This is a genomic window from Pseudarthrobacter sp. AG30 (assembly GCF_003116525.1).
GTDB lineage: Bacteria > Actinomycetota > Actinomycetes > Actinomycetales > Micrococcaceae > Arthrobacter.
In genome coordinates this window covers 56,241-168,844 of the sequence record NZ_QEHL01000001.1, presented here as the reverse complement: position 1 = coordinate 168,844, position 112,604 = coordinate 56,241, and the positions used below count along the sequence as shown (strand labels likewise).

General features: G+C 67.7%; 107 protein-coding genes and 1 tRNA gene (2 of these 108 cut by a window edge). 66 read left to right on the top strand and 42 right to left on the bottom strand.

What is annotated here, in order from left to right:
* Positions 1-19 carry the 5' portion of a hypothetical protein gene (locus DC347_RS00800; protein ID WP_109044097.1) on the bottom strand. It extends 812 nt beyond the left edge of the window, so only the first 19 of its 831 coding nucleotides appear in the window; it begins with the start codon at positions 17-19; the stop codon falls past the left edge of the window.
* Positions 16-1,080, bottom strand: a complete 1,065-nt coding sequence (locus DC347_RS00795; RefSeq protein ID WP_109044096.1) for a Gfo/Idh/MocA family protein — start codon at positions 1,078-1,080, stop codon at positions 16-18. Before DC347_RS00795 ends, DC347_RS00800 begins: the two co-directional genes overlap by 4 nt.
* 226 nt (positions 1,081-1,306) lie before the next feature.
* Between DC347_RS00795 and DC347_RS00790 the strand changes: the two genes are divergently transcribed.
* Complete coding sequence (locus tag DC347_RS00790; protein ID WP_109044095.1) at positions 1,307-2,527, top strand: ROK family transcriptional regulator; 1,221 nt, start codon at positions 1,307-1,309, stop codon at positions 2,525-2,527.
* A 60-nt stretch (positions 2,528-2,587) separates the two neighbouring features.
* Here DC347_RS00790 and treS read toward each other — a convergent pair whose 3' ends face one another.
* From treS to DC347_RS00765, 5 genes are all read right to left on the bottom strand, one after another.
* Entirely contained in the window at positions 2,588-4,864 is a 2,277-nt protein-coding gene (treS, locus tag DC347_RS00785) for a maltose alpha-D-glucosyltransferase (RefSeq protein ID WP_109044094.1), read from the bottom strand.
* A 112-nt stretch (positions 4,865-4,976) separates the two neighbouring features.
* On the bottom strand, positions 4,977-6,173 hold the full coding sequence (locus DC347_RS00780; protein WP_109044093.1) for a glycerate kinase: 1,197 nt from the start codon (positions 6,171-6,173) through the stop codon (positions 4,977-4,979).
* A 1-nt stretch (position 6,174) separates the two neighbouring features.
* Positions 6,175-7,623, bottom strand: coding sequence for a C4-dicarboxylate transporter DctA (gene dctA, locus DC347_RS00775; RefSeq protein WP_240617656.1), 1,449 nt, complete (start codon positions 7,621-7,623; stop codon positions 6,175-6,177).
* A 138-nt stretch (positions 7,624-7,761) separates the two neighbouring features.
* On the bottom strand, positions 7,762-8,859 hold the full coding sequence (locus DC347_RS00770) for a tartrate dehydrogenase (RefSeq protein ID WP_109044092.1): 1,098 nt from the start codon (positions 8,857-8,859) through the stop codon (positions 7,762-7,764).
* A 151-nt stretch (positions 8,860-9,010) separates the two neighbouring features.
* Positions 9,011-9,895: a LysR family transcriptional regulator gene (locus DC347_RS00765; RefSeq protein WP_109044091.1), complete on the bottom strand. Its 885-nt coding sequence runs from the start codon at positions 9,893-9,895 to the stop codon at positions 9,011-9,013.
* 185 nt (positions 9,896-10,080) lie between these two features.
* Here DC347_RS00765 and DC347_RS00760 point away from each other — a divergent pair, with 185 nt between their 5' ends.
* Entirely contained in the window at positions 10,081-10,968 is an 888-nt protein-coding gene (locus DC347_RS00760) for a GAF domain-containing protein (protein WP_018762692.1), read from the top strand.
* Positions 10,965-11,882 carry an SGNH/GDSL hydrolase family protein gene (locus tag DC347_RS00755; RefSeq protein WP_109044090.1) on the top strand — a complete coding sequence of 306 codons (918 nt, stop codon included), beginning with the start codon at positions 10,965-10,967 and terminating at the stop codon, positions 11,880-11,882. Before DC347_RS00760 ends, DC347_RS00755 begins: the two co-directional genes overlap by 4 nt.
* A 12-nt stretch (positions 11,883-11,894) precedes the next feature.
* Here the strand turns inward: DC347_RS00755 and DC347_RS00750 are convergent, their stop codons facing one another.
* Complete coding sequence (locus DC347_RS00750; RefSeq protein ID WP_109044089.1) at positions 11,895-13,247, bottom strand: uracil-xanthine permease family protein; 1,353 nt, start codon at positions 13,245-13,247, stop codon at positions 11,895-11,897.
* A gap of 200 nt (positions 13,248-13,447) precedes the next feature.
* On the opposite strand from DC347_RS00750, the gene DC347_RS00745 reads away from it, so the two are divergent.
* On the top strand, positions 13,448-14,053 hold the full coding sequence (locus DC347_RS00745) for a malonic semialdehyde reductase (protein ID WP_109044088.1): 606 nt from the start codon (positions 13,448-13,450) through the stop codon (positions 14,051-14,053).
* A gap of 84 nt (positions 14,054-14,137) precedes the next feature.
* Here the strand turns inward: DC347_RS00745 and pgm are convergent, their stop codons facing one another.
* On the bottom strand, positions 14,138-15,799 hold the full coding sequence (gene pgm / locus DC347_RS00740; protein WP_109044087.1) for a phosphoglucomutase (alpha-D-glucose-1,6-bisphosphate-dependent): 1,662 nt from the start codon (positions 15,797-15,799) through the stop codon (positions 14,138-14,140).
* A 240-nt stretch (positions 15,800-16,039) separates the two neighbouring features.
* Between pgm and DC347_RS00735 the strand changes: the two genes are divergently transcribed.
* Positions 16,040-16,951, top strand: a complete 912-nt coding sequence (locus DC347_RS00735; RefSeq protein WP_109044086.1) for a nuclease-related domain-containing protein — start codon at positions 16,040-16,042, stop codon at positions 16,949-16,951.
* Here DC347_RS00735 and DC347_RS00730 read toward each other — a convergent pair.
* A complete protein-coding gene (locus tag DC347_RS00730; RefSeq protein WP_109044085.1) occupies positions 16,911-17,834 on the bottom strand; it encodes a LysR family transcriptional regulator ArgP in 924 nt (307 codons plus the stop codon). The genes DC347_RS00735 and DC347_RS00730 overlap by 41 nt on opposite strands.
* A 95-nt stretch (positions 17,835-17,929) precedes the next feature.
* On the opposite strand from DC347_RS00730, the gene DC347_RS00725 reads away from it, so the two are divergent.
* Together DC347_RS00725 and DC347_RS00720 are read left to right on the top strand one after the other, a co-directional pair.
* Positions 17,930-18,502, top strand: coding sequence for a LysE/ArgO family amino acid transporter (locus DC347_RS00725; RefSeq protein WP_109044084.1), 573 nt, complete (start codon positions 17,930-17,932; stop codon positions 18,500-18,502).
* A gap of 34 nt (positions 18,503-18,536) precedes the next feature.
* Positions 18,537-19,040 (top strand): DUF4190 domain-containing protein, encoded by a 504-nt coding sequence (locus tag DC347_RS00720; RefSeq protein WP_109044083.1) that lies wholly within the window; start codon positions 18,537-18,539, stop codon positions 19,038-19,040.
* A 138-nt stretch (positions 19,041-19,178) separates the two neighbouring features.
* On the opposite strand, the gene DC347_RS00715 is transcribed toward DC347_RS00720, so the two are convergent.
* Positions 19,179-19,877 carry a FadR/GntR family transcriptional regulator gene (locus DC347_RS00715; protein ID WP_018762683.1) on the bottom strand — a complete coding sequence of 233 codons (699 nt, stop codon included), beginning with the start codon at positions 19,875-19,877 and terminating at the stop codon, positions 19,179-19,181.
* Positions 19,878-20,006: 129 nt separating this feature from the next.
* Between DC347_RS00715 and DC347_RS00710 the strand changes: the two genes are divergently transcribed.
* Genes DC347_RS00710 through DC347_RS00700 form a run of 3 tightly spaced genes read left to right on the top strand, consistent with a single transcriptional unit; the run spans position 20,007 to position 24,170 of the window.
* Entirely contained in the window at positions 20,007-21,374 is a 1,368-nt protein-coding gene (locus DC347_RS00710) for an SLC13 family permease (protein ID WP_109044082.1), read from the top strand.
* Positions 21,375-21,427: 53 nt separating this feature from the next.
* A complete protein-coding gene (locus DC347_RS00705) occupies positions 21,428-22,642 on the top strand; it encodes a CaiB/BaiF CoA-transferase family protein (protein ID WP_109044081.1) in 1,215 nt (404 codons plus the stop codon).
* A gap of 1 nt (position 22,643) precedes the next feature.
* Positions 22,644-24,170, top strand: a complete 1,527-nt coding sequence (locus DC347_RS00700; protein ID WP_109044080.1) for a carboxyl transferase domain-containing protein — start codon at positions 22,644-22,646, stop codon at positions 24,168-24,170.
* Positions 24,171-24,232: 62 nt separating this feature from the next.
* On the opposite strand, the gene DC347_RS00695 is transcribed toward DC347_RS00700, so the two are convergent.
* From DC347_RS00695 to DC347_RS00680, 3 genes are all read right to left on the bottom strand, one after another.
* Positions 24,233-24,688 carry a lipopolysaccharide assembly LapA domain-containing protein gene (locus DC347_RS00695; protein WP_109044079.1) on the bottom strand — a complete coding sequence of 152 codons (456 nt, stop codon included), beginning with the start codon at positions 24,686-24,688 and terminating at the stop codon, positions 24,233-24,235.
* Between the two features lie 473 nt (positions 24,689-25,161).
* Positions 25,162-25,389 carry a hypothetical protein gene (locus DC347_RS00685; RefSeq protein ID WP_109044078.1) on the bottom strand — a complete coding sequence of 76 codons (228 nt, stop codon included), beginning with the start codon at positions 25,387-25,389 and terminating at the stop codon, positions 25,162-25,164.
* 136 nt (positions 25,390-25,525) lie between these two features.
* A complete protein-coding gene (locus DC347_RS00680; protein WP_109044077.1) occupies positions 25,526-26,932 on the bottom strand; it encodes an amidase in 1,407 nt (468 codons plus the stop codon).
* Positions 26,933-27,147: 215 nt separating this feature from the next.
* On the opposite strand from DC347_RS00680, the gene DC347_RS00675 reads away from it, so the two are divergent.
* The 3 genes from DC347_RS00675 (at position 27,148) to DC347_RS00665 (ending at position 28,756) form a co-directional block, all read left to right on the top strand.
* Positions 27,148-27,474: a rhodanese-like domain-containing protein gene (locus tag DC347_RS00675; RefSeq protein ID WP_018762675.1), complete on the top strand. Its 327-nt coding sequence runs from the start codon at positions 27,148-27,150 to the stop codon at positions 27,472-27,474.
* Positions 27,474-28,454 (top strand): prephenate dehydratase, encoded by a 981-nt coding sequence (gene pheA, locus DC347_RS00670; RefSeq protein ID WP_109044076.1) that lies wholly within the window; start codon positions 27,474-27,476, stop codon positions 28,452-28,454. Before DC347_RS00675 ends, pheA begins: the two co-directional genes overlap by 1 nt.
* Positions 28,455-28,549: 95 nt before the next feature.
* Complete coding sequence (locus tag DC347_RS00665) at positions 28,550-28,756, top strand: hypothetical protein (RefSeq protein WP_018762673.1); 207 nt, start codon at positions 28,550-28,552, stop codon at positions 28,754-28,756.
* Positions 28,757-28,820: 64 nt separating this feature from the next.
* Here the strand turns inward: DC347_RS00665 and DC347_RS00660 are convergent, their stop codons facing one another.
* Positions 28,821-29,909: a diacylglycerol kinase family protein gene (locus DC347_RS00660; RefSeq protein ID WP_109044075.1), complete on the bottom strand. Its 1,089-nt coding sequence runs from the start codon at positions 29,907-29,909 to the stop codon at positions 28,821-28,823.
* 88 nt (positions 29,910-29,997) lie between these two features.
* Here DC347_RS00660 and serS point away from each other — a divergent pair, with 88 nt between their 5' ends.
* The 4 genes from serS to DC347_RS00640 all read left to right on the top strand — a co-directional run bounded on the left by serS (position 29,998) and on the right by DC347_RS00640 (position 34,159).
* Complete coding sequence (gene serS / locus DC347_RS00655) at positions 29,998-31,278, top strand: serine--tRNA ligase (RefSeq protein ID WP_018762671.1); 1,281 nt, start codon at positions 29,998-30,000, stop codon at positions 31,276-31,278.
* Between the two features lie 142 nt (positions 31,279-31,420).
* A complete protein-coding gene (locus DC347_RS00650) occupies positions 31,421-32,425 on the top strand; it encodes a type IV toxin-antitoxin system AbiEi family antitoxin domain-containing protein (protein ID WP_109044074.1) in 1,005 nt (334 codons plus the stop codon).
* A 204-nt stretch (positions 32,426-32,629) separates the two neighbouring features.
* The gene (locus DC347_RS00645) at positions 32,630-33,514 is read left to right on the top strand and encodes an HAD family hydrolase (RefSeq protein WP_018762669.1); all 885 of its coding nucleotides are present in this window, start codon (positions 32,630-32,632) and stop codon (positions 33,512-33,514) included.
* A 60-nt stretch (positions 33,515-33,574) separates the two neighbouring features.
* Positions 33,575-34,159, top strand: a complete 585-nt coding sequence (locus DC347_RS00640) for a histidine phosphatase family protein (RefSeq protein ID WP_109044073.1) — start codon at positions 33,575-33,577, stop codon at positions 34,157-34,159.
* A 53-nt stretch (positions 34,160-34,212) separates the two neighbouring features.
* Here DC347_RS00640 and DC347_RS00635 read toward each other — a convergent pair whose 3' ends face one another.
* Positions 34,213-34,812, bottom strand: coding sequence for a hypothetical protein (locus tag DC347_RS00635; protein WP_018762667.1), 600 nt, complete (start codon positions 34,810-34,812; stop codon positions 34,213-34,215).
* Positions 34,813-34,979: 167 nt separating this feature from the next.
* Here DC347_RS00635 and DC347_RS00630 point away from each other — a divergent pair, with 167 nt between their 5' ends.
* The gene (locus DC347_RS00630) at positions 34,980-37,406 is read left to right on the top strand and encodes a phosphoketolase (protein WP_109044072.1); all 2,427 of its coding nucleotides are present in this window, start codon (positions 34,980-34,982) and stop codon (positions 37,404-37,406) included.
* Here the strand turns inward: DC347_RS00630 and DC347_RS00625 are convergent.
* The 3 genes from DC347_RS00625 to DC347_RS00615 all read right to left on the bottom strand — a co-directional run bounded on the left by DC347_RS00625 (position 37,403) and on the right by DC347_RS00615 (position 40,159).
* Complete coding sequence (locus tag DC347_RS00625; protein ID WP_109044071.1) at positions 37,403-38,176, bottom strand: DUF429 domain-containing protein; 774 nt, start codon at positions 38,174-38,176, stop codon at positions 37,403-37,405. The two genes, DC347_RS00630 and DC347_RS00625, sit on opposite strands and share 4 nt — an antisense overlap.
* 7 nt (positions 38,177-38,183) lie before the next feature.
* Entirely contained in the window at positions 38,184-39,527 is a 1,344-nt protein-coding gene (locus DC347_RS00620; RefSeq protein ID WP_109044070.1) for a carboxylesterase family protein, read from the bottom strand.
* A 143-nt stretch (positions 39,528-39,670) separates the two neighbouring features.
* Positions 39,671-40,159 carry an inorganic diphosphatase gene (locus DC347_RS00615; protein WP_018762663.1) on the bottom strand — a complete coding sequence of 163 codons (489 nt, stop codon included), beginning with the start codon at positions 40,157-40,159 and terminating at the stop codon, positions 39,671-39,673.
* A gap of 154 nt (positions 40,160-40,313) precedes the next feature.
* On the opposite strand from DC347_RS00615, the gene DC347_RS00610 reads away from it, so the two are divergent.
* From DC347_RS00610 to DC347_RS00540, 15 genes are all read left to right on the top strand, one after another.
* Complete coding sequence (locus DC347_RS00610; RefSeq protein WP_109044231.1) at positions 40,314-41,831, top strand: D-alanyl-D-alanine carboxypeptidase/D-alanyl-D-alanine-endopeptidase; 1,518 nt, start codon at positions 40,314-40,316, stop codon at positions 41,829-41,831.
* Between the two features lie 264 nt (positions 41,832-42,095).
* The gene (locus DC347_RS00605; RefSeq protein ID WP_018762661.1) at positions 42,096-43,226 is read left to right on the top strand and encodes a zinc-dependent metalloprotease; all 1,131 of its coding nucleotides are present in this window, start codon (positions 42,096-42,098) and stop codon (positions 43,224-43,226) included.
* Positions 43,227-43,343: 117 nt separating this feature from the next.
* Positions 43,344-44,408: a tRNA lysidine(34) synthetase TilS gene (gene tilS, locus DC347_RS00600; protein WP_206073866.1), complete on the top strand. Its 1,065-nt coding sequence runs from the start codon at positions 43,344-43,346 to the stop codon at positions 44,406-44,408.
* A 30-nt stretch (positions 44,409-44,438) separates the two neighbouring features.
* Positions 44,439-44,990, top strand: coding sequence for a hypoxanthine phosphoribosyltransferase (gene hpt / locus DC347_RS00595; RefSeq protein WP_018762659.1), 552 nt, complete (start codon positions 44,439-44,441; stop codon positions 44,988-44,990).
* A 41-nt stretch (positions 44,991-45,031) separates the two neighbouring features.
* Entirely contained in the window at positions 45,032-46,120 is a 1,089-nt protein-coding gene (locus DC347_RS00590) for a LacI family DNA-binding transcriptional regulator (protein ID WP_109044069.1), read from the top strand.
* A 172-nt stretch (positions 46,121-46,292) separates the two neighbouring features.
* Complete coding sequence (gene ftsH, locus DC347_RS00585) at positions 46,293-48,356, top strand: ATP-dependent zinc metalloprotease FtsH (protein WP_018762657.1); 2,064 nt, start codon at positions 46,293-46,295, stop codon at positions 48,354-48,356.
* A 9-nt stretch (positions 48,357-48,365) separates the two neighbouring features.
* Positions 48,366-49,010 (top strand): GTP cyclohydrolase I FolE, encoded by a 645-nt coding sequence (gene folE, locus DC347_RS00580; RefSeq protein ID WP_109044068.1) that lies wholly within the window; start codon positions 48,366-48,368, stop codon positions 49,008-49,010.
* Between the two features lie 6 nt (positions 49,011-49,016).
* Positions 49,017-49,955 carry a dihydropteroate synthase gene (folP, locus tag DC347_RS00575; protein WP_018762655.1) on the top strand — a complete coding sequence of 313 codons (939 nt, stop codon included), beginning with the start codon at positions 49,017-49,019 and terminating at the stop codon, positions 49,953-49,955.
* 14 nt (positions 49,956-49,969) lie between these two features.
* Positions 49,970-50,362 carry a dihydroneopterin aldolase gene (gene folB / locus DC347_RS00570; protein WP_109044067.1) on the top strand — a complete coding sequence of 131 codons (393 nt, stop codon included), beginning with the start codon at positions 49,970-49,972 and terminating at the stop codon, positions 50,360-50,362.
* On the top strand, positions 50,359-50,904 hold the full coding sequence (gene folK, locus DC347_RS00565; RefSeq protein WP_109044066.1) for a 2-amino-4-hydroxy-6-hydroxymethyldihydropteridine diphosphokinase: 546 nt from the start codon (positions 50,359-50,361) through the stop codon (positions 50,902-50,904). The genes folB and folK overlap by 4 nt, the downstream gene beginning before the upstream one ends.
* On the top strand, positions 50,901-51,446 hold the full coding sequence (locus DC347_RS00560; RefSeq protein WP_109044065.1) for a DUF3180 domain-containing protein: 546 nt from the start codon (positions 50,901-50,903) through the stop codon (positions 51,444-51,446). The genes folK and DC347_RS00560 overlap by 4 nt, the downstream gene beginning before the upstream one ends.
* Positions 51,427-51,939, top strand: a complete 513-nt coding sequence (locus DC347_RS00555) for a PH domain-containing protein (protein WP_109044064.1) — start codon at positions 51,427-51,429, stop codon at positions 51,937-51,939. Before DC347_RS00560 ends, DC347_RS00555 begins: the two co-directional genes overlap by 20 nt.
* Positions 51,936-53,492 (top strand): PH domain-containing protein, encoded by a 1,557-nt coding sequence (locus DC347_RS00550; protein ID WP_109044063.1) that lies wholly within the window; start codon positions 51,936-51,938, stop codon positions 53,490-53,492. The genes DC347_RS00555 and DC347_RS00550 overlap by 4 nt, the downstream gene beginning before the upstream one ends.
* Complete coding sequence (locus DC347_RS00545) at positions 53,485-54,378, top strand: Rossmann-like and DUF2520 domain-containing protein (protein ID WP_109044062.1); 894 nt, start codon at positions 53,485-53,487, stop codon at positions 54,376-54,378. The genes DC347_RS00550 and DC347_RS00545 overlap by 8 nt, the downstream gene beginning before the upstream one ends.
* Positions 54,379-55,305, top strand: coding sequence for a pantoate--beta-alanine ligase (locus DC347_RS00540; RefSeq protein WP_109044061.1), 927 nt, complete (start codon positions 54,379-54,381; stop codon positions 55,303-55,305).
* 38 nt (positions 55,306-55,343) lie between these two features.
* Here DC347_RS00540 and DC347_RS00535 read toward each other — a convergent pair whose 3' ends face one another.
* Positions 55,344-55,610, bottom strand: coding sequence for a hypothetical protein (locus DC347_RS00535; RefSeq protein ID WP_018762647.1), 267 nt, complete (start codon positions 55,608-55,610; stop codon positions 55,344-55,346).
* 308 nt (positions 55,611-55,918) lie between these two features.
* Between DC347_RS00535 and DC347_RS00530 the strand changes: the two genes are divergently transcribed.
* Positions 55,919-56,485 (top strand): type 1 glutamine amidotransferase domain-containing protein, encoded by a 567-nt coding sequence (locus DC347_RS00530; RefSeq protein WP_018762646.1) that lies wholly within the window; start codon positions 55,919-55,921, stop codon positions 56,483-56,485.
* A 128-nt stretch (positions 56,486-56,613) separates the two neighbouring features.
* The gene (locus tag DC347_RS00525; protein WP_109044060.1) at positions 56,614-58,113 is read left to right on the top strand and encodes an MDR family MFS transporter; all 1,500 of its coding nucleotides are present in this window, start codon (positions 56,614-56,616) and stop codon (positions 58,111-58,113) included.
* 16 nt (positions 58,114-58,129) lie between these two features.
* On the opposite strand, the gene DC347_RS00520 is transcribed toward DC347_RS00525, so the two are convergent.
* Entirely contained in the window at positions 58,130-58,966 is an 837-nt protein-coding gene (locus DC347_RS00520; protein ID WP_018762644.1) for an alpha/beta fold hydrolase, read from the bottom strand.
* Between the two features lie 57 nt (positions 58,967-59,023).
* Entirely contained in the window at positions 59,024-59,695 is a 672-nt protein-coding gene (locus DC347_RS00515; protein WP_109044059.1) for a TetR/AcrR family transcriptional regulator, read from the bottom strand.
* A 229-nt stretch (positions 59,696-59,924) separates the two neighbouring features.
* On the opposite strand from DC347_RS00515, the gene DC347_RS00510 reads away from it, so the two are divergent.
* The 5 genes from DC347_RS00510 to atzF are packed head-to-tail and all read left to right on the top strand — an operon-like array spanning position 59,925 to position 68,620.
* Positions 59,925-61,430, top strand: a complete 1,506-nt coding sequence (locus tag DC347_RS00510; RefSeq protein WP_109044058.1) for an amino acid permease — start codon at positions 59,925-59,927, stop codon at positions 61,428-61,430.
* Between the two features lie 44 nt (positions 61,431-61,474).
* Complete coding sequence (locus tag DC347_RS00505) at positions 61,475-62,350, top strand: urea amidolyase associated protein UAAP1 (protein WP_109044057.1); 876 nt, start codon at positions 61,475-61,477, stop codon at positions 62,348-62,350.
* On the top strand, positions 62,347-63,018 hold the full coding sequence (locus DC347_RS00500; RefSeq protein ID WP_018762640.1) for an urea amidolyase associated protein UAAP2: 672 nt from the start codon (positions 62,347-62,349) through the stop codon (positions 63,016-63,018). The genes DC347_RS00505 and DC347_RS00500 overlap by 4 nt, the downstream gene beginning before the upstream one ends.
* Positions 63,015-66,761 (top strand): urea carboxylase, encoded by a 3,747-nt coding sequence (gene uca / locus DC347_RS00495; RefSeq protein WP_109044056.1) that lies wholly within the window; start codon positions 63,015-63,017, stop codon positions 66,759-66,761. Before DC347_RS00500 ends, uca begins: the two co-directional genes overlap by 4 nt.
* Entirely contained in the window at positions 66,758-68,620 is a 1,863-nt protein-coding gene (gene atzF, locus DC347_RS00490; protein ID WP_109044055.1) for an allophanate hydrolase, read from the top strand. Before uca ends, atzF begins: the two co-directional genes overlap by 4 nt.
* On the opposite strand, the gene DC347_RS00485 is transcribed toward atzF, so the two are convergent.
* Positions 68,598-69,512, bottom strand: a complete 915-nt coding sequence (locus DC347_RS00485; protein WP_109044054.1) for an alpha/beta fold hydrolase — start codon at positions 69,510-69,512, stop codon at positions 68,598-68,600. The two genes, atzF and DC347_RS00485, sit on opposite strands and share 23 nt — an antisense overlap.
* Positions 69,513-69,580: 68 nt before the next feature.
* On the opposite strand from DC347_RS00485, the gene lysS reads away from it, so the two are divergent.
* The 3 genes from lysS to DC347_RS00475 all read left to right on the top strand — a co-directional run bounded on the left by lysS (position 69,581) and on the right by DC347_RS00475 (position 71,773).
* Positions 69,581-71,119 carry a lysine--tRNA ligase gene (gene lysS / locus DC347_RS00480; RefSeq protein WP_109044053.1) on the top strand — a complete coding sequence of 513 codons (1,539 nt, stop codon included), beginning with the start codon at positions 69,581-69,583 and terminating at the stop codon, positions 71,117-71,119.
* A gap of 2 nt (positions 71,120-71,121) precedes the next feature.
* Positions 71,122-71,298, top strand: coding sequence for a hypothetical protein (locus tag DC347_RS21595; protein WP_018762635.1), 177 nt, complete (start codon positions 71,122-71,124; stop codon positions 71,296-71,298).
* Positions 71,299-71,440: 142 nt separating this feature from the next.
* A complete protein-coding gene (locus DC347_RS00475) occupies positions 71,441-71,773 on the top strand; it encodes an Lsr2 family protein (protein ID WP_018762634.1) in 333 nt (110 codons plus the stop codon).
* Between the two features lie 89 nt (positions 71,774-71,862).
* Here DC347_RS00475 and DC347_RS00470 read toward each other — a convergent pair whose 3' ends face one another.
* Positions 71,863-72,504: a hypothetical protein gene (locus DC347_RS00470; protein WP_240617655.1), complete on the bottom strand. Its 642-nt coding sequence runs from the start codon at positions 72,502-72,504 to the stop codon at positions 71,863-71,865.
* A gap of 247 nt (positions 72,505-72,751) precedes the next feature.
* On the opposite strand from DC347_RS00470, the gene DC347_RS00465 reads away from it, so the two are divergent.
* From DC347_RS00465 to DC347_RS21590, 7 genes are all read left to right on the top strand, one after another.
* Positions 72,752-75,244 carry an ATP-dependent Clp protease ATP-binding subunit gene (locus tag DC347_RS00465; protein ID WP_026266017.1) on the top strand — a complete coding sequence of 831 codons (2,493 nt, stop codon included), beginning with the start codon at positions 72,752-72,754 and terminating at the stop codon, positions 75,242-75,244.
* 87 nt (positions 75,245-75,331) lie between these two features.
* Positions 75,332-77,458: a prolyl oligopeptidase family serine peptidase gene (locus DC347_RS00460; RefSeq protein ID WP_109044051.1), complete on the top strand. Its 2,127-nt coding sequence runs from the start codon at positions 75,332-75,334 to the stop codon at positions 77,456-77,458.
* Between the two features lie 34 nt (positions 77,459-77,492).
* Positions 77,493-78,002, top strand: coding sequence for an amino-acid N-acetyltransferase (locus DC347_RS00455; RefSeq protein WP_018763177.1), 510 nt, complete (start codon positions 77,493-77,495; stop codon positions 78,000-78,002).
* 238 nt (positions 78,003-78,240) lie between these two features.
* Entirely contained in the window at positions 78,241-79,242 is a 1,002-nt protein-coding gene (gene dhaK, locus DC347_RS00450) for a dihydroxyacetone kinase subunit DhaK (protein WP_109044050.1), read from the top strand.
* A 2-nt stretch (positions 79,243-79,244) separates the two neighbouring features.
* On the top strand, positions 79,245-79,877 hold the full coding sequence (dhaL, locus tag DC347_RS00445) for a dihydroxyacetone kinase subunit DhaL (protein WP_109044049.1): 633 nt from the start codon (positions 79,245-79,247) through the stop codon (positions 79,875-79,877).
* Positions 79,874-80,566: a dihydroxyacetone kinase phosphoryl donor subunit DhaM gene (gene dhaM, locus DC347_RS00440; RefSeq protein WP_109044048.1), complete on the top strand. Its 693-nt coding sequence runs from the start codon at positions 79,874-79,876 to the stop codon at positions 80,564-80,566. The genes dhaL and dhaM overlap by 4 nt, the downstream gene beginning before the upstream one ends.
* A gap of 69 nt (positions 80,567-80,635) precedes the next feature.
* Positions 80,636-80,809, top strand: a complete 174-nt coding sequence (locus DC347_RS21590; protein WP_018763181.1) for a hypothetical protein — start codon at positions 80,636-80,638, stop codon at positions 80,807-80,809.
* Between the two features lie 7 nt (positions 80,810-80,816).
* Here DC347_RS21590 and DC347_RS00435 read toward each other — a convergent pair whose 3' ends face one another.
* The 3 genes from DC347_RS00435 to DC347_RS00425 form a co-directional block, all read right to left on the bottom strand.
* Positions 80,817-81,299, bottom strand: a complete 483-nt coding sequence (locus tag DC347_RS00435) for a hypothetical protein (protein WP_109044047.1) — start codon at positions 81,297-81,299, stop codon at positions 80,817-80,819.
* A gap of 79 nt (positions 81,300-81,378) precedes the next feature.
* Entirely contained in the window at positions 81,379-81,810 is a 432-nt protein-coding gene (locus DC347_RS00430) for a DUF3592 domain-containing protein (RefSeq protein ID WP_109044046.1), read from the bottom strand.
* 60 nt (positions 81,811-81,870) lie between these two features.
* The gene (locus DC347_RS00425) at positions 81,871-82,689 is read right to left on the bottom strand and encodes an A/G-specific adenine glycosylase (RefSeq protein ID WP_231369918.1); all 819 of its coding nucleotides are present in this window, start codon (positions 82,687-82,689) and stop codon (positions 81,871-81,873) included.
* 274 nt (positions 82,690-82,963) lie between these two features.
* On the opposite strand from DC347_RS00425, the gene DC347_RS00420 reads away from it, so the two are divergent.
* The gene (locus DC347_RS00420) at positions 82,964-83,647 is read left to right on the top strand and encodes a hypothetical protein (protein WP_109044045.1); all 684 of its coding nucleotides are present in this window, start codon (positions 82,964-82,966) and stop codon (positions 83,645-83,647) included.
* Between the two features lie 54 nt (positions 83,648-83,701).
* Here DC347_RS00420 and disA read toward each other — a convergent pair whose 3' ends face one another.
* The 3 genes from disA to DC347_RS00405 all read right to left on the bottom strand — a co-directional run bounded on the left by disA (position 83,702) and on the right by DC347_RS00405 (position 85,808).
* The gene (gene disA, locus DC347_RS00415; protein WP_018763186.1) at positions 83,702-84,778 is read right to left on the bottom strand and encodes a DNA integrity scanning diadenylate cyclase DisA; all 1,077 of its coding nucleotides are present in this window, start codon (positions 84,776-84,778) and stop codon (positions 83,702-83,704) included.
* 244 nt (positions 84,779-85,022) lie between these two features.
* On the bottom strand, positions 85,023-85,526 hold the full coding sequence (locus DC347_RS00410) for a 2'-5' RNA ligase family protein (protein WP_109044229.1): 504 nt from the start codon (positions 85,524-85,526) through the stop codon (positions 85,023-85,025).
* A gap of 39 nt (positions 85,527-85,565) precedes the next feature.
* The gene (locus tag DC347_RS00405) at positions 85,566-85,808 is read right to left on the bottom strand and encodes a hypothetical protein (protein ID WP_109044044.1); all 243 of its coding nucleotides are present in this window, start codon (positions 85,806-85,808) and stop codon (positions 85,566-85,568) included.
* A 195-nt stretch (positions 85,809-86,003) separates the two neighbouring features.
* Between DC347_RS00405 and DC347_RS00400 the strand changes: the two genes are divergently transcribed.
* Both DC347_RS00400 and DC347_RS00395 read left to right on the top strand, forming a co-directional pair.
* A complete protein-coding gene (locus DC347_RS00400; RefSeq protein WP_109044043.1) occupies positions 86,004-87,617 on the top strand; it encodes a peptide chain release factor 3 in 1,614 nt (537 codons plus the stop codon).
* Positions 87,618-87,627: 10 nt separating this feature from the next.
* Complete coding sequence (locus tag DC347_RS00395; RefSeq protein WP_018763190.1) at positions 87,628-88,863, top strand: beta-ketoacyl synthase; 1,236 nt, start codon at positions 87,628-87,630, stop codon at positions 88,861-88,863.
* 1 nt (position 88,864) lies between these two features.
* Here the strand turns inward: DC347_RS00395 and DC347_RS00390 are convergent, their stop codons facing one another.
* From DC347_RS00390 to DC347_RS00375, 4 genes are all read right to left on the bottom strand, one after another.
* Positions 88,865-90,478 carry an aldehyde dehydrogenase (NADP(+)) gene (locus DC347_RS00390; RefSeq protein WP_109044042.1) on the bottom strand — a complete coding sequence of 538 codons (1,614 nt, stop codon included), beginning with the start codon at positions 90,476-90,478 and terminating at the stop codon, positions 88,865-88,867.
* A 37-nt stretch (positions 90,479-90,515) separates the two neighbouring features.
* Positions 90,516-91,430 carry a 5-dehydro-4-deoxyglucarate dehydratase gene (gene kdgD / locus DC347_RS00385; protein WP_109044041.1) on the bottom strand — a complete coding sequence of 305 codons (915 nt, stop codon included), beginning with the start codon at positions 91,428-91,430 and terminating at the stop codon, positions 90,516-90,518.
* 161 nt (positions 91,431-91,591) lie between these two features.
* Positions 91,592-92,476 (bottom strand): LysR family transcriptional regulator, encoded by an 885-nt coding sequence (locus DC347_RS00380; RefSeq protein WP_109044040.1) that lies wholly within the window; start codon positions 92,474-92,476, stop codon positions 91,592-91,594.
* 103 nt (positions 92,477-92,579) lie between these two features.
* A complete protein-coding gene (locus DC347_RS00375; RefSeq protein WP_109044039.1) occupies positions 92,580-93,068 on the bottom strand; it encodes an NUDIX domain-containing protein in 489 nt (162 codons plus the stop codon).
* 116 nt (positions 93,069-93,184) lie between these two features.
* Here DC347_RS00375 and DC347_RS00370 point away from each other — a divergent pair, with 116 nt between their 5' ends.
* Complete coding sequence (locus DC347_RS00370) at positions 93,185-93,424, top strand: hypothetical protein (RefSeq protein WP_018763195.1); 240 nt, start codon at positions 93,185-93,187, stop codon at positions 93,422-93,424.
* Between the two features lie 17 nt (positions 93,425-93,441).
* Here DC347_RS00370 and DC347_RS00365 read toward each other — a convergent pair whose 3' ends face one another.
* The 3 genes from DC347_RS00365 to DC347_RS00355 form a co-directional block, all read right to left on the bottom strand.
* Positions 93,442-95,130, bottom strand: coding sequence for a cell wall metabolism sensor histidine kinase WalK (locus tag DC347_RS00365; RefSeq protein ID WP_018763196.1), 1,689 nt, complete (start codon positions 95,128-95,130; stop codon positions 93,442-93,444).
* A 111-nt stretch (positions 95,131-95,241) separates the two neighbouring features.
* On the bottom strand, positions 95,242-96,615 hold the full coding sequence (gene radA / locus DC347_RS00360; RefSeq protein WP_018763197.1) for a DNA repair protein RadA: 1,374 nt from the start codon (positions 96,613-96,615) through the stop codon (positions 95,242-95,244).
* Between the two features lie 126 nt (positions 96,616-96,741).
* Positions 96,742-97,869, bottom strand: a complete 1,128-nt coding sequence (locus tag DC347_RS00355; protein ID WP_018763198.1) for an aromatic acid exporter family protein — start codon at positions 97,867-97,869, stop codon at positions 96,742-96,744.
* A gap of 251 nt (positions 97,870-98,120) precedes the next feature.
* On the opposite strand from DC347_RS00355, the gene pstS reads away from it, so the two are divergent.
* From pstS to DC347_RS00330, 5 genes are all read left to right on the top strand, one after another.
* Entirely contained in the window at positions 98,121-99,242 is a 1,122-nt protein-coding gene (gene pstS, locus DC347_RS00350) for a phosphate ABC transporter substrate-binding protein PstS (RefSeq protein WP_018763199.1), read from the top strand.
* Between the two features lie 103 nt (positions 99,243-99,345).
* On the top strand, positions 99,346-100,278 hold the full coding sequence (gene pstC, locus DC347_RS00345) for a phosphate ABC transporter permease subunit PstC (protein ID WP_018763200.1): 933 nt from the start codon (positions 99,346-99,348) through the stop codon (positions 100,276-100,278).
* Complete coding sequence (gene pstA / locus DC347_RS00340; protein WP_018763201.1) at positions 100,279-101,391, top strand: phosphate ABC transporter permease PstA; 1,113 nt, start codon at positions 100,279-100,281, stop codon at positions 101,389-101,391. It begins immediately after the preceding gene.
* A gap of 79 nt (positions 101,392-101,470) precedes the next feature.
* Positions 101,471-102,250 carry a phosphate ABC transporter ATP-binding protein PstB gene (pstB, locus tag DC347_RS00335; protein ID WP_018763202.1) on the top strand — a complete coding sequence of 260 codons (780 nt, stop codon included), beginning with the start codon at positions 101,471-101,473 and terminating at the stop codon, positions 102,248-102,250.
* Positions 102,251-102,344: 94 nt separating this feature from the next.
* On the top strand, positions 102,345-102,743 hold the full coding sequence (locus DC347_RS00330; protein WP_109044038.1) for a hypothetical protein: 399 nt from the start codon (positions 102,345-102,347) through the stop codon (positions 102,741-102,743).
* A gap of 25 nt (positions 102,744-102,768) precedes the next feature.
* Here the strand turns inward: DC347_RS00330 and DC347_RS00325 are convergent, their stop codons facing one another.
* From DC347_RS00325 to DC347_RS00315, 3 genes are all read right to left on the bottom strand, one after another.
* A complete protein-coding gene (locus DC347_RS00325) occupies positions 102,769-103,779 on the bottom strand; it encodes an inorganic phosphate transporter (protein ID WP_109044037.1) in 1,011 nt (336 codons plus the stop codon).
* A 1-nt stretch (position 103,780) separates the two neighbouring features.
* A complete protein-coding gene (locus DC347_RS00320) occupies positions 103,781-104,398 on the bottom strand; it encodes a DUF47 domain-containing protein (protein ID WP_026264994.1) in 618 nt (205 codons plus the stop codon).
* 303 nt (positions 104,399-104,701) lie between these two features.
* Positions 104,702-105,361, bottom strand: a complete 660-nt coding sequence (locus DC347_RS00315) for a hypothetical protein (RefSeq protein WP_018763206.1) — start codon at positions 105,359-105,361, stop codon at positions 104,702-104,704.
* 208 nt (positions 105,362-105,569) lie between these two features.
* On the opposite strand from DC347_RS00315, the gene DC347_RS00310 reads away from it, so the two are divergent.
* Positions 105,570-105,642, top strand: a tRNA-Lys gene (locus tag DC347_RS00310).
* 164 nt (positions 105,643-105,806) lie between these two features.
* Here DC347_RS00310 and DC347_RS00305 read toward each other — a convergent pair.
* Entirely contained in the window at positions 105,807-106,148 is a 342-nt protein-coding gene (locus DC347_RS00305) for a YciI family protein (RefSeq protein ID WP_109044036.1), read from the bottom strand.
* 132 nt (positions 106,149-106,280) lie between these two features.
* On the opposite strand from DC347_RS00305, the gene DC347_RS00300 reads away from it, so the two are divergent.
* From DC347_RS00300 to DC347_RS00280, 5 genes are all read left to right on the top strand, one after another.
* Positions 106,281-107,294 carry a LacI family DNA-binding transcriptional regulator gene (locus DC347_RS00300; RefSeq protein WP_109044035.1) on the top strand — a complete coding sequence of 338 codons (1,014 nt, stop codon included), beginning with the start codon at positions 106,281-106,283 and terminating at the stop codon, positions 107,292-107,294.
* 118 nt (positions 107,295-107,412) lie between these two features.
* Positions 107,413-108,249: a DUF4397 domain-containing protein gene (locus tag DC347_RS00295; RefSeq protein WP_109044034.1), complete on the top strand. Its 837-nt coding sequence runs from the start codon at positions 107,413-107,415 to the stop codon at positions 108,247-108,249.
* 113 nt (positions 108,250-108,362) lie between these two features.
* Positions 108,363-109,124 (top strand): class F sortase, encoded by a 762-nt coding sequence (locus DC347_RS21875; RefSeq protein WP_240617654.1) that lies wholly within the window; start codon positions 108,363-108,365, stop codon positions 109,122-109,124.
* Between the two features lie 50 nt (positions 109,125-109,174).
* Entirely contained in the window at positions 109,175-109,753 is a 579-nt protein-coding gene (locus DC347_RS00285; RefSeq protein WP_109044033.1) for an RNA polymerase sigma factor, read from the top strand.
* Positions 109,740-110,534: an anti-sigma factor gene (locus DC347_RS00280; protein ID WP_018763212.1), complete on the top strand. Its 795-nt coding sequence runs from the start codon at positions 109,740-109,742 to the stop codon at positions 110,532-110,534. The genes DC347_RS00285 and DC347_RS00280 overlap by 14 nt, the downstream gene beginning before the upstream one ends.
* 31 nt (positions 110,535-110,565) lie before the next feature.
* Here the strand turns inward: DC347_RS00280 and DC347_RS00275 are convergent, their stop codons facing one another.
* On the bottom strand, positions 110,566-111,513 hold the full coding sequence (locus DC347_RS00275) for a GAF and ANTAR domain-containing protein (protein ID WP_081624200.1): 948 nt from the start codon (positions 111,511-111,513) through the stop codon (positions 110,566-110,568).
* 310 nt (positions 111,514-111,823) lie between these two features.
* On the opposite strand from DC347_RS00275, the gene DC347_RS00270 reads away from it, so the two are divergent.
* On the top strand, positions 111,824-112,604 hold the 5' portion of the coding sequence (locus tag DC347_RS00270; protein WP_109044032.1) for an alpha-N-arabinofuranosidase. Its footprint extends 746 nt past the window's final position; the window shows 781 of its 1,527 coding nt (coding positions 1-781); its start codon is at positions 111,824-111,826; the stop codon falls past the right edge of the window.

Sequence of the window (112,604 nt, the reverse complement as noted above, 5' to 3'; positions counted from 1 at the left end):
CCGTGAAGTGGGCGCTCATGCGGAAACTCCTGCCGTGTCGGCTGCGGCCGCATGGTCCAGGGCGGCGCTTTCCACCGTGGCCTCGGCGATGGCCAGGGCGAACGTGAGGTCGTCGATCAGGGTTTGGGCGGGCGGGGCCTGCCGGGTTCCGTTGGCGAGCCCGGCAAGTTCGCGCCACTCGCCCTCGTAGCCGTTGTGGCCGAACGGGCCGAAGCTGGTGGTCTCGCTGCCGTCATTGCGGGTAAAGGTGGCCACAGCGGAGCCGGCCTGGACGTAGGAGGGTGTGAAGTCGATCCGGAGCGCGGAATCGTCGGCGATGGCCTCGAAAGTCCACTCGGGCTTCCAGGTGCCGTTCATGACGGCCCGCAGTTCAATGACCCGGGAGGGGGTCCGGAGCGAGACCGCGTAGCCGAACGGGCGGACGTGCCGTGCCTGCAGGACGTCGACGTGCTCGAAATCGGGCGTGAACCGGCGTACCAGCGGAAGGTCGTGGATGGCCAGGCCCATGATCCCGCCGTGGAGGGCGGCTTTGAGGACCTCGATGTCCGAGTAGTCCGGCCGCCCGGCGGCGGGGCGGGTGAGGATTTCCGTGGCGAAGTCTTCGAACCGGGCGTTCGGTGGCAGGACGATCGAGGAACGGATGGTGTGGGCCGTTTCGGGAAGGTCGCCCCAGTTCTGTTCGGCTGCGAGCCAGCCCGGATCGAAGGTGTGCATGGCGCCGACGACGATCGGGACCCCGGTTTCGGTGCTGACCGCAGAGATGCGGGTGGCTTCCTCGGCGTTCATTGCAAACGGCTTTTCGCAGAGGACAGCCTTCTTGCCGGCCCGGCATGCGGCGATGACCTGGTCCGCGTGGAACTGGTGGGGGCTGCAGATCGCGACGATGTCCACGGCCGGATCGCCCAGCAGCTCGTCCATGCTGGTGCTGGACGTTGCCCCGACGCGCGCCGCCACGGAAGCCGCAACGGCTGCGTCGACGTCCATGATGTGCCGTACCTCGAGGACATCGCGGAGCCGGGCCAGGGCGGGAAGGTGGATAGCTTGGGTCACCGGTCCTGCCCCCAGGATGCCAACCCCCAAGGGCTGGTCTGTCGGCGCGGTGTGATGGGACAAGTTCAATTACCTCTTCGTAAGCGGACTCTGCAGTGGTGGGATCACCGTGGTGGATACCAGCCATCGGATTCACGAATGTGCCCTGAGTCACAAGGTAGAACTACTTTTGCCGCGCGTCAAGCAAAAGTTGCTTGTTTCTCGTTATTCTTCTGGCGTGATGACAGTGCTAAGTAAGAGTGTTATGACTTAGTGCATGACTTCTCCACCCGCCGGGAAACAGCTCGGAAAGGAATCCGACGCCGGCAATCTGTCGCGCGCGGGGGACCTGTTCCAGCTGCTGCGGGACGGCAAGGCCCGTACCCGTGCCGAGCTCGCCCTAAGCACGGGCCTCGCCAGGTCCACGGTTGCCTCCCGGATCGACGCGCTCATGCTCTCCGGCCTGGTGGGACCTGCCGGTGAGGCACTCTCCAGCGGCGGGAGGCCGCCGTCGCGCTTTGCTTTCAACCCGTCCGCCCGCCTGGTGCTGGCCGTCGACGTCGGTGCCACGCACGTGATTGTCGCCGTCACCGACCTTGGCGGGACAATCCTCGCCGAGCATCGGCTGTCCCTGCAGGTGGCAGACGGGCCGGAAGCTGTGCTGGACCAGGTGGTTGCGCAGGGCAAGGAACTGCTGGCGTCCGCGGGACGCAGCGTCACCGAACTCGCCGGGATTGGCATCGGGCTTCCGGGGCCGGTGGAACACGACACCGGAAAACCGGTCAAGCCGCCCATTATGCCTGGCTGGGACGGGTTCGACGTGGTCAGCTACGTCCAGCGGTCTCTGCCCGTCCATGTGCTCGTGGACAACGACGTGAACATCATGGCGCTGGGGGAGCAGTCCGCCCACTGGCCCGAGCACAACAATTTCTTCTTCGTGAAGGTGGCCACCGGCATCGGATCCGGCATCATCAGCAACGGGCAGCTGCAGCGCGGCGCGAACGGCACGGCCGGCGACCTTGGCCACATCCAGGTGGCCCGCGGCGCGGAGGTGCTCTGTGCCTGTGGAAACTACGGGTGCCTTGAGGCACTCGCGTCCGGGCCCGCCGTCGCACGCTCTCTCCGGGACCAGGGCGTGGACGTCGCCAGGGGCGCGGATGTGCTCCGGCTCGCCGCCGACGGCAACCTGCAGGCCATCCAGGCGCTGCGGCAGGCCGGCCGGGACATCGGTGAGGTGCTTGCCACCGCGGTGAACCTGCTCAACCCGTCCGTCATCGTGGTGGGCGGCAGCTTCGGCGAGACGGGCGAGCACCTGGTGGCGGGAATCCGTGAGGTGGTCTACCGGCGCTCACCGCCGCTGGCCACCTCACACCTGCGCATCAATGTCTCCCGGGCAGGCGACCAGGCGGCCGTCCTCGGGGCGAGCCAGCTGGTCACCCAGTACGTCCTCTCGCCGGCCATCATCGAAGCCACGCTGGCGGGCGCGATCGCGGGGTAGTACAGAGCAGCGCCGGGCGGCGCCGGGAACGAATCCTCCGGCGCCGCCCGGCGTCCTCCGTTAAGCCTCCGCGTCCGGCTCCGGCGCCTCGGTAAGGAGCAGTGCCGTCCCGCCGTAGGCCGGCAGTTCGAGGAAGAAGCTGTGCAGGTCGTCCACCTGCCCCACCGTCTCGCCGCTGAAGAGGTCCTTGACGTTCGCCCCGGAGGGCAGCTCGTTGGACTGGATGCTGCCGGCGATGTCCTGCCCGGAGAAGTTGAGCGCCGTGACCTGCAAGGCGCCGTCCTGGAGCCGGTTGACCAGCACCAGTGCCCCGCGGTTGGAGACCTCGGGGACATCGAGCAACGTGCCCGTGGCAATCCCGTTATCCTCACGGACGGCAAGGATCCGCTGCAGCCTGCGCGCGAACGAGTTCGCATCCTGAAGCTGCTCCGGCAGCGTGCCGTACAGGCTGCGCGCCCGCGGCATGCCCGCCGAGGACGTGGTGGCGTCCGGGCTGGTCCCCATGAGGTCGTGCGCGCCGCGGTTGATCCAGCGGGTGTCGCCCTGGGAGGTGAGTTCCCGGACGCTGCTCCGGTCCAGGGCCAGGATGCCCGTGAGATCCCAGCCGGAGAGGGCGAAGACTCCCGGCTGCAGCGCGTTGTACATGGCCAGGAGGATGTGGACGTCCCGGATCTGTGCCTCCTGCTCCGGGGTCACGGCGTCCGGATCCTGGATGCCCAGGGCGGCCATGATGAAGCTGACGGTGGTGCAGGCGATGCCGTTGGTGGTGAAGACGGCGTTGTACGATCCGTTCTCACCGGTCAGCCGGTCCCGCAGGGTCTGCTGGACCTGCTCGGCGAGCTGCGCGCCGGTGAGTTCCTCACCGTTGAGTTCGAACATCTCCTCCCGGTGCCCGGCGGCGAAGTGCAGGAGCTCGTAGGTCAGTTCGTCATGGTTCTGCAGGGCGTGGACCAGGGACGCCTGGTCCACTCCGATCTCCATGGACAGGCGCAGCGTCAGGCGCAGGAATTCGGTGTCCGCGGTGACAAGGGCGTAGTGGTACGCGGGGCGGGTGATGAAGTCGTACGACAGGTCGGGACCCGATTCGGAGGTTGCCTTGATGTCGTCGATGGTGAGGTTCAGTTCCTGGAAGGAGAACCCGCCCACCTTGCGGATCATGGATCCGATCAGCTGGTTGGCGGCCTCGGACAGCGGGTGGCCCTCGGACCAGCCGGGCTGTTCCTCGGCGCTCTTTTCCACGCCCAGGAACCCGTTGGCGTCAAGGCGGAGCGCCCCGGTGCCCAGGTCCACCAGGGAGTGCAGGGCGTCGCCCACCACCAGCCGCATCCCGGCGAAGGTGGGGTCCAGCCAGTTGATGGAGGGCTGCCCGGCCTTGAAGTAGTGCAGGTAGACCCAGCGGCGGGTCTTGCCGGTGGTGTCCACGATGGGCCGGGTGGCGCTCCAGTTGGTTTCCTTCACCCCGGGTTCGTAGAAGATGACGCGCTGGAGCCTGCCGATGATGTACCCGGCTTTCTGCAGCGCCTGTTCAGAATCAGGGCTGAGGTTGACCGAATCTGCCCCCTCCGGGACATCGGGCAGGAGGTTCCAGTCCTCCTCCGGAATGTCCACCATGTGGTAGATCCCGGGGTAGTCGCGGAAGTTCATTTCGGCCAACCGGAAGTCGGCGCCCTTGCCGGTGTGGCCCGGGACGATGTCGTCAATGACCGTGCCGCCGTGCTCGGCAGCGACCTCGCACATGCTGCGGAACTCTTCTTCGGTGCCGAAGACCGGATCGATCGCCATGCTGATCCGGTCGAAGTGCCCGTCAACACTGGGCGTGTGCGACCAGCCGCTGATGCCGCCGGCCAGTTTCACCGGCCCGGTGTGGATGCCGCGGATGCCGATCTCGCGGAAGGCTTCCCACATGGCCTTGTCTCCCAGGGCGGACAGGAAGGACCGGCCCGGCTCGGTGATGAAGGACAGCGGGTAAGCGGTGAACCAGACAGGGGCGCGTTCGACGGCGGCCCGGGGGTTCGGATGCGCGTACGAGTTCTGCCACATGCTGGCCTGGCCGGACAATTGCCGGGCCAGGACGTTGGCGTCACCGAGCATGGCCTGGTTGCGCAGCCAATCCACGTACGCAGCGTTCCGGCCGTCGAATTCGAAGGAGGGCCTGTTGCCCACGAATTGGCGCCGCCTCGCGACGGGCCGCAGCGCTTTTGGCCGGGCGGCGAAGAACTGTTCGTCGAAAGTGACTTCCAGGTCCGCTGCCGGCTCCGTGGCGGCTGCCTCCCCTTCCCCGACTCCGGCGGTGTTATCCGCATCCGAAACGCGCTCGCTGGTCCCCGGCTCCCGCATAAGCTCCTCTTTCCACTGCTCGTCTCCGTGCTGGCATGGATGCTCCGTAGACCCTTGCCCGTGGAAAGGTACCCAGCCGGACAGGGAGTATTCGGTGTTCCCTCTCCCGATGCTACTGGGCGGCGCAACCGGTGGGGGGAACAAACCTGCCGGGCTGGCGGATGCCTTGTCCGATCTGCCGGCCGATGTCGCGGCCGATCCGGGTGAGCAGGGCGGCGGACAGCATGGGGTCCTTGGCGGTATCCCGGCTGGTGTAGTCGGCCAGGGCGTAGACCTGCGTCAGGGACAGGTCCGCCCAACGTTCCCGCGGGAGCAGGGAGCGGCCCGCGACTGCAATGAGGGTGCGGGTGCCGGAGCGCCGGGCCACCGCGGCGGGCAGCTTGCCGGCGAGGGTCTGCGCGTCGATGCTGCCTTCGCCCGTGATGACGACGTCGCAGCCGTCCTTGCGGGCATCGAAGCCCAGCAGGTCAAGGAAGAAGTCCGCACCGGAGACCTGGCGCGCGCCCAGGAGCAGGCAGGCGAACCCGATTCCCCCGGCGCTGCCGGCTCCGTCATGCCGTGCCAGGCCGGCCGCGGCGCCAAACCCCGCGTCCGCCATCCTGCCCACGAAATGTTCCAGCCCGGCGTCGAGGGCGGCGACATCCGCCGGGCCGGCGCCTTTTTGCGGCCCGAAGACGGCCGCTGCCCTGGCCGGTCCGGTGAGGGGATTGGAGACGTCGCTGGCGACCACCAGTTCCGTCCCTGCCAGGCCTGGCAGGAGGGATCCCCGGACGGCGTGGATCCGGCCGAGTGCGTGGCCGGTCCCCGGCAGTTCCGTGCCGTCGGCCGCGAGGAAGGCGTATCCCAGGGCGGACAGCATTCCCATGCCGCCGTCGGTGCTGGCGCTGCCGCCCAAGGCCAGGACGATCCGCGCGGGCGACAGGCCCAAGGCGAACCGGACCGCCTCACCGAAACCGCGGCTGGATGCATTAAGGGCATCCAGGGAGCCGTCCGCTAGGAGCGCGATCCCGCAGGTGTTGGCGACTTCCACGACGGCGGTGACGCCGTCGAAAGCGATGGACGACCGGACCGTTTGCCCCGTGGGGCCCGTGACGGTGCAGGCGTGCCGGGCGAAGCCGGCCGAGACGGCCGCGTCCACGCTGCCGTCCCCGCCGTCGGCCAGCGGAAGCAGCTCGCATTCGATGGTCCGGGCGGCCCCGGCGGTGGACCGGAGCCCGGCCGCCAGGGCGTGTGCCACCTCGCCTGCGGTGAGGCTGCCCTTGAATTTGTCAGGTGCGATCAGGGCGCGGACCGTGGTGTTGGCGGGCATGTCAGGCGGTTTCGGAGTAGGCGGGACTGCGGGCAGGCAGGGAAGGTTCGACGCCGGCAGTACTTTCCTGGAGGGCAGGCTCCTTGTGGGGGTGGGCGCCTGAACCGTCGGCGGCCTCGTGGTGGCCCTGCGCCGGGACGGGAAGCGGGTCCACGGCTTCGCCGGCGAAGACGCGGCGCACACGGTCGGCGTCGAGGGTGGAGTCCCACCAGGCGATAAACAGGGTGGCCACGGCGTTACCGGTGAAGTTGACCAGTGCCCGGCATTCTGACATGAACTTATCGATGCCGAAGATCAGCATGATTCCGGCGGCGGGGATGGTCCCGATGGTGGCCAGGGTGGCGGTAAGGGCGATGAAGCCGCCGCCGGCGACTCCTGCCGCGCCCTTGGAGGTGAGCAGCATGACCGCGAGCAGGCCCAGCTGCTGGCCAATGCTTAGGTGGGTGTTGGTGGCCTGGGCAATGTAGAGGGCGGCCAAAGACAGGTAGATGGCGGCGCCGTCCAGGTTGAAGCTGTAGCCGGTGGGGACCACCAGGCCGACCGTTTCCTTCTTGACACCGGCATTCTCAAGCTTGCGCATCAGGCCTGGAAGGGCGGGCTCGGCGGTGGAGGTGCCAAGGATGAGCATGTATTCCTCCTTGAGGTGCCGGATCATGGTGAAGATGTTCAGCTTAAGGAATGCCATGACCGAGCCGAGGACCACCACGACGAAGAGGATGGATGTGGCATAGAACAAGGCGATCAGGCCGCCCATGCTGGTGAGCGATGAGACGCCGTACTTGCCCACGGCAAAGGCCATGGCGCCGAAGGCTCCCAGGGGCGCAGCTTTCATGATGAAGCCGAGGATCTTGAACATGACACCGGTGAGTCGCTGCACCCCGTCAAGGACCGGGGCGCCCACCTTACCCATGGCATTCAGGGCGATCCCGAAGACCACCGCGATGAAGATGATTTGCAGGATGTCGCCAACCACGAAGGGCTGGACCACGCTGGTGGGGATGATGTTGGTGATGAACTGCCACCATTCCTGGTGCTGGCCCGCATCGATCAGCTTGGCGGCCGAGTCCGAGGTCTTGATGGCGCCCGGATCGGCGTTCACGCCTTCGCCGAGCCGGAAGACGTTGATGGCTACCAGGCCGAATGCCAGGGCGCAGATGGTGCCAACCTGGAAGTAGGTCAGCGCCTTCAGCCCGGTCATGCCCACCTTTTTCAGGTCGGCCACGCTGGCGATGCCGCCGACGATCGTGAGGAACACGATGGGCCCGATGAGCATTTTCATCGCGTTGACGAAAGTGGTGCCGATCGGCTCCATGGCGATACCGGTTGCCGGGGCGAGCCAGCCGACCAGGATGCCGATGACGATCGCCGTCAATACCCAAAAGTACAACTGGCGGTACCACCGGGTTTTCGGAGCCGCTGTCGTAGCCGCGGCGGTGCTGGTGTGGTCCATGATTCCTACCTCGTTGTTGGAATGTCGCTGGAGGATGTTCTGAAGAGATTGGTGCGGGGCGGCCGGCGGTACTGCTTCACCGCCCGCCCCGTGCTTGGAATCGGCGACCGGATGGCGGCGCCGGAGGTTAATGCGTGCCTAGACCGCTGCCGGAGTGAGCGTCAGGGCCTTGATGATGGCGTCGGTGACGTCCCCGGTGTTTGCCTTGCCCCCCACGTCGCGGGTCAGGTGGCCGGCGCCGGTGGCCGCTTCGATGGCGGCTTCCACCTGGCGGGCTTCCGCGTGCAGGCCGAAGTGGTCCAGCATCAGGGCGGCGCTGGCGATGGCGCCGATCGGGTTGCTGATGCCCTGGCCGGCGATGTCCGGTGCGGAGCCGTGGACGGGTTCGAACATGGACGGGAAGCGGCGCTCCGGGTTCAGGTTGGCGCTGGCCGCCAGGCCCAGGCTGCCGGCCAGCGCCGAGCCGAGGTCGGAGAGGATGTCGGCGTTCAGGTTGGAGGCGACGACGACGGAGAGGTCCTCGGGCTTGAGGATGAACTTGGCGCTCATGGCATCCACCAGGACGCTTTCGGTCTGGACGTCCGGGTAGTCCAGGGCGACGCGGTTGAAGACCTCGTCCCAGAGGACCATCCCGTACTGCTGCGCGTTGGACTTGGTGACCGAGGAAACCTTCTTGACGGCCCGGGTCCGGGCCAGGTCGAAGGCGAACCGCATGATGCGCTCGCAGCCCTTCTCGGTGAACAGGGCGGTCTGCAGCGCCACCTCATTGCCGGGTCCGCGCCCACTGAGGTTCCGGCCGCCGAGGCCGGCGTATTCACCCTCGCTGTTCTCGCGGACCACCACCCAGTCCAATTCGGTGGTGTCGGCCTTGCGGAGCGGGGACTGCACGCCGGGGAGGAACTTCACCGGGCGGATGTTGGCCCACTGGTCGAAGTTCTGGGTGATGTTCAGGCGCAGGCCCCAGAGGCTGATGTGGTCCGGGACGTTTTCCCAGCCGACGGCGCCGAAGTAGATGGCGTCGAAGTCCTTCAGGGCGTCCAGGCCCTTGGGGTCCATCATCTGGCCGGTCCTGGCGTAGTACTCGCTGCCCCAAGGGAACTCGGTCCAGTCGAAGGCAAACTTTCCGTTCGAGTGTTCGGCCAGGGCGTCCAGGACTCGGCGGCCTGCGGACACCACTTCCTTGCCCACGCCGTCGGCCGGGATCGAAGCGATGCTGAATGTCTGGTTGGCGCTCATGTGCCTACCTCCTCGTTGAGTGTGGGCAGTGTGCGGGTGTCACCCCGGTCACGCTGTTTTCTTCCTCTTCAAGTAGACGGGCGCAGCGGGTTGGGCGTCCAAGACCAAGATTCGATCCTGCTGATAGGAAGGGCCTATCAACGATGGGTGGCTATTCCGCGTGGTCCTTGGCCACCTGCAAGAAGGCGCGCGCCGCTGGCGTGAGGTCGTCCTTGCGGCTCAGGATGGCCACCTCCAGGTGGGAAACCGGCTCAATGAGGAGCGTGCGCAAGCCGGCCTTCCCGGCGGTCGGGGCCCACGAGGAAGGCATCACCGCGTGCCCCACCCCTGCCAGCACGAGGGGCAGGACCGAGGTGCGGTGGGCCACTTCCACGACGATCTCGGCATTGACCCCGCGCGCCAGGGCGTCATCCACCAGCCAGCGCATCAGGGAGCCCCGCTGGCTGGCGATGAGCCGGTGCCCGTTCAGGTCCTCGCGCGCGATGGCCTTTCCCGGGCCAAAGGTGTCTGCCTGCGGATTGACGATCAGGATCAGCGGCTGGCGCTCCAGCCCAAGCACTTCCACCCCGGGCACCCGGATGGCGGTGGCAGAACCGGCCAGCCCGATCTCGGTGCTGCCGTTGCGCACCGACTCGATGACCTCCTCCGGCGTGAAGGCTGCCTCCACGTTCAGCCTCACCGACGGATAGGACCGGGTGAACGCTGCGATCATGGAAGTCAGCGGTTCGATTCCGGGCGAGGGCATGGTGACGATGTCCAGCTGCCCGCTGCGGACGCCGCGCAACGCCTGAACCGCGGATTGCGCAGCGTCCAGGTCCCGCATCACCAGCCGGGCCGGCCCCACCAGCTCCCTGCCGGCGTCGCTGAGGACGGCGCGGCGGCCAATCCGGTGGAACAGCGGAACACCCAGTTCCCTTTCCAGGCCCGCGATGGTCTGGGACAGTGAGGGCTGGGCGATCAGCAGGTGTTCGGCCGCGCGGTTGAACCCGCCGTGGTCCACCACCGCCAGGAAATATTTCAGCTTCCGGGTGTCCAAACGGGGCTCCTCTCCGGCCGGACCTGTGCTGCGGTGCAGCTGTTGCCGTACAGGGACCCTATCAGCGAACAATTTCTTCCTCTTTTTGGCTTATTCCTGCTGCCACTCCCGCCAGGGCCCGGTTCGGACGTATTCTGGGAACCAGGTTTTGTAGTAAGCCGAAGCGCTTCGAACAGGGCTGGAACATGGCGGCTGAACCTTCGGGGCAGGTTGGCTGGGGGCTGCTTCCTGTTACCCCGGAGCCGGTCTTCGACAACAAGGATGTCGAAACCTTCCTCCGGGAAGTCACCCATGACTTTATGAGCGAGATCAAGGGTGAACGCCGCGGTATCGGCTGGGCCGCCACGCTTTTCCGCCTGGGCCAGGGACGCACGCTTGCGGCCAGCGCGGAGCAGGCGCGGGAGGCGGACCGGGAACAGTGCTCGTTTGCCGACGGGCCCCTCATGGAGGCCATGCGCACCGAGGAATTCGTCCTGGTATCCGATCTCAGCCGTGACCGGCGCTGGCCCGGTTACGCGAGTGCGGCGTCGGGCCATGGGGTGCAGTCGATGCTCTCCGTTCCCATCATGTCTGAAGGCGGGACGAGTGCCGCCATCACCTTCTACGCGGGCGTGCCGCACGCGTTTACCAGCGATGACCTGGTCAGGATTCAGGGCTTTGTGCGCCAGATGGCCCGGGCCCTTCGCCTCGTGTTCCGCGTGGCCGAGAGAGCCGAAGCGACGGCCGGCCTCGCCGTCGTCCAAAGCTCCCTGGTCCTGGTGGACCTGGCCGTGCGCAGCCTTTCCAGCGAATACGGCCTCAGCAGGGAGGCCGCGCTGCTTTTCCTGCAGACGCAGGCACTGCACCATGAGCTTGACCTGCGGGACGCGGCCCTGAACGTCGTGGCCCCGGGGACCGGCCGGGACCGGAGCGGCGCAACGCCGTCCGCGTTGCGGCAGGAAGCGTACGACGGCGTCGCGGAGCTTCCGCGCCCGTCGGCGGCGGGGCGGGGCTTTCCAACCGGAAAGCAACCCCGCAGGAACGCTGCGGTGAAGACGGAAACCCCGCCTCCCGCAGAAGGGAGGACAGCATGACCATCCAGAAGCAGGAGCCGCGCCTCATCGCGGACAGCCCGGACGGCCACCCCTGGCGCCGGTTCGTTGCCCTGGGAGACTCCTACACCGAAGGAATCGGCGACCCGGAACCGCTCAGCCTGGGCGGCCTTCGGGGCTGGGCGGACCGTGTGGCCGAGGAGCTGGCGTCCGGCCGTCCCGACTTTGCGTACGCCAACCTGGCCATCCGGGGACTGCTGCTGCGGCAGATCCTCGACGGTCAACTGGCCGCGGCGCTGTCCTTGAAGCCGGACCTTGTCGCCATTGCCGCCGGTGGCAACGACATCATCTTCAGGCATGGCGATCCGGACAAACTGGCCGGGAAGCTGGACCATGCCATCGGCACGCTCGCAGCCACCGGTGCCACCGTGCTTCTTTTTGCGGGCCCGGACTGGGGCAACACACCGGTGTTCGGCAAGATCCGCGGCCGCGTGGCCATCTACAACGAGCACCTGCACACCATCGGGGCCAGGCACCACGCCATCATGGTTGACCTGTGGTGCCTGCCCGAGCTTCAGCACGCGTCAATGTGGGACCCGGACCGGCTGCATCTGTCGCCGCTGGGCCACCACGCCGTGGCCGCGGCAACCCTTGATGCGCTGGGAGTGGAGCATGCGCTCAAGCCGTTGCAGCCGAAGCCGCTGCCGGCCCACGGGTGGACGCAGGCCCGGGCGGAGGACCTGGTGTGGGCGCGGCAATATTTCATGCCGTGGGTGCTCAAGCAGTTGCGGCCCCGCCAGGCCGACGCGCTGGCGGCCAAGCGGCCGCAGCCCGGCCCGGTCTTCGGCCAAGGCCTGCCCGGTCCCTTCCCGCCGGGACACCCGGCCAAGGGACCGGCGATGGGCCCCGGCACGGCAGCCGGCGGCCCGGATGGGAGGGCGGACCGGGTGGCCTGACGCCGGTCCGGGTCAGCGTTTCCTGGGCGTCCGCTTCGAGGCTGCATTCATGGCAGCCTTGACGGCCGGCGGCAGTCCCGTCTGCTCGGTTTCGGGTTCGGCCGCTGTTCCCCGCGCCTTGGCGATGGCGCGCATGCCGTGGTAGATCACCAGTGCGGCTGCCGAGCCCAGCGCGATGCCGGTGAACTTGAGGTCGCCGATGGTCCAGGTGTAGTCGGCGATGCCGATGATCAGGGCCACTGCGGCAGTGGTCAGGTTGACCGGGTTGGAGAAGTTCACCTTGTTCTGGACCCAGATCTTCACGCCCAGGATGCCGATCATGCCGTACAGCATCGTGGCGGCGCCGCCCAGCACGCCTGCCGGGACGGTGGCGATCAGTTCGCCGAACTTCGGCGAGAAGCTGAGCAGGATGGCGAACATGCCCGCTACCCAGTAGGCCGCCGTCGAATACACCTTGGTGGCCGCCATGACGCCGATGTTCTCCGCGTACGTGGTGGTGCCCGATCCGCCGCCCAGGCCGGCCAGCACGGTGGCAGCACCGTCTGCCATCAGCGCGCGTCCGGAGACGCCGTCGAGGTTCTGTCCTGTCATGGCGGCAACGGACTTCACGTGGCCGATGTTCTCTGCCACCAGCACCAGGACCACCGGGACGAACAGGCCCAGGACGCCGATGTGGAACTCGGGGGTCTGGAAATGCGGCAGCCCAACCCAGGCTGCGGCGTCCATCTTGTCGTACTTCACCTCGCCGCGGAGCATGGCCACCAGGTAGCCCACCACAACGCCAACCAGGATGCTGAGCCGGCCCAGGATTCCGCGGAACAGGACGCTGACCAGGATGATGGTGACCAGTGTGATGAGGGCCGTAATCGGGGCGGCGTCGAAGTTCTGCTTGGCGGCGGGGGCAAGGTTCAGTCCGATCAGTGCCACGATGGCACCCGTGACGATGGGCGGCATCAACCGGTTGATCCAGCCGGCGCCGAACTTCTGCACCACGGCCCCCACCAGGGCCAGGGTGGCGCCGGCAAGCACCACGCCGCCCAGGGCGCCGGGGATGCCGAACTGCGCCTGCGAGGCGGTGATGGGTGCAATGAAGGCAAAGCTTGAACCCAGGTAGCTGGGCACCCGGCCCTTGGTGACCACCAGGAACAGCAGCGTGCCGATCCCCGAAAAGAACAGCGTGGTGGCGGGCGGCATCCCGGTGATGATGGGAACCAGGAAGGTGGCGCCGAACATGGCCACCACGTGCTGCATGCCCACGCCGATGGTCAGGGGCCACGCCAGCCGCTCATCCGGGGCCACCACCTGGCCGGGCTTGATGGTTTTGCCGGTGCCGTGCAGCTTCCATTTGATTCCGAGCATGCTCATGGGAAGGAATGCCTTTCAGGGGGGTGCCGCGAGGGGGCGAAGATCAACTCGCTCCAGAATACCGCCAAGTGTTTGTGCGGGCCCGCTGTGGCCAAGGTCACCCGGCGTCACGGGAAGAGGAGGAAAGCAGTTGAAGTTGCAACTATGGAAAGCATCAGAGGCCACCCCGGCAGGCGGGCGGCGCAGCGAAAGGTAAGCGAATGACCATTGCCCACGAAGAAGCGGTTATCGATTCGGCAGCCGTGGACGCCATCTTTGCCCAGGCCCGCACCGCCAACTCCTTCACCGGCGAGGTGACCGAGGAGCAGGCCCAGGCCATCTACGAACTGACCAAGTTCGGGCCCACCGCCTTCAACTCCCAGCCGCTGCGCGTCACGTACGTCCGCTCGCCCGAAGCCCGCGCCACCCTGGTGGATGCGCTGTCCCGCGGCAACCAGGCCAAGACCGCGTCGGCTCCGCTGGTGGCCATCCTTAGCTATGACACCGACTGGGCGGGCAAGTGGGACAGCTTCCTGCCCGGCTACAACGCCCCCAAGGCCATGTACGATGCCGATCCCGAGCTCGCCGCCGCGACGGGCAACAACAACGCCCACCTGCAGGCCGGCTACTTCATCCTGGCCGTCCGCTCACTCGGTTTCGCCGCAGGACCGATGACCGGCGCCGACTTCAAGGCCATCGACGCCGCCTTCTTCCCGGCCGGTGACCAGAAGAGCTTCCTGGTGGTCAACATCGGCCAGCCCGGCGAGGAAGCCTGGGGCGAGGCGAAGCCCAAGTACTCCTACGACGACGCCGTCCGCACCGTCTGACGCCACGGCACGTTCCGCGGCTAAACCACGAACGCCCCATCACTTGGTGATGGGGCGTTCGTGCTTAAGCTGCGGGGCTTCCGGTCAGGCGATGACGCTGTCCACCAGCGCCTTGGCCTCGGCCTGCACCTGCTTGAGGTGTTCCTCACCCTTGAAGGACTCGGCATAGATCTTGTACACGTCCTCGGTGCCGGACGGGCGGGCAGCGAACCAGGCGTTCTCGGTGACCACTTTCAGGCCGCCGATGGCAGCGCCGTTGCCGGGTGCCTCGGTGAGCTTGGCGGTGATCGCCTCCCCGGCCAGTTCGGTGGCCGTGACGTCAGCGGCGGAGAGCTTCCCCAGCTTGGACTTCTGCTCACGCGTGGCGGCTGCGTCAATGCGGGCGTAGACGGGAGCGCCGAACTGGTCCGTCAACCCCTTGTACAGCTGTGACGGCGACTTCCCGGTCACGGCGGTGATCTCGGAGGCCAGCAGCGCCAGCAGGATTCCGTCCTTGTCGGTGGTCCACACGCTGCCGTCCATTTTGTTGAAGGATGCGCCGGCGGATTCCTCGCCGCCGAACGCGCCTTCACCGGAGAGCAAACCGGGGACAAACCATTTGAAGCCCACCGGGACTTCCACCAACTTGCGGCCCAGGCTCTCCGCCACCCGGTCGATGATCGAGGAGGACACGAGGGTCTTGCCCACCACGGATTCGGGGTTCCAGCCGCTGCGGTTGCGGTAGAGGTAGTCGATGGCGACCGCGAGGTAGTGGTTCGGGTTCATCAGGCCGCCGTCGGGGGTGACGATCCCGTGGCGGTCGGCGTCGGCGTCGTTGCCGGTGGCGACATCGAAGGGCACGGACCCGTCGGCACCCACCGACATCCGGCTGATCAGGGAGGCCATGGCGGACGGCGACGAGCAGTCCATCCGGATCTTCTCGTCCCAGTCCAGGGTCATGAAGGCCCACTGCGGGTCCACGGTGGGGTTGACGACGGTGAGGTTCAGGTGGTGCCGTTCGGCGATCTCGCCCCAGTAGTCCACGGACGCCCCGCCCATGGGATCGGCGCCGATCCGGACTCCGGCCTCGCGGATGGCGTCCAGGTTCAGGACGGACGGAAGGTCATCCACGTAGCTGCTCAGGAAGTCGAACTTGCCGGTAGTGTCCGCGGCCTGCGCGTCGGCCAGCGGGATCCTCTTGACGCCGCGCAGTCCGTTCTCCAGCAGTTCGTTGGCACGGTTGGCAATCCAGCCGGTGGCGTCCGAGTCCGCGGGTCCGCCGTGCGGCGGGTTGTACTTGAAGCCGCCATCGGCCGGCGGGTTGTGGCTGGGGGTCACCACAATGCCGTCAGCCTGCGGGGCGCCGGGCGCGGCCTTCCGGTTGTATGTGAGGATGGCGTGGCTCAAGGCCGGGGTGGGGGTGTAGCCGTGGCGGGCGTCCACCAGGACGTGGACGCCGTTGGCGGCCAGCACCTCCAAGGCGGAGTTCTGCGCCGGTTCGCTCAGGGCATGGGTGTCCTTGGCCAGGAACAGTGGGCCGGTGACACCCTGCGCCGTCCGGTATTCCACGATCGCCTGGGTGATGGCCACGATGTGCTGCTCATTGAAGGACGCTTTGAGACTGGAGCCCCGGTGTCCGGAGGTGCCGAACACCACGCGCTGGCCGGGATCACCCAGGTCCGGCGCGATGTCGTAATACGCATCAAGGAGCGCAGTGATGTCAACAAGGTCCTGGGGTTGGGCAACTGTACCCGCGCGGCTAGCCATGGGACCAGCATGCCAGAACCTGGCGGGAGTCAAAACGAATTGCCCAGGATCCGGACGCTGTGACACGCAATGACGTCACCAACCAAGTAGTGCACCTGAGTACAGCGCCGTGAAAGTACCTATATACCGGCCCTTCAGCGCCCTGCTATTTTCAAGAAAATTCCAGGCACGCAAGCGAAAGCAACGGACGACGGCGGGACCCGCCGATCGTCCCGTCCGGCAAGGAAGCGGGGACGTCCAATGGGGGCAGGAGACGGGGCAGCCGAGCAGTCCAGGCTCGCTGCCGAACGTGTTGCCAGGCTGAAGCGCCAGCTGGACGAGGCCGAACGGTCCACCAAGGCCTGGGACGCCGGAGCCCTGGGGGAGCGGGTGGTGGCGGACAAGCTCAGCGAACTGGTCCCGCGGGGCTGGTACGTGCTGCACGATGTCCACTGGCCGGGCCGGCCCAAGGCCAACCTTGACCATGTCCTGGTGGGCCCCGGCGGGGTGGTGGTGGTTGATTCGAAGAATTGGTCCGGCGAAGTGCGCGTAGTGTCCGGCGTGCTCTGGCAGGGCCGCTACGCGCGGACCCAGGCCGTGGAGGGAGCGCTGGCACAGTGCGCCGCCGTCGCCTCGGTGCTGGCCCCCCAGCATCGCCGGCTGGTGCGTCCGCTCATCTGCATGGCGGCCCAGCCGGATCTCTTCGGGGTGACCGCCTCCGATGTAGCCGTGGCGGGTTCCCACCGGGTGGTGCGGACCATTGAGGCGCTTCCGCCGGTGCTGGATCCGCAGGCGGTGGTGGGGTTGTACGAGCAACTGGGCCAGCAGCTCACGCATGAACAGGAGCCCGGCATCACGGCGCTGCGCAACGTCCGCCCCGGAACCGTGGTGCGCCCGGCGGGGGCCCTGCCGCCTGGCGGCCCCGTCGCGGGTGCTGCGGAAGGGAGCAGGCCACTTGACGGCAAGGGCCGCAGCGGAAGCATGTCGCGGCATCCGGCCGGCCGCAACCTGCCGGCCGGCGGATCCCGGGCAGGAGCACCGGCAGGGATCCGGGCCGGCCGGCGCGGCGGGAAAGCCAAAGCGCAGCAGAGCGGCACCAGCGGCGGGAAGTTGGCCCTGCTGGCGGCCTTCGTCATTTTTGCCGTTTATTTCCTGCCCTACTTGGCCCGCTGACACCCTCTCCGCCGCCGGGCCGCAGCCGGTCTTTGGCCGCGGTCCGTACCGCGCGGGTGATCCGGTTGAGGCCGTCAGAATCGAGGGTCCAGGCCTGCCAGTAGAGGGCCACATCCTGGTAGCCGTCATCCAGCCGGACCAGGGTGCCGTCCGAAAGGCCATCCGTGAGCTGGAGCTCGGGGATCATGCCCCAGCCCAGGCCCGCCTTGACCGCCGCGAAGAAGCCCTCCGATGACGGCACGGTGTGCGTGGGGGGAGGCTGCGCAATGCCCTTGGCCGCCAGCAGTTGCAGCTGGAGGTTGTCCTTGGCGTTGAATTTCAGGACGGGCATGGCGGCCCAGTCAACACTGTCGGCCGCCGCAAACCGGCGCCGCAGTCCGGCGCTGGCCACCGGGATGTACCGCATGGAACCCAGCATTTCTGCCCGGCACCCGCTGACGGGCACGGGATCAGAGGTTACGGCGCCCATCACGTCTCCTTCGCGGAGCAGCTGGCTGCTGTAGCCCTGGTCTTCGACACGCAGGTCCAGCACGGCGTCCTCCCATTCGGCGGCCCGATGGAGGACGGGGACAAACCAGGTGGCCAGGGAGTCGGCGTTGATGGCCACGGGCAGGTGGGCGCGGGCTGGCGGCCCCGCGCCCAGCGCCGCCGATGTCTCCGCCTCGAGCACCTGGACCTGCCGTGCCATGCGCAGCAGCAGTGCGCCGGCGTCCGTGGTGGTGCAGGGCGACCGGCGGCGGACCAGGACCTGGCCCACGGATCCCTCGAGGGCCTTGATCCGCTGGCTGACGGCTGACGGCGTGATGCGCAGGAGGTCCGCCGCCGCCTCGAACGTTCCTTCGTCGATAACCGCAACCAGGGCCTTAAGATGCTCCAGATTCATGAAGAGATTCTAATGCGTACGCAGAATCCTTTACTTGCCTACATATCTCATAGGACCCTACCGTCGTAGCCATGTGGACTTCGTGGATAACCGGCATGCTGACCGGATTGGCGCTCATCGTGGCGATCGGTGCCCAGAACGCCTTCGTCCTGCGGCAAGGGATCCGCCGCGAACACATCGGCGCGGTGGTGGCGGTGTGCATGGCCGGTGACGCGCTGCTGATCGTGGGCGGTACGGCCGGAATCGGGGCCGTGGTGACCCGCTTCCCCGAGGCGCTCGAAGTCCTGCGGTGGGCAGGGGCCGCCTACCTTTTGTGGTTCGCGGTCCGGTCCTTCCTGGCGGCAGCGAAGCCCTCAGTGTTGGCGGAGCAGGCGCCCCGGTCCAAACACTCGGTTTTCGCCACCACGGCGGCCCTCACATTCCTGAATCCCCACGTCTACCTGGACACCGTGGTGCTGCTCGGCAGCTTGGCCAACCAGCAGGGACCGGACCTCCGCTGGATCTTTGCCGCCGGCGCCGTGGCCGGAAGCATCCTGTGGTTCTCAGGGTTGGGGTACGGGGCGCGGGCCCTGGCGGGCGTCCTGGGCAGCCCGCGCACCTGGCGCTGGATCGATGCCGGCATCGGTGTTTTGATGCTGGTGCTGGCCGTCCGCCTGGTCCTGCACTGAAGTAGGCTGGAGCCAGATCCGCAGGGGAGAAACCATGACTGACCAGCCGTCCCAGGGGCCCGACTACCAGCGTCCCGACCGCCAGGGCAACGATGCGCCGTGGCCCAGCTACCAACCGCCGGCCCAATACGGCCAGACGCCGTACGGCCAGGCGCAGTACGGACACGGCCAATATGGGCAGCCCCAGTACGGCCCAAGCTACAACCAGGGCCAGTTCAATCAGTCCCAGTACGGCCAGGGGCAATACTTCGGCCAGCCGGCCTACTACGGCAGGCCGGCCGAGCCAAAGACCCTGAGCATCGCCAGCATGGTCTGCGGCATCGCCTCGGTCATCATGGGCTGGTTGCTCCTTCCCCAGCTGGCAGCCATCATTACCGGCCACCTCGCCCTCAGGCGCGAGCCGTCCGGCAAGGGGATGTCCATCTCAGGCCTGGTACTGGGTTACCTGTGCCTGCTGGGCTACGGCGCCCTGTGGTTGCTGCTCATCATCGGCCTCACCGTCGCCAGCACCACGGGTTCGAATTCCGGGACGTTCTAGGCGCCCTGCCCCCGCCGCGCGGCGGTTAAGGGTCGGCCCCGAGCAAAGTCCCCTCCGGATGGACTGCTCCCCTGCGCATGGCAGGGGGACTGGTCCATGCGACGGGGATGCTGCCGCTGCGAACCCGCGGTCGTGCCGCTAGCGGAGCAGTTCCACGTCCGAGACGAGGTCGATGTGCGCCAGCATGGCCTCCGTTGCTGCGGCCGGATCCTGCGCGCGGATGGCGTCGGCGATCCGGCGGTGTGACGCCAGTGACTGTTCCGGACGCCCGGGCTGGCCCAGCGATTCCATCCGGGTTTCCAGGATCATCTCGGCGATGAAGGCCATCAGCTGCGCCAGCACGGAGGAGTGCGCCGCCGCGGTTATGGCCTGGTGGAAGAGCTCATCACCATGGGTGCCTCGATCGCCGTCGTTGATCTCCCGTGCCATGACGTCCAGGGCGTTGTCGATGGCGGCGAGGTCGTCTCCGGTCCGGCGTTCGGCGGCCAGTGCCGCGAGCTTCCCTTCCAGGGTGCTGCGGGCTTCGACGATCTCCGGCAGCCGGCTTTGGTGCTCGCGGAGGCCCTTAATGACGGATGCCACGCTGGGACGCCGTGCCAGGACTGCCCCTGTGCCGTGCTGCACGTCGATCACGCCCAGCACTTCGAGGGCCACGAGGGCCTGGGCCAGGGTGGCGCGGGAAACTCCCAGCCGCTCGGCAAGGTCGCGTTCGGCAGGCAGCAGGTCCCCGGGGCGGAGCTGGGCCGACTCGATGTAGGCGAGGATCTGCTCCACCAGCTGCTCATAGAGCCGGGGACGCGAGACCCGCTCCAGGCCTGCCCGTGCCGTCTTTTCCACAGTTCCTCCCGAGGTTCTCGGACCAGAATACCCCCTACATCTATTGACAGATAGACTCACTGTCTAAGAGGCTAGTCCAGTGAGCCAGTAACTCACGTCACACTCTTTCGTTCCAATGGAGGACCAACGATGTCCGCTCCTGTCTTATCGATCATCATCCTGGCGGCGATGTTCCTGCTCGCCACCATCCTGCCCCTCAACATGGGTGCCCTCGCCTTCGTGGGCACCTTCCTGCTTGGCTCACTGGTGCTGGGCATGTCCACCAATGACATCCTTGCCAACTTCCCCGGTGGCCTCTTCCTGACGATCGTCGGAGTCACCTACCTGTTCGCCATCGCGCAAAACAACGGCACCATCGACCTCCTGGTCCGGGGCGCCGTCAAACTCGTGGGCAGCCGCGTTGCCCTGATCCCCTGGGTCATGTTCGCCATCACCGCCGTCATCACGGCCGTGGGTGCGCTGTCTCCCGCCGCCGTCGCCATCATTGCCCCGATTGCCCTCAGCTTCGCCGGAAAATACAAGATCAGCCCGTTGCTGATGGGCATGATGGTGATCCACGGTGCCCAGGCCGGCGGCTTCTCGCCCATCGCCGTCTACGGCGTCACCGTCAACGGCATCATCGCCAAGACCGATCTCGCCTTCAGCCCGGCAGCACTCTTCCTCTCCAGCTTCATCTTCAACCTGGTCATCTCCCTGGTCCTCTTTGTGGTCCTGGGCGGCAGGAACCTCATGTCCTCCAAGGTGGGTCAGTTCGTGGAGCAGGCTGCCGAGGCGCGGATGGCAGTCAGCGTCGGCGCCAAAGCCGGCACCGATGTTCCGTTCAAAGGCTTCGGCTCCGGCATGTACGGCCCCCGCGACCCGGCAGGCGACGGCGTTGCCGCCACCAAGGAGCGCAAGGAGCGGATTCCGCAACTGGTCACCATTGCGGGCCTGGTCGTGCTGGCCGTCGTGGCCCTCGGGTTCAAGATGGACGTCGGCTTCGTGTCCATCACCATCGCGATCGTCCTTGCGCTGGTCTCGCCGGCGGCCCAGAAGGGTGCCATCAACAAGATCAGCTGGTCCACCGTGCTGCTCATCTGCGGCATGCTGACTTTCGTTGGCGTCCTGGAAGAAGCGGGCACCATCGAATTCGTCTCCGGCGGCGTGGCCGGCATGGGAATGCCGCTGCTGGCGGCCCTCATCATCTGCTTCATTGGCGCCATCGTGTCCGCCTTCGCCTCCTCCACCGCCATCCTGGCCGCGCTCATCCCGCTGGCCGTGCCCTTCCTCTCCACCGGTGAGATCGGCGCCGTCGGCGTCATCTGCGCGCTCGCGGTCTCAGCCACGATCGTGGACGTCTCCCCGTTCTCCACCAACGGTGCCCTGGTCCTGGCCAATGCCCCGGAGGGCGTGGACAAGGACCGGTTCTACAAGAAGATCCTCGGCTACAGCGGCATCGTGATCGTGGCCGGACCCATCCTGGCCTGGCTGGCGCTGGTGGTCCCCGGCTGGCTCTAGCCGGCGCAGCCGCCCGCCACGCCGCCCGCACTTGAGAAAGGAAACCCAAGCACATGAGCTCAGCCGAAAATTCCCGAGGCCCCCTGGCGGGGCACACCGTCGTCGACCTGAGCCGTGCACTGGCGGGGCCCCACGCCGGCATGATGCTGGCGGACCTCGGCGCCCGCGTGATCAAGGTGGAAAACCCCGGCACCGGGGATGACACCCGCGGCTGGGGGCCGCCCTTCGTGGGCCCGGAAGATGACCTGCAGTCCACCTATTTCATGTCCTGCAACCGCAACAAGGAATCCATCAGCCTGGACCTGAAGAGCCAGGACGGGCAGGCAGTGCTGCGCGGGTTGCTGGAGCGTGCGGACGTGGTCATCGAGAACTTCCGTCCCGGCGTGATGGACCGGCTGGGCTTCTCCACGGCCGCCATCCATGCGCTCAACCCCCGGCTGGTCATCCTGTCCATCACGGGCTTCGGCCATGACGGGCCCGAATCCCGGCGCAGCGGCTACGACCAGATCCTGCAGGGCGAGGCCGGACTCATGTCACTCACCGGCTCCGGGCCCGAAGACCCGCAGCGCGTCGGCGTCCCCATCGCAGACCTCCTTTCCGGCATGAACGGAGCCTTTGGCGTGCTGGCGGCGCTGGTGGAACGGAACCGCACCGGCCGCGGCCAGGTGGTGCGCACCTCCCTGTTGGCGTCACTGATCGGCGTCCACGCCTTCCAGGGCACCCGGACCACCGTGGCCGGCGAGGTTCCGCAGGCACAGGGCAACCACCACCCGTCCATCGCCCCCTACGGGCTGTTCACCTGCAAGGACGGCAGCGTGCAGATCAGCGTCGGCAGCGAGAAGCTCTGGCAGTCATTTGCTTCGGCCTTCGGCCTGGAGCCGGCCGCGCCCGGATTCGCCAGCAACGCCGAACGGGTGCGGAACCGCGCCGGGGTAATTGCCGCCGTCGAACGCGCTTTCGCCGGCTACGGCGCGGCGGAACTGCTGGAGAAACTGAACGACGCCGGGATCCCGGCAGGGAAGGTGCGCTCCCTGGACGAGGTGTACGCGTGGGAGCAGGTGGCCTCCCAAGGGCTCGTGGTGGACGTGGAGCATCCGCTGCTCGGAACCGTCAGCCTCCCCGGGCCCCCGCTGCGGTTCTTCGAACAGGGGGACACAGCCGAAACCACCTTGAAGGACCACGCCGCGCCGCCGCTGCTGGACGCGGACGGTCCTGCCATCCGCGCATGGCTCGGTTTGCCGGCTCCCGTGGCGGCCGGGGTGAACTAGCATGCCAACCACCGAAAAAGTGCGGCACCTGCGCGCCGCCGAACTGATCGACGCCGTGGTGGACCAGGATTCGTTTGTCTCCTGGGATACGCCGCCGCACCAGCCGGCGCTGTCCGAAGAGTATGCCCGTGACCTGGCCAAAGCCCGCGAACGCAGCGGAGCCGACGAATCGGTGCTCACCGGCACCGGGCTGATCCGGGGGCGCCGGGTGGCGCTGATCGTCAGCGAGTTTTCTTTCCTTGCCGGCTCCATCGGCCACGCCGCGGCACAGCGGATCGTTGCCGCCGTCGAACGGGCCACCTCGGAGGGACTGCCGCTGCTGGCGGGCCCGGCCTCCGGGGGAACCCGGATGCAGGAGGGGACGCCGGCGTTCCTGTCCATGGTCAAAATCACCGGAGCTGTCCGGGCGCACCGCCAGGCCGGCCTGCCCTACCTGGTCTACCTCCGGCACCCCACCACCGGCGGCGTGATGGCATCCTGGGGGTCGCTGGGCCACATCAATGTTGCCGAACCGGGCGCCCTGCTGGGATTCCTGGGCCCCCGGGTGTTCGAAGCACTGCATGGGGAGTCCTTCCCGGACAACGTGCAGGTGGCGGAAAACCTGTTCAACAAGGGGCTCATCGACGGCGTCGTGAAGCCCGAAGAGCTCGCGGAACTGGTGGCCCGGGCGCTGGACATCCTGGCGCCCCGGCGGGAGGCGGCGTCAGGGACGGTGGTCCGGCCCGCCGCACCGGCCACTTTGGCCGTGCGGCCGGCCCCCGTGGACGCCTGGACGTCGATCGGGATTTCGCGCCGGCCGCGGCGGCCGGACCTGCGCCAGCTCCTCAAGTTCGGCGCCAGCGACGCCCTGCCGCTGAACGGGACGGGACAGGGGGAAAAGGACCCCGGGTTGCTGCTGGCGCTGGCCCGGTTCGGCAGCCGGTCCTGCATTGTGCTCGGCCATGCCCGCCCGCTGCGCAAGGACGCCGCCGGTATGGGGCCCGGGTCATTGCGGGAAGCGCGCCGCGGCATGAAGCTGGCCGAAGAACTGCGGCTCCCCCTGCTCACGGTCATCGACACCGCAGGCGCCGCGCTCTCCCAGGAGGCGGAAGAAGGCGGCCTCGCCGGCGAGATCGCACGCTCTTTGTACGAACTGATTGGCCTGGAATCGCCGTCCGTCTCGGTGCTGCTTGGCCAGGGTGCCGGGGGAGGGGCGCTGGCACTGCTGCCCGCGGACAGGACCATCGCCGCGCAGCACAGCTGGCTGTCGCCGCTGCCGCCCGAGGGCGCCAGTGCGATCGTGCACCGCATCGCGGCCTTCGCGCCCGCGATGGCACAGGCGCAGGGCGTCAATGTGGCGGCGCTGTATGCGAACGGACTGGTGGACCACATTGTGGACGAGCGCGACGACGCGTCCCTGGAGCCGCGCGAATTCTGTGCCCGGATGGCCCGTGCCATCGAATACGAACTTGCATCCGTTGCCGACATCCCCGTGGCCGGGCTGGTGGGGGCGCGGTTCCGGAAGTACCGGAACCTGGGCGGCAACTGACGCAACGCACGGCCGGGGAGCCGCCGGCGGATTCGCTCCGGCGGCTCCGGCCGTCGCTTGCCCTAGCGGCGTTGACGGACCTTGGCGCGGTGGGCTGTGGCGCGCAGTTGCAGGATGCGCGCCCCACCTGCCACAGCCACCAGGACCCCGCCGGTGACGGCGGCAATGAAGAGTGCCATGCCCAGCGGGACAGACCCCTCAAAACCCAGGAACTGCACCATGGCCTGTTCCTGGTTCTGCAGGATGAAGATGATCAGCAGGATCAACAGGATCAGTGAGGCGACAACGCCAGCCCAGATGACGCCGGCGCGGGTAACTTTGCTTTCGGGTGTGCGGCCACCCGCTGCGGCTTTTTCCGTGCCCGCTGATGGTGCTGGAACCGCGGGTGTATCCGGGGCATCCGGGGCGTAGGACGGCGCGCCACCGTAGGTTGCGTCCCGGCCGCCTGCCGCCCGGTCCGCGGCCGACGGCGTGACGCTGACGTCCGGGTCCGGCTGGCTGTTCGGTCCTTCGCTCATGCCCGTGTCCTTTCGCAGAATGCTAAGCATGCTTATGGTGCAACCATAGACGCCTGGGTTGCCGCAGCACAACGAGCGCGCCGCGCGCGTCTACTGCTGCATGAAAGGCAGGCTGGATTGGGAGCCCTGGGGAAGGAGGGGCCCCGACGGGAACCCCTCCTTGGACTACTGCCCCGGGCCGTGTAGGGCCGGGCGTCAGACCCTTTCCTTGCTCCGTTCGGCGGAGGGAGTCCCCGGCACAGGCGACCTGCGCCACTTCGGAAAGGCCCAGAACGTGAATTCCGGTGCCTTGGCCGGCTTCGGAGTTTCGTGGGTCTCAGGCCGCTCTTCAGGCCGGCGCCTGGTTTCTTTCCTGGCGTCCCACCCGAAGTCCTTGCTTGATGAATAGCACATCACAGACCTCCTCATGGTGACTGCCCTTTAATGGTCCTCCTGTTTGTTGCCGGAGTCGATACTGTGGTGGCCGGCGCCTGTCAGCGGCCGCCGGTCACCACATCCTGCGCCTCCTGCGGGCGGTGGAACTCGCAGGGGCCGCCGTGGCGCAGCGGAAGGAGGCAGGCCCGGCCCGTCGGCAGGTGCACCAGGCCGCAGCGGCCGGCCATGGCCAGGTCCTCCCTGACGTTGGAGTTGCTCAGGTCCGGCCGCCCGTCGTCAGCAGTTCCTGTGGGGCCGGCGCCGGTGGCGTGCTGTTCAGCATTCATGGTGGTGCAGCTCCTCATTGGGCGGAAAGGCGTACGGAGGGTGCGAAAGGTGGTTTTTCCAGTCTGCGCCGCCGGGGTTACCGCCGGGTTAAGCGGGCGTTAGGTTCAGGTCAACAACACCACACCGCCGCGGCGCCTAGAAACCCAGTTGGTGCGCCACCTGCAGCAGGAGGGCTTCCGAGCCCATGGGACCCACCAGTTGGACGCCCATTGGGAGTCCGCTTCCGGCGGATCCACCAGTCCAGTGGACAGGGAGCGTTATGGCCGGCAATCCGCATACGTTCACCATCGAGGACCACGGCGCATATTCGCACTGCTTCCGGTAGTCGCCGTCCGCATCTCCTGGCCATTGCACGGCCGGCCAGCGTCCGCCGCCGTGGCCTGTCCCGGTGAACCAGCCCACGGGGCGGGGTGTCTGCGCCAGCGCGGGCATCATCATCAGGTCCCACTGGCCGTACTGCGCCACGGTGTCGTGCTGGAACTGCCGCAGGAACGCCAGGGCTTCGGCGAGCTTCGCCGGGCTGCGTTGTTGGGCCCGACGCCGGAAGGTCCGGGTCAACGGCGCCAGCAGCGCTTCGCGGGACGGGCTGATCCGTGCAGAACCCACTCCTGCCGTCCAGGCGGTGGTGAAGGCATCGGGATAGCGGTTGTCGTACCGCACGGCAGCTTCGGCCAGGGTATGGCCGGCGTGTTCCAGGAGCCTTTCGCCTGCCCGGAGGGCATCGAGTGCTTCGGGTTCGATACTGAAGGGGAAGGTGCCGGACCAAGGGCTCTCCAGCGTGACGCCGATCCTCAACGGCGGCGGCTCCTGGCCTATGCCCGCGAGGTATCCGTTCCCCGGTGCCATGGCGTCCAGCATCAGGGCGGCATCCTTGGCGGTCCGGGCAAGGGGGCCCGGGACAACCAGCCGGGCCGGGTCACCGCTGCTTTCCCCGGCAGCCACCAGGCCACGGCCCGGCTTCAGCCCCACCAGGCCGCAGGCGGCTGCCGGAATCCTGACTGAACCACCGCCGTCGGTCCCCGGCGCGAATGGCAGCAATCCCGCCGCCACGGCGGCAGCGCTGCCGCCGGAGGATCCGCCCGAACTCCTGCTGGGTGCGTAAGGATTGCGCGACGGCGGCGCGATGCGGTTTTCGCTGTAGGCCGTCAGGCCAAATTCGGGTACTTGGGTCTTGCCCAGGGAAACCGCGCCGGCCTCCGTGAGGCGAGCCACCAGGGGAGCGTCCGCGGGAGCCGGTTTATGTTCGACGGCGGCGCTTCCGTGGGTGGTCACCACGCCCGCCACATCGGTCAGGTCCTTGAAACCCAGTGGCATGCCGTGCAGCAGCGGCAAGTCGTCGGCGTCGGTATGGGCATGCAGGTCATCAGCCGCCCGGGCCCGGTCCATGGCCTGATCCGCGGTAACGGTGATGAAGGCTCCCAGCAGCGGGTTCTGCCGGCTGATCCGCCCCAGGAAATGTGCGGTGGCCTCAGCAGCGGACACCGTCCCGCCGCGCAGGAGGTCCCGCAGGTTCAGCGCGGGGAGTTCGTCGAGTTCAGCCAAGGACCCGGCCCTCCGGCTCCTTGGCCGTGGAGGGTCCGGCATACCCGCCGGGATACCGGCCGGGGAACGACTGCTGTGGCGCCGGGCGGGCAGACTGTTGACGGGACATCGAAACCTCCTCGGGAGCCACCAGCCTAGCTTGCCGGTTGTCCGCACCACCCGCGGAGGAAGGACTAGGCTTTAACCTGACTCTGATCCGCCACGACAGGACTCCGATGAGCGATTTCGATACCGTGCCCGTCCACGACATCCCGGCTGATGCCGTCATCCTGGACGTCCGGGAGGACTACGAGTGGGTCGCCGGGCATGCCGACGGCGCACTCCACATTCCCATGGACCAGATCCCGGCCCGGCTGGGCGAACTCGATCCGGATGAGGACGTGTATGTCATCTGCCGGACCGGCGGAAGGTCGTTCCGCGTTGCCCAGTGGCTCACGGGCCAGGGGTACACCGCCATCAACGTCTCCGGCGGGATGGACCAGTGGCTGGAATCGGGCAAACCCCTGGTCTCGGACAACGGACTCAAGCCGCTGGTGCTCTAGTGCACGGCAGTCCCCCCACCTACGCGTTCCTCGGACCCGAGGGCACGTTCACCGAGGCTGCCCTGTTGCAGGTGCCTGGTGCGCTGGAAGCAGTCCGGGTGCCGGCGTCGAACGTCAATGCCGCCCTGGACCAAGTGCGCAGCGGTTCTGCCGACGCTGCCATGGTTCCGATTGAAAATTCGGTCGAAGGCGGCGTCACCGCCACCCTCGACGCGATAGCGAGCGGCCAAGAGCTGCGGATCATCCGCGAGGTCCTGGTACCCATCAGCTTCGTCCTGGTGACCCGGCCTGGCGTGCGCAGGGAGGACGTACGGCACGTGTCCACCCATGGCCACGCGTGGGCCCAGTGCCGGATGTGGATGGAAAACAACATGCCCCGTGCGGAATATGTTCCGGGGTCTTCAACCGCGGCCGCGGCCATGGGACTGCTGGACGGTGACTGCCATTACGATGCCGCCATCTGTGCGCCGCTCGTAGCGCAAGCGCATCCGGGCCTGCAGGTCTTGGCGGAAAACATTGGTGACAATCCGGGCGCCGTGACGCGCTTCATCCTGGTGAGCCGTCCGGGTGTCCTTCCGGAACGCACCGGAGCGGACAAGACCACGCTTGTCGTCCCGCTGCCGGAGGACCGTCCGGGTGCGCTGATGGAGATCCTCGACCAGTTTGCCAGCCGCGGCGTCAACCTCAGCCGGATCGAATCGCGTCCCACCGGGCAGTACCTGGGCCACTACTTCTTCAGCATCGACGCGGACGGCCACGCCGGCGAGGCACGTGTTGCGGATGCCCTGGCGGGACTGCACCGGATCAGCCCCGGGACCCGTTTCCTGGGTTCGTATGCCCGGGCGGACAGGCAGGCCACGGCCGTGGCGGCGCATACTTCCGATGCCGCCTTCTCGGCGGCCCGGCAGTGGGTCGGATCCATACTTGACGCGGCATCCACCGCAGGTGAAAGCGGTTCCGGATCTTCGCCCACAGCGTAGGCAAATTGCCTTTCGGACTACTTCCGCGGGGTATGCACAATGCGTATGCTTGCTTGATCCACACGGGGTATGGCCCCTAATGAAGGGAGCGGGTCATGACCAGCACCACTGACAATGACGGCCAGGGGATGATCGTCAACCCCAAGCCTGCCGCAGACAACCAGGACTGGGACGGCGACGATGCTGACCGCGCGGACCGCCTGCGTTTCGAAGAGGAACAGGCAATGATCCGTGAACAGTCCGAGGCCCATGCCGCTGCCAAAGCAGCAGCTGAGGCGGAGAAGAAGGACGCCGGCGCCTGATCCACGTGAGCCGGCCGGTCAGGCCGGCCCGGCATTTCCCCAGCCGCTGACGGGCCTTGCACGCCTAGATGCGGGTTTTCGCCTGCCCCGGGCCGCCCGGCTCGTGTGCCTTGACCCTTACCAGCAATGACTTCGGTTCCACCTGGACGGTGAGTTGGGTCGCTTCCCCGGACGTGTCGCCATCGATTTGGGTGGGCATGGGCTCGGGACACTTGATGACCACCTTGACCGACCTGTAGACCGTCATGATCGGCAGTTTCCCGCTGTGCTTGAACATGATCTTCATGTACATCAGCAGCCAGCCCAGGGCGCTGCGGGGACTCATGACCACCACGTCCAGCATGCCGTCGTCAATCATTGCCTGCGGAATGAAGTCGATGCCGCCGGGCACCAGCCCGCAGTTGGCAAAAAGTACGCTGCGGATGTTCCGCACCTGCTCCGGGCTGCCGTCCAGCGAAATGGACACCTTTTTCCGCCGGCCCGGGAGGTGCCGGACGCCCGCCTCGGTGTAGGCGAGCCAGCCCACCGCCTTCTTCAAACCGTCGTTGGTGTCCGCCAGGACTTCCGCGTCCATGCCAATCCCGGCAATGACCAGGAAGACGTGCTCGGAGTAGTGCCCGGTGCGGGAGTTCTCAATGGCCATCCGGGCGGTGTCGATGTAGCGCTGCCGCCCAAACAGCGCCGTCTGAACGTTCCCGTGGAGGTCGTTCACGTCAAGGTCGACGTTCCTGGCCAGCAGGTTGCCGGTCCCCAGCGGTATCAAACCCATGGCAACATCGGTGTGCGCGAGGGCCTCGGCCACCACGCGGACCGTGCCATCCCCGCCGCCCACCAGGACGACGTCGGGCTTGCCGGCCAAGGCAGCCTGCATCTGGGAAAAGCCGGGGTCGTCCGCGGTTGTTTCGAAAAAGGCCGGTTCCTCCCAGCCGGCTGCCAGGCAGGCGCGCTGGATGGTGGCCTTTGCTTCCTCTGCCCGCGCCTTGATCGGATTGAGGACCACGGCCACCCGCTGCTGCGCCAGGCCCGGATCGTAGGCTTCGCCGGCCACTGTGCTGCGCACGTGCAGGGCCTGCAGGCGCCGGACCCCCCACCAGCTGGAGGTGGCGAAGGCAAGGGCCACCGCAATCAGCAGGTAGAGAATCCAGTCGCTCATGGTGGTTCAACAGTAGCCCGGCGTGCGGCGGCCCGGCGCACGGGGCCTGCCGCCCGCCGTCGTGCGCGGTATTGGATACCCTTGTCTGGTGATCGACGTAAAAGACCTCAGCGAAAACCCGGACAAGTTCCGTGCCAGCCAGCGCGCCCGCGGCGCGGACGAATCAGTGGTGGACGCGATCATCTCCGCGGATGCCGCGCGCCGCGCCGCCCTGATCCGCTTCGAAAACCTCCGCGCCGAGCAGAACGCCTTCGGCAAGAAGGTGGCGCAGGCCAAGGGTGAAGAGAAGCAGGCACTGCTGGCAGAGGTCAAGGAGCTGGCCAACTCCGTCAAGGCGGCCTCCGCCGAGGCCGATGCCGCGCAGACCAAGCAGGAAGAGCTGCTGCGCACCGTCCCCAACCTGGTGGAGGATGGTGTTCCCGAAGGCGGCGAGGACGACTACGTGGTGGTCAAGACCGTCGGCACCCCGCGCGAGTTCCCGGACTTCGAGCCGCGCGACCACTTGGAGATTGGCGAGCTGATCGGTGCCATAGATATGGAACGCGGTGCCAAGGTCTCCGGTGCCCGGTTCTACTTCCTCCGCGGCGTTGGAGCCCGGCTGGAAATGGCGCTGCTGCAGATGGCCATGGACCAGGCCATTGAAGCGGGCTTTATCCCCATGATCACCCCCACGCTGGTGCGTCCGGAGACGATGCAGGGCACGGGCTTCGATGTGAAGCACGACGCCGAGATCTACCGACTCGCCGAAGACGACCTTTACCTGGTGGGCACCTCCGAGGTGGCCCTGGCGGGCTACCACGCGGACGAGATCCTGGACTTCTCCAAGGGCCCCATCCGCTACGCCGGGCAAAGCTCCTGCTACCGCCGCGAGGCCGGCTCGCACGGCAAGGACACCCGCGGCATCATCCGCGTGCACCAGTTCAACAAGGTGGAAATGTTCATTTACACCACGGTCGAAGAAGCCGCCGCCGAGCATCAGCGCCTGCTGGCCTGGGAAGAGGAGATGCTGGCCAAGTGCGAGTTGCCGTACCGGGTCATCGACACCGCGGCGGGCGACCTCGGCATGTCCGCGGCCCGGAAGTACGACTGCGAAGCGTGGGTCCCCACCCAGGGCGCCTACCGCGAGCTGACCTCCACCTCAAACTGCACCACGTTCCAGGCGCGCCGCCTCAACATCCGTGAGCGCGCGGTCAACGCTGACGGCGTCGCCAAGGGCACCCGCGCCGTGGCCACCCTGAACGGCACCCTGGCCACCACCCGCTGGATCGTGGCGCTGCTGGAGCACCACCAGAACGCGGACGGCTCGGTCAACGTACCCAAGGCGCTGCAGAAGTACCTCGGCGGGCTCGAGGTTCTGCCGGTCCTGTAGGGCCGTCCCTTTTCATAGGCTTGTTCGCGCAACCAGTCCTTCACCGATCGGATGCGCGAACAAGCTTTGGTTTCGCCCAGAACTGTCCACATACGGCCGCGGGCGAACCGCCCGGCAGGATCCAGCCCCGCATCCTTGGGATATGGAGATACCACCTGGCCTGATTGATACTGCCGCCATACTCCGCACCGGCGTCGGCACTGATGCCCTGCACCGCGCCTTCAAGGCCGGGCAGCTCGTACGGCTCCGGCGAGGCTTCTACGTGCGGACCAATGACTGGATCAGTGCCACGCCCGCACAACGCTTCGCGTGGTCGACGGCGGCGATTGCGAGATCCGTCAGCGGCGCGGTCCTCTGTGGGCAGACGGCTGCATGGGCCATCGGCCTACCAACGCTGGGCGACCCCCAATGTGTGGAGTTGGCAACCAGCCTGCCGGGCCGCAGCGGGATCAGGAAGTCGCCATTCGTGGTCCTCGGCACGGACAAGGCCGCCCGGGAAGCGCGGGAGGTGCGGTCCTACCCCCTCCAATACCGGCTAAAGCAGGTACATGAACCTGTGCGCCACGGCGAGTTCCTCAGTCTCGGGCTGGTGGAGACCACTTTGGACATCATGGCAACCCGCAGCCTGAGCCAGGCGCTGGTTGTTGCTGACGGCGCCGCACGAAAGCTCCACAAGGCTGGCCGAATGCCCGCTGATGCCAGCTTGTGGTCGCTTCAGGACATCCGGGACGGGATCCGGGCGCTTCCGCACGCTTCCGCCGCGGCACGTGCCGAACGCGCCGCTTCCCTTGCCAGCCCGTTGTCGGAATCTGTAGGGGAGTCCTACAGCAGGGCAGTCTTCGAGTTCCTTGGCTTTGAGCAGCCCGTCCTTCAGCGCACATTTGCCGACCGGGAGGGTTTCATTGGGAGGACTGACTGCTGGTGGCCGAACCCGGGGGTGGTTGGCGAATTCGACGGCAAAGGCAAGTATGTTCAGGCCGCCCTGCGCGGAGGAATCACCGCCGAGGAGGCGGTCTATCGGGAGAAGATCCGTAAGGACCGGATCCGGTCACTTGGTCATGGCTTCGTCCGCTGGCGCTGGGCTGACTTGCAGAATCCTGACCGGCTACGCGCCAAACTTCTGGCTGCCGGCATCCGGAGCAGGTGAGCGCGCCTACCCCCGGTTATCCCTAAGCTTGTTCGCGAATCAGATTCTAGAAGGGTGTCCTCTGCGATCAAGCCTCTGACAGGCGGCACCGCGGAACCACCGGTGACCCGCCTCGAGGTGCGGAAACCCGCAGTTAATCAACAGTTCAGTAAAGCTGTGTCCTGCGTCCTAGCGCCTGTCAGTGACGTCTGCTTCACTGTTTCAATGACAACGCTGACTGAAACCTCAGTCGCCGGCAACGATGACCGGCGAGAGAACAACCAAGACAACACCAACACCTACGGCTTTTCGGGAATCGGCCAGAAGCTGATGGTCGCGCTGGACGTGGACGGTACCCTGGTGGACCACGACGGCCACATGACGCCGGGCGTGCGGGACGCGGCGCAGGCGGTAGTGGCGGCCGGGCACGAGGTTATGATCGCCACCGGCCGCTCCTTGAATGCCACCCTCCCCGTCATCGAAAAGATCGGCATAGAGCGCGGCTACGCTGTTTGCTGCAACGGCGGCGTGACCCTCCGGCTCCACCCCGAACTGGCCAACGGCTACGAGGTCATCCACAAAGCCACCTTCGACCCCGGGCCTGCCCTGAGGGCCCTCCGGGAACGGCTTCCCTCTGCCAAGTACGCGCTGGAGGACGCCGATGGAAACTTCCTCTCCACGGAACGGTTCCAGGACGCCAGCTTCGGTGTCGAGGCCGTAGGCGTCGACTTCCACACCATGCTGGAGGCCACCGCGGTGCGCGTGGTGGTGTTCAGTACTGAAAACACGCCCGAGGAATTCAACGAAGCCATCGACCACGTGGGACTGGCCGGGGTGACCTACTCGGTGGGCTGGACCGCATGGCTGGATATCGCAGCGGCAGGGGTGACCAAGGCCAGCGCCCTGGAGAACCTTCGGCTCCGGCTCGGGATCGAGCAGCACCGCACCGTGGCCGTTGGAGATGGCCGGAACGATATCGAGATGCTCAGCTGGGCCGGCCGCGGAGTTGCCATGGGGCAGGCTCCGGAGGAAGTGATTGCGGCGGCCGATGAGGTCACCCACTCGGTGTTCGACGACGGCGCCGCCCACGTACTGCGCAGCCTCCTCTGACCTGCCTACTCCGGCAGCCCGGATTCCAGCCGGCACCGGGCGCCAAGGCAGAATAGGACCATGACCCTTACGACGTTCGCCCTCGTCCGCCATGGCCAGACCGACTGGAATGCCGAGCGCCGGCTGCAGGGTGCCACCGATATCCCCCTGAACGACGTCGGACGCGGCCAGGCACGTGACGCCGTCGCCGTCCTGGCCCCGTACGAATGGGACGTGATCGTGTCCTCCCCGCTGAGCCGGGCCGCCGAGACCGCGGACCTGATCGCCGAAGGATTGGGGCTCGCGGTGGCCCGGCGCATCCCCGGGCTGACAGAGCGCAGCTTCGGACCGGCCGAAGGAATGCAGGCCGGCCCCGAACTGGAGGCGCTGCGAGTGCCCGGCGGGTTCAAGGGTGCTGAGAGCGAAGCCGAGGCGGCGGACCGTGGCCTCGCCGCGCTTGAGGCGTTGGCGGAGGAATTCCGTGGGCAGCGGATACTGGTGGTGGCGCACGGCACCCTGCTGCGGGTCAGCCTCAGCCGTGCCATCGGCCAGACCTTGGCCAGCGTGGACAACGCCGCCCTGAACCTGGCACACCACCATGCTGTGGACGGGTGGAAGCTGGAGTATTTCAACGGTGAACCGATGATGGCGGCAGCGGGAGCCTGACCAGCCTCCTGACCGGGGCTAAGCAGGCCTGCCCCAGTGCAGGGCGGGCCTTGCTACCTGGCTTCGAGGATCAGGGCCAGCAGCCTCGCTGCCGCGGGCCGGGCGGAATGTTCCTCGTTCCACTGCGCCCGGGACACTGCCTTGCTGACTGCCTGGGTGGTGATGCCCAGTTCCTGCGCCACCGCTTTTTGCTGGCCGCGGACCCCGGGCGTCAGCAGGTCCAGCACCCGCCATTCGGCGCCGGAGCGGTCCCGGACAATGTGTCCGAGCAGCCGCAGTACGGCCTCCGCGTCGTGGGCCACGTCGGCCAGGGGCCCCTCCACTGCAACCGGAATCCGCTCCTTGCTGCTGCGGAGCCGGTCCACGGCCCGCCGCGCGTAGACCAGGCCATGACCGGTGGCGTCCTTGATTTGGTTGGGCAGCGGCTCGTCCACAGGCCCTGCGCCGATCCCCACATACCAGGATCCGCTGCGCAACGCGATCAGCGCCGCCTCCACGGCCTGGTGCGGGCAGTCCACCACACCCTGCACCTCATCCTCGACGGACCGGTCAAAATCCAGGCGCGCGGGGATATGTCGCAGCGCCTTGAGCAGCTGCGGCACCTGGTCGCCGTCGCGCCGGCTGTCAGTCTGGTTGATGGTCAGCGTGAACATTCTGGGTACACACTACCCGGAAGTAGAAATGACGAAACCGCCGCGGCCGGGGGTGTGAAAGTCCTGGAATGGGCGCGGGGCACGACGCCGGGCCTTGCCTGCGTGCCCCTTCATCTGTTGCCATGGGGGAACGGCCGCCCAGCGGCACACCCGATGTAAGGATGGCTATGGCCGGGAATACAGGGCACGACGACATGCGGCACGACCGGCGGGGGCAGGCCGGGGCGTCGGCGGACGATCTGGCCCTGGTGGACCGCTGGTGGCGCGCCGCCAACTACCTCTCCGTGGGGCAGATTTACCTGCGCTCCAACCCGTTGCTGCGGGAGCCGCTGCAGGCGGCGGACACCAAGTCCCGGCTGCTGGGCCACTGGGGCACCACGCCCGGGCTTAACTTCGTCTACGCCCACCTGAACCGCGTGATCCGCCGCGACTCCCTGGAGATGCTCTTTGTTGCCGGTCCCGGCCATGGCGGTCCCGCCGTCGTCGCCAATGCCTGGATGGAGGGGACCTACTCCGAAATCTATGCGCACGTGGGCAACGATGAGGCCGGCATGGCTGAACTGTTCCGGCAGTTCTCCTACCCCGGCGGCATCCCCAGCCATGCCGCCCCGGAAACTCCCGGCTCCATCAGCGAAGGCGGGGAACTCGGGTACTCCCTGGCGCACGCGTACGGGTCGGTGTTCGACAACCCGCAGCTGGTGACCGCCGTCGTGATTGGCGACGGCGAGGCGGAAACCGGGCCCCTGGCTGCCAGCTGGCACTCCCACAACTTCCTGGATCCCGCAGCGGACGGCGCGGTGCTGCCCATCCTGCACCTGAACGGCTACAAGATCGCCAATCCCACCATCCTGGCCCGGATGCCTCAGCAGCAGTTGGAGCAGCTGCTGCGCGGGTACGGACACGAACCGTACTTCGTCACCGTGGCCGACCCGGACAACACGGAACAGGCACACCGTGATTTCGCCGGCGTCCTGGACCGGTGCCTGGCGGACATCAAGGCCATCCAGGATGCCCACCGGCAGGACGCTTCCGGTGAAGAGGCGGGGGAGGGCGGACACCGCTGGCCCCTGATCGTGCTGCGCTCGCCCAAGGGCTGGACCGGGCCGCGGACCGTGGACGGGCTGCAGGTTGAAGGCACGTGGCGGGCGCACCAGGTGCCGCTGGCCGAAGTCCGCACCAACGGCGACCACCTGAAGCAGCTGGAGGAATGGATGCAGTCCTACCGGCCCCGGGAACTGTTCGACGGCGGCGGCCGGCTCCGCGCCGACGTCGCCGAGGGCGCCCCCACCGGCGACTTCCGCATGAGCGCCACACCGCATGCCAACGGCGGACTGCTCAGGCGCGCCCTGAAGCTGCCCGCCTACCGGGACCACGCCGTGGAGGTACACCACCCGGGTACCGAACGGGTGAGCCCCATGGTCACGCTGGGCTCCTGGATGCGGGACGTCATCGCGCAGAACATGGAGAACTTCCGGCTGTTCGGCCCGGACGAGACGGCCTCCAACCGGCTGCAGAACGTCTACGAGGCCACCGACAAGGTGTGGCAGTACAGGATCGACGACGTCGACGAGCACCTTGCGCGCTCCGGCCGGGTCCTGGAGGTGCTGAGCGAGCACCTGTGCCAGGGCTGGCTGGAAGGATATCTCCTGACCGGCCGGCACGGGGTCTTCAACTGCTACGAGGCCTTCGTCCACATTGTCGATTCCATGTTCAACCAGCACGCCAAATGGCTGAAGGTTTCCCGCGGGCTGCCATGGCGCCGGCCGGTGGCCTCCCTGAACTACTTGCTGTCCTCGCACGTCTGGCAGCAGGACCACAATGGCTTCTCGCACCAGGATCCAGGGTTCATCGACCACGCGGTGAACAAGAAGGCAGAGGTCATCCGGGTCTACCTGCCGCCGGACACCAATACCCTGCTCTCCGTCATGGAGCACTGCCTGGCCTCCACGGACTACGTGAACATCGTGGTCAGCGGCAAGCAACCGTCACCCACCTGGCTGGGTCCGGCGGAGGCCGCCAACCATTGCCGGCGCGGCCTGGGCATCTGGACGTTCGCGGGGTCCGAGGTGCCAGGTGAGGAGCCCGACGTCGTCCTGGCCTGCGCCGGTGATGTCCCCACCGTGGAGACCGTTGCCGCCGCGGAACTGCTCCGGGACGGCGCTCCCGGGCTCAAGGTACGGGTGGTGAACGTGGTGGACCTGATGCGGCTGCAGGATGACAGCGAGCATCCCCACGGCCTCCCCGCGCACGACTTCGACGGGATCTTCACCGCCGACAAGCCGGTCATTTTCGCCTACCACGGCTATCCGGCGCTGATCCACCGGCTCGCGTACCGCCGCACCAACCAGCAGGGCCTGCACGTGCACGGGTACAAGGAAGAGGGCACCACCACCACGCCGTTCGACATGGCCATGCTCAACGGCATTGACCGCTTCACGCTGGCCATCGACGCGATCGACCGTATCCCCGGCCTGGCGGGGAAGCACGCGCTGTTGCGCCAGGAGCTGCAGGACCGGCGCAACCGGGCCCGCGAGCACACCCGCACGCATGGCGAGGACCCGGCGGAAATCCGGAACTGGACCCTGGGCGGCTAGGAGCTGTCCGGGAGTTCGTCGAGGCGGCAGTCCGGAAGGTGGATCCAGCCTTCGGTGCGGGCGGCCGCTGCGTGGGTGCTGTCCGGCAGGAGGGTACGACGCCGGGCGGCGGCACGGGCGGTCAGCGAGGCGATGACGGCGTCGAAGAGGTCGTCCGAGCCTGCCAGGCTGTCGCGGTGCCCGGCCAGGTCCAGCCACGGCGCCTGTTCCTCGAGGGCGGCCAGCAGGAGGGCCAGGCGCTCGGCTTCCGGGACGCCGCGGCCCTTGTAGCCGCGGCCGTTGAGGCCCCAGATCTTCAGGGACGCCGCGGGGTACACCTCGGCCAGGCGGCCGGAACCGTCCCTTGGCTGCGGGCCGTGGAGTTGGGCGATCTTTGCCTGGATGACCGCGCAGCGCATGGCAGGGTGGGCCAGCCGGTCCGCGGAGACGCTGAGCGGGATCAGGCCTGTCCGTGCCGTGCAGAAACGGTCCGTGTCCCGGTACGCGAGCAGCCGGCGGCCGGCGATTCCGTCGTGTTCAAGGACAGGGGCCGCGATGTTGTCCAGGTGCCCGGTGAGGAACGGGATCAGGGCATCGGGCCAGCCTACGGGGCAGTCGACGCCGGTCATGTCGGTGCTGCCGAACAGCTCCACGATGTGCTGGTCGTCCACGTCCAGGCCCAGGTGGGTGAGCCGGGCGGCCCCGCTGCCCGTGCTGCCTGCGCCCCACTCAATGACCGCCACCGCGGTCTTCTTGGTGGCCGCCGCGAGGTCCACGCCGAGGGTCTTCATGCCGGGATCAGACGCGCCTGTATCGCAGCGCCCCGTCAACGGCTCCGGCTTCGCCCAGGTCATCGCCCCGGGCAAAGCCGGCCCACAGGGCCCGCACTGAACGGCCGGTAGAGTCCACGTCCTCCCACCGGGCACCGTTGATCAGGCCCACGCCGTCCCAGGTCTTCCGGGTGCCGAGCAGTAGGGGCAGGTCGATGGTGTGGGCTGCGCCGAAAATGTTGCCGGGGGCGTGCCAGTCCAGGACGTACCGGTGCGCGCGGCCGCCTGCCTTCGCGTGCCGGCGGGCAAAGCGGCGGGTGGCCCGGCCGTACACGGTTTCGGTGACCACCCAGTCGATGGCGCGGACGGCAGTGGCACCCACCAACGGAACGGCGGCCAGCCGCATGAGCCGCGGGCTGCGGGGGAGGAACAACCGGGCTTCCTCGGTTGTGTGCCCGATCAGCACGTCAATCGCGGGGGCGGTCCGGTCCCAGGCCGCCTCGATGGCGTCCTCCTCCGGGAGCGGATCGTGGCCGTACTGCGTTCCAAACGGCATGGCCGCGAGCATCCCGAACTTCCGCGCCACCTGGGCCACCTGTGCCTCGCGTTCCACCACCTCCATGGCCGGCGTTTCCTCGGTCACCGTTTCGGCGGCGATGCCCATGGCATGGTTCATCCGGGCGCGTCCCACGGCAATGCCCAGCGGTGCGCTTTGGATGATGGCACGCTGGAAGAGCCCGGGCGCGTCCGGCGTGGCCATGAGGTGGGCGATCGCGTCGCCGCCGGCGGACTGGCCGAAGGCGGTCACCCGGCCCGGGTCGCCGCCGAACGCCCCGATGTTCCGCTGTACCCAGCGGAAGGCTTCCAGTTGGTCCAGGAGACCCAGGTTGCCTGGACGCCCGGCCGGCGTGGCCAGGAACCCAAACAGGCCCAGGCGGTAGGTCATGGATACCACCACCACGCGGTTTTCGGACACCAGCCTGGCGGGATCGAAGATGGCCAGGTCTCCGGATCCGGTGGTGTAGGAACCTCCATGGATCCACACCATGACGGGCAGCCGTTCCCCCGGCTGGAGGTCGCCGGGCATGGTGATGGAGAGGTTCTGGCAGTCCTCGCTGCCCGGGAGCTCCCCGTAGGTGGTGCCCAGGACGTCGTCGAGGAACGGGACCGGGCCTTGCGGGCAGGCCGGGGCCAACGCCGTGGCGGCATAGTCGCTGGTCCAGTCCGCGACCGGTGCCGGGGCTTGGAAACGTGGGGCCCGGGCGTACGGGATTCCGGTGGCACGAAGGACATCGCCGTCCCGCCAGCCGGTGACGGGGCCACAGGGCGGATTGAACAACAACGTGGAGTTAAGCGTCGGCTCGGTAGGCACAGGTCCACGATTCCACAGATTTCCAGTGGCCGGACAACAGAAATCCCCGCCTCCCGGACAATTCCCCATCGCGTGATGCGGGGAATAGTCCGAGATGCGGGGACTTGTGGCGAAGGCCGCGCCCAGGCGGGCCGCCGCAGGAATTAGTGGCCGGTGGGCACGTAGCGCTTGATGGAGGCTTCCAATTCGGCTTCGGCGGCGGCGCGGTCGCCCCAGCCCTCGGCCTTGACCCACTTGCCGGGCTCCAGGTCCTTGTAGCGGGTGAAGAAGTGCTCGATTTCCTTGATCAGGAACTCGTTGACATCGCTCACTTCCTGGATGTGGTCAAAGCGGGCATCCACCGGGACGCACAGGATCTTGGCGTCTCCGCCGCCGTCGTCGGTCATGTTGAAGACGCCGATGGGGCGGGATTCGACGATGACGCCGGGGTGCAGGTCGAAGTCCTGCAGCAGCACCAGCGCGTCCAGCGGGTCGCCGTCCTCGCCGAGGGTGTTTTCGAAGTACCCGTAGTGGGTGGGGTACTGCATGGAGGTGAAGAGGACGCGGTCCAGGCGGACGCGGCCGGTCTCGTGGTCAACTTCATACTTGACGCGTGATCCCTTGGGGATCTCGATGGTCACGTCGTGCTTCATGGAATGCTCCTCGGCAATTACAGGGGGTGCGCGGCACACTTGACGGCCCACAAAAGAGAGTGTCGGTACCGCCGACTACTATTGAGGATATAGCGAGAGGCCCTGGAATCAGGAACTTGTGGGGAAATTTCAGGACTTGAGGACCAGCACCAGCATGAGCAACACAACCGGCACGGAATCCCGGCGTGGCCGGCGTTCCCTGGGCTCCGCAGGCCTGGGCCAGGCCCTGCGGGCGGCCATCCCCCCGGTGCTGGTGGTCTTGCTGCTGTTGGTCCTGGCAGTCCCGGCGGCCCTGCTGGTGGCACCGGGATTCGTCGCCCCCGGAGCGACTGTCCCGGCCGCGCCGGTTCCGGCCTGGCAGCAGATCCCCGCCACGGTGTCCGCCCCGCAAGTCCTTGCCCCGCTCCAGCAGTCCGCGCCGGTGCCCGCGCCCTCGGCGGTGGCGGCCCAAGTGGATCCGCTGTTGGCCACCGACGGCGGCGGCACTTTCACGGGCATGGTGCAGGACGCGTCCACCGGCCAGGTCCTTTTTGACCGGGGCGGTTCGGAAGGCCGGGTGCCGGCGTCCAACCTCAAGCTGCTGACGTCGGCAGCCGCGCTGCGGACCCTGGGGCCGGACCACCGCTTCGCCACCAAGGTGCTGCGCGGTCCCGCTCCCGGGCAGGTAGTGCTGGTAGGTGGCGGCGACGTCCTGCTGGGGGCCGGGGAGTCGCGGCCCGAACAAACCCTGGGCCACGCCGGCCTGGCCACCCTTGCGGCGCAGGCCGTGGATGCCTTGCGGGCTGCCGGCACCACCGGGGAAATTACAGTGCTGCTGGATGACTCGCTCTTCACCGGTCCGGCGCTGAACCCGGCCTGGCTGGCGGGCGACGTGGAAGCCGGCGAAATTGCCCCGCTCTACCCACTCGCCCTCAACTCCGCGCGCTTCGATCCTGCGGTCACCACAGGCCCACGGCCGCAGGACGCAGCCATGGCCGCGGCCGGGGAATTCGCTGCGCGGCTCCGCGCTGCAGGTGCCGGAGCGGGCCTGACCGTCGCGGCCGGCGTCGAACGCGCACCCGGCACGGCCACGGCGGCAGGCGCCGCCGTGCAGGCGCAGCCCGTGGTGCTGGCAGAGGTTGAATCGGCCACCGTGGCCGAGCAGGTGGACCTGATGCTGCAGGTATCGGACAACTACCTGGCCGAGACCATGGGCCGGATGGCGGCGCTGGCCACCGGCCGGTCCGGCAGCAATGACGGCGCAACGGCAGCGGTCGTTGCCGAGGCGGGGGCCGCCGGAGTCGCCACGGACACCATCAAACTGGCGGACGTGTGCGGGCTGGCCCTGGGCAACCAGGTATCGGCCCGCCAGTTCACGGACGTGGTCAGGGCCATGACCACCGGTGCCGATGCCAGGCTTCGCGGCGCCTTGGACGGCTTTCCGGTGGGCGGCCTGTCCGGCACCCTGGACACCCGGTACGGGGATGCCGGCACGGCGGGCGGGGCAGGCCTGGTGCGCGCCAAGACCGGGACCTTGAACACCGTGCTGGCCCTGAGCGGCTACGTGGTGGACGCGGACGGCCGGCTCCTGGTGTTCTCGTTCATCGGCAACGGGCTCACGCCGGGGGCGGCAGGGAACAAGCAGGCGCTGGACCGTGCGGCCACGGCGCTGGCCGGGTGCGGCTGCCGCTGACCTGCTGCGGCTGCACGCCCAGCAATGCGGCCATGACGACGGCGGCAAGCACCGACGCCCAGCCCTTGCGCGGGCCTGCGGCCAGGGGCGGGATGGGGCGGTAGGGGATCATGGCGGCCTCCTTCTGAGGGTTCTTGGCCTGTACCCCAACGATCGCCGGGCCGGCTGGGCCGCCGCTTTCGACGCCCTGTGCGGTGGCTGTGGAAGTTCGCCGGTCAGCGAACTTTAAGGACGTTGTCCGGCGCGCTGTGTTCTGATGGGACCATGGAGTCCACCGCGCGCGAGTCCGCACCGACGTTGTCCCCAACGGCCCAGTCCCTGATCAACTGGGACCTCGCTGCTTCCGCGGCGGCGCGGCTGGCTCCGGCCGGCCCGGTGCTGGATGAAAAGGCCATTGGCGAGGCGGTGGACAGCCTCCGCCGGCTCGCCGACGCATCCGTCCCGCATGTCCACGACATCACCGGCCTGGAAGCCGCGCGGGACCTGCGGGACTCCTCCGTGCTGGTGGTGGACCGGGCATCCTGGGCCAAAGCCAACACCCAGAGCTTCGCGGTGATGCTCAAGCCCGCCATGCAGAAGATGCTGGACAGCCGCCGCGGCACCCTGAGCCCCTCCGCGGCCAGCGTGAGCGGCGCCATCACCGGCGGCCAGCTCGGCGCCGTGCTCGCCTTCCTCTCCAGCAAGGTGCTGGGCCAGTACGATCCTTTCGCGGCCCTGGCCGAGAACTCCAGTGCGCCTGCTGCGGGCCGGCTCCTGCTCGTAGCACCGAACATCGTCTCGGTGGAGCGTGAACTCAACGTCGCGCCGGAGGACTTTAGGCTCTGGGTGTGCCTGCACGAGCAGACCCACCGGGTCCAGTTCGCCGCGGCACCTTGGCTGCGCCACCACATGCTCGAACAGATCGACGAACTCAGCGGCCACCTGCTGGGGAACGTCGATTCCCTGATGGAGCGCGCCTCCGCCGCTGCCCGTTCGTTGAAGGACCGTTCCGCCACCGGAAACACGCCCGGCCGGGGCGCCATCCTGGACCTGCTGCAGGACCCCGAAGAGAAGGCCGCCATCTCCCACCTCACCGCGGTGATGAGCCTCCTCGAAGGGCACGCCAACGTGGTGATGGACGCCGTTGACGCCAGCATCGTCCCCTCCGTGAAGACCATCCGGCAGCGGTTCAACGACCGCGGCAAGGACCGCGGCGTGATCGAAAAGTTCATCCGAAGCCTCCTGGGCCTGGACGCGAAAATGCGCCAGTACTCCGACGGCGCCCGCTTTGTCCGCGCGGTGGTGGACGTGGCCGGCATGGAGGGCTTCAACAGGGTCTGGGAGTCGGTGGACCACTTGCCCACGGAGCCGGAGATCCACGACGCCAAGCTGTGGATTGACCGGATGGGCCTCTGATTGCCGGACGCCCAGCCGCACCACCCGCCCATGCCTGAGAATCCTTCCACCGGCCCGCGCCGCGGCGGACGGCGCCGTCCCGGCAGGCTCGCCCCCGTCGTCGGCACTGCGCGCAAAATGCTGCAAAAAGCGCTCGCCGACGCCGGCTATCCCCGCCGTATCACCGTGGCATGCAGCGGCGGGCCCGACTCCCTGGCACTCGCCGCGGTGGCCGCCTACTTCGCCCGGCGTGGCCACGTTGACGGCCACCCGCTGGCCGTGGGCGCCGTGGTGGTGGACCACCAGTTGCAGGCAGGGTCCGCCCAGGTTGCCGCCCGCACCGCTGAAGCCCTGCGGGAGCTGGGCCTCGATCCTGTCGAAATCCGCACCGTCACGGTCTCGGCGGCCGGCATGGGCCCAGAAGCTGCGGCCCGCGAGGCCCGGCACGCCGCGCTGGAGGCTGCAGCGGACCAGCAGGGCGCCGGCGCCATCCTCCTGGGACACACCCTCGACGACCAGGCCGAACAGGTCCTGCTGGGCCTGGCCCGCGGCTCCGGAACGCGGTCCCTCGCCGGCATGCGGCCCGCCCGCGCAGGAACCGGACACAGCGTGCTGCTGCGCCCTTTCCTGGGGCTGCGCCGGGCAGATACGGAGGAGATCTGCGCCGTCGAGGAGCTGGAACCCTGGCACGACCCCACCAACACCGACCCTGCCTTCGCCCGCTCGCGCACCAGGGTGGAAGTGCTCCCGCACCTTGAGCAAAAGCTGGGTCCGGGAGTGGCCGAGTCCCTGGCCCGCACCGCCGCGATCCTGCAGCTGGACGCGGACTACCTGGAGGATGCGGCGGAAAGCACCTATGCCTCCCTCGTGGAGCGGGACGGCACGGACCTCAGCCTGCCGGAGGAGGCGCTGGGGGCTTTGGCCCCAGCCATCAGGTTCCGCGTGATTGCCAAGGCAGCGGCCGACGCCGGCGGCCAGCAGCCCGGCTACCAGCGCCTTTTGGCGGCGGAAGCGCTGCTTCGGCGGCAGGGTTCCGCAGGCCCGGTGGAGCTTCCGGGCGGCGTGAGCGTGTACCGGTTGTCGCTGGCGCAACTGGAACGGCCTGCCGGTGCCGGCAGCCCGGGAGGCGCCGCTTCCGTTCCCCGTGAACGGGCGCGCTGTGGGAAGCTAGTATTCCGGCCTCAAAAACCGCCCGAAAAATAGTCGCACCCCGCATCTAAACAGGAGCCATTGGTGGATTCAAACGACGTCCAGGCAGACCTCAAGCACGTTCTCTACACCAAGGAACAGATCCAGCAGCGGATCACCGAACTCGCCGCGCAGATCGACAAGGACTATGAAGGGCGCGAGATCCTCGTTGTCGGTGTCCTCAAGGGGGCCGTGATGGTCATGGCGGACCTGGCCCGGGCCCTGCACAGCCACGTGTCCATGGACTGGATGGCGGTGTCTTCCTACGGCTCCGGGACGCAGTCCTCCGGCGTGGTGCGGATCCTGAAGGACCTGGACACCGACCTGATGGGCAAGGACGTGCTGATCGTCGAGGACATCATCGATTCCGGCCTCACCTTGTCCTGGCTGAAGACCAACCTGGAATCCCGCGGCACCGCCTCGGTGGAGATCTGCACAGCCTTCCGCAAGCCCACCGCCGCCAAGGTGGAGATCGACGTCAAGTACGTTGGCTACGACATCCCCAACGAATTCGTGGTGGGCTACGGCCTGGACTACGCCGAAAAGTACCGCAACCTGGACTTCGTGGGCACCCTCGCCCCGCACGTCTACGAATAAGCTGCCCGCGACAGCAGCCCCTGCTGCCCGGGGCCACCACCGTGGGTAGCAGGAACGTTGGCATCAGGGACGTGGCCCGGGCGGCAGGGGTGTCCGCCACCACCGTCTCCCATGTCCTCAATGACGCGCCATACGCCCGCGTCAGCCCCGAAACCCGCGAAAAAGTGAAGTCGACGGCGGCCCGGCTGGGGTACGGGCCCAACCGGCTGGCCCGGGCCCTCCGCAGCCGCAAGTCAGGCGTGCTGGGCCTGGTCAGCGAGGACGTGGCCACCACGCCGCATGCCGGCCGCATCATCCTCGGCGCCGACGAAGCGGCCCGCGCCCGGGGCTACACCCTGATGATCATCAACACGGCGGGCTCGGCGGACCACGGCTCCCGTGAAGCCGACGTGGAGTCCCTGCTGGAGCGGCAGGTGGACGGCATCCTCTACGCCACCATGTACCACCGGTACCTGCACGCGCCTGCCAACCTCGGCAAGGTCCCTTCGGTTCTGGTGGATGCCGTCACAGCGGATGACAGTTTTCCGGCAGTGGTCCCGGACGAGTACGGCGGTGCGGCCGCCGCGGTGGAAGCCCTCCTTGCCGCGGGCCATACCCGGATCGGGTTCATCAACAACACCGAGGACGTTCCCTCCACCGTCCGGCGGCTGCAGGGTTTCCGGGACACGCTGACCCGCGCGGGCCTGGACGGTTCCTCCGCCCCCGTCGAGCCGGCGTCGTCCGATGCTGCCGGGGGATACGCTGCCGCCCGCAGGATGCTGGGAAGCGGCCACCCGCCGTCGGGCCTCTTCTGCTACAACGACCGCATGGCCATGGGCGCCTACCGCGCGGCCGCGGAACTGGGCCTCTCCATCCCGGGCGACCTGTCCGTCGTCGGCTTCGATGACCAGGAACTGATTGCCGCCAGCCTCCACCCCGGCCTGAGCACCGTGGCCCTGCCGCACTACGAAATGGGTGCGTGGGCGGCGGACCGGCTGATCGACGCCATCGAAGCCGACGCCATCGAAGCCGAATCCGGCGAAGCCCCCAGAAGCGGCGCCGGCGCCCGCGGCGGAACATCCGGCCCGGTGCTCCTCGGCTGCCCGCTGGTAACCCGCGGGTCCGTCGCAGCGCCGCCGGAACAGCCCTGACCGGGGCATTCCCTGACTTCCGGGCCCGCTACGCCCACAGGGAACTTTTGCTTTTCGCTATGCGTGATGTACTCCGGACGGTGTATAGCTAGAAGCTGACGCAGCACCATCACGCGCGCAGACTACTCGCCGTGAAGCACTACCGGAAGGGACGGGGCGAGCCCCCGAACAGATGAAAGCTAAGAACTTCTTCAAAGGCCCGGGCATCTGGATCGTCGTTGTGGTCGGTCTGCTCCTGGTGGCTTTTGCAACGCTCGCCCCCGGCGGTGCAGCCCGGATCGACACGGACAAGGGCCTGGAGCTGCTCTCCAGCAACAAGGTGGAGCAGGCCAAGATCTTCGACGGCGAAAACCGCGTTGACCTCACGCTGAAGGACAACCTGCAGGTGAACGGGCAGGACAAAGGCAAGAGCGTGCAGTTCTTCTTCGTGGACGCCCGCGCGCAGGATGTGGTGAAGGCTGTCACCGACGCCAAGCCCGCCCAAGGCTTCACAGACCAGCCCATCGAGAGCAACTGGTTCTCCGGCCTGCTCTCGCTCCTGATCCCCGTGATCCTCCTGGGCGCCCTGTTCTGGTTCCTGATGACCCGGATGCAGGGCGGCGGCTCCAAGATCATGCAGTTCGGCAAGTCCAAGGCCAAGATGGTCAGCAAGGACATGCCGCAGGTGACCTTCGCCGATGTCGCAGGTTCCGACGAGGCAGTGGAGGAACTGCAGGAAATCAAGGAATTCCTGCAGGAGCCTGCAAAGTTCCAGGCCGTCGGCGCCAAGATCCCCAAGGGCGTGTTGCTCTACGGCCCGCCAGGCACCGGTAAGACTCTGCTGGCCCGCGCAGTGGCCGGTGAGGCAGGCGTCCCCTTCTTCTCCATCTCGGGCTCGGACTTCGTGGAAATGTTCGTCGGCGTCGGTGCCTCCCGCGTCCGCGACCTCTTTGAACAGGCCAAGGCCAACTCGCCCGCCATCATCTTCGTGGACGAGATCGACGCCGTGGGCCGGCACCGCGGCGCCGGCATTGGCGGCGGCAACGACGAACGCGAGCAGACCCTCAACCAGCTGCTGGTGGAGATGGACGGCTTCGACGTCAAGACCAACGTCATCCTGATCGCCGCCACCAACCGGCCCGACGTCCTGGACCCGGCACTGCTGCGTCCGGGCCGCTTCGACCGCCAGATCGGTGTGGAGGCCCCCGACCTGATCGGCCGCGACCAGATCCTCAAGGTCCACGCCAAGGGCAAGCCGATGGCTCCGGGCGTCGACCTCAAGGCCGTCGCCAAGAAGACGCCGGGTTACACCGGTGCGGACCTGGCGAACGTCCTCAACGAGGCCGCCCTGCTTACCGCCCGCTCCAACGCGAACCTGATTGATGACCGCGCCCTGGACGAGGCCATCGACCGCGTCATGGCCGGCCCGCAGAAGCGCAGCCGCGTCATGAAGGAACACGAGCGGAAGATCACCGCCTACCACGAGGGCGGGCACGCCCTGGTTGCCGCGGCCCTGCGGAACTCTGCTCCGGTCACCAAGATCACCATCCTCCCGCGCGGCCGGGCCCTGGGCTACACCATGGTGGTGCCGGACAACGACAAGTACTCCGTGACCCGCAACGAACTCCTGGACCAGATGGCGTACGCCATGGGCGGGCGCGTCGCCGAGGAGATCGTGTTCCACGATCCGTCCACCGGCGCCTCCAACGACATCGAAAAGGCCACTGGCACCGCCCGGAAGATGGTCACCGAATACGGCATGAGCGAACGGGTCGGCGCGGTCCGGCTGGGCCAGGGCGGCGGCGAGCCGTTCCTGGGCCGCGACGCCGGGCACGAGCGCAACTACTCGGACCAGATCGCGTACGTCGTGGATGAGGAAGTGCGCCGCCTGATCGAGCAGGCCCATGACGAAGCGTACGAAATCCTCACCGAAAACCGGGACATCCTGGACATCCTGGCCCTGGAACTGCTGGAGCGGGAAACCCTGAACCAGGCCGAGATCGCCGACATCTTCCGTGACGTCCGCAAGCGTGACTTCCGCGAGGTGTGGCTGTCCAAGGAAACCCGCCCCGTGCAGATGGCGGGTCCGGTGGAGAGCCGCCTGGAGCGGGCAGAACGCGAGGCCCAGGAGGAAGCAAAGAAGGCCCGGATGGACGAGCCGCTGGACGCCCAGCCGCCGCATTCCCAAGGTGTTGCGGAGGATGCGCCGTTTCATGGCGGCACCCCCGAATCGGGGCCCGGCACCCTTCGCGGCTAAGCTTTCCCTGTGACTTCCTTCGACGACGACGACGTTTCCGCCTCCGCCGATCACCTGGCGGCAGGCGGTCACCGGTCCTCAAAACATGAAAGAGTGGACCGGCCCCGGATCGAGGCGGCCGTCCGCGAGATCCTCCTCGCCATCGGCGAGGACCCGGACCGCGGCGGGCTCGTAGATACCCCCAAACGGGTTGCGAAGGCGTACGCCGAGGTGTTCGCCGGGCTGCACCACGACCCCGCCGAGGTCCTGTCCACCACCTTTGACCTGGACCACGAGGAACTCGTCCTGGTCAAGGACATTCCGTTCTATTCCACCTGCGAGCACCACCTGGTGCCATTCCACGGGGTGGCGCACGTTGGCTACATCCCGTCGCATGACGGCAAGGTCACCGGGTTGAGCAAGCTGGCCCGGCTGGTGGACATCTACGCCCGCCGCCCGCAGGTCCAGGAGCGGCTGACCACGGAGATCGTCGAAGCGATGGTCCGCTACCTCAAGCCCCGCGGGGCGATCGTCGTTGTCGAATGCGAGCACATGTGCATGTCGATGCGCGGCATCCGCAAGCCCGGAGCGAAGACCGTCACCAGTGCGGTCCGCGGGCAGCTGCATGACCCGGCCACCCGTGCCGAGGCCATGAGCCTCATCCTCGGAAGGTAACAAACCATGGATTCACTAGCCGCAGCCCCCGGAACGGGGCCCGCGACCTCGCCGCTGCCCATCCTCCGCAAGCCCCGCCCGGCGGCCCGCTTCGAGGACCTCCCCACCGGCCGCACACTGGTCATGGGGATCCTGAACGTCACCCCGGATTCCTTCAGCGACGGCGGAAAGCACCCCACCGCGGACACCGCCATCGCTGCCGGCCTGCGGATGTTGTACGCAGGGGCGGACATCATCGACGTCGGCGGGGAGTCCACCCGCCCCGGTGCCGAGGACGTCACGCCGGAAGAAGAGCAGCGGCGCGTCCTGCCGGTCATCGAAGCACTCGTGAAGGCCGGTGCGCTGGTCAGCATCGACACCACCCACGCCGCCACTGCGGCCGCCGCCCTGAAGGCCGGCGCCGCCATCATCAATGACGTCTCCGGGCTGACCATCGAACCGGAGATGGCGGAGCTCGTGGCAGCATCCAAGGTCCCCTACGTCCTCACGCACCGCCGCGGGGACGCCCGGACCATGAATTCACTCGCTGAGTACACGGACGTGGCAGGCGAGGTCGTGGCCGAGCTGGCGGGGGTGCGGGACAAGCTCTACGCCGCAGGAGTCAGCCACGAGCAGATCATCGTGGACCCCGGCCTGGGGTTCGCCAAGAACGACGCCCACAACTGGGAGCTGCTGCAGAACCTGGACCAGCTGGACAGCCTGGGCCACCGGGTCCTGGTGGCGGCCTCCCGCAAGAGGTTCCTGGGCACGCTGCTCACCGTGGCCGGCAAGTCCGCCGCTCCGGAGGAACGGGACGGTGCCACGGCGGCAATCACCGCCATCAGCGCCTCGCGCGGCGCATGGGCAGTCCGCGTGCACGACGTCGGGCCAAGCCTTGACGCCGTCAAGGTCGCTGCCCGCATGGCAGCGGTACCCACGCCACAAGCCGTACCCAAGACGCACTAGGGCCGGGGGACCCCATGGACAGGATTACGCTGACGGGCGTGACCGCCGTCGGTCATCACGGCGTGTTTGATTTTGAGCGCCGCGAGGGCCAGCCTTTCGTGGTGGACGCGGTGCTCTATCTTGACTTCGCCGCAGCAGCGGAGTCAGACGACGTCCGGGACACCGCGCACTACGGCGAGGTGGCGCAGCGTATTACCGACTGGATCGCCGGGGAACCCCTGAACCTCATCGAGGCGTTGGCCGTGCGGATTGCCGAGAGCCTGCTTGACGAATTCCCGCTCCAGGCGGTGGACATCACCGTCCACAAACCCCAGGCTCCCATCGCAGTGCCTTTTGGCGACGTCGCCGTGACCGTCCACCGGAGCTGTGTCCCGGCCGACAGCGGCCTGTCCGGGGAGCCGGCATGAACCGCGCCTACACCAAGGCCGTGCTGGCCTTGGGCAGCAACCTTGGCGAGCGGAATGAAACCCTGACCGAAGCCGTGGCCGACCTCGTGGATCCGCCGGAAGTCAGGCTCCTGGCTGTCTCCCCGATCGTCCAGACCAAAGCCGTGGGCGGCCCGTCCGGCCAGCCGGACTTCCTGAACATGGTGATTACCGTGGAGACCAGCCTGGGTGCGCAGGAACTGCTGGAGCACTGCCAGGCGGTGGAGAACAAGCACCTCCGCGTCCGCGAGGTCCGCTGGGGGCCGCGGACGCTCGACGTCGACATCATCACCTATGGCGACCTGCGCAGCGACGATCCGGCGCTGACCCTCCCGCATCCCCGTGCCGCCACCCGGGCCTTCGTCCTGTACCCGTGGTCTTTGATCGAACCCGCCGCCACGCTGGGCGGGGAACGGATCAGCGCCCTGGCCGTCCGGGCCCCGGACTTCGGCGACCTTGCGCCGTTCGACGGTTTCGGGGACTTCGACGGGATGCCGACCGCAGGAGCGGTGGAGCCGCGATGAAACCCATCAACCCGCTGCGCCTGATGCTGATCGGCGTCATCCTTGCCGTCGCGGGCTGGTCGGCGACCGTGGTCACCAGCCGCTACGGCATTGCCACTCCTGTCCTTCCCGCCACCGCGCTGGCCACCATGGGCGTCATCGTCATCATCACGCTGATCCTGGGCATCCGGGTCCTGCGGTGGCGCAACAGCCTCAAGCCCGGCAGCAAGGCAAAGAAGACCCAACTGGATCCGCTGCTGGCCGCGAGGACGCTGATCCTCGCCCAGGCGTGCGCCTATGCCGGAACAGTCCTGCTGGGCTGGCACGCGGGCATCGTCCTGGACCAGTTGAGGATCTGGAGCCTGCGGAGCGACCAGGGCATCACCTGGCTTGCCTTGGCCATGGCCGGCGGCGGCCTGGTGATGATCGTGGTGGGACTCGTGGTGGAACGGTTCTGCCGGATCCCTCCGGAGGACGGCGACACCACCAGCACCGACGGCAAGGGCCGCCCTGCCCGCGGAGAGGCTGCCGGGGAAGGCGAATATGCGTACCGAGGCGATTGACCCGCCCGGTATTGACTGGCAGCGGGTGTCGCCACAGTACGTAACGGTCCGGCTGGCGGAGTGGGCCCTCGGCAACCTGGTTGCGGTATTGGTCCTGTCCGCTCCACTGGTGTTCGTCATCCTGGGCTGGTGGTCCTGGCCGCCCCTGTGGCTTGCCGTGACCGTCCCGGCCGCCATGCTGGCGCTGGCCGTGTGGCGGCTGGTGCTCATTCCGCGGCAGGTCCGGGCCATCGGCTACGCCGAGCGGGATGAGGACCTGCTGGTCAGGGGCGGCATCTTCTTCCAGCGCACCATGGCCGTTCCGTACGGCCGCATGCAGTACGTGGATATCGCCGTGGGGCCGGTGGAGCGGGCCCTGGGCCTGTGCACGCTGAAGCTCCACACCGCCTCGCCCGGAACCCATGCACGTATTCCCGGCCTGCCGGCGGCTGAGGGCGCCCGGCTCAGGGAAGAGCTGACGGCACGCGGCGAAGCCAGGCTGGCCGGGCTGTGACCGCTGACGGCCAGCTGCCGGCCGTGCCGCCCGCAGCGGCCGGCCGGTACACCGCAGCAGCGTCCGACGACGGCTGGCTGCGGGTGCACCCCGCGTCACCGTTCGTGAGGGGCTGGTTTGCCCTGGCCGCCATTGCGTTCTTCTTTGGGCGGGACATCTTTGAACGGGCCCTGCAGGGCCAGCCCGTTTTCGAGGAAGGCCTGGGGCGGCGCGCCCCGTGGCTCCTGGGCGGCGGCGCGGCCGTGCTGGTGGTGGCGGTGCTGGGGTTCGTGCTGACCTGGTACTTCACCAAATACCAGGTGTCCGGCGGCTACGTCCGGGTCACCAGCGGCCTGCTGTTCCGCCAGCACCGGCAGGCGCGTCTGGACCGGGTGCAGGCCATCGACATCGTGCAGCCGCTGCTGGCCCGCATCTTCGGCCTGGCCGAACTCAAATTCGAGGTGGCCGACGCAGGGGAGTCCGCGGTGCGGCTCGCCTACCTCAAAATCGACGATGCGCGCCAACTGCGCGCCACCATCCTGGCCCGCGCGTCCGGTGCCGCAGCCGTCGCCGTGCCCGGGGCCGGCACTTCCGGGGCGGGACAGCCGGCCCGGGCCGCCGAGGCGCCGGAATTCCCGGTACTTGCCGTCCCGCCGTCGCGCCTTCTCGGTTCGCTGCTGCTGAGTGAGCAGAGCTTTTTCGTGGTGGTGGGCGGCGCCGCCTCCGTGGTGCTGTCCGCGGTGACGGACAACCGCGCCTTCTACTTCTACCTGGTGCCGGCGGTGCTGGGCCTGGCGGCCGGCTACTGGAATTTCTTCAACAGGGGCTACAACTTCACGGCGGCAGTCTCGCCGGACGGCATCCGGCTGAGGTACGGGCTGCTGGACACCCAGGCGCAGACCCTTCCGCCCGGCCGGATCCAGGCGGTAAAAGTGGCCCAGTCCCCGCTGTGGCGCCCGTTCGGCTGGTACCGGATGCAGGTGAACGTGGCCGGTTACGGGCAGTCCGGCAACGCCGTCGAGGGCAATACCCGGACCATCCTCCTGCCGGTGGGTAAACTTCCCGATGTCCTGGCCATGCTCTCGCTGGTGCTGCCGGACCCCGGTACTGACCAGCCTGCGGCCGTCTTTGCAGCCGGCTTGAACGGCAGGGATTCCGACGGCGGGTTCATCACCACGCCGCGGCGGGCCTGGCTGCTGGCACCCTTTGCGTGGCGCCGCAACGGCTTTGCCGCCACGGACACGGCCCTGTTGATCCGCTCCGGGCGGTGGTGGCGTGAGCTGGTGGTGGTTCCCCATCAGCGGACGCAGTCGCTGGCCCTGCAGCAGGGGCCCGTGGCGCGGCGGTTCCGGGTGGCGGACCTGGTGCTGCACACCACCGCCGGGCCCGTCGCCCCGCGGCTGGCCCAGGCGGGCCTGGATGAGGCCCGGCAGCTCTTCAACGACCAGTCTGCGCGTGCCCGGCTGGCCCGGAAACGGCAAACCACGGAACAGTGGCTCCAGCAGGTTGCCCCGGCCGCGGGACCTATGACCACCAGCACCCCTTACCAAAAGGAGGGCCAGCAGCATGGCTAAACCCGGACGCCTCGGCGTCGGAATCATCGGCGCCGGAAAGGTGGGGGCCGTGCTGGGCGCGGCCCTGCGCGCAGCAGAGCACGCCGTCGTCGGGGTCTCGGCGGTCTCGGACGCAAGCCGGGAACGGGCTGAGGCCCTGCTGCCGGGCGTTCCCATCCTGGAGGTGCAGGACATCGTGGAGCGCGCCGAGCTGGTGCTGCTGGCCGTGCCCGACGACGCCCTGCCGGGCCTCGTGGAGGGACTGGCGAAGCTCGGCGCCTGGCAGCCCGGCCAGCTGGTGGCCCACACCTCCGGCCGGTTCGGCGTGGGCGTGCTGCACCCGGTGCGGTCCGCCGGTGCCGTGCCGCTGGCCCTGCATCCGGCCATGACGTTCACGGGCATGAGCCTGGACCTTACCCGGCTCCTGGACTGCACCTTTGGCGTGACCGCAGATGCCGCCATGCTGCCGATCGCCCAGGCCCTGGTGGTGGAGATGGGGGCGGAGCCGGTGGCCATCGCCGAAGCGGACAGGACCCTCTACCACGCCGCCTTGGCCCATGGTTCCAACCACCTGGTCACCCTGGTTGCCCAGGCATCCCAGTTGCTGCGCGAGGTGGGGGTGGAGCTGCCGGAGCGCATGCTCGGCCCGCTCCTGCGGGCAACGCTGGAAAACGCGCTGGCCTCCGGGGAATCCGCACTGACCGGCCCCGTGGCCCGCGGTGACGTGGGAACGGTCCGTGCCCACGCGGAAGCGCTGCGGGAGTTCGACGGCGGCGGGCACGGTGACGTGCTGGAAGCCTACCTGGCGATGGCCCGGGCCACAGCCCTGCGGGCAGAGGGCCGCGGACTGCTCAAACCCGACCAGCTGAAGGGGCTGCGCGAGGCCCTCGACCCGAAGGAAGACTGAATGTCCATTCAACTCGTCACCACCGTCGCAGGCCTGCACGCCGAGAGCGCCAGGCTCCTTGGCGCCAAGAAGGGTCTCTCGCAGGGGCTGGTACCCACCATGGGCGCACTCCATGACGGCCATGCCGCGCTGGCGCGCACCGCCGTCGAGCAGAACGACGTGGTGGTGGCGAGCATCTTCGTCAACCCCCTGCAGTTTGGCGACGTCGGGGACCTGGACCGCTACCCGCGGACGCTTGAGGCGGACCTTGCCCTGCTGGAGGAACAGGGCGTGGACCTGGCCTTCGCGCCATCCGTGGAGGAGGTCTATCCAAACGGGGAACCCCTGGTTCGGATCACCTCCGGCCGCCTTGGCGAAAAGTGGGAGGGTGCGTCGCGTCCGGGCCATTTCGACGGCGCGCTGACCGTGGTGGCGAAGCTGCTGCATTACGGCATGCCCGCTGCCGGTCTTCCGGCCGGGTCCGCGAACCCGGCTTTGCCCGGCGGACTGCCGGCGTACCGGGCGTACTTTGGGCACAAAGACGCCCAGCAGCTGGCCTTGGTGCGGCGGATGGCGGCGGACCTGAACTTCCCGGTGGAGATCGTTGGTGTGCCCACGGTGAGGTCTGCGGACGGGCTGGCGTTGTCCAGCCGCAACCGCTTCCTGTCCGCGGACGAGCGGGAAGCCGCGTTGGTCCTGTCCCGGGCACTGCGGCTGCTGGAACAGCGCGCAAATGCCCACGAACCGCTGGACCTGGAATCGGCGCTGGCCCTGGTGGAGTCCCAGCCGCTGGTGGAACTGGACTACTTCGACGTGGTGGACCCCGGCACGCTTGAGTCGTTGGCGGAAAACTGCAGGGAGACCCCGTTCCGCGGCGACGCCCTGGCCCTCATCGCGGCCAAGGTGGGCCCGGTCCGCCTGATCGACAACATGCCGTTGAGTTCCTGAGCGCCGGCGGCTTGCAGCCCGGCGTCACATGGCCCGGGCTACCAGCCCGGCCTGTCCGGGCTGTTCATGAGCTGTTCGAGGAGCGCGCGCTCCGGGCGCCCGGGATTCCTGGCCACGCACCCGCGGAGCCGGTCCCGCACCCACTCTTCCCGCGGATCCTTGCTGCAGAGCACCTCATCGATAATCTCCTGCGCCTGCCACCGGAGCGATTCGATGGCGAACTGCCGGACGTCCTCGGGAGTGTCGCCGGACATCCACGGGTCCGGGTCCGAGGGGACGCCTTGGAACATTCGCTCTACTGTCATCGGGGCCTCCTTGCACCAATCCGAAGTGGCCCGTGGGGTGGCCGCTGCGGCTACGAGAGCACTGCGCGTAGGTGAAACCTTACTGCCGGAAACCGGGTCCTGTCTGTACCCCAATCCCGCATACAGCCGCACCGCCAGAGTCGAAGGTCCCGGGAAGGAACCGCCGCCACGGCGTCACGTGGATTCCAATATAGTCAGCTTGCTTATCACTTTCACCTTTCCTAGGGTGGAAGTTGTCAGGAATTCAACTCTGGAAGCGGATCCGGGCACCGCAGTGGTGCATGGTCCGCCTCAGGCAAGGAGGAGCTATGTCGGAGCACAACATCGCAGGCAAGAAGGTCGCATTCCTGCTGACTGACGGCGTGGAGCAGGTGGAGCTCACCAGTCCCTGGCAGGCCGTGAAGGACGCCGGCGGCGAGCCCACCCTTTTGGCGCCCAAGAGCGGCAAGCTGCAGGGCTACAACGGCACGGACAAGGGCGATACCTTCGACGTCGACCTCACGGTGGCGGAGGCAAATCCCTCCGATTATGACGCGCTGGTCCTTCCCGGCGGGGTTGTCAACGCGGACCACCTGCGGGTGGACAAGGACGCCCGGGCCTTCACGCGCAGCTTCTTTGAACAGCACAAGCCGGTGGCGTCCATCTGCCACGGGCCGTGGCTGCTGATTGATGCAGGAGTCATCAAGGGCCGGAACGTCACGTCCTACTTCACCCTTGAGACGGACCTAAAGAACGCCGGCGCCAACTGGTCGGACCAGGAAGTTGTGGTGGACCAAGGCCTGGTGACCAGCCGCAACCCGGATGACCTCCCGGCATTCAACAGCAAGCTGGTGGAGGAGATCTCGGAAGGCCGGCACGCGGGCCAGACAGCCTAAAGCCCCAACTGTTCCCTCAGGGTTTAGGGGAAATTCCCGTGCCGGGGAATTACTCCAGCGGGTAGAGTGTTGGCATCTGCAGCGGCGCCGACCGCCCATCACTTTCAAGAACCCCTGAGGGAACACCCATGTCTACCGAAGTCTCTCCCAACGCCGGCGGCCAGTCCGTTCCCGCCGCAGGAACCGTCGCGGAACCCCGCACGGGCACCGGGCCCGCTGCGCCGGAGAAGATGTCCCGGGAGTCAGTGACCATCATCAGCACGCTGCTGGTGGCGACGTTCGTGGTGATCCTCAACGAGACCATCATGAACGTCGCCCTGCAGCGGCTCATGGTGGACCTCCGCGTGGACGCACCCACCGTCCAGTGGCTCTCCACCGGGTTCATGCTCACCATGGCCGTGGTCATCCCCACCACCGGTTTCATCCTGCAAAGCCTGTCCACCCGGGCCGTTTTCATGCTGGCCATGGGATTGTTTGCCGGCGGCACCGCACTTGCCGCCGTGGCCCCCGGATTCGAAGTCCTCCTGCTGGCACGCATCGTCCAGGCAGGCGGCACGGCCATCATGCTCCCGCTGCTGATGACCACCATCCTCACCCTGGTCCCGCTGGCCAGGCGCGGCGCGGTCATGGGCAACGTCAGCATCGCCATCTCGGTCGCCCCGGCCATGGGCCCCACTGTTTCCGGGCTGATCCTCGAACACTTCACCTGGCGCTTCCTGTTCGTGTTCGTGTTGCCGGTGGCGCTGGCGGCCCTGGCCATCGGCGCAAAATTCCTCACCAACGTGGGTGAGGCGGAGAAGACCAAGCTGGACTTCTCCTCCGTGCTCGTCACGGTCCCCGCGTTCGGCGGCCTTGTGTACGGACTCAGCCAAATCGGCGGCGGCCACGGCGGCCAGTCCGGTCCCGGCGCCGCAGCCATCGCCGCCCTGGTCATCGGCGTGGCCGCCCTCGCGGTTTTCATCCTCCGCCAGGTCCGCCTGCAGAAGGCCGCTGCGCCGCTGCTGGACCTGCGTGCGTTCAAATTCCGGATGTTCACCGTCTCGGTCCTGCTGATGGTGGTGGCCATGATGGCATTGTTCGGCGGGGTCATCCTGCTGCCGCTCTACCTGCAGGAAGTCCGGGGCCTGGGCTCGCTGGAAACCGGACTCGCGCTGCTCCCCGGCGGCCTGGCCATGGGGCTGCTCGGCCCGGTGATCGGCCGCGCGTTCGACAGGGTGGGCCCGTTGCCGCTCACCGTGACGGGATCCATCCTGATGGTGGTGACGCTCTGGCAGTTTTCAATGCTCGACGCCGGCACGGCGGTGTGGTGGATCATCACCCTGCACGTCGGGCTGAGTTTCGGCCTGGCCCTGCTGTTCACCCCGGCCTTCACCACCGGCCTGAACCCGCTGCCACCGCACCTCTACTCGCACGGCTCCGCGATCATGAGCACCACCCAGCAGGTGGCCGGCGCCGCCGGGACGGCGCTGCTCGTGTCCATCTTCGCCGTGGTGAGTGCGACCTCGGGGCTCGTCGCCGGGATGAGCGCCGCCTTCCTGACGGCAACCGTCATAGCCCTTGCCGCCGTCGTGCTGTCCGCAATGATGCGCAAGACTGAAGGCGCCGGACCGGGCCACGGCGCCCACTAGCCCAACCGGGCCGGGATCAGCCGGCGAAGAAGTCGCTCAGTTCCTTGATCAGCTTGTCGGGGGCCTTGATGGCGCCGTCGTGGCCGAAGCCGGGCAGGATGGTGTAGCTGGAGCCGGAGAGGACGTCATGGATCTGGCCGCACGCGATGCCGAAGTAGGCCGGGCTCTTTTCGCCCACCACGATCAGCGTCTCCAGGGGGAGCGCCTGGAACGGTTCGGCCGGCATGTCTGCGGCGATGATGGCCTTGATCTCGCGGACACCGGTGCGCATCAGTTCGCGTTGCTGCTTGCCCTCCGTGGTGCCCGCGGTCAGCTTGTTGGCCAGCGTCAGCATGGACAGCGGCATGCGCGAGGAGAACGTGCCGCCGGCCTCAAGGCCGCGCTGGATCACCGCGAGGGCCCGGTCGTCGTCTCCGGCAGCAACGGCGCGTTCGTACTCCACGATCCAGCTGGCCGTGACGCTGCCGTTCACCGAGACGGCGGGGTCGTAGACGGCCAGCCGTTCCACCGGCAGCGTCCGTGCCGCGTGCAGGGCAACCGCTCCACCGAAGCTGTGGCCGAAGACGTCAGTGCTGGCGGTGTGCTTCATGACGGTGTCCAGGTCCCGGATGTCCACGTCCAGCGTGTAGTCCTCGGGCTGCGGGGACGATGAGCCGCGGCCGCGGCGGTTGAACGTGTGCACCGGCCGGCCCAGGGCGGCGCTCAGTTTCTGGGCGAATTTGGTGTAGTCCGCAGCCGTCACCATGGAGGGCGGCACCACCACCACGCCCGAACCAGCCGAAGCGAGTTCCGCGCCGGTGGAGAAGAGCTCCACAGTGCCGCCGTCGGGGGTCCTGATGTTCTCTCGCGTCATGTTCCGAGCCTAGCCGAGCAAGCCGGGTGCGGGCATCACTGGCCGGTGCGGCCAGGCTCAGGCGAGCCGCCCGATCAGCTCCCTGCTGGCTGCGCGGATGGCCGGGAGTTCCGCGCCGAGTCCACAAAGGATGAGCCCGGCATCCGCCGCCTGCAGGGCCGATTCTGCGTTTGCCGCACCGTCTGCGCGGAGGTAGATCAGCGATTCGACCAGGCGGAAGGTGAAGTCGCCGCCGTCCGGCCCGGAGGCGGTGGCCGACAGGCCGCTGCCAAGTTCCCCGTAGAGCCGCCGCAGTTCCTGCCGGTCGGCCAGGAACCGGGCAAAACGCGTGCTCCGGACCTCGGGCAGGTGGTAGAGGACGCCGAGGTTCCACCGTGCGCTGCACAGCTGCGTGCCGTCATACAGTGCGACGGCGTGCAGCCGGCTCCCGGCCGGGCTTTCGGTCCCTGTGCTGCCGGCGGGCAGCGCGGCCACGGCCCGGGCAAACTCCAGGCCGCCGGACACCGTTCCCTTGAGCAGGTCCTCAAGGATGTCGTCCTTGGTCTTGAAGTGGTGGTAGAGCGATGACTGCCGGATCCCGACCGCGTCCGCGATGGACCGGGTGGAGGTGCTGGCGAAACCCTGGGTGGTGAACAGTTCCGCCGCGGCATCGAGGATTTCGTCGCGGGCGGTGGCGCCTGGCCGTGATGGCTGTTGGTGGCGGGGGCGTCCCGGTCCGGCGTAAGTCACCGACTCATTCTTGCACCGCAAAGCGGGCTCGAAGGTGCCCTGCGGGAACGGTGAGGGGATGGAAATATCCCCGAAACAAGATGTCTATCCGCCTTTTACAGAGGGGAAACTGTTTGGGGACATCGCGCTGGAAAACTATCAAGTGACCGGTAATCCGCAGCCTTCGGCCGAGCGCTGCACTGCCGGAAGGCTTCGCCCCCAAGATCCCTTTCCAGCCCCGGAGATTCCCATGACATCCACCGTTCTTCCCACCGTCCACCAGGACGATGCAGACCTGACGTCCCTTGGCTACCAGCCCACCCTGCACCGAAAGCTCGGCCGCTACGCTTCCTTTGCCGCCGGTTTCTCCTTCGTCTCCATCCTCACCACCATCTTCCAGCTCTTCGCCTTCGGCTACTCCTTCGCTGGTCCCGCGTTCTTCTGGACCTGGCCGGTAGTGCTGGTCGGCCAGCTGCTCGTGGCCCTCAATTTTGCCGAACTCGCCGCCCGCTACCCGCTCTCCGGAGCCGTCTACCAGTGGTCGCGCCGCGTCGGCGGGGAAGCCGTGGGCTGGTTTGCCGGCTGGTTCATGGCCATCGCGCAGGTGGTCACCGCGGCAGCCGCAGCCATCGCCCTCCAGGTGGTCCTGCCCCAGCTGTGGGACGGATTCCAGGTGGTGGGTGGTGACCCCGCCCTCAACACCGTCACCGGGGCATCCAACGCGGTGATCCTGGGTGCCGTCCTGCTGGTGGCCACCACCATCATCAACTCCCTGGGCGTCAAGCTCATGGCGCACGTGAACTCCGTCGGTGTCACCTGCGAAATCGTCGGCGTCGCAGCCGTGATCCTCGCCCTCATCAGCGCCGCCCAGCGCGGTCCGGACGTGGTGGCGGACACCACCGTCCTTGAGGGCTCGGACCTCGGCGCCGTGGGAGCCTTCCTGGTCTCGGGGCTCATGGCCGCCTACGTCATGGTGGGCTTCAACTCCGCCGGGGAGCTCTCCGAGGAAACCAAGGACCCGCGCCGCACCGCACCGCGGACCATCCTCTCCGCCCTGCTCATCTCCGGCATTGGCGGCGCCCTGATGATCATCACCGCCCTGATGGCCGCCCCCAGCCTCGACGACGGCCGCCTCGCCACCGAAGGCCTGCCCTACGTCCTCACCGCCGTCCTGGGAACCTTCTGGGGAAAGGTCCTGCTGGTTGACGTTGCCATTGCCATCTTCGTCTGCACCCTGGCAATCCAGACCGCCGGTTCACGGCTCGTATTCTCGATGGCCCGCGACGGCAAGCTCCCGGCGTCGGCCTTGCTCTCCTCCGTCCACCCCACCCGCGGGACGCCCATGTGGCCCTCGATCGTGATCGGCGCGCTGGCAGTTGCCGTGCTGGCCATCAACGTCGGCAACGCCGCCCTCTTCACCACCCTGTGCAGCGTCTGCATCGTGATGGTTTACATCGCCTACCTCCTGGTCACCGTCCCGCAGCTGATCAACCGCCTCCGCGGTGACTGGGCGCGGGTGGGCCAGACCATGCCTGCCGGCCTGTTCTCCCTGGGCCGTTGGGGCCTGCCGGTCAACATCCTCGCCGTCCTCTACGGAGGCCTCATGGTGGTCAACCTCGCCTGGCCCCGGCCCGAGGTGTACGACCCCTCCGGCGACAACGGGCTGCTCCTGTGGTCCGCACCGCTCATGGTCGCCGCCGTCCTCCTCCTGGGCGTCTGGGTCCGGCGCAGGAACCTCGCAGCCACCAAGGCCTGAGCCCTAAATTCCCATCGTTCCCGACAACAACCAGGACCTCGACCATGACACAGACCATCGAAACGGCCGCCGCCGGCACCGCCACCACGGCCGGCGCCCGCGCCCACGCCAGGGACCAGCACGGCAAGACCGCCGAAACCATGCGCTTCGTCCCGGCCGCCTCCGCGCCAGGGCGCCTCCTGTCCGGAATGCCCGACGACGCGTCCCCCACCTGGGCGGAGTCCCTCGCCTTTGGCCGCTACACCACCATGGCATTGGCCCGCGGCACCCGGATCCGGCTCACGGATACCGCCGGCGACGGCTGCGTCCACGCGCTCCTGTACCGGACCGGTGCCACCCACGAACGACTGAATGTCGCCGACACCGTCAAGGTCCCGTGGCAGGCCTATCCCGCTGCCGGGCACCCGCTGCTGTCCGACGCCGGCCGGCTGATGGCCACCATCGTGGCCGATACCTCCGCCCGGCATGATGCCCTGACGGGCGCCACCACGCTCACCGGCAACACCGCGAAATACGGTGCGGGAACAGTCCACAGCGCATCTCCGGCGGCGCGCGAACTGCTCACGCTGGGCGCCCTGAAGAACGGGATGGGTCCGCGGGACGTCGCTCCGTCGCTGTCCTTCTTCAAGGGCATCACCGTTGACCCGGCCGGCAGCATCACCTTCACCGGCAGCGCAGGCCCCGGTGCCGCCGTCGAACTCCTTCTCCACCTGGACGCCGTCCTGGTCCTGGCCAACACAGCGCACCCGCTGGACCCCCGCCGGGAGTTCACCGGAACCGCCGTGGACATCCTTGCCTGGCACGCGCCGCAGGACCTTCGCGAACTCGAAGCAGGCCGCCTGGTTGGCCCACTGGCCCCGGAACACCTGCAGGCCCTGCTCAATACCGAACACGATCTCACCGCAAGGAACGCCCGATGAACACCGCCATTGAGACCCGCCCGGACGCTGCAGGCACGGCACTGGCCCCCGGCACCCTGATCCTGGACGAATTTGTCGAAGCCCGCGGCCCCTGGTCGGCAGTGGTGGCAGCCGGCGACGTGCTGACCATCGTGGACCTGGAAGGCAACCAGGCCGTTGACTGCCTGCTCTACGCAGCCGGGGACACCACCGTGCGCTACTCGGCTGCAGCCACCATCGCCGCGCAGCAGTCCATCGTCCTCACCACCGGTTCGGTCCTGCGCGCCGACACCGGTGCTGCCCTGATGACCGTTGTTGCGGACGAAGTGGGCGTGCACGACACCATTGGCGGCGCCTGCTCGCAGGAATCCAACACCCTCCGATACGGCCAACACACCCGTGAACAGCACGCCTGCGTGGAGAACTTCCTGATCGAGGGCTCCCGCTGGGGCCTGGGCAAACGGGACCTGGTGTCCAACATCAACTGGTTCATGAATGTCCCGGTGGACCCGGACGGCGCCCTGGGGATCGTGGACGGACTGTCCGCCCCCGGCAAGCGCGTTGCGCTGAAGGCGGAGGTGGACACCCTGGTGCTCGTCTCCAACTGCCCGCAAATCAACAACCCGTGCAACGGCTTCAACCCCACGCCCGTCCGCATGATCGTCACCCGGCCGGAGGCTGCACTGTGACCACCACAAAACTCTTCGACACCCTGTTGGTCGCCAACCGCGGCGAAATCGCATGCCGCATCATCGAATCCGCCAGGAAGCTGGGGCTGCGCACCATCGCCGTCTTCTCCGAGGCCGACCGCGGCGCCAAGCACGTCCGGCTCGCCGACGAGGCTGTGCTGCTGGGGCCAGCGCCCGCCAAGGAGTCCTACCTCCGGGTGGAGGCGATCCTGGCCGCGGCAAAGGAAACCGGCGCCGGCGCCATCCACCCTGGTTACGGCTTCCTGTCCGAGGACGCAGCCTTCGCCGAGGCCGTGGAAGCTGCCGGCCTGGTCTTCGTCGGCCCCACCCCCGAACAGCTGCGGATCTTCGGAACCAAGCACACCGCACGCGACGCCGCACGTGCGGCCGGGGTGCCCATGATCGCCGGTTCCGGCCTGCTTGAGGACGTGGACGCCGCCGTCGCGGCCTCCGCAACCATTGGGTTCCCGCTGATGCTCAAGGCCACCGGCGGTGGCGGCGGGATCGGCATGACGGTCTGCCGCACGGAGGCCGAGCTCGTGGACAGCTTCCCCCGCGTCGCCCGGCTTGCCGGTGCCAGCTTCGGCACCGCAGGGGTCTTCGCCGAACGGTATGTGGAGAACGCCCGCCACGTGGAGGTCCAGGTCTTTGGCGACGGCGAAGGCCGGGTGGTCAGCCTGGGCGACCGGGACTGCTCCCTCCAGCGCCGCCACCAGAAAGTCCTCGAGGAGGCCCCCGCCCCGGACCTGCCCGCCGATCTGCGCGAGGAACTGCACCGCAGCTCCCGCGCCCTCTGCGCCTCCCTTAACTACCGCTCCGCCGGCACAGTCGAGTTCGTCTACGACTCCGCCCGCAAGGAAGCCTCCTTCCTGGAAGTCAACGCCCGGCTCCAGGTGGAGCACCCCGTCACCGAGTCCGTCACGGGGGTGGACCTGGTGGAATGGATGCTCCGCCTCGCCCAGGCCGGCGCCGAAGCCCACACGGTGTTGGCGGACGTGCCCGATGCGTTGCCGGTATCCGGGCACGCCGTGGAGGCCCGCGTTTACGCCGAAGACCCGGCACGCGGCTTCCAGCCCAGCGCCGGAACCGTCACCAACGCCGCCTACCCGGGGCCGGAGGAAGCGCGCGTGGATGCCTGGGTGGAGACCGGCACCGACGTCTCCACCAACTACGATCCCCTCCTGGGCAAAATCATCACCTCCGGCGCAAGCCGCACCGAGGCCTTCGACCGCCTCGCCGTTGCGCTGGGCAACACCCGGATCGATGGCATCGAGACCAACTTAGGGTTGCTCCGCGCCGTGAGCGGCATGAACGTGGTCCGCGCCGTCGAGCACTCCACCAGCACCCTGGACAACGTGGGGGACCCCGAACCGCGGATCACCGTGGAACGACCCGGGCTGCAGACCAGCGTGCAGGACTGGCCGGGACGCACCGGGCTCTGGCAGATCGGCGTTCCGCCGAGCGGCCCCATGGATGACCTCTCCTTCCGCCTGGGCAACACTGCGCTGGGCAACCCCGAAGGGGTCCCGGGCCTGGAGTTCACCATGACTGGACCCAGCCTGGTGTTCACGCATGCCACCACCGTCTGCGTCACCGGCGCGGAGGTCACAGTGACCGTTGACGGCGTGGAGGTGCCCGCCTGGACCCCCGTGACCGTCCCGGCAGGCGGGACGCTCGACGTCGGCACGGCCACCGGCAAGGGCCTGCGCGGCTACATCCTGTTCCAGGGCGGCCTGGACATTCCCGCCTACCTGGGCAGCGCGTCAACCTTTACCCTGGGCCAGTTCGGCGGCCACGCCGGGCGCGTGCTGCGCGCCGGCGACGTACTCCGCGCGGTCACGGTGGACGGGGTACCGGCCGCAGGCCAGGCTGCAGCGGTGCCCGCCGACAGCCGCCCCGTCCTCGTGTCCACCTGGGAACTGGCCGTGGCCGAAGGGCCGCACGGCGCCCCCGAGTTCTTCCAGCGCGAAGACATCGAGGACCTGTATGCCGCGGAGTATGAGGTGCACTTCAATTCCGCCCGCACCGGCGTCCGTCTCATCGGCCCCAAACCCCGCTGGGCACGGACCGACGGCGGCGAGGCAGGCCTGCACCCTTCCAACATCCACGACACCGCCTACTCGGTGGGCGCCCTGGACTTTACCGGCGATACCCCCATCCTGCTTGGCCCGGACGGGCCCAGCCTGGGCGGGTTCGTCTGCCCCGTCACCGTCGTGACGGCCGAGCGCTGGAAGCTCGGCCAGCTCCGTCCGGGGGACAAGGTCCGGTTCGTGCCCATCAAAGCCAGCCAGGCGCCGTCGGCCGCGGACTTGGGACCCGGCCGCCAGCTGGTCCTCCCGGGCGACGCCGGCTGGTCCGGCAGTGCCGCCCTGAAGCTTCCGGCAGCGGCAGCGGCAACGCCGGGGCCGGTCCGCGGAGATGGCGACGACGGCGTCCTGGGCCGGGTGCCGGACGGTTCCGGCCGGCCCGCGGTCACGTACCGCCGCTCCGGCGATGACAACCTGCTGGTGGAATACGGCGACATGGTGCTGGACTTGGGCCTGCGGGCCCGGGTCCACGCCCTGCACCAGCACATCGAAGCGCTCCGGGTGCCCGGCATTGTTGACCTGACCCCGGGTATCCGGTCGCTGCAGATCAAGGTGGACCCGTCCGTCCTGTCCACCCGCCGGCTGCTGGGCCTGGTCCAGGAGGTCGAGGCAGCCCTGCCGGCGAGCTCCGAGCTGGTGGTTCCCAGCCGCACCGTCCGGCTGCCGCTGTCCTGGGACGACCCCGCCACCCGTGAGGCGATCGAACGCTACATGGCAGGCGTCCGGGATGATGCACCGTGGTGCCCGTGGAACATCGAGTTCATCCGCCGGATCAACGGCCTGGACTCCGTCAACGAGGTCTTCGACACCGTCTTCAATGCCGAATACCTGGTCCTGGGCCTGGGCGACGTGTACCTGGGTGCGCCTGTGGCCACGCCGCTGGATCCGCGGCACCGCCTGGTCACCACCAAGTACAACCCGGCGCGCACCTGGACGCCGGAGAACGCGGTGGGCATCGGCGGCGCGTACATGTGCATTTACGGGATGGAGGGCCCCGGGGGCTACCAGTTCGTGGGCCGCACCACCCAGGTGTGGTCCCGGTACGCCGATTCCGCTCCGTTCGAACCCGGATCGCCTTGGTTGCTCCGTTTCTTCGACCGGATTTCCTGGTACCCCGTCAGCCCGGAGGAACTCCTGGACCTGCGCGCCGACATGGCGGCCGGCCGCGGCCGCGGCGTGGAGATCGAGGACGGCACGTTCTCGCTCGCTGAGCACGAACAGTTCCTGGCCGAAAACCGCGCGTCCATCGAGGCGTTCCGGGACAAGCAGGGTGCGGCTTTCGCTGTGGAACGGCAGGCATGGGCTGACGCCGGCGAGTTCGACCGTGCCGACGCGCTCGCCGCCGTCGCCGCCCCCGCAGCAGATGACGTGGTGGTTCCGGACGGCGGGTCCCTGGTCTCCGCCCCGTTCGCCGCGAGCGTCTGGAAGGTGGATGTGGCCGAGGGCGACCGGGTGGCGAAGGGCCAGCCGCTGGTCTCGCTGGAGGCCATGAAAATGGAGACAGTCCTGGAGGCGCCGTGCGACGGTGTGGTGCTCCGTGTCCTGCCCACGGCGGGTTCGCAGGTGGTTGCCGGGGAGGCGGTGGTTGTCCTCGGCGGCAGCGACCTTGCGCTGCTCGAGGTGGAGGACCTGGAACTGGAAGGGGCCACGGTATGAACCCGGCACCCGCAGGCGCCGCCACGCGGCGCGCCGAAGCAGCACTGGCCGCGGTTGACGCCGTGGACCGCCCGGAAATCTGGATAACGCTACGCGGCCGCGAGGACGTCCTGGCCGAAGCGGCAACCATCGACGCCGCCGTTGCCCGGGGTGCGCACCTGCCGCTGGCCGGACTGGTGCTGGCCGTGAAGAACAACGTTGACGTGGCCGGGATTCCCACCACGGCGGCCTGCCCCGGCTTCGCCTACGTGCCGGAGCAGGATGCCGAAGCCGTGGCGCGGCTCCGCGCCGCCGGTGCCATGGTCCTCGGCGCCACCAACCTTGACCAGTTCGCCACCGGCCTGGTGGGAACGCGCAGCCCCTACGGCGCCGTCCGGGACTCCCGCCGGCCGGACCGGATCTCCGGCGGGTCCAGCTCCGGGTCCGCCGTGGCCGTGGCGCTGGGACTGGTGGACATCGCCATCGGCACCGACACGGCAGGATCCGGCCGGGTTCCCGCCGGGTTGCAGGGCATCGTGGGCATCAAGGCAACGCTGAACGTGGTCTCCACGGCAGGGGTGGTGCCGGCCTGCCGGTCCTGGGACGCCGTCACGATTTTCGCCCGGGACCTGGCCACGGCCGAGCTCGCCATGGGCATCATGGCCGGCGGTGCCCGGGCGTGGCCCGCGGACACAAAGCTCGCAGCGCCGTCCCGGCCCCGGGTGGCCTACCCCGCGAGCCTCCCGGCCCTGCCGCCTGAGTGGGCTGCGGAATTCCAGCGGCAGGTGGACCGCCTGCGGTCCAGCGGGGTGGATGCCGAAGCGATCGAGTTCGACGCGTTCCTCCAGGCAGCACGGCTGCTCTACGACGGAGCGCTGGTGGCCGAACGCCACGCTGCAGTTGGGGACTTCCTGGCAAAGCACGACGCCGGCACGGACGGCCGGGCAGGCATCGATCCCACCGTGGAAGGCATCATCCGTGCCGCCGGCACGGTGTCCGCCTCCCGGTACGTCGCCGACACCGCCAGGCTGGAGGAATTGAAGGCCACCGCCATGGGCCGCCTCCAGGGCTTCGATGCCCTCCTGGTTCCGACGGCGCCGTTCCACCCCACCCTGGCAGAGGTTGCCGCGGATCCGGTGGGGGTGAACTCGTTGCTGGGCACCTACACGAACTTCTGCAACCTGTTCGATCTTTGTGCCGTGGCTGTCCCGGCCGGCGGGGTGGACGGCGCCCAGTTCGGCGTCACGGTGGTGGGCCGGGCGTTCGATGACGCCGTGGCGGCGGACATCGCCCGCCGGCTGGAAACCACCCCAGCGCAGCCTGGACTCTTCGCGGCCGGGGCGGCGCCTGGTGCCGCAGGACTGGAGGCAGCCGCAGGAGCCGCCCGGCCGTCGTCGCCCATTCCCTGGCCGGTCGCCGCCGGCGCAACGGCCCTGCCGCTGGTGGTGGTGGGCGCGCACCGCAAGGGCCAGCCGCTGGCCCGCGAGCTTGAGGAACTCGGCGCCTTCTGGGACGGGCCCGTCCGCACCGCTGCGCGCTACCGGATGGTGGCACTGGACACGGTGCCGCCGAAGCCAGGCGTGTACCGGTCCGACGACGGCGCAGAGCTGGCCGGGGAGCGGTGGCTGCTGCCGCCCGCGGCCTTGGGGACGTTCCTGGCCGCCCTTCCCGAGCCAATGCTGCTCGGGTCGGTCCAGCTCCGTGACGGGACGGCCGCCGTCGGCTTCGCCTGTGACGCCGTGGCCGCCGCGGGCGGGGAGGACATCACCGTCTGGGGCGACTGGCTGGCTGACCGGAGCAAAGAACCGAAGCCGTGGACCGTGTGGCGGGACCTGGGGGAGGCTGCCTTGGCGGGCTTCAGCCGCGGGGAACGGGGATAGCTCCGGAGGAATCCGGGCGGGGCCGCCCGCCCGGATTACCGCCGGTGAAGTACGCCGAGACATCAGCCACGAGCTCCTTGACCGCCGCCGGAATGGAGCCGTGGAAGCATTTGGGTGAGAGCTGGTGGGTGCTGCCCGGAACGGCTGCGTGCAGCCGCTCCGCGGTCACCTTGTAGTAGTCGGGGCTCTTGCCGCCGGCCATGAAATGCGTGCCGGCCGGCAGCACGCTGAAGTCCCGCGCGTGGTCCTTTTCGTCGAAGGCCGCACGCAGCTCACCCACTCCGCTGGGCATCACCTCGCGGAACAATGTGTTCACCTTGGTCCGGGACAGCACGGCCATCAGGCCGGCCAGCACGGGAACCGGGATCCGTGCCATGACGGAGCCGGGACTGGTGGCCTTCTTCATGTACGCCAGGGCGCGGCCAACCCTGCCGTTGTTGACGGCGTCCTCGAATCCGTCCAGCCAGGCGGTGTCGATGCTGCCGTCGATGTTCACCGCGGCGTCGTACACCGCGAGTTTGTCCGGCACGTACCCGGTGCCAGTGAACTCCTGGACGGCGTTGAGCGCCACCGCCCCGCCCAGGCTGTGGCCCAGAATGTTCCGGGCACCGGTGGCATCCATCACGGCCCGGACATCCGAAATTTCGGTGGCCATGGAGTAGCCAGGCGGCTGCTCGGAGGAGTTGCCCCGGCCGCGCCGGTCGTACACGTCCACCGCCCAGCCCTCGCCCAGCCCCTTCGCCAGTTCCACCGAGAAGGGGCGGTAGATCGAGGCGGTGAGGAACGCGCCGCCGATCACCACGACGCGCCGTTCTCCCGGCGCATCCGCGGTGCCGTAGCTGTAGACAGCCAGCCTGCCGCCGTCGTGCGTTGGAAGTACCCGTTCTTTCACCCGCCCATCCTAGGGGGCAAGCCTGCGGGCCAGCTGAAAGTCCGGGTGGCCAAATCCCGGTAAACTTGATGATTGTGACTTCCCAAAACACCCCCGCGCCCAAGAACGCCCCGGAGCCCCTCGACGCCAGCGAGCAGATGCGGATCCGCATGGAAAAGCGCGCCAAACTTCTTGAGCGCGGCGCGGAGGCGTACCCCGTGAGAGTGGAACGCACGCATTCCCTCGCCGAGATCCGGGAAAAGTACGCCCACCTCGAAGCGGACGACACCACCGGCGACACCGTGGGCGTCACCGGCCGGGTGGTCTTCGTCCGGAACACCGGCAAGCTCTGCTTCGCCACCCTGCAGGAGGGCGGCACCGACGGCAAGGGCACACGCCTGCAGGCCATGCTGAGCCTGGCCAACGTGGGGGAGGAAGCCCTCGCGGAATGGAAAGCCCTGGTGGACTTGGGCGACCATGTGTTCATCAAGGGCGAGGTCATTTCCTCCCGCCGCGGCGAACTCTCCGTCATGGCCGAATCCTGGTCCATGGCATCCAAGGCCCTCCGCCCGCTGCCCGTCCTGCACGCGGACCTGAACGAGGAAACCCGCGTCCGCCAGCGCTACGTGGACCTGATGGTCCGTGACGAAGCCCGCGAAATGGTCTACACCCGGGCCGCCATCACCCGCTCCATCCGCGAAACGCTGTTCCGCCACCGCTACGTGGAAGTGGAAACGCCCATCCTGCAGCTGGTCCACGGCGGCGCCCTGGCACGCCCGTTCGAGACCCACATGAACGCGTTCGACCAGAAGATGACCCTCCGGATCGCCACCGAGCTGTACCTCAAGCGGGCAGTGGTGGGCGGCATCGACCGCGTCTACGACATGGGCCGCGTGTTCCGCAACGAGGGCGTCGATTCCACCCACAGCCCCGAATTCACCACCCTTGAATGCTACGAGGCCTGGGCTGACCAGTTCGTCATGGCCGAACGGATCAAGGAGATTATCCTTGACGCCGCGGACGCCGTGGGGGCCGGACGCGTGCTGCAGACCGAGGCGGGGGAGATCAACCTCGACGGCGACTGGGCCTGGCTGCCCGTCTACCCGGGGCTTTCCGAGGCGGTCGGGCAGGACATTACGCCGGACACCTCCGTGGACGTGCTCCGCGAGCTCGCGGCCAAGCACGAGGTCAAGGTTGATCCCAAGTGGGACGCCGAGAAGCTGGTGGTTGAGCTCTTCGGCGAAATCGTGGAGCCCACCCTGCTCAACCCCACCTTCGTGTACGACTACCCGCCCTCGGCCCAGCCGCTGGCCCGCCCGCACCGCGAGGACGGCCGGCTGATCGAGGCCTGGGACCTGATCATCGGCGGCATGGAACGCGGCACCGCGTTTTCCGAGCTGATCGACCCCGTCATCCAGCGCGAACGCCTCACCGAGCAGTCCCTGCACGCGGCCGCCGGCGACGTCGAAGCCATGCAGCTGGACGAGGACTTCCTGCGCGCCCTTGAGTACGGCGCCCCGCCCATGGGCGGCATCGGCCTGGGCATCGACCGGCTGGTGATGCTGTTCACCGGAGCCGGTATCCGCGAAACCATCCTGTTCCCGCTGCTGAAGCCCGAAGGGCACTGACCATGGAATACGTAGCCGTCATTCTTCCCTCCCTGGTGGTGGGCCTGATTTTCTGGTTTGCCATGAAGGCGATCTTCAACGCGGACAAGGCCGAGCGCCAGGCCGAGGCCCGTGCCCAGGCCGAGGCGGATTCGCTCCCGGCGCGGCCCGCCGACGGCCCCCGGCCGGAATCGCAATAGATTAAATCCCCGTCGACTTTCCGCCTTTATCCACCGGGAACCAAAAGGCGCTTTGACGCGTTGCCAACATAAGAGTCATACTTTTTAGGGAAACATCCTGCTTTTCTGAAAATCGAACTTTCCAGCAAGAGGAAGACTTTTAATGGCACAGAAAGTAAACATCATCCTCGTTGATGATCTGGATGGGGGATCCGCAGACGAGAATGTTAAGTTCGGCCTCGATGGGGTCAACTACGAGATTGACCTGTCGGCAGCCAATGCCGCTGAACTTCGGTCTTCACTGGAGAGGTTCATTAACGCTGCACGCAAGGCTACCGGAGGTCGCACCGCCCAGCGGGCCAAGGCTCCCACCGGCGGCCGCAGCCACGATTCGGCGCAAATCCGGCAATGGGCCCGGGATAACGGCTACACCGTTAACAGCCGCGGCCGAATTCAGGCTGAAATCCAGGAGGCCTACCAAAAGGCAAATTCCTAGCTACGGGGCCAACCTGGCTAAAAGCCCTGCTTCCCGCCTTGGGGAGGCAGGGCTTTTGTCTGCGGCACGTAATAAGGGTATGGGCGGAATTAATCCCGCAGCGCACCCGGGGATTCGCCGCGGCGCGATTCACGGCGCAGCAGGCTGCCGGCAGCAAACTGCTCGGTGACATAGAACACGAAAGGCGGAATATCGCCTGTTTTCGCCAGCACTACCGCACATCCGACACTGGCAAGGCCAACCGCTGCCGCTTCCTTTTTCCGGTGCGGCAAGGTTGCCAGGGCGCCGGAGAGGGACCCGAGCGCGAGCACATGCAGCCACGCATAGGCGTAGAACGGCCATGCCGGGAAGCGGCGCGCCGCGAAGCGCTCCAGGTCCGATGCTCGCATTGCAAGCTCGGAGACGAACAGAGGCGCTCCGGCGGCAAGTGCGACGGCGGCTGTGCCGGCGAGTGCCCTGCTCCTTCCCGGCGGGAGGGCGAGGGCCAGCCGCGCAAACGCCGCGGGCATGGCAGCGGTTCCCGCCGCGGCGACATGTTGTCCCGCCACCCACCAGCGCTGCCCTTTGCGGAGCATGTCCAGCCGCCGCGCAGCGTCGGGCTCAAGGTATACCCCCGGCACCGGGCTGATGCCGATCAGCCAAACCCCGCCCGCCGCGAGTGCAACCCCCGCCGGGCGCCTGACGCGTTCCAGGTCCACCTTCGGCATCTCCCGCCCTCCCTGTTGGTTCACGCTGCCCTCGTTGCTCCCGTTGAAGCGGCCAGGCCCGCTGTTATGGCCAAGAATGGCGCAACACCCGGCCGGGGACAAGGGTTCTTTGATGGACTCCTTTGACCGCTGATGCCCGGTGTCCCAGGTCCTTTGGAGGGGGCGCGGCATTATTCCGGCAAGACCCATGTTTCCCCTGTGGCGAACACGCTCCACAACTCCGGACCGGCCACGTAGCATCAAAGTACGTCGTAGCTAGGAGTGTGGCGAAATGTTTGAGCGATTTACGGACCGTGCCCGTCGCGTAGTTGTGCTTGCCCAAGAAGAGGCACGCATGCTGAACCACAATTACATCGGTACCGAACACATCCTCTTGGGTCTGATCCATGAGGGTGAGGGTGTTGCCGCTAAAGCTCTTGAGTCCTTGAGCATTTCGCTCGACGGCGTTCGCGAGCAGGTGCAGGAGATCATCGGGCAGGGCCAGCAGGCTCCTTCCGGCCACATCCCCTTCACCCCCCGTGCCAAGAAGGTACTGGAGCTCTCGCTGCGCGAAGCCCTCCAGTTGGGCCACAACTACATCGGCACGGAGCACATCCTGCTCGGCCTCATCCGCGAGGGTGAGGGCGTCGCCGCCCAGGTGCTGGTCAAGCTCGGCGCAGACCTCAACCGGGTCCGCCAGCAGGTCATCCAGCTCCTCTCCGGCTACCAGGGCAAGGAAACCACCGGCGCAGGCGTCGGTGGCGGACAGCCCGAAGGCGCACCCGCCGGTTCCGTCGTCCTGGACCAGTTCGGCCGCAACCTGACCCAGGCTGCGCGCGAGAACAAGCTGGACCCCGTCATCGGCCGCGAGCAGGAAATGGAACGTGTCATGCAGGTCCTTTCCCGCCGCACCAAGAACAACCCTGTCCTCATTGGCGAGCCCGGCGTCGGCAAGACCGCCGTCGTCGAAGGCCTGGCCCAGGCGATCGTGCGCGGCGATGTCCCGGAGACCATCCGCGACAAGCAGCTTTACACACTCGACCTCGGCTCCCTGGTGGCAGGTTCCCGCTACCGCGGCGACTTCGAAGAGCGGCTCAAGAAGGTCCTCAAGGAGATCCGCACCCGTGGCGACATCATCCTGTTCATCGACGAGATCCACACCCTGGTGGGTGCCGGTGCCGCCGAAGGCGCCATCGATGCGGCCTCGATCCTGAAGCCCATGCTGGCCCGCGGCGAGCTGCAGACCATCGGTGCCACCACGCTGGACGAGTACCGCAAGCACATTGAGAAGGATGCCGCGCTGGAGCGCCGCTTCCAGCCGATCCAGGTCAAGGAACCCTCCGTGGCCCACGCCATCGAGATCCTCAAGGGCCTGCGCGACCGGTACGAGGCACACCACCGCGTCACCATCACCGACGGTGCCCTCGCCTCCGCCGCAAGCCTCGCCGAGCGCTACATCTCGGACCGCTTCCTGCCGGACAAGGCGATCGACCTGATCGACGAGGCTGGCGCCCGGTTGCGCATCCGCCGCATGACCGCTCCGCCGGAGCTCAAAGCCATGGACGAGCGCATCGCCAAGCTGAAAATGGAGAAGGAATCCGCCATCGACGCCCAGGACTTCGAAGGTGCAGCTTCGCTCCGTGACAAGGAGCAGAAGATGATCTCCGAGCGCGCGGAGAAGGAACGGCACTGGAAGTCCGGCGGCATGGACGACATCTCCGAGGTGGATGAGGACCTCATCGCCGAGGTGCTGGCCAACTCCACGGGCATTCCCGTCTTCAAGCTGACCGAGGAAGAGTCCTCGCGCCTGCTCAAGATGGAAGACGAACTGCACAAGCGCGTCGTCGGCCAGGACGAGGCCATCAAGGCGCTCTCCCAGGCCATCCGCCGCACCCGTGCAGGGCTCAAGGACCCCAAGCGCCCCGGCGGCTCGTTCATCTTCGCCGGCCCCACCGGCGTCGGCAAGACCGAGCTCGCAAAGGCCCTCGCCGAGTTCCTGTTCGGTGAAGAGGACGCCCTCATCACCCTGGACATGTCCGAGTACTCAGAGAAGCACACCGTCTCGCGGCTCTTCGGTGCCCCTCCGGGCTACGTGGGCTACGAAGAGGGTGGCCAGCTGACCGAGAAGGTCCGCCGCCGTCCGTTCTCCGTGGTGCTGTTCGACGAAGTGGAAAAGGCCCACGCGGACCTCTTCAACTCGCTGCTGCAGATCCTGGAAGACGGCCGCCTGACCGACTCCCAGGGCCGCGTGGTGGACTTCAAGAACACCGTGATCATCATGACCACCAACCTGGGTACCCGGGACATCTCCAAGAGCGTCGCCACCGGCTTCCAGTCCGGCACCGACACGCAGACCGGCTACAACCGCATGCGTGCACGGGTCACGGAGGAACTCAAGCAGCACTTCCGCCCCGAGTTCCTGAACCGTGTTGACGACGTCGTGGTGTTCCCGCAGCTGACCCAGGACGAGATCATCGAGATCGTGGACCTGTTCGTCACCCGCCTGGAGAAGCGCCTCAAGGACAAGGACATGGGCATCGAGCTCACCAAGGCCGCCAAGGTGCTCCTGGCAACCCGCGGCTACGATCCCGCCATGGGTGCCCGGCCGCTGCGCCGCACCATCCAGCGCGAGATCGAGGACCAGCTCTCCGAGAAGATCCTCTTCGGCGAGATCCACCCCGGCGACATCGTCGTGGTGGATGTCGAGGGCGAAGGCGACGACGCGAAGTTCACCTTCGCCGGCAACGCCAAGCCGCGCATCCCGGAGATCGCCCCAAGCGTCTAGCCTCCACAGCCAAAGCCCCGCCGCTCCCCTCGGAGCGGCGGGGCTTTCGCATTGTGATCAGCGGCACAAACCGTGTTGAATCGGGGCATGGCTAACTTGGAACCGGTGATCCCGGATGAGCAACCACTGACCCCCTTCCACGACCTCGACCACTACCTCTCCATCCCACGGGTAAGCGGCCTTGCCTTGAGCCCCGACGGTTCGCGGCTGGTCACCACCGTCAGCACCCTCAACGGCAAGGGCACCGAATTCGCCACGGCGCTGTGGGAGCTGGACCCGGCAGGACAAAAACACGCCCGCCGCATCACCCGCAGCGCCAAGGGCGAAGCGGGTGCCGCCTTCGCGGCCAACGGTGACGTGTACTTCACGTCCGCACGGCCGGACCCGGACAGCCCGGACGAGGAGCCGGTCAACGCGCTCTGGATGCTTCCCGCTGACGGCGGCGAAGCCCGGGTGGTCCTCAGCCGGCCCGGCGGCATCAGCCGCATCATGACGGCCAGGGACGCCGACGCGGCCTTTGTGACGGCAGAGGTCCTGGCCGGATCCGCCGACGAAGGAGACGACGCCGAGCGGCGCAAGTCCCGGAAGGACAAGAAGGTCTCGGCCATCCTGCACAGCGAATACCCGGTCCGCTACTGGGACGCGGACCTGGGGCCGGCCCAGCCGCGCATCTTTGCCGTCGAGCCGGGGGAGGACGCGGCTCCTGGCAAGCCCGCCACGGTTGACGCCACCGCGCCCCTTGTCCTGCGCAACCTCACGCCCGACGCCGGGCCCCGGCTGCGCGAGGCGGAAACCGTGGTCAGCCCGGACGGGAAGACCATTTACAGCAGTTACGCCAAGCCCCTCGCCAAGGCTGACAGTCGATCCATCCTCGTGGCCGTGGATGTGGCCTCGGGCAGCCTCAAGGTCCTGCTGGACCACGAAGGCATGAGCTACTTTCCGGGGCCCGTCAGCCCTGACGGCAGGACGCTCGTGGTGGTCAGCGAGTCCGACTCCACCCCGCACAAGGCGCCGGAGATCAAGCTGCACCTGCTCGACGTGTCCGGTGACGCCGCCGTCGACGACGCTTCCGGCCTGCAGCCCCTCGCCCATGACTGGGACCGCTGGGCCAAGCCCGCAGCCTGGCTTCCGGACGGCTCCGCCATCCTCGTCACGGCGGACGACGACGGCGCGTCGCCGGTTTTTCGGGTCAGCGTTCCGTCCGCTGCCGCCGAGGTGGGCGTCACCCGGGTGACGCAGGACTCCGCGGCGTACACCGACGTCGCCATCTCTCCGGAGGGACGCCACGCGTACGCCCTCCGGAGTTCCTATGCGTTCCCACCCGAGGCCGTGCGCATCGACCTGGCCAGCGGCGAAACCACGCGCCTGCCCGCTCCGGCCGAACGCCCGGCCAGTCCCGGACGGCTGGAGCGCATCGCGGCCTCCGCTGCCGACGGTTCCCGCGTCCCCGCATACCTTGCGCTGCCGGAGGGTGCCTCTGCCGGGTCCCCGGCGCCGCTGCTGCTCTGGATCCACGGCGGTCCGCTGGGCTCCTGGAACGCCTGGACCTGGCGTTGGAACCCCTGGCTCCTGGCGGCCAAGGGCTACGCCGTCCTGCTCCCCGATCCGGCCTTGTCCACCGGATATGGGCAATCGCACATCCAGCGCGGCTGGGGTTCCTGGGGGAAAGCGCCGTTCACCGATCTCATGGCCGTCACGGACGCCGCCGTGGAGCGCCCGGATATTGACCCGGCGCGGACCGCCGCCATGGGAGGCTCCTTTGGTGGCTACATGGCCAACTGGGTTGCGGGCAACACGGACCGGTTCAAGGCCGTGGTGACCCACGCCAGCCTGTGGGCCCTGGACCAGTTTGGTCCCACCACGGATGCCTCGCAGTACTGGCTGAAGGAAATGACCGAGGAGATGGCACTGGAGAACTCCCCGCATCTGCACGCGGATAACATCAGCACCCCCATGCTGGTGATCCATGGCGACAGGGACTACCGGGTGCCCATCGGCGAGGGCCTGCGCCTCTGGTATGAGCTGCTGTCCAAGTCCCGGCTGGCCGCGGACGACGACGGGCAGACGCCGCACCGGTTCCTCTACTTCCCGGACGAGAACCACTGGATCCTCAAGCCACAGCACGCCAAGGTCTGGTACCAGGTGGTGGAGTGGTTCCTGGCCAGGAACGTCCTGGGCCAAGAGATCGAGCTGCCGCCGGAACTCGGCCTCTAAATTCCCGGCCACCCCGACCTCGTAGGATGGCCTTGTGACTGACTCCTTCCATATCCGCCCTGCACGCACCAGCGACGTCCCGGCCATCAAGAAGCTCGTGGCGCCCCTGGCTGAGGAACGCATCCTGATGGCGAAGGAGACTGTGGCGTACTACGAGAGCCTGCAGGAGTTCAGGATCGCCGAGTCCAGTGACGGCGAAGTGATCGGCTGCGGGGCGTTGCACGTCATGTGGGAGGACCTTGCCGAAATCCGCACGCTCGCGGCCTCCGGGCAATGGCGGGGCAAGGGGGTGGGGCACGTCCTGGTGGAGAAGCTGTTGGAGGAAGCCCGGGCCCTTGGTGTGGCCCGGGTTTTCTGCCTGACGTTCGAGGTGGACTTCTTCAAGCGCCACGGATTCGAAGTGATGGCCGACCAGTCCGCCGTGGACCCTGAGGTGTACTCGGAGCTCCTGCGCTCCCATGACGAAGGCGTGGCGGAATTCCTGGACCTGGCCCGCGTCAAGCCGAATACCCTGGGCAACACCCGGATGATCCGCATCCTCTGAACGCCGTCCCGGCAAGGAATCAATGACCCGTCCTTGCATTATTCGAATTGATGGATAAACTATCTGTGGCCGGGATATGGGGGGCCTCAGGAAAGGGACAGTCATTGGGGGCTGTCCCTTTGCTGCGTCCGGGGCAGGGGTGCGGGGAAAACCGGATCGAACGAACCTACCGCCACCGGCCACCCCGGTAGTAGGGTCAAAAAACACATCCTCCAGGAGCGCAGCCAGGAGCACCGCCATGAAGAAACTCATCAACGATCCCAAATCCGTCGTCGAGGAAGCCGTCCAGGGGTTTGGCCTGGCTTACGCCGACCTTGTCACGGTCAGCAACGACCCCATCTACATCACGCGCAAGGATGCGCCCGTGGCCGGCAAGGTGGGGCTGGTTTCCGGCGGAGGCAGCGGCCACGAGCCGCTGCACGCCGGCTATGTGGGCAAAGGAATGCTCGACGCCGCCGTGCCGGGGGCGGTGTTCACCTCACCGACGCCTGACCAGATCCTTCCGGCCACCCTGGCCGTCAATTCCGGCGCCGGGGTGGTGCATATCGTCAAGAACTACACCGGTGACGTCCTGAACTTCGAAACCGCCGCCGAGCTCGCCGAGGCCGAAGGCGTCACCGTCCGCACCGTCCTGGTCAACGACGACGTCGCAGTGGAGGACTCGCTCTACACGGCCGGCCGACGCGGAGTGGGAGGCACCGTCCTGGTGGAAAAGATCGCCGGGGCCGCGGCGGAACGCGGCGACGACCTCGACGCCGTGGCCGCCATTGGCGAGAGGGTCAATGCCAACGTCAGGACCATGGGCGTTGCGCTGTCTGCCTGCACCGTTCCCCACGCCGGCACCCCGAGCTTCGACCTTGCCGACGACGAGATCGAAATCGGCATCGGTATCCACGGCGAGCCAGGCCGGCACAAAATCCCGATGGAAAACGCAGACAGCATCACCAACCGCCTGCTGGAACCCGTCCTTGCCGACCTGCACGTCAGCGCAGGGGACAAGGTGCTGCTGTTCGTCAACGGCATGGGCGGCACCCCGCTGAGCGAGCTCTACATCGTGTACCGGCGGGCCGTGCAGGTGCTTGCCGACGCCGGGGCCACGGTGGAGCGCTCGCTGGTGGGCAACTACATCACCGCCCTGGAGATGCAGGGCTGCTCCATCTCGGTGCTCCGGCTCGATGACGAGCTTACGGAACTGTGGGACGCCCCCGTCCACACCGCTGCCCTGCGCTGGGGCGTCTAACCATGGGGCTGGACGCGAACTGGGCCGTGAAATGGCTGACCCTCTGCGCGCAGGCCATGGCCGAGCACCGGGTGGAACTGATCGAACTGGACCGGGCCATCGGGGACTCGGACCACGGCGAGAACATGGACCGCGGCTTCCAGGCGGTCCTGGCCAAGCTCGGCGAATCCATGCCGGAGACACCCGGCGCGGCCTTGAAGATGACGGCAATGACCCTGATGTCCAAGGTTGGCGGTGCTGCCGGCCCGCTCTACGGTACCGCTTTCCTGCGCGCCGCCACGGCGGTGGGCGATGCTGCCGAGATCGATCCCTCCGCCTGGGCCGATGCACTGGCAGCCGCCCGGGACGGGATCGTGGCGCGCGGGAAGGCGGAGCCAGGGGACAAGACGATGGTGGACGCGTGGACACCCGCGGTTGACGCTGCGCGGGCGGCTGCGGACGGCGGCAGCGCAGGCCTCCTTGGCGTCCTCGTGGCGGCAGCGGAAGCTGCCGAGGCCGGTGCCGTTGCCACGGATCCGCTGATTGCCCGCAAGGGCCGCGCCAGCTACCTCGGCGAACGCAGTGCCGGGCACCGGGATCCCGGCGCTGTTTCCAGCGCCCTAATCCTGCGCGCGGCAGTCGGGGCTGCCGCGTGACCGTAAGCATCGTGGTGGTGTCCCACAGCGCAAAGATTGCCGATGGCGCCACGGAACTTGCCGCCCAGATGGCACCTGGTGTGGTGCTCCTGGCCGCCGGAGGCACCGACGACGGCAGGATCGGCACCAGCCTGGAAAAGGTCCTCGCCGCCCTGGAGCAGGCCGGCGGGGACGGGACAGTGGTCCTCACGGATTTGGGGTCGGCCGTGATGACCGCCGAATCGGCTCTCGAGTTCCTGGGAGATCCCGACGGCGTCCTGCTCGCAGATGCGCCCCTGGTGGAGGGCCTGGTGGCCGCGGCGGTGGCTGCGCAGGGCGGGGCTGACGCGCAGGCAGTCAAGCGTGCTGCGGAGGCGGCGTTCGGCTCGGCCCGCCAGCCGGCGCCGGACTCCGGCCAGGCCGCCGAAGAGGGCCCGGGCGCCGGCGCACCACCGGACTGCACCGGTGACTTCGAGCTGGTAAACCAGGCCGGCATGCACGCCCGGCCGGCGGCGAAAATGGCCGGCGGCCTATCCTCCCTCGACGCGGAAGTGACCATCAACGGGGTGGACGGCGCCTCCATGACGGGCCTGATGACCCTGGGCGCAGGCAAGGGTTCGGTCCTGCATGTGGAGGCCTGGGGCGCGGATGCCGAACGGGCCGTGAGCTACGTGGGCGCCTTGGTGCAGTCCGGCTTCGGTGAACCGTGACGTTCCAATCCGTGGCTTCGCGGTGTGTTCCGGAGGCCTGCGCGCTTTCCTGGGAATAAGCTCGATGCGATGGAACGGCCGCCTGCAGAGAACCCACCGGATATTGAAGTGCTGGACGGCCAGATATCCGTGGAGGAGCTGCTCGCGGAACTCGGGTTCGAATGGACCGCTGAGCCGGTGGACGGCGGTGTGGTGCCCGGAACGTCGGGAGGCGAACCTTTCAGCCAGCCGGCTCTCTTCTAGCCCCGGCTCAGGTCCGCGGGTGCAGCCCCGAGCTGTCCAGCGTGACGGATGCTGACACGACCTTGCCGCATTCCTTACCGAAGGGATACGCCGCCTGCGGGTGGAATTCCAGGGTCCGCACGGGCAGGGCGGAGCCGTCTGTGGCGGCGCCGGAGGCCGTGATGGCCATGGGTGATTCGGTCAGGGTTTCCAGCATGAGCATCCCCACTGCGGTTCCGTCGGGCGAGGCCGTGGCGGAACAGATCCCACCAGCGCAGCCTTGGTCAACGGATGCGCTGCCGGGGCGCAGTTCAAGGTCCCCCTCCTTGCACGTACCGTCCTGGCAGGCGCGAAGATGCAGCTTGCCGACCCGCGGAGCGTAGTCGGCGCTGACTGTGACGGAGACGGCGGTGGCCTGCGCGATGGCGGGGCACGCGCTGGGGGTGGATCCGCACGCCGGCAGGGACACCGCGGCGGTGATCAAAACCAACAGGAGTCCGGGCCTGCCCATACTTTCAGGCTACGTCCCGGGCGGGACTACAGGGCGGTTCGTCCCGGATTAGCGGCAACATCGTTACCCGCCCCCGCGGTCACCCGAACGGGAAGATTCCGATGAACCAGAACAGGGCGATGGCGAAGACCGCGAAGAACGGGATCAGGCAGCCGAGGGCGGCACGTGGCGATGAGGAAACCTGGAACGACTCGTTGGGATTCGCCGGGTTGTACGCCACCTCCACGAGGGATCCCGGGACGGGCTGCTCGGCAAGGGAGACCTCGGACTTGCCCATGAAGAGGGTGCCCTGCGGATCCGTGAACTGGTAGGTGGGGTAGTGGCGGAGGTTCCGGTTGGAGCCGCCCACGCCGCTGGTCCAGCCGGTGGTGCTGCCGGTTACTGTGGCCTGCGTCTTGGGCCAGGCCGCCGTCCGTTGGTCCTGCTGCCTGGTTTTGCGCACGGAGCGCACCAGCGCGACGATGGCGGCGGCGACGAACAGTGCCCACACGATGTACAGAATGATCTTCATGGCTTCCCCCGGTTCCGGTCACCAAGAAGTATGCCATCCCCGTCCCGCACTTCGGGCGGCTCAGGCCGGGAGCCGGTAGCCGCCGTCGTGCATTTCTGCCAGGCCGTCCGCGAGCAGCCCGGCAAGCGCCCGTTCCAGCTGTTCGGGCGCGGAGTTGAGCCGGTGCAGGGCGGCCAGCGGCACGCCGACGCCTTCCGGGGCGAAGCCGAGGTCGGCGGGTTCGCGTTGGAACATCTCCGGCGGCACGGGCGCATCGGCCAGCCGCAGGACGGCCAGGACGGCGCCGCGGACCTGCCGGTCGGTGCCGTGCCAGGCCTGGCCTTTGGGCACGTACGACGGCGGCGGCTCACCCGCCGCTAGCCAGGCACAGGAGTCCTTCACCGGGCACGCGGCACACTTGGGTGCCCGGGCCGTGCACACCAGCGCTCCCAGCTCCATGACCGCAGCGTTCCAGCGCACGGAGGTGTCGTCGTCGTCCGGCAGCAGTGCCGCGGCCAGGCGCATCTCCGCCGCGGTCAGCGCGGGGGCGGGAAGGGCGACGCCGGAGATCAGCCGGGCGTGCACCCGGCGGATGTTGGTATCCACCACCGTTTCCCGGCGGCCGTAGGCGAAGGCGGCCACCGCCGCAGCCGTATAGCTGCCCACCCCGGGAAGTGCCAACAGGGCCGCGTACGTGTCCGGGACCTTGCCGCCATGGTCCTGCACAATGGCCGTGGCCGCGGCGTGCAGCCGGAGTGCCCGCCTGGGGTAGCCCAGCCGGCCCCAGGACCGCACGGCTTCGCCCGCGGGTTCGCCGGCCAGGCCGGCCGGGGTGGGCCAGCGCTTGAGCCATTCGTGCCAGACGGGAAGCACCCGCACCACGGGGGTCTGCTGCAGCATGATCTCGCTGACCAGTACGCCCCAGGGGGAGCAGTCAGGCTCCCGCCAGGGGAGGTCGCGGGCGATGCCGGCGAACCAGCCGTTGATCCGGTGATGGAGCCGCTGCAGGCGGTCCGGGCCGGGCACGGCCGCGGTGGTGGCGATGGTTTGAGTGTCGATTCCAACACTGTAGTTGATCGTTTCCGGCCCGCTGAAAACCGGTTGTGACCAGAGCGATGGCGGCCCGGCGGCGTGGTGGCGGTGCAGAACCAGAGGCGTTCCATAGCCTAGGAGGATGGGCAGGCAAGGCAATTCATCAGCACGCGGCACGGCATCCGGTTCCAGCAGCGTCCGGAAGCCGAGCCCGGCCGTGTACCGTCGCCGCCGGCTGGCAGCCGGCGGTGCCCTGCTCCTGGTGATTGCCCTGGTGCTGGGCGGCCTCGCCCTGGCGGGGGCCTTCAAGGGCGGCTCGCAGCAGGCCTCCTCGACCCAACCTTCCACCGCTGATCCGGCGGCTTCCCCGACGCCGTCCGCCACGGCGTCCGCGACGCCCTCCGCAGCGCCGTCGCCTACTGCCGCAGCCACACCCACGTGCAACCAGAACCTGGTGACCGTGACGGCGTCCACGGACAAGGCCGCCTATGGTCCCGGCGAAAACCCGATGCTCACGCTGAAGGTCACCAACGGCGGAACCGTGCCCTGCGAGGTCAATATCGGAACCTCGCAAATGGAGTTCCTGGTCACCAGCGGCTCGGACCGGATCTTCTCCTCCAAGGACTGCCAGGCGTCAAGCGAGGACCTGGAGAAGGTCATTGCCCCCGGCGCCAGCGAAACCGCCAACTTCCCTTGGGGCCGGAACCGCAGCGCCGATGGCTGCAAGCCCGTCTCGGCAGCACCCGGCGGTGGCGGGGCGTACTACATCTTCACCGCGAAACTGGGCTCGCGGGCCAGCCCTAAGGCCGTGTTCCAGCTGAACTGAGCCCACCGGGAAACCTCCGGGAGGTTTCCCGGTGCGCGGGAGCTCGATTCGTGTTTAGAGGAAGCGGTCCAGGAGGCTTGCTTCGGCCATCCGGCTCAGTCCTTCGCGGACCGTGCGGGCGCGCTGGTCGCCGATGCCGTCCACGGTCATCAGGTCATCGATGGTGGCGGCCATCAGGAACTGCAGGCCACCGAAATGGTCCACCAGGCGGTCCGCCACGGCCTTGGGAACTGCCTTCAGGCCGGACAGCAGCCGGTAGCCGCGCGGCTGCACGACGGCATCGAGATTGGCCTCGCCGCCGGCGAATCCCACGATCGCCGAAATCTTGCCCAGGTCGATCAATTCCGTTGGCCCCAGGTTCACCAGTTCACTGACGGCCTTCTCGATGTCCTCCGCGGAGGCGTTGGGGCTGGCGTAGTCGCGGATGATCACGTCGCTGCCGGGGCCCCGGCCCACCGTGAGTTCGTCGAGCTGGAGGGACAGAAGCCGGCCGTCCTCGCCGAGTTCCAGGACATACTGGGAGATTTCCTCGGAGATGCGGCGGACCATTTCCTGCCGCTGCAAGGTCACGGCCACGTCCCGCACCGTCACCATCGCCTCGATTTCCAGGGCCGAAAGGGAGCTGGTGACTTGGTCCAGCCGGGCGCGGTAGCGCTCAAGGGTGGCAAGGGCCTGGTTGGCGCGGGCCAGGACGTTTTCGGAGCCTTCCAGGACGTGCCGGAGGCCATTGACGTAGAGGGCGATGATCTGCATGGACTGGCTCACGGAGATTACCGGGACGCCGGTCTGTTTGGCCACCCGCTCGGCCGTGCGGTGGCGGGTTCCGGATTCCTGTGTCTCGATGCTTGAGTCCGGGACCAGCTGGACGGCGGCCCGCAGGATGTTGCCGGCGTCCTTGTCGCAGATGATGGCGCCGTCCATCTTGGCCAGCTCCCGCAGCCGGGTGGGCGAGAACTCGATCCCGATATCGAAACCGCCGGAGCAGATGGAGTCGATGGTCCGGTCGGAGCCCAGGACGATCAGCGCACCGGTACGCCCGCGGAGGATGCGTTCCAGGCCGTCGCGGAGGGGCGTTCCGGGGGCTACCCTGCCCAGAGTGGCCCGCAGCGATTCTTCGGGGCTCCGCGCCATGGTGTTTCCCTTCAAAGGTGCGGACCGCCGGCCGCGGGAATGCCGGCATCCGCAGTTGGCCGGCAGGATCAAAAAGTGCGCTGATTCCCGCAAGCTCAATGATAGGGGTAAGAAACGCCACTTCCGCACGGGCAAGCCCCAAAGTGCCTCATTGGGGGGTGCTTGGAACAGGAGGGAAAGTGGGCGCTGCGGCCGGTCCCGGGAGGGCACTTTGCCCTGCGTTGGCCCGGGCTCCGGGCCCTGTTCAGGAGGACCCGTTGGCCAGGGGCGTCACGGTCCTGGTGCTCCCGTCCCAAAGCCTGGCGCCGGTGCACCGGCCCTCGATCCGCAGGTCCAGCAGGTCCATCGCTGTTCCGAGCTGGGGCCCGGCGATGCGCCGGGCAATGGTGACGTGCGGCGTCCAGGCTCCCGGACGCGTCAGTGGAAGCGCCCCGGACACGTCCCGGTGCAGCGCGCGGTGCAGGTCCAAGAGGGCGGGATCCAGCAGGACCGAACGGGCCAGGACGTACTTCCCCGTACCCGCAGGGAAAATGATTGCCCCGGAGAACGTCACGTCCAGGGGCAGCTGGTCCCACGGCCCATCCGGACCGGTCTCCAGCCCTGCGCCTGCAGCCAGCGTGATGTGCGGGCTGTTGCTGCGGGAGGTGTGCGCCGCCAGGCTGGGGAGGCCGGCAGCCGCAAGCCGTGCCCAGTCGGCCCTGACCAGGGAATCGGTGGGGTCATCGAAGACCAGCTCGATGCTGCGCATGAACACATCATGCCGTTCCGCGGCACGATGGTGGGAACGTCAGCGTTTACGTTCCCTGAGCATCCGCTCCAGGTCGCGGCTGACTTTGGAGAGGGAGGCTGCCCGGAGCGCCTTGTGTTCGGCGGCCGACTGGACACCGCGCTTCCGCGCCGCCCCGGGGTGCCTGGCGGGAGCCGGGTCGGCAGTTCCGGCGGTGGCCAGGCCTGCCGCGAGGTTGTTGCCGAGGTTTGTTGCCAGCGGATCGAAGAAAAGGTTGCCGGAGAAGGTGGGACCGTGCATCATCCGCCCAAGCTAGCCGGTACGCATTTCGTGGCCTTGAACGTCCGGTTTCGCACTCGTTAAGCGGAACGGCTCCCGTTTGCGGCCCTGCGATAAACTTGTACTTTGGCCGCTTGCCAATGACATTCCCCGCCCTTGAGTCGCAGCGCACTACCCGACAGGCCCCTGGGCAGCCACAACCGCAGCGAAAGTAGCACCGTGTCCCAAGATGTCCTGACCCCCGCCCGGATCTCCGAGATTCACAAGGAAGCGGGCCGCCGCAGGACCTTCGCCGTCATTTCCCACCCGGACGCCGGTAAGTCCACGCTCACCGAAGCGCTGGCCCTGCACGCAAAGGTGATCGGCACGGCCGGCGCCTCAAGCGGCAAGGCCAACCGCCGGGAAACGGTCTCGGACTGGATGCAGATGGAAAAGGACCGCGGTATCTCCATCAGCTCTGCGGCGCTGCAGTTCTCCTACCGGGACACCGTCATCAACCTGCTGGACACCCCCGGCCACGCCGACTTCTCCGAGGACACCTACCGGGTGCTCGCCGCCGTCGACTGTGCAGTGATGCTGGTGGACGCCGCCAAGGGCCTGGAAACCCAGACCATGAAGCTCTTCGACGTCTGCAAGCAGCGCAACCTGCCCATCATCACCGTCATCAACAAGTGGGACCGCCCGGGCCTGGACGCCCTGGCCCTGATGGATGAAATCACCGAACGCACCGGCCTGCAGCCCATGCCGCTGACCTGGGCCGTGGGCATCTCGGGCGATTTCCGCGGCGTCTGGGACCTCCGCAACGACCGCTTTGCCCGGTTCCAGCGGAACAATGCCGGCGCCCAGATCGCCATCACGGAATACTTCACGCCGGAGGAAGCCGCCGAAAACCAGGGCAGCAACTGGTCCGACGCCGTGGATGAGGCCGGACTGGTCATCGAGTCCAACCTTGAGTTCGACGTCGATGCCTTCCACGCCGGCAAGGCCACCCCCATCCTGTTCAGTTCGGCCGCACTCAACTTCGGTGTCAAGGAACTGCTGGACGCCCTGGTGGATTTCGCTCCGCCCGCAGCTCCCCGGCCGGACATCGACGGCAACCCCCGAGCGGTGGAAGCGCCGTTCTCCGGCTTCGTGTTCAAGGTCCAGGCCGGCATGAACAAGGCGCACCGGGACCACGTGGCCTTTATCCGCGTCTGCTCCGGCGTCTTTGAGCGCGGGATGGTGGTCACCCAGACCCGCACCGGAAAATCATTCGCCACCAAGTACGCACAGCAGGTTTTCGGCCGCGAACGCGAGGTCATCGACGAGGCTTACCCCGGCGATGTGGTTGGCTTGGTCAACGCTTCCTCGCTGCGGGTGGGAGACAGCCTGTTCCTTGACGAAGCAGTGGAATACCCGGCCATCCCGCTGTTCGCCCCGGAACACTTCCAGGTGGCACGGTCCAAGGACCCCAGCAAGTTCAAGCAGTTCCGCCGCGGCATCGAACAGCTCGAGCATGAGGGCGTCATCCAGCTCCTCCGCTCCGACCTGCGCGGCGACCAGGCACCGGTGCTCGCCGCCGTCGGACCGATGCAGTTCGAGGTGGTGGAGGACCGCATGGCGCACGACTTCAGCGCTCCCATGCGCCTGGAGCGCCTGCCGTACTCCCTGGCCCGGATTTCGACGGCGGACGCTATGCCTGCCCTGGCCAACGTTCCGGGCGCGGAGGTGCTCCTGCGGTCCGACGGCGAATACCTCGCATTGTTCAATGACGTTTGGGCGCTGCGGCGGATCGAGAAGAACCATCCGGACCTGACGCTGCTGCCCATCGGCACGCACAACCCGGCGAAGTAAGGCGGCTCCGATGCCTGACATGCCTGTCCAACCACGCGTCCTGGTCACCGGCGCCGGAACCATCAACCCGCTCGGTTCCACCGTGAAGGAAACCTGGGAGGCGCTGCTGGACGGGCGCTCAGGGATTGCGGAGCTGACCCAGGACTGGGCGGAGCAGTTGCCGGTCAAGATCGCCGGGCAGGTCACGGCGGACCTTTCGGAGCACCTGGGCACCCGTGAAATGAAACGGATGGACCGCTGCGGCCAGCTGGCCCTGGTCGCGGCGCGGGAAGCCTGGACCCAAGCGGGCACCCCGGACGTGGACCCGGAGCGGTTCGCCGTGGTGATCGGGTCCGCCTACGGCGGCCTTGGCTCCACCCTGGAGCAGGACCGCGCGCTGGGACGCTCCGGCCCGCGCAAGGTGTCCCCGCACACCCTCACCCGCCTCATGGTCAACGGCCCCGCCGCGTGGGTGTCCATCGACCTTGGTGCCCGTGGCGGCGCCCGGACGCCCGTGAGCGCCTGCGCGTCAGGGGCTGAGGCGATTGTGCAGGCTGCCGAAATGATCCGCTCGGGTGCCGCCGACGTCGTGATTGCCGGCGGGGTGGACGCCTCGGTGAACGATCTGGTGATCAGCGGCTTTTCGCAGATCCGTGCCCTGTCCACGCGCACCGGCGATCCGCAGCGCGCCTCCCGCCCGTTCGACGGCGGCAGGGACGGCTTTGTGCTTGCAGAAGGCGCCGCAGTGGTGGTGCTGGAAAGTGAGGCACACGCACGTGCGCGCGGTGCCGCCGTGCTGGGTGCCGTGGCCGGCGGGGCCGTGACCTCCGACGCCAACGACATCGTGGCCGCGGACCCCGCCATGCAGCGCCGGGTCATGCAGAAGGCGCTTGACTCGGCCGGGATGCAGCCGGCGGACATCGGGTTCATCCATGCGCATGCCACCTCCACTCCCGTTGGTGACCGGCTGGAAGGCCAGGCCATCAACGCCGTCTTCGGCGCCGACGTGCCGGTCACCTCCACCAAGGGGCACACCGGCCACCTGCTGGGCGGTGCCGGGTCCCTGGCCGCCGTCGTGGTCCTCGAAGCCCTGCGGACCGGCCAGGTGCCGGGAACGCTTAACGTGGAGGAGCAGGACCCCGACGTGGACCTCAACGTCATCACCGAAGGCACCCACCGCCTTCCGCCGGGATTTGCCCCGGCAGGGCTGGTGAATGCCTTCGGTTTTGGCGGCCACAGCGTGGCCTTGGTGATAACGGGCGCGTAAGTTACGCGCCCAGCGCGGCTTCCGCTTCGGCGGGGGCGACCTCGCCGTCGATCCGCCGGTTCAGGTGCCAGGGGTTGGCGTCCTGCAACGCCTCGGGGAGCAGTTCCTGGGGCAGGTCCTGGTAGGCCACCGGGCGCAGGAAGCGGTTGATGGCCAGCGTTCCCACCGACGTGGTGCGGGTGTCCGACGTGGCCGGGAAGGGGCCGCCGTGGACCATGGCGTGGCCAACTTCCACCCCGGTGGGCCAGCCGTTGACGATGATGCGTCCCACTTTTTGTTCGAGGACGGGGATCAGCCGTGCCGCCGTCGGGTAGTCCGGTTCGGTGAGCTGCAGGGATGCGGTGAGCTGGCCCTCTATCCGGGAGGCAGCCTGCAGCAGGTCTTCGATGCTCTTGTAGCGGATCACCAGGGACGCCGCACCGAAGATTTCCTGGTGCAGGATGGGGTTGCCGGTGAACTGGTCCACGCCGGTGCCGTAGATGGCCGGTGCCGGGGCGTTTTCGGTGGTGCCGGGAGAGCCCTGGCCGATGAGTTCGACGCCGGCGGTCGAGCTGAGCGCTTCGGTTCCGGTGTTCCAGGACGCGGCGATGCCTTCGGTGAGCATGGTCTGGCCGGTGCTGGCGGCGATGGCGCGTCCGACGGCGGCGGCGAGTTTGTCTCCCGGCTCGCCTGCGGGGGCGAACAGCAGGCCGGGGGAGGTGCACAGCTGGCCTGAGCTGCCCGTGACGGAGGCGACGTATTGCCGGGCCAGGGCGTCGATGCTTTCGGGGCTGCCGGCGAGGGCGCCCTCGAAAACGAACACCGGGTTCAGGGAGGACATTTCCGCGTAGACCGGGATGGGTTCCGGGCGCGCGGCGGCGGTGCGCATCAGGGCGAGGCCGGCGGTCTGGGACCCGGTGAAGCCGACAGCCTTGATGGCGGGGTCGGCGACCAGTGCCTGGCCGATGCTGGAGCCGGGACCGTAGATCAGGGAGAAGACGCCGGGATGCAGTCCTGCTTCCTTGACGGCTTTGCTGACGGCCTGGCCCACGAGTTCGCTGGTGCCGGGGTGGGCGTTGTGGGCCTTGAAGACGACCGGGCAGCCTGCGGCGAGGGCCGAGGCAGTGTCTCCGCCCGCCGTCGAGAAGGCGAGCGGGAAGTTGCTGGCGCCGAACACGGCCACCGGGCCGAGCGGTATCTGGCGCTGGCGGATGTCTGCGCGGGGGAGCGGTGTGCGGTCGGGGAGGGCGGGGTCGATCCGGACGCCGCGGAAGTCGCCTTGGCGGACCACGCCGGCGAACAGGCGCAGCTGGCCGGTGGTGCGGGCCCGCTCACCGGTGAGCCGGGCTGCGGGCAGACCGGTTTCCTGCCCGGCGCGGGTGATGAGTTCATCCCCGATGGCGTCGATGTTGTCCGCGATGGCTTCCAGGAACGCAGCGTGGGTTTCCGGGTCCAGGGCGCGAAAGGACGGGAACGCTTCGGCGGCTGCGGCCGTTGCGGCCGCGAGCTGTTCCGCGGTGAGCAGGGAATAGGCCGGTTCCAGGGCCTTATTGGTGGCCGGATCGAAGCCGTTGGTGGTCTTGCCGTCGCCGGCAACCGTCCGGCCGGCGATGAGTGAATGTCCGGTGAGGTTCATGGGTTCCTCCTGTGGTGGGAGTGGTGCTGTTTGTCTCTCAGGAAACGGTGGCGATCAGGGCTTTGAGGTCCGCGAGGTCCTGCGGAGCCAGGTTCTGCAGCGGCGTGCGCACCGGCCCTGCCGACCGGCCGATGGCGTCCAGGCCGCCCTTCACGATGGACACCGAGTAGCCTTTCACACGGTCGCGGATGTCCAGGTAGGGGATCACGAACTCGTTGAGCTTCTTGTTGACGGCGGCGCGGTCGTTGTTGCGGACGTCCTGGTAGAAATCCAGCGCGAACTGCGGGACGAAGTTGTACATGGCGCTCGAGTAGGTGCTCATCCCCAGCTGCAGCAGGGGCAGGGCGAACGTTTCCGCGGTGGGCAGGCCGCCCAGGTAGAAGAGCCGGTCACCGAGCTTTGCGTAGACGCGGGCGTCATGTTCCAGGTCTCCCACGCCGTCCTTGAACCCGATCAGGTTCTGGTGCCGTTCGGCCAGGGTTGCCACGGTGGTGTCCTTGTAGATGGCGTTGGCGCGGTTGTAGATGATGACGCCGAGCGAGGTTGCGCGGCAGACGGCACTGACGTGCCCGGCCAGCCCTTCCTGGTCTGCTTCGGTCAGGTAGGGCGGCAGCAGCAGGATGCCTTCTGCGCCGGCGGCTTCTGCCGCCTTGGCGTTTTCGATGGCTTGGGCGGTGGACCCGCCGGCCGATGCCAGCACGGGGACCCGGGCTCCCACTTCGTCGACGGCGGTGCGCACCACCCGTTCCGATTCGGCCGGGGTGAGGGAGAAGCCTTCGCCGGTGCCGCCGGCAGCGAACAGGCCGGCCACCGGGAAGCTTGCCTGCCACGCGAGGTGCTTGCGGTAGTTCTCCTCGTCGAACGCCAAGGTTGCATCGAACGAGGTGACGGGAAAGGACAGCAGTCCTTCCTTGAGGGTGTCCGCCAGTTCCTGGGGTGTGTACCTTGCCATGGGGTCCTCCGGTGTGTTGCCGCGGGCGGCGGGTTTGGGTGGTTTTCTCCAGCCTAGGGACCGCCATTGATGCCTGTCCAAGTGCTTTTTTGGATGCTTTGATACCTTTGAGGCATGGCAAAATGAATCCGCGTTCCTTGTGCCGGACCCGGGAAGCGCAGTTATTCCGTGGCGAATTCCAGGTTCCGGAGCAGGCGGGAGAGCGCGGGGTTGGTGATCCGCCGGTTCCACAGGGCGTGCAGTTCCACTGGCTCGCGGCTCCCGCCCGCCAGTGGCAGGAAGCCGACGCCGTCTATGCCCAGCGTGGTGGCCGAGTGGGGAACGAAGGCCAGTCCGCGCTTTGCGGCCACCAGCGAAACCATGGTGAGGATCTGGCTGACCGTATGCACCACGTTGGCGTGCCGGACGGGGACCATGCGGACGACGAGGTCGTAGAAGTATCGGGCCTGGGTGGGGGAATGCATGATCAGTGGCTCGTCGTTGAGGTCGTCCGCGGTGACCGGCCGGTCCAGGAGTGCGAGCCGGTGACCTTCCGGTACGGCAAGCACCATGGATTCCCGGTAGAGCAGGCGCGAGTCAAAGGTGGCCTGGTCGAAGGGCGGGCGGGCGAGGCCCAGGTCCAGTTCGCCGGTCAGCAGCCCCGCAAGTTGCTCGCCGGTGACCAGTTCCTGCAGCTCGATATCGACGTCGGGGATGACGCGTGACAGCTCGTCCAGCACGGGGCCAAGAATGCTGAAGCCGCTGGCTGCCGTGAAACCGATCCGCAGCACGCCCGAGCGTCCGGACGCGATCCGGCGGGCCGTTGCAGGTGCGCGTTCGGCCAGCGCCATGAGCCGTCGGGCCTCGTCCAGGAACGTCCGGCCGGCGGAGGTGAGCTCCACCTTGCGGTTGTCCCGCTCCAGCAGCTCGGCCCCGACGATCTTCTCCAGCTTTTGGATCTGCCGGCTCAGGGGAGGCTGCGTCATGTTCAGCCGCTCGGCAGCCCTGCCGAAGTGCAGCTCCTCCGCTACGGCGATGAAGCCGGCCAGTTGGTCGAACGTGAACATGATGCCCTCCGGGTATCAAAAGGTAACGACTTAGCTTAGCCGGGCATCGCAATGTCAGTGGCCGCCGTCAGGGCCGGGCCAAGGAACAGCTGCGGGCTCCTGCCTAGGCCGGTGAAAGGTCCTGGAGCAGCGCGTCCAGGGCGGGCAGCTGGCCCTTCACGAGTTTGAGCCGGGCCTCTTGCTCCGGGAACCACCGGGCGTCGTCGATCTCGGGGTAGTGCTGGATCTTTCCCGATCCCTTAGGCCATTCAAGGGGGAAGGTGTTGCTGCGGATGGCTTCCGGTGAAAATCCGGCCTCGGCTGCGAAGACGGTAATTATTTTTCCCGACGACTGCCGGAATTCACCCAACAGGCGGTATTCGGCGCCAGGGGCGGGGACGCCCATTTCCTCGGCGAATTCGCGCTGCGCCGCGGCCAGTGCATCCTCGCCGTCGGAGTACTCCCCTTTGGGGATGGACCAGGCATGGGCGTCCTTACTGCTCCAGAACGGGCCGCCCATGTGGGCAATCCACACCTGCAGCCCATCGCCGGGGCCGGCCGCGTCGCCCTGAGGCCGCTGGTACAGCAGGATGCCTGCACTTCGAACCGGCATTTGGGTTCCTTCCCGGCTGTTGTTGACGACGCTCAATCGCCGTCCGCCGTTAACGTGGTATTCACGGCCCTGCTTTAGGTTATTCCTTCAGGCACTCTGCTCGAAGGGACCCGGTCATGGCCAATATTGCTGAGGTTTTGGGACGGCTCACGCCGGAGGAAGTTGCTGAACTCCGCAGCCTGGGTCCGCAGGGCCACCTGCCGCGGCACCTGGTGGAAGCGCTGGACCGTGCCGCCGGGGGAACGGGATCCGGCCGCGGCTACTACGTGGCAAACGGCAACGTCAGCTCAACCGGCGGGCCCCTTATGGTGCTGCGCAGTGACGTCTCGAACTGGTTGACCGGCTCCGGTTCCTGATCGCCGCCCCGGGCGGCTCATGATTCCGGCAGGATGAAAGTGGCGCTGGTGCCCGAACCGGGTTCGCTGGCCAGGCTGATCGATCCGCCGTGGCCTTCCACGATGGTCTTGCTGACCGGCAATCCCAAGCCTGCCCCCGGTATGGCAGTGGACCGCGAGCGCGCGGAGCGGAAGAACTTGGTAAATGCCTGCTCCTGCTCTTCTTCGCTCATGCCCACGCCGGTGTCCGTGATGGAACAAACCAGCCCGGCCTCGGTCCTGGCAGCGGTGGCGGTGATGAGCCCACCGTCCGGGGAGTATTTGACGGCGTTGGACAGCAGGTTGTGCAGGACCTGGCTGATCCTGGCCGGGTCTGCGCGCACCGGGAGCGGCTGTTCCACCTCGAGCTTCACCTGCAGGCCGTTCCCGGCCGCGCGGGGCAGTGCGGCGTCAACCGCGCGGCTCACCAGCTGGGCAAGGTCCGTCTCCTCCAGGGACAGCTCCACGCGTTCGGAGGCCACGGCAATGAGGTCGTTCACCAGGCCCATCAGGTGGTCAGCGTTGCGCCGGACCACCAGCAGTTCTGCGCGGATGTCGTCGTGGCCAGGCTCGTCGAGGACCAGTTCGAGGTAGCCGAGGATTGAGGTCAGGGGAGTCCGCAGCTCGTGCGAAACCGTGGCCACGAAGTCGTCCTTGGCAGCCAGGGCGCTGATCAGGTCGGTCACGTCCGCGAAAGTGATGACCCCGCCGGCTTCCTGGCCGCCGGCAGCAGGAAAGCCATGTGAGCTCACTGAATAGGCGCGCTGGCCGTCCGCCGGCCCGGCCCAGTAGAGCTCGTCCATGAACGCTTCCCCGGCGGCGGCGCGCTCAGCAGGACGTGAACCGGCCGGAACAGGCGTGGTGCGGTCTGCCGCCAGCAACTGGGTATGTCCGCCGCCCACTCCAACAAGGCCGGCCAGCGCAGGATCGGACTGCAGGGTCTTGTTCGTCAGCACCGTGTTGCCGTTGCGGTCCACCACCCACACGCCCACGCCCACGGCGCCGAGCACTGCATCAAGCAGGTTCTGGCGCCGGACGCTTTCGTCCAGCGTCCGGCCAAGGTGATACTCGCTGTCCATCAGCTTGGTCCGGTGCCGGCGGATGGTGGTGGCCACCACGTGCGCGGTTACGGCCATAACGGACATGACCAGGGGCAGGATGAGGACACGGATCATCGAGCCGGCCACAGGCGGCGACCCCAGTGCTGCTGCCGGGACCACGGTGCTGAGGACGGTCCCGGCAATGGCGAGGGCGGGCATGTACGGCCGGACCTGGGCCGAGAGCCAAATGACGGGGAATACCAGCGTCAGGCTCAGGACACTGAACGGGGGCCCGCCGGCCTCGCGGGTAAAGCCGATGGCGAAGCAGTCAAGAAGCGGGATGACGGCGAATGCTCCGGACGGGAGCCGTCCCCACGGGACGGCGACGCACGCTGCGGCGATCGCCAGGTGGAACAGCAAAGCGTTCAGGAACCTGCTGTCCGTGAGGGTCCACGGGCTGAACACGGCGGCCGCCACCACCACCAGTGCCACGGTCAGGCTGACGGGCAGTTGGCTGGCCATCACCCGTTGCCGGGCGCTGAGCCCACCGAAGAGCCCGTCAAGCCGGTCCGACACCACTGGTTCGGGCAGCGCATTGCGCGCCAGGCCGGGCACATCGGTGGTGCCCTGCGGTTCCCGGATTACCACGCTGCCCCCAGCACAGAAATGTCATGCCTCCGTTTGCAAGAAGGTCCTGCAGCCACAGTACCCGGGTGAATGCAGGTTCTCACGGTGGGCGGCGGGTTTATTGGCATGCGGTCACCCGATCAAAAGGCTCAGCGCCTCCGTCAGGTGTTCCACTTCCCGCACCGAGAAACCGGCGGGCACGGGACCGGGCCCCGTGTGGCTGGCGGGGACCACAGCGTGCGTGAATCCCAACCGGTGGGCCTCCTGGATGCGCTGGTTGATCCCCGGTACCGGACGGACTTCGCCGGCCAGCCCCACCTCGCCAAAAGCAATCAGCCGGATGGGCAGCGGTTTACGGGCCTTCGCCGATGCTACTGCGAGGGCCACGGCGAGGTCCGTGGCCGGTTCGCTGAGCTTGACGCCGCCAACGGTGGCGACGTAGGAATCGTCCTTGTGCAGCATGGTTCCCGCTCGCTGCTGCAGTACCGCCAGCAGCATTGACACCCGTGAACTGTCCAGGCCGCTGGTGGCCCGGCGCGGCTGCGCGTTGGGACTTTCGGCCAGGAGTGATTGAACCTCGGCGAGCAGGGGACGGCGCCCTTCCATGGTGACCGTGATGCAAGTGCCCGAAACAGGGTCCTTGGTGCGGCTGACGAACAGCCCGCTGGGATCGGCGAGGCCCTCGATTCCGTTTTCGTTGAGGTCGAAGCAGCCAACGTCATCGGTGGGTCCGTACCGGTTCTTCACGGCGCGCAGCATCCGCAGCCGGGAGTGCCGCTCGCCCTCGAACTGGCACACCACATCCACCAGGTGTTCCAGGAGCCGCGGCCCGGCGATCGAACCGTCCTTCGTGACATGCCCCACCAGCAAAGTGGTCATGTTCCGCCGCTTGGCCGCGGCAATGATCGATGCCGCCACCTCGCGCACCTGGGAAACGCCGCCGGCACTGCCATCAACGTCCGCGCTGCTGAGGGTCTGCACGGAGTCCACGATCAGCAGCCGCGGTTCAATTTGTTCCACTTGGCCCAGTGCCTGGCCCAAGTCTGTCTCCGCGGACAAGTAGAGGGACTCCGCGACGGCGTCGATCCGCTCCGCGCGCAGCTTCACCTGGGCTGCCGACTCCTCCCCGGTGACGTAGAGGACGTCCTGGGCTGTCCGGGCGAACTTGGCCGCCACGTCCAGGAGCAGCGTCGACTTGCCCACGCCGGGTTCACCCGCCAGCAGGATCACCGCGCCGGGAACCAGCCCGCCGCCCAGGACGCGGTCCAGCTCGTCCACGCCGGTGGGCAGGAACGCCGCCGTAGTGGCGTCAACATCCGCGATACGACGCGCCGGTTCCAGCACCGTTGTGGCGGCCGTGGTCCGGGCCACCGCGGTGCCCGTTTCCTCGACGGTGCCCCACGCCTGGCACTCGCCGCAGCGGCCCACCCATTTGGCGGTGGTCCAGCCGCATTCGGCGCATTTATAGGCGGGCGCCTTTGATGCCCGGGAAGTCTTTGTTGCCATGGGTTCAACCCTAGCGGCGGCCACTGACATCAGCGTCGACGCGGCCTTCGTCCCCACGCGCCCGCTGACCTCGCAAGCCCGGCCGGGGCACCTTGCGGCCGTGGGCCCAGGCTTAGCCACCGGTTCTTACAGCGCGGGCAGGATGTCCCGTGCCTCGGCCGCGTCCATGCCTGCTGCTTCCAGCAGGTCCACCATGAGGGGTCGGAACAGCATGACCACCGTTTCGCCCTCCAGCCGCTGGACCTCCAACAGCTTCGGGTGCAGCCGCAGCGCTATCTCACTGAGGTCGCGCCGGGCCGTGCGCAGGTGGGCGCGCCGGACGCCGTCGTGCGTTTCCGCCAGGCCCAGCGAGAGCTCATCAATGGCGGCAGCCGTCTCCTGGAGCACCCCGGCAATGCTGTCCGTTGCCTCGTCCGAGAGGGCGGTGTGGTTGATGGCGCTGGTCAGCCGCCGCGCGAAGACGCGGCTGTTCCGCAGCGCCAGGTCGATGAAGTCCAGCGACTGCTTCAGCCGTTCCAGCTCGTCGCGGTGCCGCCGGTAGGCCGGCGCCAGCGTGGCCACTTCCCCTGACGCCCGAAGGGACTGCCGCATGGCATCCACCAGGGGCTGGCAGTTCCTGCCGCGGATCAGCGCGTGCCACGCCTGCGTGGAATCGCTGTTCGCCAGCGCACCTGCGCATTCACGCAGGACCTCGGCCAGTTCATGCAGCAGTTTCTGGACGTCGCGGCGTGGCTCACGGCGGGGGTCCTTGGGCACCAGGATGGTTACCAGCAGCGCGCACAGGCCCCCCACCACGGCGTCGATACTCCGGGTGAACGGGCCCCCGGACGGTGCCGGCAGCAGCACCACCAGCAGCGACTGGAGTGCCAACTGGGTGGTGAAGATGTTTCCGCTGTCCAGGAACCGGGCCAGCAGGATGGAGAAGAGAAGCACGACGGCGGCCACCCAGATTTCGCCGCCCAGCCAGTGCAGGAGCAGGTCGCCCACGGCGATGCCGATGGTGCAGCCCAGGCCCACCTCCATCACCCTGCGCAGCCGCGGCTCCCGGGAAAACCCGAGCGCGATCAGCGAGGACGTGGCGGCGAACAGGGGCCCGGAATGGCCCAGGACGTACTCCGCGAAAGCGTAGGCGCCGACGGCGCAGATGGTCATCTGGATGGCTGGGACGAAGGAGTTGCGGCTGCGGATCAGCCCGGTCCGGATGCGGGTGCGCAGGAACCGCCGGCCTGCTGAGAGTCCTGCTGGGATGGCCATGCGGTCAAGTCTATTCAGTGCCCGTCCACTGCCGGGCACGGCTCCACTACGGCTGCGGATGTGATCTGCGCAATGGTGACCCGGCATTTGTCAGCCAATATCCCGCCGTCGTTAATCATCCGTTCACTTTGGACAGCCCATCCCGTTACCTGCGGCCCATAACTTTCTTGAAGGTACACAACGTACGCATCGCGCAGCAGGGTTCTCCGTCCCTGTCCCGCACCTGAATAACCCTGGAAGGGGTACATCTAGTGAAGGCACTTCGCTTCGGCCGCCACGCGGCTATCGCTGTTATCGCTGCGGGCGCACTCGCGCTGTCCGCCTGCGGTTCAGACAACGCCACGGGCACCGCGCCCGCAGGCAACCAGGCTTCGTCCGGCACCAAGGTCACCGGCACGCTGACCGGCATCGGTTCCTCTGCGCAGGGTGCGGCCATGGACGCATGGAAGACGAACTTCGCCTCCGCCAACTCCGGCGCCAGCGTGCAGTACTCCCCGGACGGTTCCGGTGCCGGCCGCAAGGCAATCCTCGACGGCTCGGCCCAGTTCGCCGGTTCGGATGCCTACCTGAAGGATGACGAATACGCCTCCTCCAAGTCCGTGTGCGGCCCCGACGGCGCCATCAACGTCCCCGTCTACATCTCCCCGATCGCCGTGGCCTTCAACGTTCCCGGTGTCACCGACCTGAAGCTGGACGCCACCACCGTCGCCAAGATCTTCCGCGGCCAGATCGCCAAGTGGAACGACCCCGCGATCGCTGCCCTCAACGCGGGCGTCTCGCTGCCCGACCTCAAGGTCACCCCGGTGAACCGCTCGGACGACTCCGGCACCACCCAGAACTTCACGGACTACCTGTCCGCCGCAGCCTCCGACGTCTGGACGGACAAGGCCGCCGGTGTCTGGCCCGCCAGCCTCCAGGGCGAGAACGCCAAGGGCACCTCCGGCGTGGTCAAGACCGTTACGGACACTCCCGGCGCCGTGACCTACGCCGACGACTCCGCCGTGAGCGGCAAGCTGGGCGTTGCACAGATCAAGGTGGGCGATTCCTTCACCAAGATCTCCGCCGATGCCGCCGCCAAGGCAGTGGACGCCGGCAAGCCCGTTGACGGCCGCGCCGCGAACGACCTCTCCATCAAGCTGGACCGCAAGACCACCATCGCCGGCGCCTACCCGATCGTCCTGGTGTCCTTCCACGTCCTGTGCACCACGTACGACAAGCAGGAGACCGTTGACCTGGTCAAGGCTTTCGAGCACTACGTAGTTTCCGCTGAGGGCCAGAAGGCCGCCGCGGACTCGGCCAAGTCCGCTCCGCTGTCCTCCGACCTCGCAGCCAAGGCCGCCAAGGCCATCGACTCGATCAAGGTCAAGTCCTAACCATCGCCGCAAAACCGGGTTCCCCGCCTGCCGGAAGGCAGTGCGGGGAACTTGGCTTTGCACCCTGCTTCCTTAATCCAGCAACGAATCGAAGGGCCGTCGAATGACCGCCACCTCCCTGACCAGTTCACAGGGCGCCGGACGCACCGGGGACAAAGTCTTCTCCGGGGCCGCACTGGCCGCCGGCTGCCTGATCCTCGCCGTCCTCTTCGGCGTCGCACTCTTCCTGGTGGTCCAGGCAATTCCCGCGCTGACCGCTCCCGCCGACAAGATCCAGGGCGGACAGGGCTTCTTCGCCTACATCTGGCCCATTGTCATTGGGACCCTGATCGCCGCCGTCATCGCGCTGGTGATCGCCACCCCGGTGGCCATCGGAGTAGCCCTCTTCATCTCGCACTTCGCGCCGCGCCGGCTCGCCTCCGGACTCGGTTACGTCGTGGACCTGCTCGCCGCCATCCCCTCCGTGGTCTATGGCGCCTGGGGCGCAGCGTTCCTGGCCAAGCAGATCTCTCCCGCCTACGGATGGCTCGCGGAGAACATGGGCTGGCTTCCCATCTTCCAGGGCCCCGCCTCCACCACCGGCAAGACCATCCTCACTGCGGGCATCGTCCTGTCTGTCATGGTCCTGCCCATCATCACCTCGCTGTCCCGGGAGATTTTCCTGCAGACCCCCAAGCTGCACGAGGAGGCCGCACTGGCGCTCGGTGCCACCCGCTGGGAAATGATCAAGATGGCCGTGCTGCCCTTCGCCCGCCCGGGCATCATCAGCGCAATCATGCTGGGTCTGGGCCGCGCACTGGGCGAAACCATGGCCGTTGCCCTGGTCCTGTCCTCCGGCGCCCTGACCGCCAGCCTGATCCAGTCCGGCAACCAGACCATCGCGGCCGAGATCGCCCTGAACTTCCCGGAAGCCAGCGGCATCAAGGTCAGCACCCTGATCGCCGCCGGCCTGGTCCTGTTCGTCATCACCCTGGCCGTGAACATGATCGCCCGCTGGGTCATCACCCGGCACAAAGAATTCTCGGGAGCCAACTAAATGACCTCCACGCTTACCCCGGTCCGCAGCAAGCGGTCCGCGCTCACCAAGGGCCAGCTGCCCAAATACGCCCCCTACGCCGTCCTTGCCGCGGCGTTGATCGTCGGCGCAGCCATCCTTGCCCTGATCGGCTTCAATGCGTTCGGGTGGGGAGTGGTCTCGGCCTTGCTCTTCGCCATCGGCCTGGTGTCCTGGAGCGCAGCGGTGGAAGGTTCCCGCAGGGCCAAGGACAAGCTGGCCACCTGCCTGGTGGTTGGCTCATTCCTGGTGGCCCTCCTGCCGCTCGTTTCGGTGATCTGGACGGTACTGGTGAACGGCATTCCGGGACTCCTGGATCCCGGCTTCCTCACCACCTCCATGAACGGCGTCACGGGCGCGTTCGACAACAAGGCCGTGGAGGGTGGCGGCCCGGTCATGGGCGGCATCTACCACGCGATCCTGGGCACCGTACAGATCACCCTGCTGGCCACCGTCATCTCCGTACCCGTGGGGCTGCTCACGGCCATCTACCTGGTGGAGTATGGCCACGATGGCCGCCTGGCCAAGGCCATCACGTTCTTCGTGGACGTCATGACCGGCATCCCCTCCATCGTGGCCGGCCTCTTTGCCGCCGCATTCTTCTTCGTGGTGGTGGGCCCGGGGACCAAGACCGGTGCCGTGGCCGCCGTCGCCCTTTCTGTCCTGATGATCCCCGTGGTGGTCCGCTCGAGCGAGGAAATGCTCAAGATTGTCCCCAACGAACTGCGCGAGGCCGCCTACGCCCTGGGCGTGCGCAAGTGGCGGACCATCCTCAAGGTGGTCATCCCGACGGCGATTTCCGGCATCGCGTCCGGCGTCACCCTGGCGATCGCCCGGGTCATCGGCGAGACGGCACCCATCCTGGTCACCGCGGGCTTTGCCACGAGCATCAACTCCAATGTTTTCGGCGGGTGGATGGCATCACTGCCCACGTTCATCTACACCCAGATCCTGAACCCCACCTCGCCATCGAACCCGGATCCGTCCTCGCAGCGGGCCTGGGGCGCGGCGTTGGTGCTGATCATCCTGGTCATGGTCCTGAACCTGGCGGCCCGCCTGATCGCCAGGATCTTCGCCCCCAAGACCGGCCGGTAACCAGGCCGCCGGCCCGGCCTTCCGTCCCACCGTGGCGGATCCTAGACTTCAACCCATACCCAGTAAGTGAAGGAACACCATGTCTAAGCGCATCGACGTCAAGGACCTGAACGTGTATTACGGCGATTTCCTCGCCGTGGAGGACGTCAGCATCAACATCGAGGCCAAGTCCGTCACCGCGTTCATCGGCCCCTCCGGCTGTGGCAAGTCCACGTTCCTGCGGACCTTGAACCGCATGCACGAGGTCATCCCCGGCGCCCGCGTGGAAGGCGAGGTGCTGCTGGACGGCGACAACCTCTACGGCCCCGGCGTGGACCCTGTGACGGTCCGTTCCCAGATCGGAATGGTTTTCCAGCGGCCCAACCCGTTCCCCACCATGTCCATCCGCGACAACGTGCTGGCCGGCGTCAAGCTGAACAACAAGAAGATCTCCAAGGGCGAGGCCGATGTCCTGGTGGAGCGCTCGCTCAAAGGCGCCAACCTCTGGAACGAGGTCAAGGACAGGCTCGAAAAGCCTGGCTCCGGCCTCTCCGGCGGCCAGCAGCAGCGCCTCTGCATCGCCCGCGCCATCGCCGTGGAGCCGCAGGTGATCCTGATGGACGAGCCCTGCTCCGCCCTGGACCCGATTTCCACCCTGGCCATTGAAGACCTCATCAATGAGCTCAAGGACCAGTACACAGTGGTGATCGTGACCCACAACATGCAGCAGGCCGCCCGCGTCTCCGATAAGACGGCCTTCTTCAACATTGCCGGCACGGGCAAGCCGGGCAAGCTGATCGAGTACGGTGACACCCACACCATCTTCAGCAACCCGGTGCAGAAGGCCACCGAAGACTACGTCTCGGGACGCTTCGGGTAGGCAGCTGCTCCGTGGTGGCGAACTCCGACAGCATTTAGTACGCTGAACTAGATACTTTTGAAACTAGTAGTAAGCCAGCTTTAGGAGTTTTGCCATGACGCAGACGGCCAGCAACCCCGGCCCCCAGCTTACGGTTTCCGTACCCGCTGCGGGCGCACCGGCGAAGCCCGCCGTGCACGTGCAGGACTTTGACGCGGCCGCCGGACTCGCCGCCACCCTTGGGGGTGGGCCGCTCGTCCCGCAAATCGACCCGGAGGCAATAGCGGCGGCCGGGGATGCGGAGGATGTGCTCACGGAGGTGTGGCGGACCAGCTCCTACCTCGAGGGCAAGCAGTGGGAGTTGGACAGCGCCCTCGAAGCGCTGCGCCAGGCGGTCCGGAAGGCTTCTTCTGCGGGTGTCGCCCGGGATGAACTTTGCACGGCGGCGAACCTGTCTGCCGAAGAGCTGGCCGCGATCCTGCTGGGCCCTGACGCAGCACCCGCTGCCATCTAGGGCCACGCACTTCTTCGGTTCCCGGCTACCTGGCCAGCGGTGACAGCGCCAGCGCCAGCACGAAGGCCAAGGCGCAGGTGGCTACCGGCGTCAGGACCCAGAGCCAGATGATCCTGATGACCAGCTTCCGGTTGGTCACGGAAAAGTGCTGGTTCTCGCCCGCGCCCAGGGTGCCCGCCGTGACGGTGTGGGTGGTGGACAACGGCCAGTGCAACCCGATGGCGCCCACGAAGAGCATCAGCGCGCTGAAGGTCTGCGCCACGGAGCCGCGCAGGGGATCGATCCGGGTGATCTTGTAGCCGATGGTGTACGAGATCCGCCATCCTCCGAACAACGTCCCGGCTGTCATCATCACCGCCGACAGCAAGGCCACCCAGATGGGGATCCCGCCGTCGGCGTACCCTGCCGCAAGCAGGGCCAGCAACAGCACGGCACTGACCCGCTGCCCGTCTTGCAGGCCGTGGCCGAAAGCCACCGCGCCGGCGGCAATCGCCTGCGCCCTCCGGAACCGCTGGTTCACCACGTTGGGTTGGGTGTAGCGCGCTCCCCAGGTGGCCGGATAGACCAGCAGGAAGGATCCGCTGTAGGCCACGAGCGGGGAAAGCACCAGCGGGAGGACCACCTGGAACAGCAGCGACTGGTCCACGCCCGCCACCCCAGGGCCTCCCACCGCAAGGCTGGCCAGTCCCGCCCCTGCGAGTCCCCCCACCAGGGCATGGGTGGAGGAGGCGGGGATGCCGCGGCGCCACATCAGCAGGCCCCAGGCGCAGGCGCTGGCCAGGCCGGCCACCAGTATGGCGAGGCCGCCCGGGCCGGCCGGGAGATTGATCCAGGTCCGGCTGGCTGCAACGGCAAGCATCGCGCTCAGCAGGGCGCCCACGAAGTTGAAGAACGCAGCCAGGAGCACGGCCACGCTGGGCGTGAGTGCGCGGTTCCGCACGGCGAGGGCAACCGAGGTGGAGGCATCACGGAAGCCGTTCAGGAAGGCAAACGCTGCGGCCAGCAGGACCACCCCAGCAAAGATGGCTGCGGCCACGTCAGGATTCCTTGACGATGATGCTGCCTACCTGGGTGGCCACCCGCCGCATGTCCTTGGTTACCTCCACCAGCTGGTTGGCGATGTCCCGGTTGCGCGAGTACTGCGCCCACTTCATGTCGGCGATCATGTCGGCAACCCACACCCGGTGGGTGCGTTCGGCGCGTTTTGCAAGGCGCAGGATCTCGATCCAGTAATCCTCGAGGTCGTCCAGGTCATTGAGCCGGCGCATGGCATCAACCGTCAGCTCCGCCTGCCGGCTGATGATCTCCAGCTGGTCGGCCGCCCGCTTGGGCAGGCGGTCCAGCTTGTACAGGGCCACCAGTTCCGCGGCCGCGTCCATCTTCTCCATGGCCTCGTTGAGGTAGCGGGACAGGGCGTACATGTCCTCGCGGGGGAGGGGGTTCACGAAGCTGGAGCGCATGTGCGTCAGCAGCGCGAAATGCAGCTCGGCGGACTTGGCCTCGAGGTTGTGCATGTGATCTACGAGCTTGCCGTGTTCGTCCGCGGGTACGCCAAGGATTTCGGCCAGGGTTGCGCTGGCCAGCACGATCTGTTGTGCCATCTGCGATAGGAGGTTCAGCCCTGCGGGCTCCTGGGGAAAAAGGCGCAGCTTCACGTGTTTACCGGTCTCCGGGGACTGTTCAAGGCGGGCGTTGCTGCCGTGTGACTTGACGCCGACGCGCAACTGTCGCCTACTCTACCGGCCCGAAAGAGTGTGCCTTGAATTGGCTGCCGGGACGAGGGCAGAAAAATGGTGCCGAACCGGATACGCCTCTCGGCGGTAGGCCGCTCTAGGCGGCTAATTGTTGAAGCCCGGGGGTTTCGCGGCTCGGCACCGGCTTCAGTCTTCTACTTAGCCCCGCCCAAGTCAATCTTGACAGCCGGCCGTTCGCGGGTGCGGAAAATATCAGGGCGGCGCCTAATCGAGTTCGCCCAGGCGCCACGCGTTGGCGGCGTGTTCCAGGTCTTCGGCGGTCTTGACCAGCTGGTGCGAGTTGCGGGTCAGCTTGCTGGCGTGGGCCTCATTGGCGTGCTCGGCGCCGTCCGCGAGCGTGGCCTGGCCGAGGGCCACCACCCGGCAGAAAGCTGCCGAGCGTTCCAGCGCGACGTCGAAATCGCCGTCGAACGCGCCTGAGAGGATGGCGTCCGCCATGGTGCGCATTTCATCAGCGCCCGGCGGCTCGGCGGCACCGGCCACCACGTTGGACACCTGTGCCGTGTCCCGGCCGGCCCGGAAGTAGACAGATATCCGCTCGGGGTCACGGACGGTGGCGGCACGTAGCGCGTAGAGCCGCCAGAGCGCACCGGGCAGGGAGCGGGCCGGGCTTTCGGCCCACATCTCGGCAATGGCATCCAGGCCTTGCTCGTCGGCGAGCTTCACCAGGCGTTCGGTAATGACGGGATCGTCGCTGTCCCGGCCGTGGCGGACCAGCGCCTGCGCGGCAAGGTGGGCGGCCTCCGAGACGCGGGCGGGATCGGCGCCGCCGGCGAACGGCTCGAAATCCATCGGGGCGAACGGCTTTGGTTTGTGGTGCCGGTTGCTGCCGCCGTAGGGGCTGGTTCCTGCTTGCTCGCTCATGCCCCCACGCTACTCCTGTGCCGCAGCGGAAATCGAGCGTCTTCGCGTTCGCCCGGTCCCCGCAGAAAGTGCCTTTGGTCCCGGACAAGCGCACGACGGCGGCTCCCGGACCAGGTGCGAAAGACGCCGGAACCATGGGTTAGAGTATTAACGTCCAGAAATGGATTGGGCCGGGCGGAACGACACAGCGTGTCTGACCGACCGGCAGGGGCCTTTAGCTCAGTTGGTAGAGCATCGGACTTTTAATCCGTGGGTCGTGGGTTCGAGCCCCACAGGGCCCACCCACAGAAGGTTTTGAAGGTCCGCCGTGAGGCGGGCCTTTTCCTTTTAAGCCTGGATTCAGGCTCGCACGACTATCCCGTTGCGCCGTATCCCGCCACGGAACGAGATGGGAACGCCAGCTCCACCGCTGCTCCAGGGCCCCAGTGCCTGCCGTGTTCGGCGTTCAGCTGGCGGGATCGTATTGGAAGGCCCGCACTTCCTGGGCGCAGCGGCAGGCGGTGGCGATCTTGGAGGCCCAGTGGAGGGCGGCGTCGTACGTGGGCAACTCCAGTATTGTGTAGCCGCCCTCGATCTGCGCTGTCTGGGGGTAGGTGCCCTCGCGCACTGCTCCGTCGCCGCTGACCATCACGGGCGGGACGCTCTCGTCGATGCCCCCGCCAAACACCCAGACACCGGCTTCCTTTGCCTCCTGGACCACCGCATGGGCCGCGTCGGCAACTTCCTGCAGCCCGCCGTCGGGGATGTCCATGACGCCACTGGGGAACGAGATCAGGTACTTGGTCATTGGGCGGGCTCCTTCTTTGCAGGCGCGGATCACCTTCATCCTTCCGATCACCAGGGGGCCGCGCAAGGATTTGTTCCCACCGCTGGCGCTGCAAAACAGGCTGCCGCCGCGGCCGAAAGGCACAATAGGCACATGGCAAATACCAGCAAGGGCCGGATGCCGCGCCTGGAAGACGTGGCCAGGGTAGCCGGCGTCTCCCACCAGACCGTTTCCCGGGTGGTGAACAACCACCCCAACGTCAGCAAGGCGACGCGGGAAAAGGTGGAGGCGGCCATTGCCGAACTGGGGTACCGGCGCAATACCGCTGCCCGGAGCCTGGTCACCCGGCGCTCGCAGACCATCGGCGTGCTGGCCAGCGAACTCTCGCAGTACGGCCCTGCCAATACCCTCCTGGGCGTCGAGCAGGCAGCACGCAACGCCGGCTACTTCGTCAGTATCGCCGCGCTGCGGGAAGTCGGCAGGGACGCCATATCCAACGCGGTGGGCCATTTCATGGACCAGGCCGTGGACGGTATCGCCGTGCTGGTACCGCATTCGGACACCCTGGCCGTGCTGGAACAGATGAACCTTCCCGTGCCCGTGGTGGCTGTGGGCTCCGCCGGCAGTGCCTCGGTGAGCGGCGCGATGGTGGACCAGCGCGCGGGAGCCAGGCTCGCCGTCGAACATCTCATCAAGGAAGGCCACCGGCAGATCGGGCACATCGCGGGCCCGCCGGACTGGACTGACGGCGCCGAGCGTGCGGAGGGCTGGCGCGCCGCGCTCCGGGAGGCCGGGCTGGAGGAGTCGCTGTTGGTGGAAGGGGACTGGAGCGCAGGCAGCGGCTACGCGATCGGCCGCAAGCTGGCGTCCGGGCGCACCGCGACGGCCATCTTCGTGGGCAACGACCAGATGGCTTTGGGCCTGCTGCGCGCCTTCACGGAAGCGGGGATCAAAGTGCCCGACGACGTCTCCGTGGTGGGCTTCGACGACCAGCCGGAAGCGGGGTACTTCACGCCGCCGCTGACCACCGTCCGGCAGGACTTCGAGGAACTCGGACGGCGCTGCATGGACATCATGCTCAAGGAAATCGAGTCCGGCGCCGCTGTCAGTTCAACTGTGGTCCCGCCCGAGCTCGTGGTGCGGGCCAGCACCGCCGCCCCCGCGTAGGCGGGGAGCGCGCAGAACCAAAAAAACTCCATGAATCTGCATCCAAATCCGGGGTTGGGCCGGTAGTAGGAGTGTCAGCAGAAAATGCCCGCCAGCCGGGCCGTTCAAGGAGATGGACATGCGCAAAACATACTTCGCCGCAGGCGCCGGTGCAGCAGCCATTGCAGCCGCAATCGCTCTGGCCGGTCCCGCCCAGGCAGCCGACGGGGACGCGCAGCTTTCCGTGCTGCACGGGGTCCCCGGACTGACCGTTGACGTCTGGGTCAACGGAAACCGTACCCTTGATGACTTCACCCCGGGAACCCTAGCCGGGCCGCTCGCGCTTCCGGCCGGCAGCTACGAAATTGCGATCACCGCGGCCGATGCCGCCGACGCGTCCGCACCCGCCATTGGTCCCGTAAGCGTCAACCTTGCGGCCAACGGGAACTACACTGCCGCGGCCCACCTGGGTGCGGATGGCAAGCCGACAGCCAGCCTCTTCACCAATGATGTGTCCCAGATCCCGGCCGGAAAAGGCAAACTGACAGTCAGGCATGCCGCCGCTGCCCCGGCCGTCGATGTGCTGGCCGGCGCCACCCCCGTGATCACCAACTTGGCCAAGCCGAACGAGAAGACACTCACCCTCGATCCGGGCACCGTCCCGGCCGCAGTGGCCGCCACGGGCACCACCACTCCGGTGATAGGCCCGGCGGACGTGGCGGTGGCCGAGGGAACACACACCATCGTTTATGCCTGGGGGAGCCTGGCTGACCAGAACCTGAAACTTGCCGTGCAAACCATCGAGGGCCTGCATTCGGCGCCGGGCTCGGTGCCGGGTGCGCTTAACGGTTCGGCGAGTTCCGGCGGAGCGGGTACTGCCGTAGCCACGGCCGGATTCGGACTGGCAGCATTGGCCCTCCTCGCGGGCGCGATAGGCGCGGCCCGCACGGTCCGTGCCCGGAGGGCGGGGCAGTAGCCTCGCGGAATCCGCGAAGGACGTAAGCGCAAGGGGCCCGGCCCGTCAAAGGACGGGCCCCTTGGGCTGGTCCTGGCAAGGTCAACAAGCACAGTGGAAGGGAGGCGTTGGGAATGACGGCAAGCTCGACGACGGCACCGGGCTGCCGCCGGCGCCATGCGGCAGGTGGCGGGGCCGCCGCGCTGGTGGCTGCCGCGCTGGTTCTGTCCGGCTGCGGTTTGGGCAGCTCCGGAGGAGCCGGCAACCCAGGGGGAGAAGCGGTCCCCCCGATGGCAACGATGTCGCCAGGGACCGGTTCTCCCGGTCCGGCGCTCTCCGGACAAGAGCCCACTCCCACCGGTCCCGGCGGAACTGCGGTTCCCGTCCGCCCGGTTGTTCCTCCTGCCGGGGGTATCCCGGTCCGGCCCGCCACTGCGCCCGCAGCTCCGGCCGTGTCCGCGCCCACCTCCTTGACCGTGGCGGGCACGGCCATCGATATGCCGGTGGTGCCCGGGGGAGTTTCCGCAGAGGGAGTGATGGAAATTCCTGAGGCCTTCAACCGGGCGTCGTGGTACAAATTCGGTCCGGCCCCCGGCGCGGCGGAGGGAACCGCCGTCATTGCCGGCCATATCGACACCACCTCGGACCGGGCGCCGTTTTCGGCATTGAAGTCCCTCGCTGCCGGGACCGTCATCCGGGTGGGCCGGGACGGAGCCCCGCCGGTTACCTACCGGGTGGTGGGAGTGGAAATGATGGCCAAGGATAAATTCGACGGCGGCGCCCTGTTCCGCCGGTCCGGCCCGCACGAACTCAAGCTGGTCACCTGTGGCGGCAGGTGGCTGGACGAGCGGATGGACTACAGCGACAATGTGATTGTCACCGCGGTTCCTGCATGATCGGTGGCCAATCGCTTGACTCGTGCACCGAAGCCGGGAAGGAGTTGCCTGTGACGCTTCCCGGGCAGGCCTCCCGCGGGTGGGACGACACGCTGACCGATTCTTTCCTGGCCGGGGACGAGAACGCGCTGGCAGCGGCCTACCGCGAGTTCGCGCCCTTGGTGCAAACCTTGGCCCTGCGCTCCCTTCCGGACCGTGCGGCCGCCGACGACGTGACCCAGGAGGTCTTTATCCGGGCCTGGCGTTCACGGAACACCTTCAACCCCCAGGTGGCCGGGCTTCCGGCATGGATCGTCGGAATCACGCGCAACGCCATTACCGACGCCCATTCGGCGGCGGCCCGGGAAGCGCGCAAGGCCTTCGCCGCGGCCGGGGCCGGCATGGGGGACGATGCCGGAACCGGCACGGAGGCGGCGGAAATGCTGGCGGACCGGTTGCTTCTGGACGGGGAGTTGGAGAGGCTCGGCGAGCCGCAGGGGTCCATCATGAAACTGGCCTTCTACGAGGACCTGACGCACGAGCAGATCTCACGAAAGCTCGGGCTCCCGCTTGGTACGGTCAAGAGCCACATCCGCCGGAGCCTGGCGCATCTACGCAGCAGATTGGAGGTAGACCATGCCGCATCTTGATCCGGAACAGTTGAGCCTCCTGGCACTCTATGAGGGGCGGGAGGACCCGGAGGGCCGCGATCACCTTGCGGCCTGCCCCGAGTGCGCGAATGACTTTGCCGCCCTTCGCCGCACGGTGGATGCCGTGAAGGCATCCCCCGACGTCGGCCGCCTGGCCGTGCCCGGGCCCCAGGTATGGGCTGGAATCCATCGGGAGCTGGGCCTTTCCGAATCACTGCGGGAGGATCCGCTCGCTGTGAAGGAGCCGGCGGAAGGCCCGGTGGCGTCAGGGGTAGCCGCGCCGCCGGCGCCGGCGCCGCCGTCGAACGTCATCCGGCTCGGTGGCCGGGCCGGGGGCGGCAGGACCAAAGCCGCGTGGTGGCACCGCCCCGGCCCGTTGCTGGCAACGGCGGCCGCTGCTGCGCTGGTGGTTTCCGGTGCCATCTGGGCGTTGAACCGTCCGCCCGGGCCCCAGGAACTTGCTGCTGCCCGGCTGGCGCCGCTGGCCCAGCACTCAGCGTCAGGGTCGGCGAAGGTCGTGACGGGTCCAGACGGCTCCCGCAAGCTGGAAATCAGCTTGGACAAGGATGAAGCCAAGGGCTACCAGGAGGTGTGGCTGATCGCCCCGGACCTGACCCGGCTGGTCAGCCTGGGCGTCATGAACTCCACGTCCGGAACCTTTCAGGTGCCCACCGGCCTGGACCTCTCCCAGTACCCGGTGGTGGATGTGTCGGACGAACCAATGGATGGCAACCCCGCACACTCCAGCGTGAGCATCGCCAGGGGCACGTTGACGTCCTGACCCACTGGTGAAAAGCAGGGATCACAACATGTCAGCGGCCGAAGTGCGGCTGCGGCGCCCCCTCCGGAAGCCGCTCCAGGATGCCCTCCGCCACCTTGCGGACCTTGATGTTCCGGTGGCTCGATGCCTTTGCGAGGATGGCGAACGCCTCCTCGTAGGAGCACCTGTTTTGGGCCATGATCACGCCGCACGCGACGTTGATGGACGTCCTGCTGTCCAAGGCAGAGTGGAGGTCGGTCGCGAGGGACCGGGCAGTGTGCATGTCGATGGCCATGTGGAGGCTCCTGGCGGCCAGGGTGGCGAACCCGCGGGCCTCGGCGATGACCTGGAGCGGAAAGGCTTTCGCATCCGGTGCGAAGAAAGCGAGGGCCGCGGTCATCCGGCGGGGGTCGGCCTCGGCGGGAAATATCTGCTCCCGCTGGACCCCGGCGTCCAGCGGGAGCCTTACTGCCAAGGCACTGCCGTATCCGGCGGACTGCAGCCGCCCGGAGTACTGCCGCCAGCGGAAGTCACCGTTCCGTTGAAGCACCGCCACCGGATGGCCTCCCGACAAGACATCGGTCACCGGCCCCTCCGCGGACCCGCGTTCCCAGCCGAGCAGGCGGAGGACCTCTTCGGAGGTGCCGGACAGGGCCGGACTCCGCTTGGGCTGCTGCAGCACCAGGCCGCAACCCACCTCAATCCCCGCCGTCCTGGCGATGTGCCCGGCGGATGCGGCCACCAGCAGGTCCAGGGAGTCGGCGAGGGTTTGGGCGCCGCTGACCAGGTCCAACAGGAGGGCTGGATTACGGTGGCCGTCGGGTCCTGGAGAGGCAGGCGCAACCGTGGCAGCACTGCCCCCGCCGGGGCCGCGTGAGGATGGAGGGCCGGCGACGGCTGGGGGAGAGCCCTTGGTCTCAAAGAGCTCCTCGTCGCCGGCCCCGCTTACTACCCGGGCCCTGCGGGCCGGGAAACCTGTACGTGGGTGTGGTGCATTCATTGCCAGTCCCACACCCCCCTAGTGAGTCAAGTACCGAAAGCCGGAAGTGGTATTGCCTCTGGGAAGAATTTAGTGGCCAGGAAGCACCCGGTGAATGCGTAGCTGGTACCTGTTTTTGGGATGGGGCAGTACTTGGAATCCTGCTCCTTGGATGCCTTCGGGCCATTGCCGCAGGTGGGACCCTGCCCCGCCGGGCGCATGTGGGGGAGAGGGCAAACACCACGGACTTCCCCGTTTCCTTGACTCGCCGGACAGAACCGCAAAGAATGTTTCTATAACGTTGTAAATAATCTGACACAAGGATGTTTTCGTGACCCCAACAGAATCCACCCCGGCAACGATCACCCTCGATCCCGCCTTCACCGTGGGCCCCGTCCGGCGGCGCACCTTTGGCGCTTTCGTTGAGCACCTCGGGCGCTGTGTGTACACCGGAATCTTCGAGCCGGACCACCCCGATGCCGACGAGGACGGCTTCCGGAAGGATGTACTTGAGCTCACCCGTGAACTGGGCGTCTCCACGGTGCGGTACCCCGGCGGCAACTTCGTCTCCGGATACCGTTGGGAGGACGGCGTGGGACCGGTGGACCAGCGGCCCGTCCGGCTGGATTTGGCCTGGCACTCCACCGACCCCAACTCCGTAGGCGTGGACGAGTTCGCCAAGTGGTCCGCGAAGGCAGGTGTAGAGCCCATGATGGCCGTCAACCTGGGCACCCGCGGCGTCCAGGAGGCCCTTGACCTGCTGGAGTACTGCAACATCGACGGCGGCACCGCCCTCTCAGAGCAACGACGCGCCAACGGTGCCGCCACCGGCTACGGCATCAGGATGTGGTGCCTGGGCAACGAAATGGACGGCCCCTGGCAGATCGGGCACAAGAACGCCCAGGAGTACGGCAGGCTGGCCGCGGACACCGCCCGCGGAATGCGCATGATCGATCCAGGCCTGGAACTCGTGGCCTGCGGCAGCTCCGGCCCCACGATGCCCACGTTCGGTGAGTGGGAGCGTGTGGTCCTGACCGAAACCTACGACGTGGTGGACCTGGTCTCCGCGCACCAGTACTTCGAAGACTCCGGCGACCTCCAGGAACACCTCG

Bases quoted from the DNA above. Each gene is read 5' to 3' on its own strand.
- DC347_RS00790 (WP_109044095.1), top strand. From the start codon at position 1,307: ATGACTTCTCCACCCGCCGGGAAACAGCTCGGAAAGGAATCCGACGCC.
- treS (WP_109044094.1), bottom strand. From the start codon at position 4,864: ATGCGGGAGCCGGGGACCAGCGAGCGCGTTTCGGATGCGGATAACACC.
- DC347_RS00780 (WP_109044093.1), bottom strand. From the start codon at position 6,173: ATGCCCGCCAACACCACGGTCCGCGCCCTGATCGCACCTGACAAATTC.
- dctA (WP_240617656.1), bottom strand. From the start codon at position 7,623: ATGGACCACACCAGCACCGCCGCGGCTACGACAGCGGCTCCGAAAACC.
- DC347_RS00770 (WP_109044092.1), bottom strand. From the start codon at position 8,859: ATGAGCGCCAACCAGACATTCAGCATCGCTTCGATCCCGGCCGACGGC.
- DC347_RS00760 (WP_018762692.1), top strand. From the start codon at position 10,081: ATGGCGGCTGAACCTTCGGGGCAGGTTGGCTGGGGGCTGCTTCCTGTT.
- DC347_RS00755 (WP_109044090.1), top strand. From the start codon at position 10,965: ATGACCATCCAGAAGCAGGAGCCGCGCCTCATCGCGGACAGCCCGGAC.
- DC347_RS00750 (WP_109044089.1), bottom strand. From the start codon at position 13,247: ATGAGCATGCTCGGAATCAAATGGAAGCTGCACGGCACCGGCAAAACC.
- DC347_RS00745 (WP_109044088.1), top strand. From the start codon at position 13,448: ATGACCATTGCCCACGAAGAAGCGGTTATCGATTCGGCAGCCGTGGAC.
- pgm (WP_109044087.1), bottom strand. From the start codon at position 15,799: ATGGCTAGCCGCGCGGGTACAGTTGCCCAACCCCAGGACCTTGTTGAC.
- DC347_RS00735 (WP_109044086.1), top strand. From the start codon at position 16,040: ATGGGGGCAGGAGACGGGGCAGCCGAGCAGTCCAGGCTCGCTGCCGAA.
- DC347_RS00730 (WP_109044085.1), bottom strand. From the start codon at position 17,834: ATGAATCTGGAGCATCTTAAGGCCCTGGTTGCGGTTATCGACGAAGGA.
- DC347_RS00725 (WP_109044084.1), top strand. From the start codon at position 17,930: ATGCTGACCGGATTGGCGCTCATCGTGGCGATCGGTGCCCAGAACGCC.
- DC347_RS00720 (WP_109044083.1), top strand. From the start codon at position 18,537: ATGACTGACCAGCCGTCCCAGGGGCCCGACTACCAGCGTCCCGACCGC.
- DC347_RS00710 (WP_109044082.1), top strand. From the start codon at position 20,007: ATGTCCGCTCCTGTCTTATCGATCATCATCCTGGCGGCGATGTTCCTG.
- DC347_RS00705 (WP_109044081.1), top strand. From the start codon at position 21,428: ATGAGCTCAGCCGAAAATTCCCGAGGCCCCCTGGCGGGGCACACCGTC.
- DC347_RS00700 (WP_109044080.1), top strand. From the start codon at position 22,644: ATGCCAACCACCGAAAAAGTGCGGCACCTGCGCGCCGCCGAACTGATC.
- DC347_RS00695 (WP_109044079.1), bottom strand. From the start codon at position 24,688: ATGAGCGAAGGACCGAACAGCCAGCCGGACCCGGACGTCAGCGTCACG.
- DC347_RS00685 (WP_109044078.1), bottom strand. From the start codon at position 25,389: ATGAATGCTGAACAGCACGCCACCGGCGCCGGCCCCACAGGAACTGCT.
- DC347_RS00675 (WP_018762675.1), top strand. From the start codon at position 27,148: ATGAGCGATTTCGATACCGTGCCCGTCCACGACATCCCGGCTGATGCC.
- DC347_RS00665 (WP_018762673.1), top strand. From the start codon at position 28,550: ATGACCAGCACCACTGACAATGACGGCCAGGGGATGATCGTCAACCCC.
- DC347_RS00660 (WP_109044075.1), bottom strand. From the start codon at position 29,909: ATGAGCGACTGGATTCTCTACCTGCTGATTGCGGTGGCCCTTGCCTTC.
- DC347_RS00650 (WP_109044074.1), top strand. From the start codon at position 31,421: ATGGAGATACCACCTGGCCTGATTGATACTGCCGCCATACTCCGCACC.
- DC347_RS00645 (WP_018762669.1), top strand. From the start codon at position 32,630: ATGACAACGCTGACTGAAACCTCAGTCGCCGGCAACGATGACCGGCGA.
- DC347_RS00640 (WP_109044073.1), top strand. From the start codon at position 33,575: ATGACCCTTACGACGTTCGCCCTCGTCCGCCATGGCCAGACCGACTGG.
- DC347_RS00635 (WP_018762667.1), bottom strand. From the start codon at position 34,812: ATGTTCACGCTGACCATCAACCAGACTGACAGCCGGCGCGACGGCGAC.
- DC347_RS00630 (WP_109044072.1), top strand. From the start codon at position 34,980: ATGGCCGGGAATACAGGGCACGACGACATGCGGCACGACCGGCGGGGG.
- DC347_RS00625 (WP_109044071.1), bottom strand. From the start codon at position 38,176: ATGAAGACCCTCGGCGTGGACCTCGCGGCGGCCACCAAGAAGACCGCG.
- DC347_RS00615 (WP_018762663.1), bottom strand. From the start codon at position 40,159: ATGAAGCACGACGTGACCATCGAGATCCCCAAGGGATCACGCGTCAAG.
- DC347_RS00610 (WP_109044231.1), top strand. From the start codon at position 40,314: ATGAGCAACACAACCGGCACGGAATCCCGGCGTGGCCGGCGTTCCCTG.
- DC347_RS00605 (WP_018762661.1), top strand. From the start codon at position 42,096: ATGGAGTCCACCGCGCGCGAGTCCGCACCGACGTTGTCCCCAACGGCC.
- tilS (WP_206073866.1), top strand. From the start codon at position 43,344: ATGCTGCAAAAAGCGCTCGCCGACGCCGGCTATCCCCGCCGTATCACC.
- ftsH (WP_018762657.1), top strand. From the start codon at position 46,293: ATGAAAGCTAAGAACTTCTTCAAAGGCCCGGGCATCTGGATCGTCGTT.
- folP (WP_018762655.1), top strand. From the start codon at position 49,017: ATGGATTCACTAGCCGCAGCCCCCGGAACGGGGCCCGCGACCTCGCCG.
- folB (WP_109044067.1), top strand. From the start codon at position 49,970: ATGGACAGGATTACGCTGACGGGCGTGACCGCCGTCGGTCATCACGGC.
- folK (WP_109044066.1), top strand. From the start codon at position 50,359: ATGAACCGCGCCTACACCAAGGCCGTGCTGGCCTTGGGCAGCAACCTT.
- DC347_RS00560 (WP_109044065.1), top strand. From the start codon at position 50,901: ATGAAACCCATCAACCCGCTGCGCCTGATGCTGATCGGCGTCATCCTT.
- DC347_RS00555 (WP_109044064.1), top strand. From the start codon at position 51,427: ATGCGTACCGAGGCGATTGACCCGCCCGGTATTGACTGGCAGCGGGTG.
- DC347_RS00545 (WP_109044062.1), top strand. From the start codon at position 53,485: ATGGCTAAACCCGGACGCCTCGGCGTCGGAATCATCGGCGCCGGAAAG.
- DC347_RS00540 (WP_109044061.1), top strand. From the start codon at position 54,379: ATGTCCATTCAACTCGTCACCACCGTCGCAGGCCTGCACGCCGAGAGC.
- DC347_RS00535 (WP_018762647.1), bottom strand. From the start codon at position 55,610: ATGACAGTAGAGCGAATGTTCCAAGGCGTCCCCTCGGACCCGGACCCG.
- DC347_RS00530 (WP_018762646.1), top strand. From the start codon at position 55,919: ATGTCGGAGCACAACATCGCAGGCAAGAAGGTCGCATTCCTGCTGACT.
- DC347_RS00525 (WP_109044060.1), top strand. From the start codon at position 56,614: ATGTCTACCGAAGTCTCTCCCAACGCCGGCGGCCAGTCCGTTCCCGCC.
- DC347_RS00520 (WP_018762644.1), bottom strand. From the start codon at position 58,966: ATGACGCGAGAGAACATCAGGACCCCCGACGGCGGCACTGTGGAGCTC.
- DC347_RS00510 (WP_109044058.1), top strand. From the start codon at position 59,925: ATGACATCCACCGTTCTTCCCACCGTCCACCAGGACGATGCAGACCTG.
- DC347_RS00505 (WP_109044057.1), top strand. From the start codon at position 61,475: ATGACACAGACCATCGAAACGGCCGCCGCCGGCACCGCCACCACGGCC.
- DC347_RS00500 (WP_018762640.1), top strand. From the start codon at position 62,347: ATGAACACCGCCATTGAGACCCGCCCGGACGCTGCAGGCACGGCACTG.
- atzF (WP_109044055.1), top strand. From the start codon at position 66,758: ATGAACCCGGCACCCGCAGGCGCCGCCACGCGGCGCGCCGAAGCAGCA.
- lysS (WP_109044053.1), top strand. From the start codon at position 69,581: ATGATTGTGACTTCCCAAAACACCCCCGCGCCCAAGAACGCCCCGGAG.
- DC347_RS21595 (WP_018762635.1), top strand. From the start codon at position 71,122: ATGGAATACGTAGCCGTCATTCTTCCCTCCCTGGTGGTGGGCCTGATT.
- DC347_RS00475 (WP_018762634.1), top strand. From the start codon at position 71,441: ATGGCACAGAAAGTAAACATCATCCTCGTTGATGATCTGGATGGGGGA.
- DC347_RS00465 (WP_026266017.1), top strand. From the start codon at position 72,752: ATGTTTGAGCGATTTACGGACCGTGCCCGTCGCGTAGTTGTGCTTGCC.
- DC347_RS00460 (WP_109044051.1), top strand. From the start codon at position 75,332: ATGGCTAACTTGGAACCGGTGATCCCGGATGAGCAACCACTGACCCCC.
- dhaK (WP_109044050.1), top strand. From the start codon at position 78,241: ATGAAGAAACTCATCAACGATCCCAAATCCGTCGTCGAGGAAGCCGTC.
- dhaL (WP_109044049.1), top strand. From the start codon at position 79,245: ATGGGGCTGGACGCGAACTGGGCCGTGAAATGGCTGACCCTCTGCGCG.
- DC347_RS21590 (WP_018763181.1), top strand. From the start codon at position 80,636: ATGGAACGGCCGCCTGCAGAGAACCCACCGGATATTGAAGTGCTGGAC.
- DC347_RS00435 (WP_109044047.1), bottom strand. From the start codon at position 81,299: ATGGGCAGGCCCGGACTCCTGTTGGTTTTGATCACCGCCGCGGTGTCC.
- DC347_RS00430 (WP_109044046.1), bottom strand. From the start codon at position 81,810: ATGAAGATCATTCTGTACATCGTGTGGGCACTGTTCGTCGCCGCCGCC.
- DC347_RS00425 (WP_231369918.1), bottom strand. From the start codon at position 82,689: ATGCTGCAGCAGACCCCCGTGGTGCGGGTGCTTCCCGTCTGGCACGAA.
- DC347_RS00420 (WP_109044045.1), top strand. From the start codon at position 82,964: ATGGGCAGGCAAGGCAATTCATCAGCACGCGGCACGGCATCCGGTTCC.
- disA (WP_018763186.1), bottom strand. From the start codon at position 84,778: ATGGCGCGGAGCCCCGAAGAATCGCTGCGGGCCACTCTGGGCAGGGTA.
- DC347_RS00410 (WP_109044229.1), bottom strand. From the start codon at position 85,526: ATGCGCAGCATCGAGCTGGTCTTCGATGACCCCACCGATTCCCTGGTC.
- DC347_RS00405 (WP_109044044.1), bottom strand. From the start codon at position 85,808: ATGATGCACGGTCCCACCTTCTCCGGCAACCTTTTCTTCGATCCGCTG.
- DC347_RS00395 (WP_018763190.1), top strand. From the start codon at position 87,628: ATGCCTGACATGCCTGTCCAACCACGCGTCCTGGTCACCGGCGCCGGA.
- DC347_RS00390 (WP_109044042.1), bottom strand. From the start codon at position 90,478: ATGAACCTCACCGGACATTCACTCATCGCCGGCCGGACGGTTGCCGGC.
- kdgD (WP_109044041.1), bottom strand. From the start codon at position 91,430: ATGGCAAGGTACACACCCCAGGAACTGGCGGACACCCTCAAGGAAGGA.
- DC347_RS00380 (WP_109044040.1), bottom strand. From the start codon at position 92,476: ATGTTCACGTTCGACCAACTGGCCGGCTTCATCGCCGTAGCGGAGGAG.
- DC347_RS00375 (WP_109044039.1), bottom strand. From the start codon at position 93,068: ATGCCGGTTCGAAGTGCAGGCATCCTGCTGTACCAGCGGCCTCAGGGC.
- DC347_RS00370 (WP_018763195.1), top strand. From the start codon at position 93,185: ATGGCCAATATTGCTGAGGTTTTGGGACGGCTCACGCCGGAGGAAGTT.
- radA (WP_018763197.1), bottom strand. From the start codon at position 96,615: ATGGCAACAAAGACTTCCCGGGCATCAAAGGCGCCCGCCTATAAATGC.
- DC347_RS00355 (WP_018763198.1), bottom strand. From the start codon at position 97,869: ATGGCCATCCCAGCAGGACTCTCAGCAGGCCGGCGGTTCCTGCGCACC.
- pstC (WP_018763200.1), top strand. From the start codon at position 99,346: ATGACCGCCACCTCCCTGACCAGTTCACAGGGCGCCGGACGCACCGGG.
- pstA (WP_018763201.1), top strand. From the start codon at position 100,279: ATGACCTCCACGCTTACCCCGGTCCGCAGCAAGCGGTCCGCGCTCACC.
- pstB (WP_018763202.1), top strand. From the start codon at position 101,471: ATGTCTAAGCGCATCGACGTCAAGGACCTGAACGTGTATTACGGCGAT.
- DC347_RS00330 (WP_109044038.1), top strand. From the start codon at position 102,345: ATGACGCAGACGGCCAGCAACCCCGGCCCCCAGCTTACGGTTTCCGTA.
- DC347_RS00315 (WP_018763206.1), bottom strand. From the start codon at position 105,361: ATGAGCGAGCAAGCAGGAACCAGCCCCTACGGCGGCAGCAACCGGCAC.
- DC347_RS00305 (WP_109044036.1), bottom strand. From the start codon at position 106,148: ATGACCAAGTACCTGATCTCGTTCCCCAGTGGCGTCATGGACATCCCC.
- DC347_RS00300 (WP_109044035.1), top strand. From the start codon at position 106,281: ATGGCAAATACCAGCAAGGGCCGGATGCCGCGCCTGGAAGACGTGGCC.
- DC347_RS00295 (WP_109044034.1), top strand. From the start codon at position 107,413: ATGCGCAAAACATACTTCGCCGCAGGCGCCGGTGCAGCAGCCATTGCA.
- DC347_RS21875 (WP_240617654.1), top strand. From the start codon at position 108,363: ATGACGGCAAGCTCGACGACGGCACCGGGCTGCCGCCGGCGCCATGCG.
- DC347_RS00280 (WP_018763212.1), top strand. From the start codon at position 109,740: ATGCCGCATCTTGATCCGGAACAGTTGAGCCTCCTGGCACTCTATGAG.
- DC347_RS00275 (WP_081624200.1), bottom strand. From the start codon at position 111,513: ATGAATGCACCACACCCACGTACAGGTTTCCCGGCCCGCAGGGCCCGG.